The sequence below is a fragment of the Psychrobacillus sp. NPDC093180 genome (genome assembly GCF_044754065.1).
GTDB lineage: Bacteria > Bacillota > Bacilli > Bacillales_A > Planococcaceae > Psychrobacillus.
The window spans coordinates 288,357-403,699 of record NZ_JBIVOJ010000002.1 but is presented as its reverse complement, the minus strand read 5'-3'; the positions used below and the strand labels follow the sequence as shown (position 1 = coordinate 403,699).

The following is a 115,343-nucleotide window of genomic DNA, read 5'->3' as shown; positions in this document are numbered from 1 at the left end:
AAACGACACGATTGTATCGAATTTTTCGTGCAATAACTGGAAAGATGTCGCATTATTTTTGGATGTAGAGAGACCTTCTGCAAAGACGATCTCCATTTCATGTCCCTGTTGTGAAATAGATGTAGAAATGCTGTTAATCGTATTTGCAGTAACAGACACTTCATCCGCCAATTTTTTTACCTCTTCCGCAACTACGGCAAATCCTTTTCCATGAATACCAGATCTTGCGGCTTCGATTCCTGCATTTAAGGCAAGAAGGTTTGTTTGTTTGGAAATAGATTGGACGATAGAGGTCATTCTGGCTATTTCTTCTGTGCGCTCTTGTAACAATTTTCTCTCTTTATCTGCTGCTTTGAATAAAGAGCGCAAATGTGCCGCTTCAGCTGCTGCTTTTTTCATCGTACCTGCACTTGCATCTGCGACTTCCACCGCGAAAGAGGCATGATTATTTAAAGCAACTGCTTTTTCTGATACATTCTCAAAAGTCCGTGAAAACTCCTCTAAAAATGCTCGAATTCCAATCGATGCTTCTTTTTGCTCTAGCATACTTACGCTAGCTTCATTTATAGCCATTTGTACTGTATTAGAACTTGCCACGGTTTCCGCAGAGTATGCCTTTAATGTCGTACTATCTATACTTAGCTTCTCTGCTGTTAGTTTTATCATTTGAACCATTTCAGTTAAATTGTTTTTCATTTCATTCATCGCGATTGATACTTCGCCAATTTCGTCTTTTGTCGAAATATGTATTGGCTTTGCAAGTAGATTTCCTTTAGAAATCTCTTTTGCCGATGAGGCCACATTCGTCAGTTGATTTCTTATTTGACGATTCGTCAGTAACAATAAAATAATCGAGAATAAACCAGCTATTAAGAAAGAAGCAACGACTATGACGATGGTATTTTGCTGGCTTGCATTCATTTCGTCTATGATCAATTGTCGATTATTCGATTCTTGCTCTCTTGTAGCATCAAGCATTTCTATCAACACATTATACTTTTCATTTATCGATTGCAGCTGACGGCGTTTTGCGACATTTTCTTTGTTGACAACGGAGCTTTTTAAATTATTTTCATAAGTTGTTTGAATCTCGTTTAATGTTTGCTCGAAACTATTCCAATCTATATGCGCCATCCGCGAACTCACAGTCGGTACTAGCTGTGCCAGATTTGTTTTCTTCGCTTCATAATCTTTGTCGAATTCCTCTAACGGATCACCGGCAAAAAGCGAAATTGCTATGTATAAACTAGCTACCTCTGCACGCATAATATCTGCATTCTCGACATTTTCTGAGGATATCTCTAATTTATCGGACAGGTTTTGATTGTGAATCACTTGAATAATTAATAATACCGTCATCACACCAAATAAGATAAAAGAACTAAAAATTGCAATTAAATACTTCGTTCGAAGTGGTATACTAGACCATTTTTTCATAGGTATTGAGACCTCCCAAAAGGAAATATAGCATATTTCATCGTAAAATAGAGAGCGTTTCTATAAACTTAACACAAGCTTTACAATGGTGAGATTTAGCCAATCACTGAGAAAATAAAAATAGTAAAATATAGGACCGATTTTCGACACAGGAATCGCTAAAATCGACCGGTATCACTATTCTTGTCCAGATTACAGGCATTCTACTTTCTAGTAGGTTTGGACAAGGATTGCAAAAGTGTATTAAAGAAAATTTATTGTGCTATATCCCCTCAGTTCGTTCAGCACTTTTTACATAAAAAAACAAAGTTTCGAACGAATCGCCAATATTTCCTTTCCTTCAACAAAACGGTCTTGTTTTGTCGAATTCAAACAGCTTGCCAGACAAAAATCGACTAAGTAGCTGTCCAAAAGAAAAATTTGTCGATAGACAAAAATAGAGTAAAAGGGGTGGATACTGAAAGCAGAATGAATTTGAGAAAAGTGAAGTCAATATGTATAGGCTTGGTCAAATATTTAGGTGTGATAGAGGGAGAAGATTGAAGCGCTTGGGTGGGAGTGTTTATCTTGTTATTACTCAAATGAAAAAGAGTGTCTCAAGATTTCGAGACACTCTTTTTTACCATTTATTTAACGATTAATTTGATTTTATTTTGTGATGGGTCTTTTGCGATATATATTCCGTTTTCCTCTGTTACAGGTGCATCAATTGATTTCAAGTTTTCGATTGCAGTATTTAATACTTCATTGCTTGGATAAACTAGAGTAAAAGCTTCAAGTCCAACAATATTTTCCGCTGCAGCCGGTGCTCCTACCCCAGCCCATGTGTTCATACCGATATGGTGATGATATTTCCCTGTTGCCATGAATAATGCACCTGGATATGGAGTAACAACTTCAAGTCCTAATGCATTATAAAATTTTTCAGCAGTTTGTAAATCTGCAACATGTAAATGGATATGCCCCATTACAGTGCCTGCTGGTAGACCTTCCCATTTGGTACTTGCACCTTCTGCTAAAATACTTTGTGCATCGATTTGAAGGGTATCCATTGCAACATGTTCCCCATTCCATTTCCAATCAGTATCTGGACGGTCGCTATAAATTTCGATGCCGTTACCATCTGGGTCATTTAAATAAAGCGCCTCACTTACTAAGTGATCTCCCGCTCCAACACGGATATTGATCTCGATAAAATGTTTTAAAACCGCACCTAAGTCTGCACGAGTAGGAAGTAATAAAGCGAAATGATATAGACCAGTCGTTTTTTGAGTTTTTGGTTCGAAGTCTGTTCGTTGTTCAAGGGAAAGTAACGCTGTTTTCCCATCTGCTGTTAAAAGTGCTTTGTTGTCTTGTTTTTCTAGTACTTTGAATCCTACTACTTCTTGATAAAACGTAAGTGATTCTTCTAAGTTCATTACTTTTAATTCAACTAATTCTACGAATGTGTATGGTTTATTATGATATTTCATTTAATATTCCCCTCTTTTTAAGTTACTTTTCGTAAGTAATTATATTTTAGTTACTAATGAAAGTCAAGTTAGTATGCTTTTATTTTGAAATGAAATTAGTTAATGGAGGTAGAGGTTGTGGAAATCGCAAGGTTAGCTCTGTAAATCACAAGATGGAATGGTTGAATCGCAAGATACACTCTTCGAAACGCAAGATAGGATGGCCGAATCGCAAGATACCCCCTCCTAATCGCAAGATAGGGTCGCTAAATCGCAAGATACCCCCTCCTAATCGCAAGATGACTATTCATTGCATGCTCAACTCACACAAAAACCACTAGCCCCTTAAAGACTAGTGGTTTTGTTGTAGTTTATTTTGCTAATGGTACTTGGAACGACATTTGCTGACATTCAGCGAGTTTACTAATGTCGAAGTTTCCTCCGCTTACGATGATTCCTACGTTTCGTGATGCGGATGGCATGTGGTGGTTCAACACTGCCGATACTGCTGCGGCGGCTGCACCTTCAATAAGTAATTTTTCTCGTTCGAGCATGAAAAGGATTGCGGATGCAATTTCTCCTTCGGATACAGTGATCATGTCATCTACGAGGGAATGAATAATTTGGGTTGTCAGCTTTCCTGGTACTTTCACGTTAATCCCTTCTGCAATCGTTTTGCCTTGGAACGGGATGAGTCCTCCATTTTTGCCTTTATATGCAGTGACCATGGCAGAGGAATTGGCCGATTGGATGCCGATAACTCGTATATCAGGACGAGTCGATTTCACTGCAAGTAATGTACCAGCAAGAAGTCCTCCTCCACCGGCTGGAACAACAATCGTATCAATTTCTGGACGTTGTTGCAGCATTTCCATCGCTACTGTTGCTTGGCCTTCAATAACGGCTAAATCGTCGAATGGATGGATGAATGTCGCCCCGGTTCGAAGCTGTTCTTCTCTTGCAGCAACATAGGCTTCGTCGAAATTTTGTCCGACTAGCTTTACTGTTGCGCCGTAGCCTTTTGTTGCATTCACTTTCGTTTCGGGCGTTCCGATTGGCATGAAGATCGTGACTGGCACATTGCGTGCTTTTCCAGCATACGCAACTCCTTGAGCGTGATTCCCTGCGGAAGCGGCGATTAATCCTTTCTCGCATTCTGCTTCCGTCAGCTGAGATACTTTATTCATTGCACCTCTTATTTTAAATGAACCCGTTTTTTGCAAGTTCTCTAATTTCAAGAAAACATTTTTTCCTATGCATTCATTAAATGTAGTCGACATTTTACACGGCGTCCGATGAACGAACTCCGATACTTTTACAGATGCTTCCAATAAACCTACAGTGTCGTATGAATTCCCAACAAAACCATCTCCTAATTTGCTAATTTTTTCATTGTCTAGACTTCAGCCGACGTCAGCTCGAGGTCAAATGTCAATTTTCTTCGGTGGCTGAGGAACTGCCTCAGTGAAAATCGTCACTTGCTTGCTCCTGCGCGAAGCTCGTCGCAGAAGAACTCTATCGCTGACAAGCGGTCGCCTTACGCTTTTCTTAATTCAAAAGCTTTAATATGATCTTCATATTGGAAGGTCAATGAAATTTCATCCCATCCATTTATAAGCATTTTCTTTTGATATGGATCGATGTCAAATGAATAAACGACACCGTCCTCTCCTGTAACCGTTTGTGCTTCTAGATTCACTTCTACGTTATATTCTTCCTTACTTAAAATCGCTTCTACTTCGTCGACAGACAATTTAATAGGAAGAATTCCATTTTTCATGCAGTTATTATAAAAAATATCTGCGAAACTTGGTGCAATCACTACGCGGAATCCATAGTCCAGAATTGCCCACGGAGCGTGCTCTCGGGAAGATCCACATCCGAAGTTCTCATGCGCTACTAATATAGTAGAATCCTTATAACGCTCATCATTTAATACAAAGTTGCTATTTGGATTTCCTTCTGCATCAAAGCGCCAGTGGTAAAATAAGTACTTGCCAAAACCGGTGCGCTCAATTCTTTTTAGAAATTCCTTGGAAATAATTTGATCGGTATCGACGTTTTTTTGATATAAAGGGGTAATGACACTTTTTACTTCATTAATAGGCTCCATCGTTTTTCCTCCTTACGCGTTTACTAGTTGAAATTTGCGAATGTCTACAATATGTCCTTCGATGGCTGCTGCCGCTGCCATTGCTGGGCTCATCAAATGTGTTTTAGATCCAGCACCTTGGCGACCTTCGAAGTTACGGTTGGATGTAGAAGCACAATGTTCGCCAGCTGGTACAACGTCGTCATTCATCGCTAGACACATACTGCAACCAGATTCGCGCCATTCAAATCCTGCATCAAGGAAGATTTTATCGATGCCTTCTTGTTCTGCTTGTTTTTTCACCGTTTGTGATCCTGGAACCACAATTGCTTTTACTGTTGGATGTACTTTGCGCCCTTCGATTACGCTTGCTGCTGTACGCAAATCGCTTAGACGAGCATTCGTGCATGAACCGATAAATACATTTGAAATTGCAATATCGGTTAATGGCATTCCTTCTTGAAGCCCCATATAAGCAAGTGCTTTTTCATGTGCTGATCGGTCGCTTGCTTCTGTGAAATCAGTTGTAAGTGGGATATTGTTTGAAACGCCTGAACCCATGGATGGATTTGTACCCCAAGTAACAAAAGGTTCGATTTCGTCTGCAGAAATTTCGATTGTTTTATCGTAAACTGCTCCCTCGTCAGATGCTAATGCTAACCAGCGAGCTGCTTCTTTTTCAAAAGCTTCCCCAGTCGGCACATGTTCGCGTCCTCTTAGGAATTCAACTGTAGTTGCATCCGGGCTGATCAAACCAGCACGCGCTCCCGCTTCAATGGACATATTACAAATTGTCATACGTTCCTCCATCGATAGCTTACGAATAGCTTCACCAGTGTATTCGACGATATAACCAGTTCCCATATCGATACCAAACTTTGCAATAATCGCTAGAATGATATCTTTTGCTGCTACTCCAAAACCAAGTTCTCCAGTTACTTTGATTTCCATCGTTTTCGGTCTTGCTTGCCAAAGTGTTTGCGTTGAAAGTACATGCTCTACCTCACTTGTACCGATACCAAAAGCGATTGCACCGAATGCACCATGTGTAGATGTGTGGCTATCTCCACAAACGATTGTTTTACCTGGCTGTGTTAAACCTAATTCTGGTCCGATAATATGGACAATTCCTTGATCTGGATGGTCCATATTTGCTAGTGGAATCCCAAATTCTTCACAGTTTTCCTGCAGTGTATTTATTTGCTTGCGTGCAATTTCATCTTTAATCTGTTCTCTATTACGGGTCGGTACGTTATGATCCATCGTAGCATAGCAAAGATCCGGACGACGAACTTTGCGATTGTTTAGTCGTAACCCTTCAAAAGCTTGCGGAGATGTCACTTCATGGAGTAAGTGTAAATCGATATAGAGAAGGTCTGGTTTACCTTCTTCCTCATATACTACATGTTCATCCCATATTTTCTCAATTATCGTTTTTGCCATTTGGTCCCTCTCCTTTTGGTTAGACATACGTAAACATAATGCTATCGGATACAAATTCTGAGTCTAATTCTTCTAATACTTTTGCTGTCCATTCTGTTGTTGACAGAACGCGTTTGCCTTCTACTTGTAAATCGCTTGTGAAATTGCCGTCATTCAGTACATTAAATACTGCTTCTTCAATTGCTGCTGCTTCTGTTTCCATTTGGAATGCTTCGCGAAGCATCATTGCTGCAGAAAGAATAGTTGCTGCTGGGTTTGCTTTGTTTTGCCCTGCAATATCAGGAGCAGAACCATGAGCTGGCTCGTATAATCCAAAGCCATCTCCTCTTGTACTTGCAGATGCTAGCATCCCTAAAGAGCCCGTAATAACAGATGCCTCGTCACTTAAAATATCTCCAAACATATTTTCCGTTACAATTACATCAAATGCATCCGGTTTTGTGATCAATTTCATTGCAGTCGAGTCAACAAGCATATGTTCCACTTCTACATCTGGATATCCTTGTTTTTTCTCTTCTACAATTTCACGCCATAGCTTACTAGAATCCAGTACATTTGCTTTGTCAACTGAAGCAAGTTTACCTCTACGACTACGAGCAAGTTGGAATGCTGTATCGACAATACGCTCGATTTCTTCGCGTGTATAAACGAGAGAATCTATTGCGTAATCTTTTGTTTTCTTACGTGGTTCTGCGAAATATAAGCCGCCAGTTAATTCACGAACGATGACTAAATCTACTGATTCTGCAATTTCCTTTTTAAGGGGTGAAGCTTCGAGTAATGCAGGAATCGCTTTTACTGGACGAATATTTGCGTACAATCCGAAATGTTTGCGAATTGCTAGTAATCCTTTTTCCGGGCGTAAATGAGATGGATTTTGATCCCATTTCGGCCCACCAACTGCACCTAAGAGAATGGCATCACTTTCGCTACATAAGTTAATTGTTTCTTCAGGAAGTGGATTTTCACAAGCATCAATTGCAGCTCCACCAATCAGAGCGTATTGAAAGTTAAACGTATGATTATATCGTTTTTCAATTGCTTGAAGCACTTGAACAGTTGCTCCTGTTACTTCTGGACCAATTCCATCACCTGGTAATACTGTTATCGTTTTCTCCATCTCATTCACTCCCGTTTATTATTGAACTACTGGCACTCTTTCCTGATAATGTGCTTTTATTAATTGTCTATTGATGGCATTCAAATACGCTTTTGCGGAAGCTTCTAATACGTCTTGTGAAGCATTGCGTCCAACTGAAACGACGTCGTTAAAAGTTAAGTTAATGACTGCTTCGCCAAGTGCATCTCGCCCTTTAGATACAGAGGACACTCGATAATCGATAATATGAACTTTTCCATTCACAAGCTTTTCTAGCGTATTGAAAATTGCTTCTACTGAACCAGCGCCTGTAGACGATACAACCTCCACTTGACCAGACGGTGTTTTCGCTTGAACTGTAGCTGTAGGAATATTAGATGTTCCGTACTGTACTTGCACGCTTTCTAGCTCATACACTTCGACCTCCGAAGTTTTCACTTGTTGATCGGTCAATAAAACAAATAAATCATCTTCCGTAATTTCTTTCTTACGGTCTGCTAATTTCTTGAATGCGGCAAATGCTGCATTTAGTTTTTCATCACTTAAATGGAAGCCCATTTCTACTGCGCGACTAGAAAATGCATGACGACCTGAATGTTTTCCAAGTACAAGCTCGGTAGTTGCATCTCCGATTAATTCTGGTGTAATAATTTCATACGTTTCTGGGTTTTTCAGCATGCCGTCTTGGTGAATACCAGATTCATGTGCGAAAGCATTTTTCCCTACTATCGCTTTGTTTGGTTGAATCGCTACACCTGTTAGCTTACTTACAAGCTGACTTGTACGCTTTGTTTCTTTTAATACGATGCCGGATTCTGTTTGGTAGTAGTCTTTGCGAATATGTAGTGCAACTGCAATTTCTTCTAGCGCTACGTTTCCAGCTCGTTCACCAATTCCGTTGATCGTACCTTCTACTTGTGTTGCACCATTTTCAATCGCTGCAAGTGTATTTGCTGTTGCTAAACCTAAATCATCGTGGCAGTGAGCGGAAAGCTTCACTTTTTCAATGCCAGTAACATTTTCAGATAAGTATTTAAATAAAGCGCCATATTCAATAGGTGTTGCATACCCTACTGTATCTGGAATATTAATCGTTGTAGCTCCTGCTTTAATCACTTCGTTAATAATGCGGACAAGAAACTCTTTATCCGAGCGAGTCGCATCTTCTGCAGACCATTGTACAAGTGGAAAATATTTTCTTGCCAGTTTCACGGATTCCACTGCAAGTTCAATTACTTGTTCCGGTGTTTTATTCAACTTTGTTTGCATATGAATTGGGGATGTTGCGATAAATGTGTGAAGATGTGGTTGCACTCCACCTTTCAATGCTCCCCAAGCTGCTTCAATATCACCTTTAATCGTTCGAGCAAGACCCGTCACAACTGAGTTTTTCACCGTATCGGCAATTAGTTTAACCGCTTCAAAGTCCCCAGGGGATGAAGCAGGAAAACCTGCTTCAATAATGGAAACTCCGTACTTTTCAAGCTGACGAGCGATTTCTAATTTTTCTTGCGTGTTAAGATTGATCCCTGCGGATTGTTCCCCATCACGAAGCGTTGTATCAAAAATGTCAATTTTGCGCACTCGTCACCACTTCTTTCTTCACTTGTTTTTTCCCTTCATTGATGAATGGCATCATTTCACGAAGTTTTGCACCTACAACTTCAATTTGGTGTTCGGATTCAGCTTTTTTGATCGCGTTATATTTTGGACGATCTGTTTCGTTTTCTTCGATCCATTCTTTTGCAAACTTACCGCTTTGGATATCTGTTAATACATCTTTCATACGATCTTTTACAGAAGCATCAATGATACGTGGTCCTGATACGAAATCTCCCCACTCAGCTGTATCCGAGATAGAAGAACGCATTGTAGCCATTCCACCTTCGTACATTAAGTCAACGATCAGTTTTAGTTCGTGTAATGTTTCAAAGTATGCAAGCTCTGGTTGGTATCCTGCTTCTACAAGTGTTTCAAAACCAGCTTTTACAATTGCCGTTGTACTACCGCAAAGTACCGCTTGTTCTCCGAATAGATCTGTTTCTGTTTCTTCTTTAAATGTTGTTTCAAGAACTCCAGCACGAGCTGCTCCAATTCCTTTTGCATAAGCTAAAGCTGTTTCTTTTGCGTTACCAGTAGCATCTTGATATACAGCGAATAATCCTGGTACCCCTGCTCCTGCTTCAAACGTTCTACGTACTAAGTGACCTGGTCCTTTTGGTGCAACTAGGAATACGTCCACATCAGCTGGAGGTACGATTTGATCGAAGTGTACGTTAAATCCGTGAGCGAATACTAATGATTTACCTGCAGTTAATGCTGGTGCGATTTCTGCTTCGTATACCGCTTTTTGTCTTTCATCTGGTAATAAAATCATGATAACGTCTGCTTTTTCAGCCGCTTCTTTAACAGAATATACTTCTAATCCATCTTCTTTTGCTTGATCGAAAGATTTCCCTGCACGAATACCAACTACTACGTTAAAGCCTGAATCCTTTAAGTTCTGTGCGTGTGCGTGACCTTGTGATCCGTACCCGATGATTGCGATTGTTTTGTCCTGTAAAAGTCCTTCGTTGATATCTCCGTTATAATACATTTTAGCCATTGTTATTTCCTCCTCAGGATTGTTTTTTTATTTATATTAGAGTGTTTAACTTTGTTACTGGATTTTAGTGTTGCTTACAAAATAGATAATTGCGGCGTATGGACTTTTTGAGTTTCCCTTACAAATGCCGTAACACCTGTTCTTGTTAAATCTTTAATGCCGTATGGTTTGAGCAAATCGATAAATGCATCAATTTTTTCCGGATTACCTGTCACTTGGTATGTCACTACGTTTTTGCCAGTGTCGATTGTTGCAGCTCGGAAAGGTTCTACAATACTATTAATCTCTGCTCTTACGGTTGGTGGTGCGACTACTTTCACAAGTGCGAGTTCCCTTACGACAATCGATTTTTCTGTAATATCGTTTACTTTCAGTACATCTACTTGTTTTTGTAGTTGTTTTAAAAGTTGCTCCAGTTTTTGTTCGTCTTCTACATTTACGACAAACGTCATTTTGGAGATTTGCGGCTGTTCTGTATGGCCTACTGTGATGCTTTCGATATTGAACTGACGTTTCATGAGAAGGCCAGTTACGCGGTTTAAAACGCCGCTTTGGTTAATCACGGTTACTGTAATGATGCGTTTCATTCTGGCTTCACTCCAATCATTTCGTGTAGTGCCGTACCTGGTACAACCATTGGGTATACTTTTTCTTTTTGAACTACTCGGCAATCGATTAATACTGGTTCATCTGATTCTAGCGCTTCTTTTAATTGAACCTTGGCATCTTCATACGATTCGATTTTGTATCCTTTTAAATCGTAAGCTGCTGCTAGTTTCACAAAGTCTGGTTGAACAGGGATTAAGGAATGCGAGTAACGCTCACCATGGAATGTTTCTTGCCACTGGCGAACCATTCCAAGTGCTTGGTTGTTCAAAATAACTATTTTTACGGGAATACGCATCTCTTGAAGTAGCGACAATTCCTGCAGCGTCATTTGGAATCCTGCATCTCCAACGATGGAAACCACTTTTGCTTCTGGCTTTGCAAGCTGTGCCCCAATTGCTGCTGGGAAACCAAAGCCCATAGTGCCTAGCCCACCAGACGTTACCCAATTATGCGGCTGATTAAATTTATAGTATTGTGCTGCCCACATTTGGTGCTGTCCTACGTCAGTTGTAACAACTGCATCTCCGTTTGTATATTCGTGAATGAGCTCTACGACTTGCTGTGGAAGCAGACCTTTTTCTTCGTTTGCTTCATAAAATAATGGATATTCTTCTTGATTGATTTGTAAGCTTTCTAACCATGCTGCCGTATTGCCATTGGGAGCATTTTGTTCTAGAAGCGCTAGTAATGCTTCTTTTGCATCTGCGACAATCGGAATTTCGGTTGGTACATTTTTTCCGATTTCTGCAGGATCTATATCGATATGAATCACTTTTGCATTAGGTGCAAAGTGAGCTAAGTTTCCGGTTAAACGATCATCAAATCTTGCTCCAACGTTAATAAGTAAATCACAGGTTTGAATCGCCATATTTGCTGTGTATGTGCCGTGCATTCCCGCCATCCCGATAAATAGTGGATGATTTCCTTCAATCGTTCCTAAACCGAGTAAAGTGTTCGTTACAGGAATTTGATATTTCTCAGCTAGCTTTACCAATTGATCGGATGCTTTGGCGAATAATACCCCCGCACCAGCTAAGATTAGCGGTTGTTTTGCCGTTGAAATAGCATTTGCCGCTTTTTGAATTTGTAAAAAGTTCGGTGTTGTCGTCGGTTGATATCCTGGAAGATTTACTTCCCCTGTTGTTTCATCAGTTGGGCTAAAAATCCCTGTTGCCATGTTTTTCGGAATATCTACGACGACTGGTCCTGGACGACCTGTGGAAGCAATATGAAAAGCTTCGTTTACTATTCTTGGTAAATCCGCTACATCTTTTACTTGGTAATTATGTTTTGTAATTGGTTGTGTAATACTGATGATGTCTGCCTCTTGGAAAGCATCTGTTCCAATAACCGTTGTTGCAACTTGCCCTGTAAAAACAACGAGTGGAATCGAATCCATCATTGCATCCGCAATCCCTGTGACAACATTTGTTGCTCCCGGGCCACTTGTTGCAATGACTACTCCTACTTTTCCAGAAACTCGTGCATATCCTTCCGCTGCATGGATTGCTCCTTGCTCATGACGCGCTAAAATATGTCTGATCGGGTTTTTGTGTAGCGCATCATAAATCGGTAATACGGCTCCACCTGGATAACCAAAAACTACTTCAACTTGGTGCTTTTTTAACGTTTCAATTAAAACATCTGCACCATCCAATTGCTTCGGAGCTGCCGAGGCTTCGGGCTCTTCATACATTTGTTCTGTTTCTTCAACAGTCATCTTCATCATAATTTCCTCCTTTTGATCAAATCGTCCAGTGTCACATTTATAAAAAAGAAAAGAATTTCACCCCACACAAAAAAACTATCGTTCTTTTGTATAGGGATGAAATTCTTTTCATGGTACCACCCTAGTTCGCAGCGCAACCGCTACCTCGCAGACAACCGACCAAAACAGCCGACCGTCCATTTTTAACGAGAGTAGTCAGTTCTACTACACCCGGAAGTATCTAATAGGTTTCCCATTCAACACTTCACTCCGAGGGGATGTCGCTAAAGGTTGTATTGCCGGCTCCCAGCGCTACCGGCTCTCTGTAAATACAAGGTTCCCTTAACTTTTGCCTCATCATAGATTTCTATTATTATCTTCTTAGATTTTCATAACTCCGCCTGTACTAGCAGATGTTACGAGCTTCGAATATCTTGCTAAATAACCTTTTTTAATCTTCGGTTCGAATGGTTGAAGTTTAGCTCTTCTGCTTGCTAATTCTTCTTCACTAACCTGCAACTCTATTGTTCTATTAGTCAAATCAATTACGATAATATCGTCATCTTCGACTAACGCGATTGGTCCACCATCAGCTGCTTCTGGAGAAATATGTCCAATGGAGATTCCTCTTGATGCACCTGAAAATCTACCGTCTGTAATGAGTGCCACTTTCGTTCCTAATCCGCGACCTTGAATCGCTGAAGTTGGAGCGAGCATTTCTGGCATTCCTGGTCCGCCTCTTGGGCCTTCGTAGCGAATAACTACTACATGGCCTTCTTTAACCGTACCGTTATCAATTGCTTCTTGAGAAGCTTCCTGTGAATCAAAGACAATTGCTTTTCCAGTAAACTCTTTTATAGAAGGATCCACTGCGCCGACTTTAATAACTCCGCCTTCTGGTGCAATATTTCCGAATAAGACGGATAAGCCACCTACAGGACTATATGGATTTTCTTTTCGACGTATGACTTGATCATTAGTAATCTCAGAATCTTTTACATTTTCATAGAGTGATTTACCTGTAATCGTCATACGATCCGGATGAACCGCTCCTGGAATTTCGCAAAGTTCTTTTATAATGGCACTAACTCCTCCTGCAAGATGAACATCGTGCATCGAGTAATCAGAAGCTGGCATAATTTTCGATAAATAAGGAACACGCTTCGCTACTTCATTGATCTCTTTCACGTCGTATTCGATTTCTGCTTCATGAGCGATAGCTAATGTATGTAGTACTGTATTTGTAGAACCACCCATCGCCATGTCTAGTGCGAATGCATCGTCTATTGTTTCTTTCGTAACTAAATCACGCGGTTTAATATCTTCTTTTACCATTCTTACAAGATGTTGTGCTGCTTCTTTAATAAGGCGATGACGTTCGTCGGATGTAGCAACAATCGTTCCATTACCCGGTGGTGTCAACCCTAGCATTTCCATTAAAGAGTTCATCGAGTTCGCTGTGAACATCCCTGAACATGAACCACATGTTGGACATGCATTTTGTTCGATGTCTAGTAGTTGTTCTGCTGTCATTCCACCTGATTTATAAGAACCAACACCTTCAAAAACGGAAGTAAGTGAAAGTTGTTTTCCGTCAGCTGAAGTACCAGCTTCCATCGGACCACCTGATACAAAAACAGATGGGACATTGGTTCTTACTGCTGCCATTAACATTCCTGGAGTGATCTTGTCACAGTTTGGAATGTAAAACACTCCGTCGAACCAGTGGGCATTAATAACAGTTTCCGCTGAATCTGCAATCAGTTCACGACTCGGAAGTGAATATCTCATCCCGATGTGTCCCATTGCAATCCCATCATCTACACCAATCGTGTTAAACTCAAATGGAATTCCACCAGCTTCACGTATTGCTTCTTTAACGACCTCTGCAAATTTATTCAAATGCATATGGCCTGGAATAATATCAATATAGGAGTTACAAACGCCAATAAAAGGCTTATCTAAATCTTTTGTTTTGACCCCAGTTGCATAAAGTAAACTTCTGTGTGGGGCACGGTCTACACCTTTTTTAATCATGTCACTTCTCAATTAAATCGCTCCTATACTTACCGCTTATATAGCGTTTAGCTTTGCAGCTTTGGACTATTTATAGTCTTCTTTAGTTTGTGAATTTTCTCACAATATTTAATATATTGTAGTTATCATATCGCCTTTAAAATGCCCCGTCAACACCCTTTTTTAAAATAATCTGTTAGTTTGGAATATTCATATTCTATGTAATCGTTTACATTTGCGATATATCGCACTTTACAAGCTTGAAAAATAATTGTGAATTTTTTGTTCAAAATAAAAAACCTCTATACAAATGCGGTGAGAATGGTTCTCAAAGGTAGAATCTGACTGGGTTTTAATGAAATATTGGAGTACAATTTGGAGTCATGCGGGGGTGGAATTATTTTCTATTAAATAACAAAATTAAGCTAAGGGAAACCAATTTATAGATGAAAGCAACTAAACAAATTTCGAAAGCAACTAGTTCTGCATTAAAAGCAACCATTTTTGAACGGAGGGCAACCAACTGTATTAATACGCAAAGAAAAAACCTTCCCGTAGACCCGGGAAGGCAAATATTTACCATAGATTCGGCTTGGCTACCATGAACCAAAGCATTATAAGTAACAATAAAATATAGAGCCACACAGAGCGACGTAATTTTAAAACAAGCGTATTCAAATCAATCTTCTCATCCCGAAACAATCGAATATTTGGCTTAAACGCTCGCGCTAGAAAAACAATCGAACTTACCATTACAACTATCGTCATAATGACCCATGACGTCGACCACGGCCAATTTCCTTGCCACATAAGCAAAATCCCAGATACAACAAGCACATGCCCAGCATGCTTTACAATCCGTATAGCAGCTTGGAACACCTCTAAATGTGAATCTAGCACATCTCTATTTTGGAGTTTCATCCTATTTAATAACGGAAAAAGTACAAAGAACGGACCAATAGATAAAATTGCGCTTAACACATGTGTAAATACTATAAATTTATACATAGAATAATCACCTAAGTATATTATACGGTATTGTGTCGGAGAAGGTTGTGTCTAGTTGAGGAAGATTTTGTGTGGGGGTGGATTGAGAGATACGGTTTGATTACTTGCAAGTGAAAGTCTGTTTCTGGCAACATAGGGCACTTGCTAGCTTATATTATCACGAATCGCAAGATAGACTCGCCGAATCGCAAGAACATGGCTTAGAATCGCAAAATATCTGCCCCAAATCGCAAGGTAGTACCTCAGAATCACAAGATACCCCCTCCAAATCGCAAGATCCTCTTCTCCCATATAAAAAGCGACCCCAAGTCCCTGGAGTCGCTACTAAACTATCTAATCAAATTTTAAAATGGCTTACTTCAGCTTGAAGTGTTTCTGCTAGATCAGCTAATGTTTGGGCATTAGCTGTAATTTCTTCATTAGCTGCAAGCTGTTCTTCGGTAGCCGCACTTGTGTCGTTTGCACCGTCTGCAGCTATGGATGCTAATTGTTGAACCTGTTGCACACTTTCTGTAACGGACTCAGTCATCGCGTGAATTTGCTCAATTGCTGCGGAAACAGATTCTACTTTAAACACTACAGCTCCCACCCCGCTTTCAATTTCTTTGAATACTTGGATGGACTCTGTTGTTTTTGATAGACCTTCTTCTACTTTTGAGCCGCCTGTCGTAATAGCTTTTACGGCTTCACCGGATGCTGATTGGATTAATTGAACCATCGATCCAATTTCGGATGCAGAGTTTTTTGATTGCTCCGCAAGTTTACGTACTTCTTCTGCTACTACTGCAAACCCTTTTCCATATTCTCCAGCACGCGCTGCTTCAATTGCCGCATTTAAGGCAAGCAAATTCGTTTGCTCCGAAATATCTGTAATAAGGGATGTGATAGATTGGATTTCATCGGAATGTTTCGCCATACTTTTCATAATTTCTGTCGTTTCATTAAACGTCGTATGTATTCTTTCCATTTGACCTGCTACGTCCGTTACAACGGAAGAGCCTTTTGTTATAAGGTTTTGTACACCATCGGTTGATTGCAGCATTTCTTCGTTGTTTTTCGCAATTTGACCAATACCCTCTTGTAATTCTACAATCGATTTCACTGAAGAGTCCATATGACTCATTTGCTCTTCACTGGCAAGCATTTGTCCTTCTGCTGATTTTGCGACCATTTGGGTGGAAGCTAAACTTTCTTCTGAACTTGCAGATAGTTCCTCTGCGTTAGCGGCAAGTTGCATGGAAGAGTCGCGTACATTCGAAACAATTGCTCGAAGATCCGAGGTCATCTTATTAAAAGCAGTGGCCATTTCGCCCACTTCATCTTTGTTTTTAATTTTGATCGTTTTTACTGCTAAGTTACCAGCCGCAATTTCCGTAAGTCCAGCAGTCATTTTTTGAATTGGTTTAGAAATGCTTTTACTAATGAAATAAGAAACAAGTGCACCAATAATGACACTCAGTATAGCAAGGGCAATAGTTATCGTATTTGCTAGTTGTACATAATTGTCTAAATCTGCTTTTGCGTTGTCTACATTTTGTTGCTCTACATTCTTTAATTCTGCTAGAATAGCTAAAATTTCTGCGTTAAGTTCATAAGAAGCCGCAGAGTATTGAGCAAAGTTCCCATTCCTACGCTTTAATTCTATTATCTTATTGTTCGCTTCAAATAGTTTGGCATTTTCCGTTTGAAGATCTTCTGTTAACTTTAAAGAGGCAGGATCAGATAATTGTTCGATGAGCGCTTTTGCAGCAACCGATCCATGTTCCATTTGGGCTTCTAAATTTTCAATTGAACTTTCTTTTCCAAACATAACATATTCTAATACTGCCGTTGATATATCTTTTTGAATAAACTCGATCTCCGTAATAAGATTCACTTTTTCGATATCATCTTCAATGATAGATTTGTATTTATTTGTAATATCAACTGTAGCAAAGATCGATAAACCACTAGAAAGTATCAATAAAATCAATACAGATAAAAATCCAATCCACATTTTCCTTGTAATTGTATATTTCATAACATAGCCCCTTTTTCCTACCTTTTTTTAATTATTATAATTCTATAGTAACCACTTTATTATACAGAGGAAAAGGCACTTTGTCATATTCAAACTCCATAAAAATAGCTTTAAATCGCATGAAACGATTTAAAGCCATTAATAGGTTCTTAAGAAAGTTTAAAATGTCTGACGTTGTTTTGCAGCTTTTCAGCAAGATCCGCCAGCACTTGTGCATTAGATGAAATTTCTTCGTTTGTAGCAAGCTGTTCTTCTGTAGCTGCACTCGTATCGTTAGCCCCGTCTGCAACTTGAGTAGCTAAACGCTGCACTTCCAGAGCACCTTCTGAAACCGATTCGGCCATCGCTTGAATTTGTTCGATTGAGGCAGAAACAGATTCAATTTTGGACCCAACAACACCTACTGCTGATTCTATTTCTGTAAAGACTTGAAGCGATTCAGTCGTTTTGGAAAGACCGTCTTCTACTTTATCCCCACCGACAGTAATAGCTTTCACAGCGTCCCCAGAAGCTGTTTGAATCATTTCTATCATTTTTTCAATTTCAGAAGCTGAGTTTTTCGATTGCTCTGCAAGCTTCCGCACTTCTTCCGCTACAACAGCGAAGCCTTTCCCATACTCACCAGCTCGTGCAGCTTCGATAGCTGCATTTAACGCAAGCAAATTTGTTTGCTCCGAAATATCTGTGATAAGCGAAGTAACAGCTTGAATTTCGTTCGAATGCTTTGCCATGTTTTGCATAATAACTGTCGTATCTTTAAACGTTGTATGAATCATGTTCATTTGACCTGCAACATCCGACACTACTTCTGAACCTTTTTTTACAAGTTTCGTTACATCGTCCGCAGCATGTAACATTTCTTCGTTATCAACAGAAATTTGCACGATACCTTGTGAAAGTTCATCCATCGAATTCACAGAAGAATCCATATGACGAACCTGTTGTTCACTAGTAGCCATTTGCTCTTCCGCCGATTTAGCCACCAGTTGAGATGAAGCAAGGCTTTCCTCTGAACTTGCCGAAAGTTCTTCCGCATTAGCTGCAAGTTGCATAGAAGAATCTCGCACACTAGAAACAACTTGTCTGAGATCTGCTGACATTGTATTAAACGCCTTCGCCATTTCTCCAACCTCATCTTTATTTTTAATTAGGATTGGCTCAACCGCTAAGTTTCCAATGGCAATTTCCGATAATCCAGCCGTAACCTTTTTAACTGGCTTCGAAATACTTTTACTAATAAAATACGATACTGCTAGTCCTAGAATAATACTTACTACCCCGATTAATAAAATAAGTAGTTTTGCATTAGCATCGGTACGATTCACGTCTTCTCTTGTTTGTTCCATATCAGTTTTTAAAAATTGCTCTATTTCTTGTAAAATTTTCAGCATATCTAAATTCATTGTTTTTACTTCAGAAGTTAGTTTATTAACTGTTGTCTCTTTATTTTGCTTAGCAGCAATGACTTCTTCCACTTTATCTTGATAAACTACATTTTTTCTATTTAGTTTTTCCATTAACTCCAACGTTTCCGGAGTAGATAATTTACTATGCAGCTCTTCATTTAAACTACTTGCCAATTCCAGATTAGTACCTACACTTTGACGGGAAGTATCTGTATTGAGCAATAAGTAATCTAATAAACTACGTCCAGCGTCTTTTTGGGTAATCTCAATTTGCTTTAATAAGTCAAGCTTTACCACTTGATTGTCCAATAAGAATTGATACTTTGCACTATTATTCGAAAGTGCCACAAATGCAACAACGGAAGAAACGATTAATAATAGTAGAATTGCAGAAAATCCTAGCCACATTTTTTTCGCAATCGTCATTTTCATAAGATTCCCTCTCACTCTATTATTTTTCCACACTTACAGCATGAAATCGCTTAAACGATACGAAATGTTCTTTCCAATAGGTAGAATGTAAACTTGTGATCTCCACACCCTTTGAGCCCGCGTGTATAAATTGATCATCACCGATGTAAATGCCCATATGAGAGATTCCTGGTTTATATGTATTCTCAAAAAACACTAAATCTCCAATAACCGGAGTAGAAACCGTCGCACTTTGTGTGAAATAGCTCTCGCTGCTCTGACGTGTCATATTCAATCCAGCTTGTATATGTACAAAATGAATAAATCCACTGCAATCAAACCCAGCAATCGTATTACCTGCATACAAATACGGAGTGCCTTCCAATAATTTAGCAAAATCTACAAGCGTACTGTAAACAGCTTGTCCACTCGTTGAAAGAGCTTTTGCTTCCCCTTCTACAGGTGTAGGAGAAGTAATCAGTGTTTCTGCCTTCACTTGCACTGGTTGTACAATTTTTTCGGTTTTTACTTGCGTAACAGGTTTCGTTGCTACAACCGGTTGCGTCACTTTTGGCGTTGTCTTTGCTGCTACCGGCTTTTTAACTACTAATTTTTGCTTCACATAAATATTCTCTTTTATGAGCTTATTCCATGTTTGCAAGTCTTTCACGGAAACTTTATTTGCTTTTGCAATTTTCGTTAAAGTATCCCCTTTTTTCACTTCATACAAAACAGTAGTGCTTGCAGAGGCTATAGATGTAAATGAAAATAAAAGAACTGTTACTAAAAGCACCTTTTTAAACATATAAACTCTCCTTCTATTAGACTAGTAATTTTATCATAGCATTAATTTACTATTTTCTCACTACTAATTTTAAAAAGATATTTCCTGGGAAATAGCCTTTTTAAAAGCTCCAAGAAAAGTTATCTTCTTGGAGCTTTAATTATTAATTAATGTAGATAAATTATTTTTTCTTATCGTAAAAAGTGCCATCGCGATATACTTGATTATAAGGATCCATATACGCATTTACAGACACTTTTTTCTTCTGCTGCTCAGATATATCTAAACGGATATCTTTCAGATAAACTTTAAGCTTCGCTTGAAGTATTTTTTCTAAAGGAAGCAACTTCTCACCAAACGCTTGTTCCTCATCAGTGAACGGAGCTTGAATAGCAGGCTGCAATTCTTCGCGTTTCATTATAAGTTTATCAACTTGTTCAATTACCGACTCTCGCTTCTCTTCTTCTCGAACGTCTAATATCCTAGTTAAAAGCTCTGTAACCTTTTTCCATTCTGTTAAACTTTCTCGAATCATACCTCACCTGTTTGACCGTATTGCTTTTGGCGATTGATTTGGATGACTTGTTTCCACGTATCACGGAACTCAGTCGTATACCCAATCACTTCATCTACCTTAGCAGTATCATTTTGAATATTAGCCTCTACTAATCGATTAATCATATATTCATATAAAGAAGCCATCGATGCAGAAACAGCAACCGACATATCTAACGTGATCATCAATTCACGTAAAATATTTTGTGCTTTTTGGATATTCGTATTTTTTAGTTCAATGTCTTTTGTTTCGATTCCTTTTTTCGCTTGGTTCAAAAACTTCAAGCAACCATTATACAACATTAGCGTCAATTCACCCGGTGTCGATTGGGTTACACTATTTTGTTGGTAAGCTTTATATGGATTATTTACAGCCATGTTTACACTCCTCATTTTTTAACACTTTTTAACTTAATTATTATTGCCCACCGAATGCGTTCATTAAGTAGGATGATTGGTTATTTGCTCGTAAGATTGCTGATTCCATTGCGGAGAATTGTTTGTAATAGCGCGTTTCGACCGTTTTTAAACGAGTCTCAAAACGCGTAATTTGATCGTCATAGCCCTTTAAAAGACGTCCAATTGAAAATGTTGAATTAGCTGCTCCAGTTATCCCAGCTTTTTCCGTTAATTTAGTCCGACTCTCATTAATTGTTGTACGCATCTTTGAAACCAAACCTGTATCCTTATCTGTAGTTCCTGATTTAGCAAACACTTCATATACTTTATTTGGATCGGCATTAATAGCTTCCCTTAGTTTAGTTTCGTCAATTTCTAACTTTCCATTAGCAGTATAGTCCTTAGAAGTATTAATTCCAATGTCACTTAAACGTATAGTCCCTGATGTACCTTCTACTGCACTATTTAGAGCGGAGCGCATACTTTGTAGCATACTAGTTAGGATAGGCTCGTTTTTAAGAGTACCACTTTTCGCCTTTTCCTCCCAAAGTTCAATTTCTTTTTCTTTCATATCTGCTTTTTGTTCAGTAGAAAGAGGCTGGAAATCACGATATTTTGTTTCGCGAACTTTTTTGTTTAACTCTTCGATCAACTTGTTATAGTCATCGACAAACTTTTTAACTGCATCGACGACTTTATCCGTATCAGGAGCAGAACTAAAAGATACAGGATTAGTTTTTGCTGGATCGTTTGGATCGGTAGTAACTTGTTTAAGATTAATTTCAAAACCATTAATTTGGAATGAATTACTCGTTCGTTCAGTTTCCAAACCATTAAAAATAAACTTAGCATTCACTCCAGATTTACCATTCCCTTTTTGTTCAGCGGTAACATTGTTTACTTCAAGTTTAAAAAATGTTGCTAAATCACCGTTTACTTGTATCTCCACGTCACCTACAACGTTTCCAGAGTTTTTAGCAGTCATTGCAATATTCCCCGAAAATGAATCATAAAAAGCAGAAACCCCAGACTCACTATTAATCTTTTTTAATACAGAATCTAAAGTATCTGTTGATGGATCAAAAGTAATCGTTTTCGCATTTTCTGCTTTTAAATTACCATCCTTATCAATTGCATTAATAGTTATGGAGTTAGTTGTTCCTGCATAACCTAATTCACTTAGAGTCAATTTTGTATCTAGATTTTTCCCGATACTAGCATTACTTTGCATAGATGCTTGTGATGCTAAACGAGATACAGAAATTGTTCCCGAAAATTCAGAAGTCGCACTTACACTTTTAATACTAACTGCCTCAGGAGATGACACGTTAACAGTTTTAGCTAAAAATGTGGATTGCTTCATCACTGTATCAAAAAGGTTATTGCTATAGTCATTTAGTTTTCTATTAATAGAGCGATAGTCTTCTAATTGCCACTCGGTATATTGCTTTTTCTGCGTTATTTTATCTAAAGGAATCCGTTGTGCATTCATTAATTCCTTAATCATCGTATCTGTATCCATACCGCTCGCTAATCCGGTAATACGCATGAAATCACCAACCCTTTATATTTTCTTATCTACAAAAAGACCCATAAAATCCTGCATAGCTGCGTACATATCCAGCATTTTCTTAGATGGTATTTCTCGAACTACCTCATCTGTTTTAGAATCTATTAATGTCACATAATATGTGTTTAACTGTTCGTGATATTTGAAACGCAATTCTGTATTAGTCGTTTCTAAAAACTTGTTCATGCTATCCGTCATTTTCTTTGCTTTTTCAGCGGGTAAATGTTCTTGTATGTCATTTGCAGTTGTTGACTTTCCACTTTCCGCAGGACTAGTAACAGGAAGAATGGCTTCAACAGAGTTTTCAACACTCGTTGTTTTTGAAATTGTATTGTAGTTTACAGCAGATTCAGCAATTCGATTCACCATACGGATCTTGCCCCCTTTGTTAACATCTCTTATTGTTAATATCGGTTGCCATTAAAGTATTTTAATAACTTACCTTTAAATAGGGCAAAATGAAATTTGTCTACTTTAAAGGGATTTAAATAAGACACATTTTTGTGATTCTTCGGTAACAAACTTGATTGACGTTCTGTAAACTTATCGAAAATTTTTTCAACGAAAAAATGTAACCCAGTAATCGGATTACGTTTTGTTAACTAAATTAATGTAATAATTGTGTGGAAAACAGCACTTTATTTCCATTCGTTTTCTAGATGTAGGATATGCTCGTACAGATTCTTTCCAATTCTACGAGATTCGAATGATGCCTTTCCACGGTTTTTTTTCAGACAATCGTTAACTTATTGGCATTCGCTTTGATTTTTGTACCATAGATAAAAATCACCTCTTGATCGATCAGCTTCTCTTCGACTAACTCGCAACGGAACTGAACGAAGCACTGAAGAAAGAGTTCTTTCATATTGGGGTGGACACGGAAACGATTGATGGTACGGCAGCTTGGTTAATGTCCTTGGACGAGCCACATCATACGGATAATATCTTTCACAAGGTTTTTTATTTTACGACCAGAGAATGTGGATTGTGCGTAACCGTATAAGATGATTTTAAGCATGATACGTGGATGATAGGATGGACAGCCAGTATGTCGGGCGAAGGCATTAAACGCTTCGTGCGGAATACTTTCGACCAAATGGTAGATAGAAAACGCAATATCATTTGGTAAAGTTTATTGATTCGATACATGTTATAATCTTTTAACATAAGGACAATTCTTTCTATATAAGTTTTTGTAGTGGTACTTAAATTTTATCAGAACATGTCCTTATTTTTAATGCCTAAAAAACAAAGCCCTAGAAATTTTACTATTTGTAAAATTTCTAGGGCTTTTCATTTTTCAAGACGGGTTTTGTCCCAACCTCATTTTGACTTTTTATTTTCTATGTTTTTCGCTATAACAATATTTGCATCCATCATATATAGTAGGATAAAGTACAGTATAGTCTGTGTCAGTATCCAGCCTATTTCCACTTGCGATTTCATTAATTCTACATGCATCTAATGTATAAATTGTTCTGTGCACTTCTTTATTAGGACCAGTATTAACAATAAATTTAGCCATATTGACTCACCTCCCTATTATCTATAATTTCGACAATAATAAACAAATACCTTTTTTATTCGCAAATAAATTTATAGTGTTTAATTTGTTTCTAACATAGGTACGCGTTTTTAAGGATGAATTAAACACTCGGAGAATGAATTAGATGAAGATTAGAAAAGGAGGGATGGATTGATCATCAATATCTTTAAATAATTCATTAGAGGGTTGTCCGAAAAGATTCACCCCAGAATCTTAATCAAAGTTTTGTGATTTCAAGAGGAGAGATAAATTGCTTGTTATTACAAAAGGAATTGTAGTCAACTGTCAGAATAGTGTAGAATTATTTCTGACACAAGGTGCAAGTTTTAATTTTCATTCAATAGTATATAAACCAATAGAAAGGGATGGAATTGTTGACGGCTTTAAGTAATGCTATATCTAGCAAATTACCGTTACTTATTCTTTTGACGGCAATGGCTACCTACTTTTCTCCCGTATATATAAAGACGGCAACTTGGATTCCTGGCCTTCTATTAGGCATTGTTATTTTTTTTACGGGAATTTCTATGAATGTATCAGCCATCAAAGATATACGAACAAAAAAAAGAGAATTACTTTTAACTGCATTATTAAAGTGGACAATTACGGTCATCATATCAATTGGGTTAGCATATTTGTTTTTCTCCTCTAACCCAGAAATCATGGCAGGTATCATACTATCAGGAACAGTACCGAGTGCTACAGCCGCTACACTTTATACATTTTTAGCGGGAGGAAATACATCTCTTGTTATTGCTTCTTCCTTGATAGATATCGCTTTCAGTCCGATTGTTACCCCTTTATCTATGCTAGGGATATCTGAAACCCAAGTGTCTATTTCTTTTTTTAGTTTGCTACGCTCATTTATGATGATTGTGGTTATTCCACTAGGCGCAGGTATAATCATTCAACGTTTATATCCGAAATCCGTGAACTATTCTAAAAACATAACAAAGCTAGGATCTTCCCTTTCACTTTTGCTTATTATTCACACCTTAGTTGGAAATGGGAAAGAAGCAATTTCTTTAGAGCTAGGAATCATTCCTCTAATAGCACTGGCTTCTTTTATACAAATTGTTTTTCCAATGATTGCTGCATATTTTATTGCAAAAAAACTATCTGTTAATGAAGCAGATGCTAGAGCCATTCTATTTCAGGTCGGTCTATGTAATACAGCACTTGCTTCTATTCTCGCCTTTGAATTTATTGGAGAGCTTGCAGCCATCGCACCCATTATTAATATGATTATCAATCTTTCTGTCGGAGCACAGATTGCTAATTATTTTGCTAAGAAAGTCATAGGGGAAACAGAAAAATTAGAGACTATTACTCAACTAGAACAATTAAGTGAAAATGGCTAGTCACTTAAAGTGAGAGAGGAGTAAGGAATTGAAATGGACAAAAGTTTAGGTCGCTAACTATAGGAAATATCTAATTTTGAATCATTTAATTAATTAAAAGAAAATCTAATACATAATTTAGTAGAATTGGGGTGCAATTATGGTAAATCGTTAAAAGGATAAAGTTGCTCTTGTATTGGAGGAGGATCAGCTGGAGAAGGTTGGGGAAATGGGAAAGCAGCAGCTGTAGCTTATGCGCGTGAAGGGGCAAAAGTGATGGTAGTAGACTTAAATGCAGAAGCAGCCGAACAAACTAGTCAAATTATTCTGAGTGAAAATGAAATCAGTTCTTATACAACTGCAAATGTGACAAACTCAGTTGATGTTCAAAAAGTCGTTTCGGACACAATAAAGGAATTTGGTCAAATTGATATTCTTCATAACAATGTAGGATTACCACAAATGGGAAGCGTCACAGATATTTCCGAAGAAAATTGGCAAAAAGCGATGGATGTCAATCTAAAGAGTGTATACCTTGCTATGAAGTATGTTATACCACATATGAAAGAGAGAAAAAAAGGGGCAATTGTAAATATTTCTTCCCTTGCTGGAATTCGTGTAAATGCGATCATGCCAGGACTTATCAATACACCGTTAATCTATAATAGCATCTCTGGACAATACGATAACGTAGAAGAAATGGTAGCGGCTAGAGATGCTAGTTGTTCCTACTGGTCGCATGGGAACAGCATGGGATATAGCTAATGCAGCTGTCTTTCTAGCATCGGACGAGGCAAGTTTTATCATAGGTGTTTGTCTTCCGGTTGATGGTGGGCAGTCTATTCGTTGTTAGGATTGAAATAGTAGGTTTTAGGATGGAGATTTAAGATAGAAGAGGTTCTATTTTAATGAATTAAGCCTGAAATATTATTTTTTTCAGGCTTTTTAATGTTGTTACGCACTTCTTAGATTATGAATCCTTGCTGTCCCTCAATCGTCAATCATCGTAATAACATGCCTCTGATAACTTCTGATCATTGTAATTTTATTTACCAATTTCACAAAAAATTCCCACATTAAATTACAACCGAAGCCTCTTGTAATCCAAACTATCTTCTTAGATAACTTTCACAATTACTATTATTTAAAAATGCTTTGTAGAGAATTGCCAAAATTTTATCTAACACAACGACGACACTTAAAATAATATGACTATTTTTCGGAATAGTGTGTTATTTACGCTGACATTGTAGGGACACTTCACTTCCTAAGAGCGAAGATTATTTATTAAGGAATTATCTGGGTTGGAACTATAGTATCCATTTTCCCCACCACGTTCATACCCACTAACGAATGTTCCATCTTCACGCATATAGCTCTCAACTGCGTGTGAGTCAACATGATGTATATCAGTATTGATACCCTCAATCATTGATAAATCAGACGCCTCAAGGGCATCTAAGGCATCTATAGCTTCTCCAATGATTCCAACTCCTAAAAAAGTAAGACCAATCATTGAAGCACTTCTAATAAATTTACTTTCATCTCCGCTAATCACAGAGTCCACAAGATTAAAAGTATGTTTTATGGGGGCTGTTACCACATTAAAAGCAATTTCCAATAAAGTAGGCTTTTTCAACTTTTTAAGTTTTGTAATTACATCCTCTAAATCAGCTAATTTCAATTCTAGGTAATCAATAACATTTTCACATTGTTTAATAACGTTTTCCAGGTAATTAACTCTCTTATAAACTAAAGATCTATAAGGTCTTTGAAATATGTGAGATCCTCTTTTGTTTTTAGAAATTAAATCGATAGTCTTTGTTGCCATATCAATGTGATTTTCAAAATATTTAATTGCGGATTTAAAAACATATACTTTTTTAAAACATTCTTTAATCTTTACAACAGCTTCTTCTTTAATATTCAGATCTTCTAAATTTTTACATTCATTTTCATACTCATTCAACAGATTAGATGATATCATTTCTTTAACTAAGTACTTACATTTAAATATTTGTTTATGGTCTTTAGATATGTAATTAAACTTAGAAGTATAGAACTTATCAAATAACTTCAATGCTTTCTTGTAATCTTTATATTTTTGTTTTCTTTCAGAAATAGGAAATTCCTTTTCATTATAACACTCCGACAAATTCCTAACGAATGTAGATCTGGTAATTAGTACATTGCTTTTCAATATAAAAAATATGATTGCTAATACTAATAAAATTACAAATATACTGACAGTATTCAAATTTAAAACACTCCTATTCCATTAACTCTAAAGAAATAGTACCACTTTTTATAATAAAACTAAAGAACTATAATTTATTAATTTTTTTCAACACAGAAATATGTCACTAAGCTCTGTCGTAAATAAAGTTCACATAAAACAAACCATAATAAAAACGCAGTTCATAATTGAATTGCGTTTTTATTATGGAATAATTGAAGAATTTTATAGTTTTTTGTCGGTCTACTTGTTTTGTGTTAATTTTACTTTAACAATTCCAATACTTGCCCTGAAGATTGCTGAAGTTGTGAAGCTAGTGCCTGTTGTGCCTGAGATAATAATTGATCTTTTACGAGATTCATGGTTTGTTTTGCCATATCAGCATCTTGTATGCGACTCATGGAGGCTGTTGTATTTTCCTCCAGCACAGAAAGATTTGCAGCAATATGATCTAGACGATTTTGGGTTGCACCAAGTGAGTCAAGTTCGCCTAAAATAAAACTTAGTGCATCATCAATTATCTCCAGCCCTTTTGTAGCATCTTCGTAATTACGAACACAAATGACATTCGTGTCACGGAGCATATTATCAAAGGAAGAAATTTCCACTTTTAAGTTTTGTCCAGAATTAGCACCTACTTGGAATGTAAAATCATTTGGTTCATAGCCGGTACCTTGTCTTGCCCGATAATCTACAGCCAATGTATGGGAACCAGGTGAAAGAGTTAAAGAATCATGTGTTAAAATGATCTTATTGCTTTGAAAATAGTATTGATCATCCTCTAGAAGATTTCCATCGAGCGAGACAGCGAAGAAATTAGGGTCGATTTCAGATTCCATCAATTCTTCCCCGGTCTCATGGGCGCAATAATGATGAAAATATCCGTTTGGCATATTGGCATTTAATGAAATATCCAAGGACTCAAAGTACTGAACGTTCAATCTTATGTCTGATTTGGTATTTGTAATATTCGGCCGATAATCCCCTATTATTTCCACGTGCTGTCCATCATATAAATAACCTCCCTCTGCAAGGTTATTGGCTTTTGGTACTATCTGTCCATTCATTTCAACTTTATAAATATAAGAGCCTTGAGGAACTGACTTTCGAAGATCCTCCGATGCGATCGAATAGATTTGGTAATCTCCTGTATCATTATCTTGATTGGGACGATAGGTTCCATGTAGTGAAAGTATATGTGTATCGCTATCATATGTAAAACCATTTTCAGCGTCGTATGATACCTCCATTCCTTTCTGATAGACTCTGATAGCTCTACTTTCGGATTGATCGATTACACCATAATCGAGCGTCGTGTTTGATAAACGGAAATCATAAGAATCATTTCCGACACCTGTTGCCGGGCTTTCGAATACATAATATACTTTCACTTCCGGATTTGAACTTTGGTCCACGTCCGGTCGGATATCACCGTATAACTCGATTTTTTGTGTGCCACTATTATAAAAATAGCCATTTGTTTTTGTATTATCATAATGGACTTCGTTTCCATCAACTATTACCTTAAAGGTCATAGGATCAGGATTTCCATATGTTTCGGGAGCGTGTGTTAATGGAATTTCTACCTTGGTATCCTGTTTTACCGCATCACCAGTTGGCACAATCAGTCTTACTGAATACCTGTCCCCTGTATTTGGGCGTCCTGTTCCATATAGTTCAATCGTATTTGTTGTAGAATTGTATTGGAAACCATCTGTATCTGAATAGGCAATCTCTTCTCCACTATTACGATATACTCGGATGGAATTGGGCGATACTTCATTTCCTAGATTGTAAACTTCCGGGTGGTAGCCGCCTAAATTAATTCCATATACTTCTTTGGATGTACTTGTATTATCATATACATAATCTATTTTAAAGCTTGGATTTGATGAAACATCAGGACGAGCATCTCCATATAAGTTGATACGTCCATTTTCATAGGTGTAGCCATTTGTTTTTGTCTCATCGAAAGTAATTTCCCTGCCATCGATATATACACGTAATGACCGATTTTTAGATAGATCGGTATCCTTCAAATTATACGTATCGATATTAGCATTTAAGGAGTATGATTGAACTCCATTTCGACCATCCGCATCTGTAAAATACTCAATTTGCACACTCTGACTAGCCTTAGGACGAAGATTTCCATAAAACTCAATTTTTCCATTTGCCGCATCTACAAAAACACCGTTTGTTCCTTCTACATCCGATTGTTTTATTGAAAGGAGTTGTGATTTAGTAATTTCTGTTCCACCAACAGTGATTTTTAAAGAACGTGGTCCATCCTCTCCGTGCATATTATAAACCTCTGCACCTGCAGGAATAGCGGCAGTATAAATATTATCCTGAAATGTATCTGCTACATAAGAAAAACGATAGTAATCCTGTGCGTCATCCATAGATTCTTTTCCTATTATCGCATCTTCATAAAAAGTGATTACTTTACCTGAAACGGTGTAGTACCCGCCAGTCGGTGCTTCATCTTTTCCGTCCCAATAGGTTAGTTCCCTCGTTCCACTATCATTTACTTTTTGAATACGCAGAGAAGCTTCCGGTGTATTCATCTGATACAAATCGGGTGAGGAAGGTAATGTTAAAGTTTTATCGGCAAGGGACAGATTGAGTACATCTGATGTCGGAATTATATTAATTGGCCCACTTGTAATTGCTAGATTATTTTGATTCACATCTACTTTTTTTATATTCCCTTGAGAGTCAGAATAAACGAATGCTGTATTTCCATTTGCATCAACCTTAGGTGAAAAACTAAATCCACCACTACCATCATTTAAATTGTAATCAGTAAAACTTTGTACTGAGGTCCAGCTGCCATTCGAGAACTTTTCTAAATTTAAAATAGAACCTAAGTTAGATAGCTTTAATAAACCATTACCGCTATTTAGTTTTTGGTCTAAAACAGCGACTGTATTTTCGATTGGATCACTTCCCCCATCTGCTGGGACTAGATACTGTCCATTATCTCTGCTGGATGAAAAGACAATTGAGCCGCCATCCGTTGACCATCTTGGATTATGATCGACAACTGTTGAAGCAATATAGCTTTCAGGCATTTTAGTTACTATATTCGTTGTCGGCCGCAACATAATATTATTTGAATTCGATACAGCAACAGGATCGATTTGATTGTATCCAACCTTGTTTTGATCCCTATCAACCAAATGATTCTGGGAGGAACTTAACAATTGAATTGTTTTGGAAGCAGTCCGATTTTCGTATATAAATTCTCCCGGAGTCTTATTTGTCAGCAACTTTATACTATTGAACTCTGTATTTTGAACAATGTCATTCAAATTTCTCTTTAACTGATCAATTTCATTTTGAATTAAGAGCGTATCAGCCGATGTCGACGCATTTTCATTGGATTCCATTTGTGTATTGGTGCCATTCATCGCCTGTACTGTTAGCTCACGTATCCGATGTACAACCGCTGTCATTTCTTGCATCGCACTATCCGCTGTATTTACTAGCGAGCTTGCATCTTGCACATTGCGAATCGCTTGGTTGCTACCGCGTTTAATGGCTAATAGCTTCTGACTAATAGCAAGACCAGATGCATTATCTGCCGCTCCATTAATCTGCTGCCCCGAAGCAAGCTTCCCAAGCGTTTTCTGCAAACTAGTTTCTGTTTTTCTTCTTTGATTGTTCAATAACTTTGATAAACCATTACTGTTTACAAGCATAATTCGTCGAGTTCTCCTTCGGGATTTATTATTAATCATTCCGATAATATTACAACTATCTACTATATCGGAAGAAAATGGAGGAAATTAAGTATTTATTTTATCGGATGCTGATTTATATCTATGAATTTTTTTAAAATATGGGATGTATGGGGTGAAAGAAATACGAGATTTCAGTTAATGATTCAGAAAGAGAATAAGTTTGATTGAGTAGGGATGATTATTTTAATAAACAAAAAAAAGCATCCAATAGTAATAGATGCTTGCTTTTGTATACATTTTTTAACCAATAAGCAAAACTTAATATTCAATTAATTTATTTCATAGATTCCCCTTAAAAATCTTATATAATTTCAATATCACCATTTTTTCTGGGGATACAGAATTAGCCTTATTTCTTTGCTGTCTTTCTACTCTGCAATTCTCAAATTACCGTTGCTATATTTCACAACTTTTAAATAGTCCTCATTACTGCTTTTCAACTTATCCGCTTCCCCTTTTGCTGTCATAATTTGTCCACCAGATTCAAATATAATGTCATCATCAATTATAGTTACGCTATCTTTGTGTACTCTGTAAATCTGGTTAGCCTGTTCATTTCCACACCCACTTAAAATCATGACTACTATAAGAAGTATTGAATAAATGAATTTCATAAATAATCCGCCTTGTTTTATTTTGAATTGATATCTAAAATCTAAAAAAAAAACAAAACACGGTCGGAAACTCCGACAGTGTTTTGTTAACCAGATTAACGTAATAATTGAAGTACGCCTTGTGGTTGTTGGTTGGCTTGCTTTGCCGCTATGTCTTTCGATCATAGAATAGACTATATCTTCACCCTCAAGTGATCCTTGTAGGGGCTGGGCACTTCGAATGACTATTGCCACCCTACGGATTTCATCGTCTTAGTCAAGACCTTAGACGGTATATCCTAGTCGTTGGACCTTCTCCAGAGTTTCCTCACAGGAGCTTGGCTGCTGATTATCCAATTTCACTTTTTTTCGACCGTTCACGTTTGCCGTTTCCAGCTACGTTGTAGGAAAGTGAACTTAAGGAAGTTCCAGCAATTCACCCAGTGATGTTCTTACTCGTTACCAAGTAAGACGCCCTTGAATCGATTATCGAAGAAGTTGTAGAACTCCTTGAGGCATCTGATTCGATTGAGCCAACATTGCTTGTGCTGCTTGAGAAAGAATTGAATTCTTTGTTTGTTCCATCATTTCTTTCGCCATCGTGCGAACATTTACTTTCATAAATGACTAGACTATATCTTCACCCTCTAGCATTCTAGTAGGGGTCGGGCACTTCGGATTCGCAATGCTGATGGACATTGTTTCACCTATGGATTTCATCACCATAGCTTTCGCCTTAGATGGTCTATCCTAGTCGTTGAACCTTCTCCACTGTTTCGAGACAGGAGCTTGGCTGCTGATTGCCCAATCTCTCTTCTTTTCGACCATTCACGCTTGCTGTTTCCAACTACGTTGTAGGGAAGCGAGTTTTAGGGGTTTCCAGCAATTCACCCGATCATTATCTCTAGCCGTTACCAGCTAGGACGACTGTGCTTGTTACTACCTAGGCAGCTAAAGCATAATCAACGTCACGAACACGTGATTCTGCAGCAGTTAAATTTTCAGAAGATGTATTCAAGTTGTTTATTGTGTGCTCCAAGCGATTTTGAGTCGCACCCAATTTAGAACGTTCAGCCGAAACTGTTTCAATTGCATTATTAATGGTTTTAATTGAATCAGATGCAGATGATTGATTTGATATGTTTATACCTTTTGTATCATCAAGAGTAGTAGTCGTGCTAGTTTTAGTATCAGCACCTACTGTTGCTGCAGCAGTTAAATCCCCACCTGATTTAGCTGTAGCTATTACAGCTCCTTTACTAGATGCATTAATTGCATCTAATACATCTTGTTGTTTAGCAGTTGCAGCTCCCGCAGTTGTTCCATTACCAGCAGCTTGTGCCAATGTTACCGTTAGTGTTTTACCATCTTCACTAAGGGTAGCAGTAGTTTTATCTACAGCAGCTGCATCTTTATCTCCTAACGCAGTAAACTTGACAGTTACTTCTTCACCATTATCATTTCTAATTTGAATAGCTGTATTACCAGTTAGGTCTGTTTTATCTCCAACCTTCCCAGCAACCTTAAGAGATTCAGCATCCATGTTATTGATAGTTAACTTTACATTTTGACCTTCGTTAGCTCCAATATGGAAAGTTACATCTTTAGCGTCTCCATTTATTAATTTCTTCGTATTAAACTCTGTATTTTCAGAAATACGCGTAATCTCTTGAGATAATTGATCTACTTCTTTTTGCAGTTCAGCTCGGTCAGTATCCGTGTTTGTATCATTTGAAGATTGGACAGCCAATTCACGCATACGTTGTAGAATGTCATGGGTTTCATTAAGAGCACCTTCAGCAGTAGCCACTAATGAAATTCCATCTTGAGCATTTTTTGAAGCCATATCTAAACCGCGAATCTGCCCACGCATTTTCTCGGAAATCGCTAAACCAGCTGCATCGTCCCCAGCTTTATTAATACGCATACCTGAAGCTAATTTCTCCATAGATTTTGATTGGTTAGTTGAAGCAGTGTTCAACTGACGGTGTGTGTTAAGTGCTGCGATATTGTGATTAATTCTCATTATTAGTTCCTCCTTGGAATATGTTGCTCACATCCTTGTGAGCAGTCTTTTAATATGTCGACAAGAGACGCAGGCCGGCCGAACCCCGTTTTTCTTGCTTACATAGATAGTATCGGAATAGATTGGAAATGTTTAATAGGTTTTCTATTAATTTTTTTGTATTAATTTTGAATCTATTCTTTTGTATTTTTGAAGATGTCTATGTTTGTTATTACAGCTTCTGTGTTGGATTCGGAGATGTCTTGCCTTAGTTCACCTCGGATAACTTCGATATTTCTTGGGGCGCGGATTCCCACTTTTACTTGTTCTCCTTTTACTTCGGTGATGACGATTTCTACGTCTTCGCCGATCCAGATTGTTTCGCTGGCTTTACGTGATAATACTAGCATTTGCTCACCCCTTTTGACTTTCTGATGAGATGAGGTGACGAATTGGGTATGATTCGTCGTTTAGAATGACTTGTTTTGCTTTTTGGTTTGTTGAATTGAATATAATTGGTGCTTTTAAGTTGATGGTTGATTGCGCGATTGTTTCTTTTAATGATACGATTGCTAGAACTGCGACTTCCTTTTCGTCTTGTATTTGAAGTGCGTGGACTGTTGCTTCGTCCAGCTCGAAGCTATAGTCAGTTGTGATTTCGTATGGGTTTGTGACGATAAATGCCAACTCTACTGTTTGAACGGATTGCAATACGTGAAAAGCATCGTTATTTTCAATTGGAAGTAGGATGAAATTTCTTTCTTTTTCGAAACCGGGAATTCCACGGTCAAATGTTATGAAGCTTGAAGTATCTGTTTCTACTTCGCCCATATAAGCTGTTTTAAGTTTCATATTTTTTTACTCCTTCGTTACTTTTATACAAGCCAATCTATTTGAAGTGATGCGTGTTGTTGCAATTCTACTGTTACTTTTCCAGGCGTGTATGTATGAATTGGTTTGTTTGTTTTTGTGTTATTAATCACTTGTTGTGGTTCTACTTCAATGTCTACACTGCCTGGTTGAAAGTTCACTTTGACGCTTCCGTTAGATGGGATGAATTTGATGCTTAGTGATGAATATGGTTGTCTGCCCGTTTGTTTGGCTTGACTACTAATCGTACTTCCTCCGTTTTCAATACGCATTAATTCATTGCCCTCTTGTGCTCGCCTTGCTGTGCCTTCTTGTGCTGTTTGTGTAGCATAATTAGCAACTTCAGCAGTCCTTCTGCTTGAGCTCATTAAATCTAGATCAGCTCTTGCTTGTTCTGTGTCTATATTGAGCTGTGGTTTAGTTATTTGCATTGTTTGGACTGCTTTTGGTTGTTGAAGGTCTAAAGTAGCACTTGGTTGTTCGATTTGCTGTACTGGTTTTTGTATGTTTAAACTGATTTGTGCTTTTATTGAATGGACTTGGAGTTTAGGTATGTTCACAATTGCTCCCTCCTTTAAAGAAAGCGTTTGGAACATATTGTCCAAACGCTTTTTATTATCTTAAAAAGTCTACTAATGAAGGTTGAATAATTCTTGCTCCTACTGAAAGCGCTGCACGATGGACAGATTCTTGTGTAATCATTTCGGTAATTACTTTTTCATAATCGATGTCTTCGTTTTCGGACATTTGTTTCGTTGCAATTACCGATTGAGATTGAAGACGTTCGTCCATAAGTTCTACACGGTTTTGACGAGCACCTATATCTGCACGAGTTGTTAGAATCTCGTTCATTTGGTCATCGATTTTACCGATAGCTGCGTTGAAATCTACCGTTCCATCTTTAATATCTTGAAACATTTGATCGATATTTTTGAATACATCGATTGCATTTGTGTTTGCTTTGAGAGTTATCCCATCGAATACTTCTATTTCTACATCTTTGTTAAATGAATCTAAGCCTGTTGTTGGATAACCACCAGTTTTTTCATCAAATAATGGTGTGGTTGTTTTTGTTCCACTAAAGATATATTTATCCCCAACTTTTGTGTTCGCGATGTTTTGAATATGTTCCCTTAGTTGATCTAACTCACTGTGTATTTTCGCACGGTCGTCTGGTGTTGTCGTATCACTTGCTGCTTTTACGGCTAATTCATTTGCACGTTGTAATGCTGAACCAACTTTATCTAAAGCATCATCGGAGCTATCTAGCCAGTTGTTTACTTCCCCGATATTTCGTTGGAATTGTTCTACTTTATCTAATGCGGTACGGTAGCCGATACCTTTCATCGCAACTACTGGGTCATCGGATGGACGGTTTACTTTTTTGCCTGTTGTTATTTGATCTTGCAGTTTCCCCATTTTGTTATAGCTAGTTGAAAGGTTACGTAGCATATTGTTTGATAGCATTGATTGGGTTACGCGCATAGTTTGTTCCCCCTATTTGGTCTAGCTTCAGCGCCTTGCCCCTCGGGGTCAAAGATAGGCGCTTACGCTTTTCTATTTTAAAGTCCTACACGGCCCATGCCGTTGATAATTTTGTCTAATATTTCGTCTACTACTGTAATCATACGTGCATTTGCGTTGTATGCTTGTTGAAATGTGATCATGTTTGTCATTTCTTCGTCTAGTGATACTGAGCTCACTGATGCACGGCGTTCTGTTACTGCTTGTTGAAGTGTTGCAGAGTTAAATGCTAGACGTGCTGCTTGTTGACCGTCTACCCCTAATTGACCGATAATTCCTTCGAAAAAGGTTTGAGCACTAACATTATTTAAGTCAGTAAGGCTAGCGAATTTCATGTTTGCTAGGATGAGTGCTTGCTTCCCGTTACCAGCTTCCGCTTCACCTGCTGCAGAATTAGAGGCTGCCAATTTATTAGGATCATCTATTATATCTTTGGAAACATAAATATTAGCCGCAGTAATGCCCTGTCCATTTGCAGGGTCTTTTGGTACGAAAAATTCGCCACCCTGTTCACCCTTTAAGTCAGTTCCTCCTGCATGTAGCGCATTAAACTCTTTGGCAAATGCTGCTGCCATTTTATCTAATTTTGCTATCATTTCAGAGAATAGTCCCTTTTCATCACCAGTTGCAGTTCCATCTGATGAATAGCCATATGAATTTGCAGAGGATTTAAGTTTTCCTAAATCACTGAAGTTATTAATATTATGAACTTCTAAAGTCCCTTGAGTCGACCAGTCTTTGTTTAGATTAGTTTCAGAACCATCCTTATTCACTTTTACCAGATGAAGTCCCGTCATCTTATCAGTTGGTGTAACGCCATCTGGTCCGCTTGCACCAGAATTATGAAGTTGTGCAAAGTCTTTACCATCAACTAGTTTTAGAGTAGTACCGTCTTTTAATTTTAACGACACTGTCACAGAGCCTTCTGCAATTGCTAAAGCATTTCCACCCGATTTAACATTATCTGTTTCGATAGGAAAGTAAGTAGATAACTCATCTAATAGCGTGTCGCGAGCATCATACAAATCATTTGGCATATAACCATTAGGCTCAATAGCTTGGATTTGTTCGTTAATGCTTGCGATTTGTTCTAATATGGAATTTGCATCCTTTATAGAGATACCTATTTCTTTTCCGGCGTTTTCTTTAACTTGGTTAATGGATTTCGACAAGTAGTTAAAAGAATCCGCAACTGCAACTCCGCGTTGGACAACTACTGAACGTGCTCCGCCGTTTTCTGGGTTTACGCTTAAGTCTTGTAGGGATTTCCAAAATTCATCTAGTGATTTGGCTAAGCCGTATTCAGATGGTTCGTTTAGTACGTCTTCCATTTGTGTGATGGCTTGTGATCTGGATTCCCAGTAACCAAGTTTGTTGGATTCTTGACGATATTGGCTGTCGATGAACGAATCACGAATACGTTGAACGGACTGTGCTTGGACTCCTGTTCCTAGATGACCAGGGATTTTAGGTGCGTTCAGGCCTGTTCCTGGGTAGCCTAGAGTTGCTTCCATGTTCACGCGCTGGCGGGAGTAGCCGAGTGTGTTGGCGTTGGAGATGTTATGTCCGGTTGTATATAGGGCGGATTGTTGTGTATATAGTCCACGTTTACTTGTTTCTAATCCCATGAATGTTGAGCCCATGTGGTCGCCTCCTTATGCTTGCGAATCGAAGTAGGCTTTACCTTTGGAAGGGGCTTGTACTTCGGATTTTGAATAGTTTATTTGGTCTGGCTTTGGTCGTAATGTATCTAATGTTAAGTTGACGAATTGTAAGGATTGTAGCGTCAGCTTTTGGTTTAGGTCGTTTTGGTTTTTGAGCGATTCTAGTGTTAGGAGTAGTTTGTTGCGTTCTGCTCCTAGTTGCTCTTTTTCTTCGTTTGTGTTGGTATTTTCTAAGACTAGTGCAACAGTTGGGTTGTCAGTAGGAGCAATTCCTTTTGCTCGAAGGTAATCCGTTACCTCTTTTTGACGCTGTTGTTCTAGCTGAGAAATGCCTGCTACGTGTGCCTGCTCATCCTTGAGCAGTTGGTTTAGACTGTCCATGTCGCCAGTTTTAATTGCTTCTGTTTTTTTGTATGCAACTTCTAGCAAACTTTTGTGTAGCATGTCAAGTTTCGTAAGAGATTGCAATATCTTTTCGATGGACATGTTTTAAGCTCCTTTTAGAGACGGTAATAATTAAGGATATTTGATGCTAGTTTCTTAGCGTCTACTTGATATGTGCCCGCATCAATTTGCGCTTTGATTGTGGCAACTCGTTCTGCTTGGTTTACCTCCACTGGAGATTTTGTTTGCATGCTTTTTGCAGCAGATGAGATTTCTAGTTGATCGGTAGTAGGTTTTGCCACCTGCTGTGTTTTTTCCACTTGTTGTTGGTTGCGTTTGTATGGGTTTACTTGGTTTAATCCAATGTTGGTGATTTTCATATGGTAATGTCCTCCCTTCTTCGATAAAAGTGTCTACCGTTTATTTCGGTTTGATCTGTAAAGTGTTTAGAGTTTTTTTATAATCACGAAAAAACTCCCACATATAGTGAGAGTTATCTATAGTCCTTATGGTATGTATTTTCTTGCGTGTTTACTTTTTCACGGAATTCTTTCGCTGCTTCGAATTGGCGTAGGCTTGTTTTTAGCTCTTCTGTACAGCCAGTGCATAGTTTTCCTTGTGTAGTTAGTTTGCCGCAGTTATCGCATGGATAGCCAAGGTTTGGAAACAGCGCTGGTTGCAAGCGACCTTTACGAACCCATTTGTGTAGCAGTGATTCTTCTACACCCGTTGCTTCGACGATTCGTTCAACGGTTGCCGCGCGGTTTTCTCTCTTTCGCAAGAAACGATAGACCGTTTCATATAGTTTTTCTTCATTGGTGGCGCAGTTATTGCACACATCTCTTATCCCTGTATAGTTAAAAAAGTCGCCGCAGGATGGGCAATTTTTTAGTTCTCCCATGAGGATCCCTCCAAGTTCAGTTGTCTCCTCTTTTATATCGGCAGTTTATCCTTTTATTAAAGTAATTGCTTCAACCCTTGTTGCTCCTGCGTCTTTTAGTAGTTTGGCAGCATGGTGGATGGTTGCGCCGGTTGTGTATATATCATCGAATAAAATATAGTTTTTTGCTTCTACCCTAGTCCTAACTTCAAAGAGTGAACTTGCTTCTAATCGTTCTTTTCGCGTCTTTTTTCCTTGTTCACTAGTTGCCGTTTTAGTGAGCAGATGTTGAAAAGGAATGCTTGCACTGTTTAATAGCTCATCGACTTGCGCAAATGTTCTCTGAACTAGTTTTTCCGAATGCATCGGGATAGGCACTACAATGCCTTCTTTTCCTTCGAAAGCTTCGTGCAATGTTTTAGCAAATACTTGTGCGAGTGCTACGTCTTGTAAAAACTTATATTGATGCAGATAACTTTTCATCGCTTCGTTGTACGAATAAAGTGCTGTAACAGCATCCACTGTTCCCTCGTAGTGAGTACCCTGGAAATCACTGAAATCGATTGTGGTATCTGATTTTGTAAATTTGCTGAAACACCTGCTACATGTAGAGGATTCTTTCTCATATAGAAATAACTTCCCCCATGTAGGGGATGGTTGGAATGCAGCTCCACAAATTAGACAGTTCATGATCGGTTCCACCCTTCGATTGCAGCTAGCGCTTTGTCCATTTCACGGGAGATACCGTGATGGAAAAAGACAATATCCCCATCTGGATATCGGAAGGAACGACCGACTCGTCCGCTTATTTGGATGAGTGCGCTTGATGTGAAGATTTTTTGTTCTGCTCCCACTACAGCAACATATACGTTTTCAATTGTTATGCCTCGTTCTAGGATGGTTGTTGTGAGTAAGCCAGGTATTCTCTTTTCTCGCAGCTGCATGACGAGTTCTTTTCTATCTGGATGCTCTGCATGTACTCTTGGTAAATCGCCTGGGAAATTTTCGAGCATTTCGATGGTTGGCAGGAACACGAGAAATGGAGTGTTTGTTTTTGTTTTCTCCTCGATCCATTGCTGCAGTTTGAATGGGACTTTTCCTTTGTTTAGTTGCCTAGCGTAACCCCATAGACTGTCGAATCTAGGGACGGGTAGGTCATGTCCGTGATATCTTCTAGATAATACGGACTGGTTCGTTGTTTGGAGTGATTTTGTTGGTGTTGCTGTGACGTAATGAATGGCAGCGTCTTGTTTAGCTGCTTTTTTCACTGCTCGTTGTAGGGTCTCATCTGCGTAATATGGAAAGGCGTCTGCTTCATCGACGAATATGACATCGAATGCTTGTTCAAATCGATAGAGCTGATGTGTGGTAGCTAGTATTAGTTCGGCGAAACCTTCTTGGTCGGGTGCTCCGCCGTATAAAGCATGAATCGTTGTTTTTGGAAATACTTTTTGAAAGCGTGGGAATAGCTCTAGGATGACATCGGTTCTTGGGGCTGCTACGCATAATCGTTTTCCCTGCTCAAGACATCGGAAGATGGATGGGAAGAGTAGCTCGGTTTTTCCAGCTCCACAAACTGCATGCAAAAGATGGGATTTGTTTTGTTCGACGCTTGTTAGTAGTTCTTCGCTTGCTTTTTGCTGGAGAGGGGTCAGTTGTCCACTCCATGCAAATTCATGAGCGTTCGCGCCGCGAGCATGTTCTTTGTCCCAAAGGAGTAACTCAGAGCAACTACTCACCCGCCCCATCCGAATACAATGGCGGCAATAGGTGCAATTTTGGTTACAGCGTGCGCAGTGAAATGTGTGAAATAAGTGCTGGGTTGTGTTGTGGCATCGGTTGCAGACGTACTTCTTTAATTGACCAAAAAGGGCTTGGTTTTGGTCTTTTTCTATGCCGGGTTTGAGGTGGATGTGGCCGCTTTCGATGTGGGCGTCGATGGCTTCGCGCGGGAATGGGGTGTGTTCGCGAAGCCAGATGCGGCCAGTGAGAAATTGTTGTAGCTGTTTGTCCATGGGCATTCTCCTTAGTTGGTTTTTACCCATCCTAGACCCATCGAGCCTTCGCCAAGATGCGTGCCGATTACAGGGCCGAAATAGCTGATCGTGAACTCAACGTTTGGTAGATTTGCTTCTAACTCGGTTTTCCATGCGATCGCTTCTTGTTCATTGTTTGCGTGGATGATGGTTGCTTGCAGTTTTGTGTATTTGTTTGCGTCTTCTTGAAGTAGGTCTGCAATGCGTTTCATCGCTTTTTTACGCGTGCGTACTTTTTCGAATGGGACGATGATTTTGTTTTCGAAGTGAAGGATTGGTTTCACTTGCAGGACGTTACCAATGACACGTTCGATGCCGTTTAGACGACCGCCGCGGTGCAGATGGTCGAGGTTGTCCACCATGAAGTAGGCACGAATTGTTTGTTTCATTGTGTTTAGTTCTTGTAGGATTTCTTCTGGATGTGCTCCTTCATTAGCCATTTGTGCGGCTTTTAGCACGTAGAAGCCTTGTACCATGCAGGAAATTTCTGAGTCGAATGTATATACGTTAAGGTTGTCCACTATTTCACCGGCTTGTTTGGCACCTGCGAGTGTTCCGCTAATACCGCTCGATAGGTGGATGGAAATGACTGCGTCGTAATTTTTGGATAGTTTTTCGAAGGTACTGACAAAATCTCCAAGGGCAGGCTGCGATGTTTTCGGTAGCGTGCGCTCGTTTCGAACTTTGTCGTAAAATTCGGTTGCGTTAATGTCGATTTCTTCTTTGTAAGTGTCATTTCCGATGACAACGCTTAGTGGCACCATGCGAATGTCGAGTTTTTCGCGAATTTCTTTTGGGATATAGGCGGTGCTGTCTGTTACGATTGCTGTCTTCATTTTGTGAATCACACTCCTATTGATAAGTTTACTGAATTGCGGTAGGAAATGGAAGCAAAAAAATGCCCCAGACATGATATTTGTCATATATGCCCGGGGTGTGGTTTATTCAGCTGCTGTGTCTCCGATGAAGTATACGCTTGTGACAAGCCATTTGCCGTCTTCTTTGACGAAAACTGTTACTTGGCGACCGTCACGATCGAGTTTTGCACCGGTATCTGGTTGTTCTAGTGCGATGTGGATGTTCGCGAATACTTGTGCATGTGTTTTGTCGTATTTGATGATCGTTGTGTTGTCAGCCGTTCGGATGGTGTCGTAGTCGTTGAATGTTTGCTCAACTACTACTTTTTCATCTTCGTAGTTGAAGCCTTCTGGATTTTTGGAAATAGTGTTCATGTAGCGGTTGATATCTTCTTCGTTGAACGCTTCCATGTACTCATCGAAGGATTTCAGTATGGCTTCTTTTTCTTTTGCTGGTACGTTGGTTGCTTCTTCGATGTTGCCGCCAGCCATTTCGAAGCCGACTTCGGCAGACTTGTCGTTTGCACCGTGGTCGGTTGTTTTTTGGGTGTTGGTTGGTGCGATGTCGTTTACGGACCCTGTGTTTGTGTTTGTATCTTCATTACTACTGCATGCTGCTAGAAGTAGTGCAATAGTTGCGATGGCTAGTGTATGGATGATTTTCATATGTGCAATTCCCTCCTGCTAGTGGATATTTTGTCATACTTAAGACGAAAACTCAATTAATTGGTTTCATGTTAGATTAGGTGGAATGTTCTGTTAGTTTGTTGTATGATTTTGGGGATGGAGGTGAACTAGACAATTGGTTATAAAACAATATGCTTTATTGAAAAGATTGCGTATCCCACATGTAAAAGAGGAGGATATTCGGAAAGATATTCACCAAATAGAGTCTGGTATTCGCGGAGAAAATCGACTATTACAGAAATTAAACGAATTACGCTTGCCTGGACCATATCGAATTTTCTCAGATTTGAGTTTACAATCTGGTGAGTGGAAAGTTCAGATTGATTGTTTAATAGTTACTGACCGCTGTTGCATCGTGTTAGAGTCTAAAAATATTAGTGATGACTTGTATTTTAATGAGAACTCTGATGAATTTTATAAAGTAGATAGAGCCGGTCAGGAAGTAGTTTATCGCAATCCCTATTACCAGCTTTTAAAACATATTCGATTTATGAAAGAGTTCTTCCAATTATTAAATTTTCCCCAAATGAAAGTAACAGGTGCCGTGGTATTAACCGCCAAGTCCTTTAGAATCCGCCAGAAACCAACCCATTATCCCATTTTCAAATTAGAAAGTATTATCGAGAAAATCCTACACATGTATGAATCTCCCTCTTCTTTTAGCCTGAGCAATGAACAGATAGACTCTGTTGAGCAAACGTTATGGAAAAAGCAATCAACTTTTATCCATCGCCCCCTTTGTGAAAGCTATCAAATTTCTCCAAATGAGTTGATCCGAGGAGTTGAGTGTCCAAAATGCGGCATGTTAGGTATGAAGCGAACAGGTAAAGTATGGACATGCCCTAGTTGCAAGCAAAAGTCTCGCGATGCTCATAAACATGCTGTTGAAGAGTACTTTTGGTTGGTGAGTAAAGAAATGAGAAATAGAGATTTCCGTGTTTTTTGCAAGGTAGATTCTGTTTATGCAGCTTCTCGTATGTTGAATAATATGGATTTACAGGTTCATAGGGCTGGGCCTAAGACGTTTTATACTCAGAAAAAGGATCGATGAAAATCGATCTTTTTTTGTTGGTTGGGTGGTGGATGTAAGGTAGTGTGTTGAAAATATATTGCAAGATCCACTGAGATTTTTTGTGGATCGCAAGGTAACACTTTCGAATCGCAAGATACTATGCCAGATTCGCAAAATAGAGCCTGAGAATCGCAAGATAGGCTCTTCAAATCGCAAGATCCCCTGTCAATTTTTGTGAATCGTAAGGTAGCACCTCCGAATCGCAAGATACTATGCCAGTATCGCAAAATAGAGGTTGCTTATCGCAAGATTGAATCTTCAAATCACAAGATTCACTTACAATTTTTGTGAATCGCAAGGTAACACATCCGAATCGCAAGATACTATGCTGGAATCGCAAAATAGAGGTTGCTTATCGCAAGATTGACTCTCCAAATCGCAAGTTCCCCTATCATTTTTTGTGAATCGCAAGGTAACACATCCGAATCGCAAGATACTATGCTGGAATCGCAAAATAGGGCCTGAGAATCGCAAGATTGACTTTTCAAATCGCAAGATACCCTGTCATTTTTTGTGAATCGCAAGGTACCACCTTCGAATCGCAAGATACTATGCCAGAATCGCAAAATAGAGGCTGCTTATCGCAAGATTGACTCTCCAAATCGCAAGATCCATCTTTTCCACTCAAACAAAAATCCCCTCGCCCGCGGGCAAGAGGATTTCTTATCTGTTTATCGTACTTCCACCCAACCGTTTTTGATGCCGGTTACTACTGCTTGGGTGCGGTCGTTTACGTTCATTTTTTGGAGAATGCTTGAAACGTGGTTTTTTACTGTTTTTTCAGAGATGAAAAGGGTTTCTCCGATGGTGCGGTTACTTTGACCATCTGTCAGTAGTTGGAGTACTTCGCATTCGCGCTTTGTTAGTAAGTGGAATGGGCGGCGAATTTCTGTTTGATGGAAGTTTCCTTTGTTTTCACGTTCGCTTAGGCGACGGAATTCTGATACTAGGTTGCGTGTTACTTTTGGATGTAGGTATGAGCCGCCTTTTGCTACTACTTTAATAGCAGAGACGATTGCGTTTGCATCCATTTCTTTTAGCATGTATCCAAGTGCGCCAGTTTTTAGGGCATGAGATACGTATGTTTCGTCATCGTGAATGGATAGGATGATTACTTTTGCATCAGGAAATTTTTCTAATAGCTCTGCTGTTGCTTCTACACCATTTTTGGTCGGCATATTAATATCCATAAGTACTACATCTGGAATGTGTTGCTCGTAAAGGCGAAGCACGTCATTGCCGTCGTCACCTTCTGCTACTACTTCGAATGTGTCTTCGAAATCTAGAATGCGTTTTACTCCTTCACGGAATAGTTGGTGATCATCTATAATTATAATTTTTGTCATGTATATTTCCTCCTAATAAAAACCCAATAGTTATTCTTCTTTTATGGGAATGCCGAACAAAATAGTGGCGCCTTTGCCTGGGGAAGAAATGATTTTCATCGTTCCTTCTAGCAAGTCCACTCGCTCTTGCATTCCGATTAAACCAAATGATTTTTCTTTTACAACTTGTGGATCAAAGCCGACCCCATTATCTTTGACGATAATATTCATCTTTTGTTGCAACCATTCTACTTTTACCCATGCTTCCGTGAACTTTCCGTGCTTAATACTGTTCGTTAAACATTCTTGAACTAGTCGGAAAATGGCTACTTCGAAATTGGTTTGCATACGTTTTTCTTCTCCGAAAGCTTGGAAATTAATCTTTTTCGTTGGATTGTATTCCTCAATTGTAGATATGTATTTTCGAAGTGTCGGAATTAGTCCTAAATCATCGAGTGCCATTGGGCGAAGATCGTAAATGATTCGCCGAACTTCTGAAAGTGCATTTCGAACCATTGTCTTTAGTTCGATAATTTCTTTCATCGCTTCTTCTCCACCACGCTGCTCGTATGTAAGATTGATTAAATCTGTTCTAAGTAATACGTTGGCAAGCATTTGTGCAGGACCATCATGTATTTCGCGAGAAAGTCGTTTACGCTCTTCCTCTTGAGCTTCGATAATTTTTAAAGTAAAATCTTGTTTAATCTTTGCGTTTTCTAAAGCCTCTCCTACGTCCTTTAAGTCAGATGTTAAATAGTTCATCACTATATTTACTTGGTTGACTAGTTGATCGGCACGCTCAATCATTTCTAAAAGTCCTTGTAATCTGCGTTCTAATTCATCTCTTCGTAGCCTTAACTGCTTTTCTTCATTGCGCTTTATGAGGAGCTTTATTTGAATATCGTTGGCAGTTTCGTAAGCACTACGTACCTGTGGCTCATCGTATGAGTCAAAGTTTTTTGAGACTTCCGCTAATCGGTTACGCGCTAATCTAGAATTCGCTTCCAGCGTATCTCCTTCTAAAATAACGACTTCGATGTTGCTTCGAATTATTTCTAGCTCCACTTTCATTTCTTCGAAGCTTTGTCGACTTTGTTCGCTTATAATGAATATATCCCTTTTCGAATGATCCATCACTTCGACCATTCGATCGAAAATAACATCTAACGATTGAGTATTCAAATTCTTTTTCGTCATCTGTTTTTTTCTCCTTTAAGCATGTAAATGAGTCTCCATTCATAAATGCTGACAAACTTTATTATAGCACTTAATAACTAAAAATAAATTAAAATTACTTTACAAGTATATTTCAAATGATACAGGGAGGAAATTTTTATGAGAAATGATTACCATACAGTCAAAGGTTACGGGGAGAGCGAGACCATCATTCAAAAGTCACGCTTTCTCACATATGTTGAACGAGCCGAAACCGAGCAAGATGCACAGGATTTCATTAATAATATCAAACAACTGCATAGAGATGCCACTCATAACTGTTCAGCATACATAATTGGGGAACATGATAATGTCCAAAAAGCGAACGATGATGGTGAGCCAAGTGGGACTGCTGGTGTACCTATGCTAGAAGTGCTAAAAAAACAAGGGTTGAAAGATACAGTAGTAGTTGTCACACGCTATTTTGGAGGCATCAAACTTGGTGGTGGCGGTCTTATTCGGGCATATGGAAAAGCGACAACAGAAGGGATTGCCGCAGCAAAAGTAGTAGAGCGAAAGTTGCATCATTTGATGAAAGTACAGGTAGATTATACATGGCTAGGTAAGGTAGAAAATGAAGTAAGAAATTCTTCCTACCCGCTAAAAGAAATAAATTATGCAGATTCCGTCGAATTTTTTGTTTACACGGAAGCAAATGAGGAAATCACATTTACTAACTGGATCATTGAAATGACGAACGGCCAAGCAAAAATTGAAGTTATTGAAAAAGAATTTTTGGAATTTGATGTGAATTGAATTATACTTTTACATAAGAGGTGATGAAATGAAAAAGTTATCCATATTAATCCTATTGCTTTTTAGTTTAAGTGTTGCTCCTATGATTTCATCCGCAGCCTGTACCACTCCTGTGTATTGGGACGGTGTTGAGCTCAAGTCAGGTCAAATAGGGCGAGTGCTCATTCAAAAACCAACGACTATTTACAAAAATGTAAACGGAAATTTCGAGTTTTCAAGAACGGTACATCCTGGTGAAAATTATCGAGTCTATGCAAATAAGTCTACCTATTACCATCTAGGTGGTGGCTTAGTTATCAAGGATGATGCATCGATTTTGTATCAAACTCCTTCCAAGCAAAAATTGAGTTGTGTGAAGAATACCTCTACATCGTTAACGATTGGAGATTCGACAACAGCTGTTTCAACAAAGCTTGGAACAGCACAAAAAAAGGTGACCAATGAATTTGGAGCTTCCACTTCTATTTATCACCAAAACTATCAAAACTTTTATGCTATCAGTTTATTAAACAATAAAATTGCATCTCTTTATACAAAAGATAAACAGTACAAGGTGAATGGTGTAGCAATCTCCAATACAGTTAGCGAACTAGAAAATAAATTAGGTACGAATTATCAAACGACCGGCAACACATATCCCGTCGAAATCATAACGTACCAGTTACCAAAATACGAAGCTAACTTTTTTATCGATGTACATAATGACAGTAAGATTTCTGCCATTCTCTTAGTAGATTATCAATTAATGAATAAAAATCCGAATTTATATCCGAAAAAGTCCTCTTCCTTGGAAGCTAGTTATGAATCGTTATTATTTGAATTAATTAATGCAGAAAGAAAGGTTCAAGGAGTTCCTGTTTTGCAGAATGCTTCGAAAGTGGCTACGGTTGCTAGAAAGCATAGTGTAGATATGGGGACCAATGAGTATTTCAGTCATGAGAATTTGCAGGGGCAATCGCCGTTTGATCGACTTGCAAATGGTGGTGTGACTTTTAGGAATGCTGGGGAAAATATAGCAACCGGATATACGAATGCTTATTTTGCTCACGAGGCGTTGATGAATTCCCTTGGACATCGTAAGAATATTGTAAGTACTGCGTATACGCATGTTGGTGTTGGTGTTTTCTTTGCTAAGTGGACGTATGGTTCTATTCCATATTATACGGAGAATTTTATTAAGCCTTAACTAGATTAGTAAATAGTAAGCAAATCTTAAGTGCAATTTGTCTTCTGCATTCCTAGCATGCTTTGGACTGAACATCGGCAATATTATTACCAGATAAATTTTTGAGGGACGGGAAGTGGCAAGCCACTTCCCGTCCCTCTTTTTTGGTAATCCTATTGCTGTTATTTGTCTGTCGCCTGCTTGAAACAAGTGGAGTCAGATTGTTTCTAGTTTAGTTTAAAGGAAGAAGAAATACATTCATATTTAGAGAATAGTGCCCGAAGATACAATTTCGGGCACTCTTTGCTTCTCCATTTAGAGATACTACTCCTAATTTTTCTATGACCACTGTCTGGAATACTCTTACCGCTTCCTCAACTAAAATGTAAATCAGTAGGATTACTTATTATAGAACCCACTCTAGTTATCGGGAACTCCGGGTTCATAGCACATAAACATATTAAAAAAAGTAGAGTTAGAGAATCATCAAGATTCTCACTCTACTTTTTTGTTAGTAGCAATATATGTTTAGTACTTCTCGATTGTTGTTCCCTGGTAATAATGTTTCAAAATGCGGTCGTATGTCCAGCCTGCGTCAGCGCGGGCTTTTGCTCCCCATTGGCTCATGCCGATGCGGTGACCGAAGCCTTTACCTTTTACGGTAACGGTATCGATACCGCCGGTTGTTCCAGTTGTTGATACGATGCCTTCATTTGTTTGAATGTTAACATTACCATTTGGAATGGTTTCCACACCAGTTGCAGTTTGTACAGAAGCACCTGTTAAGGAAGAGATATCCGTTGTTCCATTTGTTTGTTGCACAGAAACTTCCGTTATGCCGGAAGGTTTTGTGAAACTAATATCATACCAGCTAGATTTTAAGGATGCATTGTTTGCATCTAAAAATACGTTTCTCATAACTGTTTCGTTGCCTGTGATCGTTTTTTCTGCTGAATTAGTGATAGCTGTTACAGCTGTTACTTCTCCGTTAGAGCCACCTTTAGTTAGCTTTACATCTAACAAAACATCGGTGCTGCTAAATCCGAACTTCTTCAGGATATTTGCTTTCGGTATAGAAACTGTCCAGTTATCGTATGGTGACTTTTCAATGGAATCGTCTACAGATACGAATTGTGGTACTTGGGCAGTGTCCCAAACCTCGCCGATATTCGCAGTTTTACCACCACTCGCAGCGTAGTAATATGCTTGCACGAGCTTGCCGTTTGATTTCACTACTAAATCTTTTGTTGCATCAACAGCTGAATTGGTGCTTTTTTGTTCGGATGTATAGCCTTTGTACATTTGGTCTTTTGTTGTACTACTTAAAATGCCTGCTTTACTTAATGTATAGCTTCTTGCTGCAACTGTTTGTGCTTTTAATGCTTCTTGGTGCCAAGATGCATACGATTCGTTTGGAATAACTCCTTTTAAATAGTTTTCCAAATCTAGTCGATTCACTATTTGTACAGTTGAACCAGATTTTACAACGTTAAAGCTACCGCGAAACTGAGTGCCAGTCGGTGTTTTTCCAAGTGGAAGTGATGAAACTTCCGCTATCTTTGCATAAGTAGCCGGTACCCAAGAAGAAGCACCCTGTTCATCTGTAATCGAATACCATACTTCACCATTTGCATTTGTAAATTCATTTACGAAGTTTGCGCCTTGGAAAGCTTTATAGGATTTTACTGTTTCATAGTCAGCAGTTGCACCTTTTTTCCCATCGACATCTGATGTGAAGACAACCATTTTTTCATTGCCAGTTAACGCATGTAAAGCAAATCCGTTCGCTGAGAACATAGAAGCTCCAGATTGATAAATCGATACTTCGCCGTTCACTTGTGAAAAAGTAACCGGTGTGTTCGGTAATGCGAAAAACATTTCTTTCGTCGTTAGGTTTTCTAGCTTATAAATACCTGTTAGATTAAGCGAAGTGGAGGAAGCGTTGTGCACTTCTACTCGAACCTGCTTTGAATAGCTTTCTTGCTTGTAGGCAAATGCAGTATTGGAAACTGCTAAACTAAGTGCCACTACTGATAGACCGGATATTATTTGTTTAAACAATTATTTCACCTCAGTTAGCGTACTTAGCACCCAACCTTTAGTTCCTTTAGCCGTTTGCACATTGTACCATATTTCACCATTAGCATTTTTGAAGGAATCTAAATATTTTAAAGAAGTTCCTTTCGCCACTAATTCAAGTGATTTGTAGTTCGTTGTAGCACCTTTTCTAACGTTCACTGCTTGTTTAGCTACTACTTCAGAAGGCACGACATTGCTCGGTTTTGTTGTTGTAACATCACCAGAGAATACCCAGCCTTTTACGGTAGCAGATACTTCTACACGGTACCAAACACCAGTAGCCGCTTTATGTTGATCGATTACTTTTAGTCCTTTATTTGCTCCGAAAGTTGCTAATACTTTGTAGTCGCGAGTTGCGCCACTATGCACCTTTACACTATTGCCAGTCGTATATACCGTTGCTGGTAGACCAGTAGAAGGATCTGGAGTCGTCGTTGGTGGTGGCGTTACAACCGTTCCACCTTCTGCAACTGCTTTTTGCAATTGTTTAATAATCGCATCTTGTTCAGCTACTTTTTTCTCTAGTGCAGTTACTTTTGTATTAATAGGATTTAGTTGGGCTTGTACCCATTCAACAGAAGCAAGTAAAAGGTTGGAATTTGCTTTTGTAGCACTAGGCACTGTAATTGTAAGCAGTAAGCTTAAACCTAGCACTGCACCAACCGTTGCTAAAAGTTTCTTTTTCATCGTATACATTTCTCCCTCTTATTGTTTGAAATAGTTTTCTAATCCTTTTCGAATTCCTGTTGCTGCTTTTTTCTGGAATGCAGCGGAAGCTAGTTGCGCTTCTTCTGTTGGGTTTGATATAAAAGCAAGCTCCACAAGAACAGAAGGAAGTTCGTTCATACGATTTACATAAAATACTTGTTCTTTTACTCCACGATTGTACGTACCTATTGCTTTTACTAAATCCGATTGAATGCTCTTAGCTAGCGTTAAGCTGCGCGGTCCGTTAAAGTTAACCGTCGCATTATAATACGTCGTCGTTCCTTTAGCAGTGGCATTTAATGCATCTGCGTGGATACTGATAAAAGCATCGTAATCTGATTTGTTTGCAATATCAGTACGTTGTTTTAACTCTAAGAAAACATCCGTGCTTCTTGTTAATACTACTTCTGCTCCAGCAGCTTCTAGCTCTGCTTGTAAAGCTTTAGCAGTTGCAAGCACAACGTCTTTTTCTCTCTTTCCATTTGGTCCAATAGCTCCAGGATCTTTTGCACCGTGACCAGCATCCAAGATAATTTTCTTACCTGCTAATCCTTTAGGTACAACTTTAATCGTCAATTCTTTATCATAATCTCGAATTGTATACGTGTAATTAGGATCGAATGTGATCAATAAAACTGAAGTACCGCCAGACACTTTTTCTACTTTCATACTTTTCACGCCAGTAACGGAGGATTTAATCTCGTTTATATTTGATAGATTACCAAATATACGTAAAACATTCGCAGAAGGCGTTGAATAAGTAATATCGAATTTAGATGGTTTGGTCCATACCATATAGTTTTGACCATTTCTTACTTCTGTTCGACCATTCGATAATTGGATCGGTGAAGCATCTGAAAGCATAGAAGCTTGAATCCATCCGCGTTTTTCACTTTGTGTTTCAATATTGACCCAACCATTCAATGTACGAAGCACTCTTACTGGTGTGCTTACATAAATTGTGTCTACTTTTTTCGCAGTAGCACTTGCACCGTTGAATACAGTAGCTGTTTTCGTCCCGTATTTAGTTGGAATATTTTCATTTACTTCAAAGTCTGGAATCCAGCCTTCTTTACCACCAGCATTAATTTGAATCCAAGTAGTACCGTCTGTAGCCTTCAATTTGTTTAATACGGTAAAGCTTGTGTTTTTAGCAAGACCTTGTAGAACTGCAGAATTATAGTTGCTGTTTGCGTATAATAAAGCATTTGCTCTCTTAATCGTCCCTTTTTCACCTGCACCCGGTGTAACGATCGGTGTATCTTCAACAGAATCTCCAATGGACACAACGGATTGATGCAACCAAGCTTCCCCACTTGTCGTGTTCACTTTATACCATTTTTCCGATTTAGCGTCCGTTGCATATTGACTTGAATCAAATACATCATTTTGTCTCGCTTGTGTCACCACATCAAATGTAATTGCTGGGCCAGAACGCATATTTGCTACAGGAACCGAAACTCTTAAGCTATTTTTCTCTTCTACAATATTTGCATCAGTAGAAGGTGTTTCAGGTGTTGGATTCTCGGGTACATTAGAAACAGTTTCAAATGCATCTGCAGGTATCCAACCTTTTTTCCCTACTGCATAGGTCACTTGGTACCATTTTTCTTTGGAAGCGTTTGTAAACTCTTGATGGATAGATAGTTTCGTTCCAACTTGAATTGTTGCTACCGTTTTATAGCTTTTCGTTGCACCAGAATGAACAGTAGATGTTTTACTCACTACTTTGTTTGCTATCGATGAATCTTCGAATGCAGAAGCAAGTACCCAGCCCTTTTTGCCAGTTGCATAAGTAACCTGCAACCATTTTTCTTTGGATGCGTTTGTAAACTCTTGATGGATTACAAGAGTTGTCCCAGCTTTTACTGTGGAAACAACTGCGTAACTTTTAGTTGCCCCTTTATGAACAGTTGTTTGTTGTACAACTTTCATAGAAGTTGCTGTTTCGCCAGCTGTAGCGTTTAATGCAAATAAATCCGATGTTACCCAACCTTTTTTACCGTTATATTCAACGTTAAACCATACTTCGTTTTGGGCATTTGTAAATGCACTTAGTACTTTCAATGAAGTGCCTGCTGGAATTGTAGCAACAACTTTATAAGAAGTTGTTGCACCACTTCTCATATTTGATGCATTTTTTCCTATTTTTTGTGTAGTTCCCACATAAGAAATACCATTAGATGTGGATGCTGCTTTTACAGCAGTTTGAGCGATTGGTTTAACTGGCCCATTAATAACTACACCACTTTCACCAGCTGTAACATTTATTTCGAATAACTCGGATGTTACCCAGCCTTTTTTACCGTTATATTCTACATTAAACCAGACTTCTTTTTCCGCATTTGTAAATGCATCTAGTATTTCCAAAGAAGTGCCTGCTGGGATTGTAACAACTTTGCTATAGGAAGTTGTTGCACCACTTCGCATATTCGCAGCGTATTTCCCTATTTTTTGTGTTGTACCTGCTATTTGTTGAATTTCGTCTAAAACTAGAGATGAATTCGAAGCGGCATATGCAGTTGGTGATTCACTCGCAAGAAGATTAAGTGGCAAAAGAACAGAAGTTGCTAAGACAGATGATGCGATTACTTTTTTCATTTGTTCCTCCTTGAAACCTGTGTTTTCTCCATTTTAATGCACCAATCCCCATAAAACAATCCAACTAATGTAATTAAATCCAATGTCATAGAAATGTAATATATTTAATAGAATTCTGTCATAATCTCTGCTGACTGGATTTCTAACGTAACAAGGGTCGAAAACGCTGAAATAAATTTCCAATCGCACTTGTAAAAATTAACACAATTAAGGGTTAATCAGAGTTGAATTCCTCCTACCTCATACCAAACTTCTATTTATATTACCAACTAATAGTTTTTAGGGGATATATGAGTGAATCTCTAGATAGGAGTCTGTGAATCGCAAGTTCCACTTTGTATAGCAAGATAAGGGCCTCTAATCGCAAGATCTCCTTTGAGAATCGCAAGATAGGGACTCTAAATCGCAAGTTCCACTTTGAATCGCAAGATAATGGCCTCTAATCACAAGATTCCCTTTGAGAATCGCAAGATAGGGACTCTAAATCGCAAGATCCACTGCTAGAATCGCAAGATAAGAACTCTAAATCACAAGATCCCCTTTGAATCGCAAAATAAGGCCCTCTAATCGCCAGATTCACTACTGGAATCGCAAGATCCCCTTTAAGAATCGCAAGATAGGATCCTCTAATCGCAAGATCTACTGCTAGAATCGCAAGATATAGTCTTTAAATAGCAAGATCTCTCAGCTCTATCGACTATTAAATTTTTCCACAAAAAAACAGCCCATTACAGGCTGTTCGTTTTACTCTCCTATCGTTAAATCAGAGACAGTTTTTGTTTTAATTTCACTTTGTGCGTTTTGACCGAAATCATCTAGGTTAAGCTGCAGTTGTTTTTTCACTTCTTCCAGCGACTCTTCGTCTATCAGGAAATAAGAGGTTCCTCTTATCATGGTATCCACACCTTCTAGTTGTAGCTGCTCGATTGGTGATGATTTGATGTTTTGATAAGTCTTGATCAAGCCAAAATAATCCGAAGATGGAATATTTGTTTTGACGTTATTGCCGACGTCTTTGATCATATCATCGATGTTAGCAATATTGCTTATGCTTGTTGCTTTGTTAATAATCTCTTGGATTACTTGTTTTTGTCGGATATTGCGCCCAGCATCCCCTTGAGGATCTTTTTTACGCATACGGACGTAAGCAAGTGCTTCGTTCCCGTTTAAGAACATAGGACCTTCTGTATACTTCTTCCATTTTAAACTACCTGTAAGCTGAGCGCTGAAGGTAAATGGAACATCTACATCGACACCGCCTACTGTATCTACGATGTCTTCAAAACCTTGAAAGTCTGTAGAAACGTAATAATCAATTGGAATATCTAATATTTCTTCCAATGTATTGATCGTATAGTTAATCCCTCCGAAAGCGTAAGAGTGATTAATTTTAGTCTGGTATCCTAAGTCAGGCACATAAACTCTAGAATCTCGTGGAATACTGACCAAGGAGATTTTTTCTGACTTCGGATTAATTGTTGCTAAGATTAAAACATCTGCTCGACCATATTTTGCTTTTTCTTCATTTTCGATACCTGCTAATAATATGGTAAATGCAGAGTCTTCTGCTTTGGCACTTTCGATCTTGTTTTCTGCTTCTTCCGTTGGATTTGTATCCTTTTCCAATGGCTCGTATATTTTATTTATTGCATTTTTTGTCTGAAGCGATAGATTTGTGGCAAACACAATAACTCCAGAGAAAAGCACCATCGAAATAATAAGTATTGTATATAAAAGTTTTCTTCTCGTCTTTGTTTTTCGCTTTTTTTGACGTGAAGTAGTCATAATACTTCCCTACTTTACTGTTAAAATATAATCTCACCAATTATACATAAATTTTTACTCGATGTATATGGAAAAGACCATTACTTCTTCGTAAGGTTTTGCAAAAGATCTTTGACAATAGAAGCCCAGCTATACTCATTTAGCGCAAGTTGTCTTCCGCATTGTTTCATTTTTTCCCGATTTTCTTCATCCATTTCGACAAAATGGAACATAGTTTCTGCGATAGAATCGACATTTTCAGGTTTTGCGACTAATCCAATGTTGTTATCGGTCACGATTCGCGCACTTTCTCCTTTTCCGCAGTAGAGCACTGGTACACCAGAAGATGCTGCAGGGAAAATTTTGGATGGGCGTGCCCCTTCAAACAATGCGATATCGCGCAATGGCACGATACTTACATCTGTTACCGAAAATAGCTTCGGCATTTCTTTTAAAGGTAAATGGCCTAAAAAAGTAAGATTTTGCAGTCCTAATTCTTTCGATAGCTGATGAAGTTTTTCTTCTTCTGGACCCGCTCCTGCGATTAAAAAATGGGCATGTGGAACAGTTTCTTGCATTTTTTTAGCTGCATATAATATAAACTCTAATCCTTGTGCATAACCAAGATTACCACCATAGGCAAAGACAAATTTATCTTGTAAGTCGAATTTCTCTACATACTCCGAATTTTTTTCTGCCGGTTGGAAAAAGTTTGTGTTTACGCCATTTGGTAAAACAAATACTTTCTCCTCTGGTTGCGAGTGATTAATAATATACGATCTAATACCATCTGTAGCAGTAGCAATTTTCCAAGAATGCTTGTATAAAAACGACTCTAAAATTTCCGCAAGCTTAATAAAAAACTTATTTTTTACAAGTCCTAGCTTCACAGCAGACTCCGGCCAAACATCCGCCACATTGAAAACAAATTTCGCTCCTTTTAGTTTGGCACTAAGTAGGCCAGTTAACCCTAAAAAGATTGGCGGAGAATTTACAATGATAACATCTACTTTTCCTGCTTTCATTAGCCCGTAAAATGAACTGAAAGTAAAGGAAAAATAAGACACTAATCGTTTATAGAAAGTTCCCTTTTTCGAAGGGTAAATCCAAGTTCGGTGGACAGGAATCCCGTCCCATTTTTCAAATTCATATTTTTTCCCTTTATACTCATCCGGAATAATTCCATGTGGATGATGAGGAAAAGCAGTCACTACTTGAATATCATGCCCTTGAGCGAGCAGTTCTTTACTAACCTCATATACACGTATTTGTGGAGCACCTGTTTCAGGTGGGAAATGTTGACATAAATATACGATACGCATAGCTTTCACCGTTTTAATCTTTCAATTTATTCTTCAAGTACGCAAGTAACGGCTCTCTTAAATTGTCCCGTTTTAATGCGAAGTCAAAAGTTGCTTGTAAAAATCCAAATTTATCTCCAACGTCATATCGTTTTCCTTCGAATATGTAAGAGTAAATAGATTCTTTTGCTAACAATGAATCAATTGCATCCGTTAACTGGATCTCACCTTTTGCATCTGGTTGTACTTTTTCTAGTTCATCGAAAATGGCAGGTGATAAAATATAACGTCCTACAATCGCTTGGTTGGATGGTGCATTTTCAATTGAAGGCTTCTCCACTAAGCGCTTCACTGTAAACAAATTATTATCTGATTCACTATATTCAACGATTCCGTATTTATGAACGTCTTCGTCCGGAACTTCATTGACACCTAAAATACTGCTTTCTACTTCTTCGTACTTTTCAATCATTTGCTTTAAAGCAGGTACTTCAGCATCGATAATATCATCTGGTAGCAAAACGGCAAATGGTTCGTTGCCGATGAATTTTTTCGTGCATAAAATAGCATGTCCTAGTCCTAGTGGTTCTTTTTGACGCATATAATGAATGTCCACTAAGTTAGAAATATTCTCAACTGTCTCTAGTAATTCATGTTTTCCTGTATTTTTCAACAGAAGCTCTAATTCGATTGATTTGTCAAAATGGTCTTCCATCGATTTTTTGTTGCGTCCAGTCACGATAATAATATCTTCAATTCCCGAAGCAATCGCTTCTTCAATAATGTATTGTAAATTTGGTTTGTCTACGATTGGTAGCATTTCTTTTGGTAAAGCTTTCGTTGCAGGTAAGAAACGAGTTCCAAACCCTGCTGCAGGAATGACTGCCTTTTTAATCATATTCCATCACCTTTCGAATTATCAGACTGTCTTGAAAACGCTTCTCAGTCGAGGCACGCAGGACAAGGCGGAAGCGAATTGAACTAAAGTTCATGAGCTTACAACGATGTGCAAGTAACGAAGAATGAAAGCGTTTGTCAACGGTCTGATCAGTATTTTTCATACAATGAAAGCATATAATGCGCATTATCTATCCAGCTATAATGCTCTTTCACATGAGCTACTCCGGCTTTTCCCATAACAGCTCGTAAATCACTGTTTCTTGCCAGCTTTTTGAATGCAGTTGCTAACTGGTCTGGACTGTTTTTATCGACCACGATGCCAGTGACATCTTGGACGACTACTTCTGGTAAGCCGCCGACGTTCGATACGACAACCGGTACACCACAAGCCATTCCTTCCACCGCTGCAACGCCGAAGCTTTCACTGTCCTCTGTAGATGGTACAGCAAAAATGGACATTTTACGAATTATAGCAGGTACTTCTGTATTTGGAACTTTTCCAGTAAATGTCGTAACATCTGCTATCCCTAAATCTTTTGCTAGTTGTTCATACTCGGCTCTTTGTGGACCATCACCTGTTATGAGAAGTTCAGAGTTTGGAAACTCTTTATGGAATAAAGCAAAGCCTTTTACTAAATCCGCAATTCCATATTTATCTTCTAACGCTTTGACAGTTCCGATAATAATTTTATCTTCTGTCTCTTGCCCTTCTGGCGCAGGATAAAATTGCTCAATATCTACCCCAAATGGTGTTACTTCTACTTTTTTGTTTGTATATAGATTTGTTTCTTTCGCCATTACATGGCTTGTTGAAAAAATAGCTGTTGCTTTATCTAATGTAAACTCAATCAGCTTTTGATTGAGCTTGCTCTTTCTAGGAACGACGAAAATGTCTTTGCCCCAGACGGATACGAAAAACTTTTTATAGTTAACCATCGCACCTAATAACCCGTAGCTGGATACATAATGTGCATGCAAAACATCTGGATTCCATTCTTTTAGCATTTTTTTCAAACCGGGTGCCGCTGCTAAATAGGAAGCTTTGCTTGGAAGTAATTTAGGTAAGATCTCGGTCGGAACTAGTTTAGCATTGTCCTCTGAATAATGATCTTTGAATGTATATACTTTCACTTCAATGCCTTGTGATTGATAAAACAATGCCCATTTTTGCGTATGGATCGACCTGCTTGGGGCTAATAATGCAATTTTCATTGTTGACCTCCTAAAAGCGCTTGTGCAGCTTGTTCGGCACGTTCGTTCCATGCATGCTGCTGTAAAAATGATTGCTCGATATTTCTCTTATACGATTCAAATTGTGGCTGAATATCCAGCATTCCTTGGACAAGACTTGCTGCATCGTCCTCAGTGATTACTCCGTAAGGACCTGACAGGATAAAATCTTCTTGTGCAGAACAATTTGTCGCAATAATTGGTAGTCCTGCTGTTAAGTATTCTACTAATTTGATAGGAACCGCAAAATCGTTATAAATCGATCTTTTTCGCGGTATAAACGCAAAATCTACTTCTGTATAAACTTGTTGAAGCTCTGCACCACTTACATGCTTTAAATCGATATACGGTTTTGCTAGTTTTTCTTTATCTGAATCACTAAGCTCTGTATATTCATCTTCTCGACAAACGATGACTAACTCACCTTTTATACCGTCTTTATTTAACAAAGCAAACGATTCTACTAAAGTAGGTAGCCCGTAATCATCATTATTAATACCACCAACGTATATGCCTTTAAACGGCTTTCCGATAGCATTACTATTCGTTTTTATCTCAGTGAATCGTCCTCCAGGAGGTAAGGCCATTTTTGCTGTGTTTATATTCACATATTTGCCCATTGCGTCACTCGGTAAAAAGATAGTATGCATATATTTGCCGTAAAATTTTTCTTCCTTTTTATAAATAGTTTGCATGATGAATTTTTTCAAGCCCTTTAACGAATACAACTCATCGAACTTCCAATAGACATCACGATAAAAGACGCCAATCGGGACATGATGTTTCTTTAGAGTTTGAAAAACATCTTTATCGATTTTCCAGTCTTTCGGTATATGTCCGGGATCCGTTAGCCATAATGGAATTGTTTGGTTTTCTGAGTAACAGAATAATGTCTGCTCGTATTTTTTCTCTGCTACTAATTTGTTCCACTGCTGGCGACGTTCCGTACTCGTTCCAGATATAAGGAGGAGCTCAAGGTCATTTTTTTTCGCGTATGCTTCAAATGCTTTGATCATCTCCACTGGACGAATCGCGGAACCACTTTTCGGATTCGCTGCAACCGTAAAAGGATAGTAAATAATGATATTTTTCATGCCTTCACTCTTTTCTTCCTGATATTCATGACGAAGCGCCAAATGATGTGAAAATATCCTTCTAGGACGAACAATCCACCTAAAACAACAGTTAACATGATCCAAATCGGATTAAAGAAGAAGTCAGAAACTCCTCCAACAAGCGTTCTTGGAATGTTAATCGTGAAATAAATAAACAATGCAAGGACAACTGGTGTTTTCGGTAAACGTAAAAATACAATATAAAGTAATTGGATGACGATGGCAATGTAAATTATTGCTATAATGACGCCTAAGTAACCAAAAGAGGCAAACGCTTCACCTAAGAATATCGTGTTTAGCACTCCGCCAGTACCTTTGTCTATATTTTCCGGGAAGACATTTTCCATTACCATACGCGCGGATCGAACCTGTTCTACATCAAAGATTTTTGCGATAAATGAAGGCAGACCTTTCACTTCCAGTAAAGCGATAGAATGAGAAAAAGTATCCAAATGTAAAAAGAATGGAGAAATTTGCGCAAGAATAATTCGACCGATTGGACCAGAATTATAGGACAAGAAGCTTTTTACTTCTGTCACGCCTTGAATAGCAACATACATAACCACTAATAGGCTACTACCTGCTAATATATATCCGCTGATTCTTCTCCAGTTCAGCTTTAAACGTCCCGTATATACAGCTGCGAGTAACAGCATGATGATATAAAAGAAAATAGGCGATTTAGCTAAATCGTAAACAGAAATTAACACAGAAGAAACAAACAGCATGAAAAATACAACTTTCCAATATAAAGCTTTTGACTGCGTAGCATATACAAAAGCAATAATGGATAGTACAGGAGTTAGAGCAATTCCGAATATATTACGAATATAGACGGAAATTCCGCTAAATCCTCTGGCTGCATCGATTCTCATCTGTGCAAGATCTTTCACATTTCCTTTTAACAGTTCGAAAATCGGAACCGTATTCGTTTTTAATAATGTAAAGGCAACTGCCAAAACAGAAATGGCAGCAAGTGCCGAAAATGCAAGTCTAAATATACGTTGGTTCTTATCTACACTTGTACGAACGGGTTCATGTAGGTAACGATCAAATTCTAATGATGCATTAAAACCTAAAATTCTTCCTACAACTAATTGCGTAAGTGGGAACAAAATCATTAATATCGTCAATAAAACAAATCCAATGATTCGATATTCCTCATGGTCCATTCTTTTGATCATATAGTAATCATCTATTCCTAAAGCTATTAATAATCCGCCAATATAACTGGAGATAAGGAAAGAATAATAATATATAATGGTAATCATATTTGGCTTTACAAGAGAAAGGCTTCCAGAAACCTTCTTAAAAAGGTATGTGGAAGCCACCACAGTAAAGAGCCATATGCTAAAAATTAACAATGCTCACACCTACTTTATTTTCATCAATTGCGCCTAGATTTTTATCGAGCGAGCTCGATAAACTCCTTCAAAAAATCTATGACATGCGCCAGAGGCTTCCATTTAATTCGGTTGGAGTAAGCCCCATACCGAATTAAATGGATTTTTCCTTCAGTAAAGCTAATACTTTCTCTGCTGTTTTTCCGTCTCCGAATACAGGTGTATAAGAAGGAGAAACTTGTTTTTGTACAGCTTCTACGATTTTGTTTGTATCTGTACCTGTTAAAATATTTGCATCCTCGATTAAGGTTTCAACCCATTCCGTTTGGTCACGAACAGTGACACAAGGAACTTCTGCAAAATATGCTTCTTTTTGCACTCCGCCAGAATCTGTTACGATTTTCTTTGCACTTGTTTCCAGTGAAAGCATATCTAAATATCCTACTGGTTCGATTACTTTTAAATTAGGAATTTGATCTAGCTTAAAGCCGTAGTCCTCTAATTTTTTCTTCGTACGTGGATGAATTGGCCATACTTTTGTTTCTGCAATTTGACTAAATGCATCTAAAATAGATTTCATACGATCTACATCATCTGTGTTTTCAGCACGATGAATCGTGATTAATAAATAATCTTTTGCTTTTAAGTTTTCACGTTCTAATATAGTGGAAGTAGATTCCGCAAGTGTTTTGTTGTATAAAACTGCATCATACATAACGTCTCCCACATTATAAACGCCATCCGTGATATTCTCGTTTGTTAAGTTTTGGATAGCTGTTTCTGTTGGACAAAGAAGTAAAGTTGACACATGGTCTGTTAAAATACGGTTTACTTCTTCAGGCATTTTCTTGTTAAAGCTTCTAAGCCCTGCTTCGATATGAACGATTGGGACATGTAGTTTAGCCGCGGCAAGTGCACCTGCAAGTGTAGAATTAGTATCACCATAAACTAGCACATAATCCGGTGTTTCTGTTAAAATAATGTCTTCAATTTTAGCTAACATCTCACCGGTTTGTTTTCCGTGATTTCCAGAGCCGATTCCTAGGTGGTAATCTGGTTTTGGAATATTCAACTCTTCAAAAAAGATATCCGACATATTGGCATCATAGTGTTGCCCCGTGTGTACGATAAGCTCTGTCACTTCTTCGCGGATTACACGGGAAACTGCCGCAGCTTTTATAAATTGAGGTCTTGCTCCTAATATTGTTAAGACTTTCATTTCGCCAGCTCCTTCATCATTTGAATCATATCTTTGGCTATAAATGCATTTATATTATACGGGTGCGTATACTTTGTACCATTTCTTTTAAAAGAAAGAGATTGTTTATATTGTTTATAGGTTGGATAAATTCCATACCATTCCATTGGTTCTTCGAAATATTGTCTATACAATTTTCGCTTACGATACACTTTCCGTAAAAGAGGGTATAATACACCATATTTATTTTTCAATGAATTTTCAGCACCTGGTTTTGGTGGTAACGGATAAAAATTGGGATACATTTTATGTAATGCATAATCATATAAATACTTCTTATATTTCATATCAGCCGGTATTTTACTAAAGAAGTAAATTAACCGATCATCCCATAAAGGTAACGTCCAATCTTGATCAAAATATTCATACACTCGAACGGAGTTAATGATGAATTTAGCTTGTCTCTCTTTCCAGTTCCATTCATCTATTATAGAAGTTACTCGTTCATTCGTTAGTGTTTTGTAGGACGAGACATCTTTTGTTACCGATTTACCGATATCGCTAGTTGTATGGCTTAGCCCGTTTTCTAATTGCCATAATCGAAAATGCTTTGGAATAATGAAGTCCACTACTTCCTGTGAAGTAAATTCTTTATCTAGAATTGCTTCATAAGGCAAATGACTGCCCCCTAAGAAATCGAGAGAATGACCTGGTATAAATACTGCGTTTTCCAAGCCTTCTTCTTCCACCAATAATTTTGTACTTGGGAAGTCCTGCAAGTGGGCTACGGATGCTCCATTACAAGCATACACTACATAGTCTTTCCAAAGCTTTGATCGATATAACTCTTCCCACATTGCTTTATCATAAGAAAAGTACTTCCACTGTAAGCCTAAACGGTCTGCAATTTGTTTACTAACTGTTGCTTCTCCATTGCCTGGTCTACCGTATGTAAAGGTTATAATAGAATCGGAAAGTCCTTTATCTTTTAAGAGTAAAGCGATAATTCTAGAATCATATCCTCCGCTTAATGGTAGAATAATTTTGCGTCCGGCTAGTCTTGCTACTAAGTCGTCAAAAATATTGTGTAGAATATGAGCTAGCTCTTCAGCAAAATTATCTAAGGAATCCTGATCCTTTTCTGTAACGTACGAGTAATAGCAATACTTAGAGGCATTTTCTTTTAAATGAACAATAGTAGCAATCTCAAGTTGATACCATCCATCGAATAATGTTTTTTCACCGCTCACAAAGCCAGCTAATAAAAGTTCTTCCTCTGAGTCTTTGCGAATGGACATAGATGCTTTTGGTTCTATAAAATCTTGCACTATCCAACCGTTTGTTTCACTTTTTGAATAAAATAAAGGAATGGTTCTTTTCTTATCTGTAACCAAAGTAGTCTCGTCTTCAGTTTGTAGGATTAGCGCAAATTCACCATTCCACTGTGTAATTTCTTCAGGTAACGCTTCATTAAATACATCAACAAAATTTTCATGGGTGACATATTGATTTTCATAGTAGAAATAACCTCTAAAAAAACCTTCATACCCAGCGCCTTGTATAGGATAAAATTCTTTATGCCTAAGGTTAAGTTTACATTTGTTCGCCATGTCTTTATCCCCCATTATTTTCTTTTCACAAAATATTTGTCCATTCGAACGATCAGCACTAGGATGATGAATGCAATCCATACTCCTAAGATTAGCCAGCTAGTTAAATCATGTAATTGAATATATACGATTGACAAGGTTGCTGCTAATAGCCACACGATTGTCCAAGCCATTTTAAACCCAGAAAAGGGTACAAAATATAGCTTTTGACTTTTACGGAATACCATAAATAAGGCTAATAAATATGCTGCAATATAAGAAATGACAGTTCCCCAAATAGTAAGATGTGGAACAAACACAAAATTCAATACGATCGATACAACTGCTGCAATTCCAAATGCTATAGAAATATGTTTTGTCTGTTTAGAGTAGAATATCCCTGTCGAAACAATCATATAGTAAAAACCTAAAAAAGTAGCAATAGATATTGGTGCTACATATTGAAAGGCAATTCTAAAATTCGCTGGCATCACTAAAATAATCCACGGCATGCACGTTGCTAAAGCTAAAACTCCAAAACTACCAATTAATAAAAATGCCGCATATAAGGTTGCAAATAATTGAGGACTATCTTTTTTATCCTTCAATGACATAGAGAATGGTCTCCAGGCTAGCTGTATCCCACTAGTCAATAATGTGATAAAGGTTGCAAACTTAATAGCTGTACCATAAATACCTACATCGTCTAATGTGCCATATGCTCGTATAAAGAAGTTATTAGCATTAGCAATAATCCAAAAGGCTAAAGATGCTGGCACTAACGGAGCTGCATATACTAAGATTTTCTTTAAGATAACCTTATCAACCAATGGCTTCAAATATACTCTAACAGGTTTTATAAGGACGAAGACAATAATAGCTACACTGACTAAACGAGCTACAAGTATACCTTCTAAGGAAGTCCAAACAAACATCAAGAAAAGGACAGAAACAACTGCTATTAATAGCATTTTACCGATAGTTGTAAAGACCACTCTTTTTGTATGAAACTCATATCTTAGAATAGTTAAAACTAGTGTAACAATTGTATCTAAGGCAAGTGTACCTAAAGCAATATAAAATAGCTGAGAATAGCCCGCTGATTCTAAAATTAAAGCAGACAGCCAATCCCCACCGATTAAAAACACAACAAACAGTAAGATAACTATGGATAAACGGAATGTCATAACCGAGCGCACATACTTTTCACGTGTTTCTTTATCTTTATACTCAAAATAATAAAAAGCTAGTGCAGAATCAGTTCCGAATATTACTAGGAAGGTCAGCATGGATACAGTTGTATCGACCATTTGAAGCAAACCAACTAGCGATGTATCAACTAAATAATGAGCATACAATGGAAAGAGGATGAAAGCTATTAGTTTCGTACCTACATTCATAAATGCGTAAAGGAGCGAATCCGCTCCTAAACGTTTTAGCTGAGAAAACACTTAGAGAAGTTCCTCCTCAGGTACATTTTTCATAAATTTTGCAGGGAACCCTTTAATCAATGTTTTTTCTTCTGTATCTTTAGTTACTAACGCACCAGCTGCTACAAAGGTTTCTTCTGCTATAGTAATACCTGGAAGGATGATAGATGCCCCACCAACACGAGCTCCTCTTTTCACAGTTGCGCCTTTGATCTTATCAAAACGAGCTTCAGTTCTACCCATGAAATTATCATTTGTTGTCGTCACACAAGGTGCGATGAACACATGATCTTCTAAAGTAGAGTGTGCTGTAATATAAGAATTCGATTGAATTTTCGTACGGTCACCAATAGTTACAAAGTTTTCTACTGTAACATTGCGACCGATAATAACGAAAGATCCAACTTTTACATCTTCACGTACAGTCGCTAAGTCAGCAATTAATGTACTTTCGCCGACAACTGCTCCGCGGTACACAATTGTATTTGCGCCAATGGTACATTCTTTACCAAGCTGAAGTGGTGGAATTTCTTTTGTAATTTGCATCGTACTAGTTTTTGCTGGTTTAGGTTGTTTCCCAACTACCGCTCCATCATCAATTGTCGTGCCATCTCCAATAATAGAGTTAGCATGGATCGTTACTCGATTACCAATGCGAACATTGGCACCAATTTTTGCTCCTTCTTCTATTACAGAGAAATGACCAACTGTTGTATTTTCGCCTAGTTCAGCAGTTTCATGTATAAAGTTCATATTTACAGCCCCTTACAGTTTGATATAACGATTTGGCATTTCAATACCTTTGAATGCATTACGCGTATCAAAAATTACTTTTGATTTTTGAGCGATATTCGCATAGTCAAATGCAGTATGGTCTGTCGCTAAAATAACGATATCTGCCTGTTCCAATAGTTCATCTGTTAATTCAGTAGTTTCTAATGTTTCACCATTCACTCTGAATTTATCTACATGCGGATCAACTGATTTGAAATCTGCACCTTGTTGCATTAAAAGTTCGATTAATTTCAATGATGGAGATTCACGCATATCATCGATATCTTTTTTATAAGCTACGCCTAGTAAAAGAACTTTAGCGTTACGAAGTGCTTTCCCGTCATCATTTAAAATTTGCATTGCACGGTTAATAACATAGTCAGGCATTGCGTTATTAATTTCACCAGCTAATTCGATTAATTTTGTATGGTAGTTATATTCTCTAGCTTTCCATGTTAAGTAGAATGGATCGATTGGAATACAGTGACCGCCAAGACCAGGACCTGGATAGAATGCCATAAAGCCGTATGGTTTTGTTTTCGCTGCATCAATTACTTCCCAAACGTCGATGCCCATTTTTTCACAAAGAACAGCCATTTCATTTGCAAGTGCGATATTGATATGACGGAATGTGTTTTCAAAGATTTTTTCCATTTCTGCAATTGCAGGACTTGAAACTTTATGCACATCGCCATCTAGCACGCTACTATATAGTGCCGCTGCCACATTTGTACATTTTTCTGTAATACCACCAACTACTTTTGGTGTGTTTTTTGTGTTGAAGCTTTTATTACCTGGATCGATACGTTCTGGAGAGTAAGCGATGAAAATATCTTCTCCAACCGTAAATCCTTTATCTTCTAATGCTTTACGGATAATTTCTTCTGTTGTACCTGGATAAGTTGTCGATTCAAGTACGACTAAAGTTCCCGGTTTTGCGTAGTTTGCAATTTCATTTACAGAGCTTTCTACATAAGAAGTATCTGGTTGTTGATAAATATCAAGTGGTGTAGGAACGCAAATTGCAACTGCGTCCACTGAACTGATGGAACCGTAGTCAGAAGATGCTCGTAAATGACCAGAGTCTACCATATCTTTTAAGTCATTATCTACTACGTCGCCGATATAGTTAATACCTTTGTTTACTTGCTCTACTTTTGATTCTTGTACATCGAAACCAATAACATTGTATCCAGCTTTCGCTTTTTCAACTGCAAGTGGTAAACCAACATATCCTAATCCAACCACTCCGATTACGGCTGTGTGGTTTTCAATTTTTGCTAATAATTCTTCATAGTGTGTAGACATTTTTGTCTCTCCTTTATAATTACGAGAATATAATTCGTTTTCCTGTTTCGGATGATTCGATAATTGCTTCGATTAAACGTACTGGGTTATAGCCATCTGATCCGCTAACAGCTGGTTCACGGTTTTCGTTAATCGCTGCTACCATATCTTCAATAATACAGTCATGTCCTTTTTTACCCCAAGGCTCATTTTGTATTTTCGCTTTTAATGCTTCTACTTCATCTTCCGCATAGCCTTCTACATCCCATGTTTCGATGAATAATGCATTTTTACCGCTAACTTTCACACTAGCTGTTTCGCCAAAAATAGACAAAGACTCTTCTAGGTTTTGTGGATAAACGGTAGTCGCAGCTTCTACAACTCCAAGTGCTCCACTTTCAAATTCAATTAGTGCAGTTGCAACGTCTTCTGTTTCGATATTACGGAATCTTGTAGCTACCATTCCTTGTACTGATTTTACTGGTCCCATAAACCAAAGCAGTAAGTCTAAATTATGTATTGCTTGGTTCATCAATACGCCACCATCAAACTTTTTCGTGCCTCTCCATGGTGCTTGGTCGTAGTATTCTTGCCCTCTATTCCAACGAACAGTTGCATTCGCATGACTTAGCTTACCGAACTTTCCTGCATCCATCAGTTCACGTACTTCCATAATAGCTGGACGATAGCGGTTTGGATGAACGATTGCAAGCTTAATACCTTGTTCTTCAGCTACTTCCATCATTTCTTTCGCATCAGCAGAGTTCAGTGCCATTGGTTTTTCTGTAATAATATGTCTCTTATGCTTTGCTACAATTTTTGTTAAGTTTGCATGCAAGCCAGATGGTACACAAATATTTACTACATCAATTTGTGGATTATCTGTTAGCATTTGTTCTAAATCTGTATACTTTAACACGTTTTCATCATCTATTACTAGTCGTTCTGGGTTTGTATCACAAATGGCAAATAGATTAGCGCCTTCTGTATTGCGAATGGCAGCTATATGCTTATCTGCGATGAAACCCATACCTACAATTGCAAATTGAATCATGCTCTTTTACTCCCTCTTGCTTCTAAGATGTATTTCCATAAAGATAAAATAAGGATTGTAAATAAAATTCCTAAGATAAGTCCAGCTACTGCCGCTTCCAGTCCATAGGATTTCGTTTTCACTACATATGCTGCTTTAGCAACTGAAGGTTTTTCATACGAGATAATATCATTACGTACACGCTGTTCAGTTGCCATTGCATTTGTTAGATCCATCTCTGCTTGGCTAAGCAAAGTAGTATAGTTGTTTATTACTGTTAAGTTATCCGTATCTGCTAAAGCTTGTTTATACGATTCGATACCTTGTTGTAATGTTTTAATCCGCGCCGATTGCGCTAAAGCATATCTTTGTGTTCCATCAATTACTTTATCGTTTTGCGCCATTAAACTTTCCATCAGTTGCTCATCGAATAGTGCAAGCTCTTTTGATACTTGCTCTTTATTATCCCCATAAACCTCTGCTTTAATATACTTTCTAGTAGGGACAAACACTTCTGCTTTCCCAGTAAAATGTTGACCATAATTCGTCATAATATGGTCGGGATTTGTTAAAGCATCCAGCGCTACCGATCCAGTAAATACAGTACTTCTCCCAACATATTCTCCGTCCTTAGGGATGAACATGGATCCTACATATCCAAGTAAGGCAACAATTACAGGGATAATGATAAACCAAATCTTTTTCCTCCAGAAAAACTCCAATGAATCATATAATCGATATGTTTTATTTTCCGTCATTACACTTCTCCTATCAAATTCGCCTTGCCGAATTTGCTCCTGCGCAAGCTCGTCGCAGGAAACATTGCGCCCAGATTTTTATCGACTTGTTCGATAAATTCCGCTAAAAAATCTGTGGCATCCGCCGGAGGCTTTATCTTTATTCAGCAGGGGGCTTTGTCCCTTACTGAATCGAATGGTTACTTTCCGTTTGTTTTCCTTACAATTACGTTGTAAACAGGTACTGAATGAAGTTAATTAGCTCCTAACAGGCAGTAAGAGGGAAACGTAACAATTACGTCTCCCTCTACTATTGAGCATCACATTATTTTCCAGCAAAAAATTCCGCAATTTTCTCTACAACGTATTGTTGTTGTTCTTCTTTTAGCTCTGGGAACATTGGTAAAGAAAGTGCTTGTTTTGCAGCTTTTTCCGCTTTAGGGAAATCGCCTTCTTTATACCCTAAGCTTTCAAAAACAGGTTGTAGATGCAATGGTAGTGGGTAGTAAATCATTGTAGATACACCGTTCTCTTTTAGGTACGCTTGTAATTCATCACGACGTTCTATCAAGATCGTATATTGATGGAATACATGGTGGAAACCTTCAACAACAACAGGTGTTTTTACATGGTCAGCCACTTTTTCGTTTAATAAAGCCGTATAGTAATCTGCATGTGTTTTACGTTGTTCGCTCCATGTATCTAAATGAGGGAATTTCACATTTAGTACAGCAGCTTGTAACTCATCTAAACGGCTGTTATATCCAAGTACGCTATGGTAATACTTTGGCTTACTTCCGTGTACACGAATAACACGACTTTTTTCTGCAATATCGTCATTGTTCGTTACGACCATTCCACCGTCACCATACGCACCAAGGTTTTTCGTTGGGAAGAAGCTATATGTCGCAGCGTCTCCTAGTTCACCAACTGTATATTCCCCTTGTTTTGCACCAATTGCTTGCGCAGCATCTTCTATAACGACTAAATTATGCTTATCCGCGATTTCACGAATGCGAACCATATCAGCCATTTGTCCATATAGATGTACAGGAATAATTGCTTTTGTTCTTTCTGTGATATGTTTTTCGATTTCTTCTGGATCTAGGTTGAATGAAATTGGATCTATGTCTGCATATACAGGCTTAGCTCCAGCTCTTACGATTGCTCCACCTGTAGCAAAAAACGTAAATGGTGTTGTGATAACTTCATCTCCAGCACCGATTCCTGCTGCTTGTAGTGCTATGTGAATTGCGTCACTCCCATTTCCACAGCCAATACCGTGGGCAACATGACTATACTTGGCAAGATCTGCCTCTATTTTTTTAACATTATCCCCTAGGATAAATTGCGAGCTACTCATAACGCCATCTAAGGCTTCTAATACTTCACTTTTTAAAGATGCGTACTGCTCAGATAAATCTAACATTGGTACTTTCATTTCGTTTACACCAACCTATCAATGAATTTTAATATGTAAAGCGCTAATTGCGCTTATACCCAACAACTTTACGAAATACGGATAATATTGGTCGATAGTCATCATTTACGAGACCTATTTTTTCTGCAACAATTTCAAATGCGATTAATATGAAAACTAGGATGAAAATAGCCCATCTTAACGTAAGTGTTTCAAATGTAATTGCTGCAATACTAAATATTAAACCAAATCCATATATAACTAACACAGTATCTCGATGCGATAATCCTAATGCTAACAAGCGGTGATGTAAATGAGATTTATCGGCAACGGATATTGGTTTCCTATTGACAACTCTGCGTATAATCGCAAACGATGTATCGAATATCGGTACACCTAATATCATAACCGGTACGACAAAGCTAAATAGCGTAACACTTTTAAACAAACCTAATAATGATAAAATAGCGATCGAATAACCTAAAAACATGGATCCTGTATCACCCATAAAAATTTTCGCAGGGTAAAAATTATGAAATAGAAATCCAAGCGTACTACCAAGTAATATTAACGATAGAGTCAGTATTAACATTTTGTCAGCAGAAAATGCTAAAAATGCAATACTTGCAAATACGATAGATGATATACCAGCGGATAATCCGTCCAGTCCATCAATTAAGTTAATCGCATTTGTAATTGCTAAAATCCAAAACAATGTCACAACGTATGAGAATATCCCAAGATCAAATACTCCGATGAAAGGAATATTTAATACTTCCACTGTTAAGCCGCTTCCCATTACTGCACATGCAGCTAAAATCTGACCTAAAAGCTTAATTTTCGCGGATATTTCATATTTGTCATCTATGATTCCCAAAACAATGATGATCAATGCACCAACCATTATTCCGGTAATTTTAGCTTCATATAATCCAGCAACAAAGTAACCAACTGTCACAGCAATAAAAATTGCAAGACCACCAAGCCGTGGCATCACATTCAGATGCACTTTTCGTTTATTCGGTTTATCTACAGCTCCGATCTTATGAGCAAGTTTTATAACAAGTGGCGTAACAGCTATTGCCGTTACCATAGAAATGATAAAAGCAAGAAGTAATTTTATGTCCAAAAATATCATCCTTGTTTTTTTTATATTTTCATTGACTATTAAGTTTCTCTTCACAGTAGACGAATTAGCAGCATGAAAGTTTCTTCGATTACTCATTATACTATAAAAATAGATTTGTAACCAAGTATATTATAAAGAAAAAAAAGACTGACTTTTCGCCTTATTATAGGCAAAAATCAGTCTTTTGATGCGTAGCTTAATAACTACTTATGAAAACTCTGGCCAATTAGTTTGATACTCATCGCCCTCGATTTTTTCAAGCGTACGATATTTAAAAGGAACCAAGTCGTTCATTTGTAATTCTTCTAACGCTCTTTCTAATGGTAATAGCTGAAAACTATCGTCTTCTTCTATAATCAAGTATGCTCCTGCAACTTTTCCGTTCTCTTTCGTATTGATGCGAATAAAAGCCGGGAAAAACAAATCATTACTTGATTGGATAACAGAAGAAGCTAGTACTACATGTTCACCATCTTCGACGATATGATCTTGATCAATTTTATCGAATACTTTTACAGCCCATGCTTGGCGTTTATAAAAACCTATTACTTTTGGCGCATTTTCTTCCATTGATGAATTAGGTGAAGCATTTTCATTATTTTTTTCTTCCGAATACATGTACTTCCCTCCACAGTTAGCAAAAATCCATACTGATTACGTTATCACACATCAAAAAGGTTCGCAACTTCTAATACTTTTTAACCTCATACAGTAGGTTTTTTGTCGCACTAGTGAGTTAGGTCAATTTTTATAAATCGCTTGGATATCGTCTATGATTATTTCACCATTCGATTTATTTGCATCCTCTGTTTGCATATAGCGTACAGGTAAATCCATTTTAAGTGGATAAGTTAGACCTGCCGGGACTTCCGCAGTAACGAATCTCCAATCTGTCCAGTTCACATTTTTATCTAAATCGAGTTGAACTGATTTACCAGATGCATCGATGAGTTGTGTTCTCAGCCAGTTTCCTTTGCCATCACCTTTTACCCACATACCGATTTTCTTAGCAGGAGTACTAATCGTTAACTTCGTTTTAGCACTTACATATGCCCCTGAAGTACCTGTTGTGCCTGTGAAATCATAAACTAGTTTAATAGCTTTTGAACCATCACGGTCATTCGTAACAGATTGAACGGCTACAGATTTTGCTCGATCACTAGTAGCCTCATAGTTTAAGATACCTTTATTAAATGATTCTAATATAGTAGGAGAACCATTTGATACTTTTAGCTGGATATTCGCTGTTTTCCCATCATAAGTTACGACACCAGCATACGTACCTGGTTTCGCATTGACTACTTGCTTGCCATTTGTATTTGTTAAAATAGAAGAAGTCACTTTACCATTTCCAGATATAGCTACGGGATTCATATACTGATCGATTCCTTTTATTGGAACAGACAAATCCGTATAAGTTTCCCCTTCAAATACTTCTAATACAGTTGACTTTGGTATGATCGTTGCAAGTGCACCTGTTTTATATTGACTAATGAATAATAAAGAATTGGATACTGAACGCTCATTTCCATCGGAAGGCTTATTTTGAACAGTTACTTTGCTATCGCCTAGTTCTCTCGTAACTACTGTAGAAGAACCTCCACCATCAAATGTCATTGCGTACACTGCCCCTAAATCTTTCATTAGTTTAGCCGTATTTTGCAATGTTAGTCCTTTACTATCCGTTGATCTTCCATCAATTACTGTTGTAAAGATACTACCATCTTTTTTAATACCTACTGCTGTTCGAGGTGCAACACCAGCTACTTTAATCGTTTGTAATGTACCATTTTTCACTAAATGATAACGTCCGCTTACTGATTCTCTTACATCATTCCATTCAGCAGGGGTAAATTTTGTAGAGATTGCAATTTGATCTCCTACTTGAACTTTTTTTAGAAACTCACTTGCAAAGTTATGTCCAGATAAAACAATTTCTCCCTTGTTTAACTTCGCGTTTCCAACACCCGTCACATTTTCTAAAACAGTTCCGACTAGTGTTTCGGAGCCGTTAAGTTTTCCTGAATCTATTTTCACTCGAACCTCTGTACCGAGTTCATTCGTTCCTGTTGTTGCATTGAAATCTCTTGTATAGATTACCAAATGGTTTGCTGATCGTTTACGATTGACAGAATCAATTGCATAAGACTCTTGCCCATTTACGGTAACATTCATCGCTACTTGAGGTGCCCCAATAATAGCTTTACCATCGGCTTTTACACCTAACACTGCCAATTCATTAAGCGGCGTTTGTGATGTAGAAACAATAGATCCGTCCATCATCATTAAATCGATAGGTTGTCCTTGTTTATCGAAGTAATCTGCATTTACCCCAGCAACTACATGATATGAATCATTTTGTTCCACGCTATTTGCTTGAGAAGATGTTGTTTCTAATCCAACTAATTGATCTTTTGCAAGCTCTGTTTTTAATCCGACATTAGAAGTTTTACCATCATATTCGATTACAAATACATTTTGAGCCCCAATTGCTCCATCGATATCAAAGTATTTTTTACGAATACCAGGAGCAAGCTGTGTAACTTTCTGACTCAATACTTTACCACCAGTTAAAGCAGGTGTAGCTTCAGTAGGAAATAACTGAGAAGAATTATTTCCACTAGGTGCAGTTGTTCCTTCTGCATTTGCTAATTCTTTTAGTTTTGCTTTGGAAGGCGTCTTATACTCGACGTACCCTGCCATTTTCGTAATGTACATGCCTCCACCAAGACCATATTGACCGCCGTATAAATTATCATAGCGATATACACGGTATTGTTCACCTGGTTTCAATACTCGTTCGTATACTAAACCTGCATCTGTACGCTTCCATAAGTTGATTGGTTTGATTACTTTAATTTTCCCAACTTGACCAGGAACCATTAATATGCCATCCCAATAAACTTTCGTTGCTGCTTGTGCTTGATTTGGTTGGAATAGAGCGCCCGTGACAATTGCAAAAACGATAAAAAAGTATAGCAATTTTTGTTTCATTTAGATAAATTCTCCTTCATTTCCTTGAGCAATTACTTTTGCTCTTTTTGTTGTTGCTCTCTATTTTGTTCAATTGTATATTTCCATAAATTACTTCCATCGTAATAATAAAGGTTTCCATTGACATCTTTTACGAGTCCATAAACCCCTTTATCCTTCAACCACTCTACTTTTAGCGTATCTTTTGTTACTCTAAATAGTTTTCCTTCCACACTTCCGTAAATATAGCCATCTGGCCCTTCTACGATTTGTGCATTACGGAATCTTCCGGAGATTAACTCTAGTAATTCAACTGAACGAACGTCTGTCCACTCATCTTTATAGACAAATAGCGTTCCATCGGCCATTCCCCAAACATTATTATCTTTATCTACTATTAAACTAGTAATCATACTGGAATCAAATGGTAGATGAATATATTTTTTGTCTTCCGGGTTACTTCTATTAAAGTAGAATAATCTAGCTCCCCTTGGGTTTACTTGTTGGTTCGCATGGATCGATGTTCCACCAAAAACTTGTGTTCCTCTACTAACTAGTGACACGATACTTTGGTTGTAAATATAGTTTTCGTATATTTCCATCTTTTCGTTTTCTGTATTGTAGAAGGCAAGAGCTCCGCCGCCTACACTAGCATCTGGTAATGTCCCTAATACAATTTCTTTTCCGTTATTGTAAGGAGTAACTGCAGTCGATCTTTCTTGTCCATATTCGTTCATACGAATAACTTCTTTCGGATTTCCATTATCCCATGGAAGTGCGCGATCATACACAAGTAATCTAGCAAGTGGATACGCACCGATATAGAGTTTATTGTTTATATGATACATAGACTCTATTTGACTAATATTTCGATACAATTCTTTGTTACCAGTTGCAACGTCATACACACCAAGACCACCGGACATATATCCATTAGCAAATATTTTCTTCCCATCTTCGCTTGAAGCTAGTGTATAAAGCTCTACTGGTTGTTCCGGTAATTCAAATTGATGGTATTGAATTTCTCCCGTTTGTGGATTGTATTCGAATAATTGGCCTAAATTATCAACCATTCCGGATAGTAGAAATTCTGTTGGTTCTTCTACGATCGGTTCTTCAATAACTGTATCCTCAGTTGTTGGTGTTTCCACTGCAGAAGTTCCTTGTGATTCTTTCAAAGCTTTTTCACGGAACGCTTGTTCAAATAGTGCCTCAAAGTCTACCTGCTTATCTTCTGCTTTTTTCTCACCTTTTACGATAAAGTCCAGATTAATTGCTTCTGTCCCTTTTGGTAAATATAATCCAAGCTCCGTATGCGCTTTTGTATCGAAGTCATAACGGATCAGTTGTTGTGCTTTTGTATAGTATAACGATTTGCCATCTGGTGATAGTGTAGAGACAGTTTTAGAATTTAGTTCAAACTCGTCTACGATTTTCAATGTTTTTCTATCGAAAACTACTGCCACATTAGATGGGTATAATCTTGCAACGACATAATCGTCCGTTAATACTAAATCTTGTGCATATTTTTCAGACATATATTTTGCTGGTAAAAAGGATGTGAAATTTTTTGTACCAGGTTTTTTCACCAATAAATCCATATTAGAACCAATCGATACGTAAATTTCATCTCGTTCCTCATCGGCAACGATTGCTTTCACAAAATCTTTTCTTTTACGAATTTGACCGTACTCTTCAATTTGTTTCGTTTCTGTGTCAAATGCTACAAGAGAGCCACCGTATGCTGAACCAGCATATACTTTATTGCCAGAGACGATTAAATCTTGGATAGATGTATCACTCTTATTCGAAAAAATTGCTCCGTGGTTTTCAAACACTTCCGTATTTGGATCATAGCTATAAAGCACACTTGAAACAGATCCACCAACCCAAAGCTTTCCATTTTCATCTACGTCAAGTCCCCAAGCGCTTTTTGAATCTTCTAACGTAAATGTATGTATCGTTTCCTTAGTTTGATAATCTACCACAACTAACGCAGCTGGAGCTCCATGCATGATGTAATAAATGAAATATTCGCCTTTGTCATTTGCAGCAATTTTAGATGAAATAGCAGATGATTTGAAAATCATCGGCCCTAAGTTTTCATAACCTTCCTGAATAACTTCTTCCTCTGGCTCTTGTTCAATTGCATCCTCTAACCATTCTTCTGCACTACCTTCGACTTCAATTACTTCTTCCCCAGTCCCTACAGGCTCTACTTTTACCTCTTCTACAGTTGTTTCTGTTTTGGGTAATTCTTCTGCATTTGCCACACTATTTAAGGGTGTAGCTAACATAGCAGCCATCACTGGAATATAAATTTTCTTCATATTAAAACCCCTTTCATGTATAGTTTAACATTAACATCATTTGGTAACATTTAAAACTTATAGTTGTAATATAATTGAAATATTATATCTCAATTTCCTTGTCGAATTAGTATCCAAATTAAGTGAAAAAGTGTTCATAAGAGTGTGATATTCATTCGACAACAATAAACTGAGCAACTTATGAAAGACTGAGTTTCCTCCAAATCTAGGTATGATTTGTCCCCTGTCGAATTAAGTACAGTTTGAAAATGCTTGCAACTTTGTTTCATGATATAATAGGCAATGGAATTTAAAAGTAGGGAGAATGAACATGTTACATTCTATTAAGAAAATGATTTCTGGTGAAGTCATAGAGTTAAAGCAACTCAAAAAAATAGTATCTAAGATTAATGCTTTGGAAGATTCATTTACAAATAAAACAGATTTAGAGCTTCAATCATATACAACTAGTTTTCGTGACCAATTAAATAATGGAGCAACTCCAGAAGAAATTATGTTGGAAGCTTTTGCGGTCGTTCGCGAAGCTTCAAAACGTGTGTTAGGAAAACGACATTATGATACACAGTTAATGGGCGGTGCAGTATTAACGCAATCTCAAATTGCTCAAATGCAAACCGGGGAAGGTAAAACTTTAGTTGCAACACTACCTGCGTATGTAATGGCACTACACGGTAAAGGAACGCATATTATTACAGCAAATGAATATTTGGCAAGTCGAGATTTTGAAGAGATGAAGCCATTATTTGAGTTTTTAGGCTTAACAGTTGGATTAAATATTTCTGGAATAGAAAGTGACGAAAAACAAGCTGCCTATAACTGTGACATTACTTATGGTACGGGCACGGAATTTGGTTTCGATTATTTAAGAGACCATATGGTACAAAGCGAAGATCAGCTTGTCCAACGACCACTGTTTTATGCGTTAATCGATGAAGTAGATAGTATATTGATCGATGAAGCGAGAACTCCTTTAATCATTGCAGGAAAGTCCAATGCAAGCTTGAATCTATTCCCAATAATGCAGCTAGTTATTAGCTCATTCAAAGATGAAGAAGATTACAATTATTACCCAGAGACAAAACAAATCGTCTTATTGGATAATGGTGCAGATCGACTAGAAGAAGCATTTGGCATTGAGAATGTATACGACCGAGAACATCGTGAGTTTATGCATATTGCAATGCAAACACTTCGCGCAAAAGTAGTTATGCGTAAAGATGTGGACTATATCGTAAAAGACGACAAGGTTATGATTGTGGATCCATATACTGGACGTATTATGGAAGGTCGTACATTTAGCGACGGGCTTCATCAAGCGATCGAAGCGAAAGAAAAAGTATCCATTAAAGAAGAAAATAACACACAGGCTTCCATTATGATTCAACATTATTTCAGACTGTACAAGCATGTATCTGGAATGACAGGTAGTGCCGTCCCTTCTCGTGATGAGTTTTGGGAAACATACAACTTACGTGTAACGGAAATACCGACAAATAAACCAAACAAACGTATTGATATGGAGACGCTTGTCTATTTAACGTATGAAGATAAGATGAAAAAAATTGTGGAAGAAACGCAAAAGTACCATGAGACGGGGCGTCCCGTTTTAATCGGAACGACTTCTATCGAACAATCCGAAAAACTTTCTTCCTATTTAAAAGAGCGTTCAATCGAGCATTCTATACTGAATGCAAAAACAGTAGAAGATGAAGCAGAGCTAATCTCACAAGCGGGGCAAATGAATAAAATCATGCTCGCTACGAATATGGCTGGGCGAGGAACCGACATCAATCTAGGCGAAGGCGTTGCAGAACTTGGCGGTCTTCATATCATCGGTACGGAGCTTCATAGTAGTGCTCGAATCGACATGCAGCTTCGAGGTCGTGGTGGCCGTCAAGGAGATCCAGGAAGCTCTCAATTTATCATTTCGTTAGAGGACGAGCTCTTCAACTATTACGATGAAGAAGAATTCGCTAAATACAAAAACAAGTTGAAAACAGATGGGTCTGGCTTAGTTATTTCATCTAATCCAATAAAATTCGTCTACAACGTCCAAAATGTAATCGAAGGTATGCATTTCTCGAGTCGCTCTCATTTATTGAAATTAGATGATATCAATAACGATCAACAACGCGTTATGTATAATTACCGTGAAAAAGCGTTAAAAGTAGAAAATATGCAAATGCTTATCATTGATGCCATGCATGAACGATTAAATAACTTAATCGATGAGCTTGCAGAAAACGATGTACATGAATCTAGTATTTTAAATGAAATAATGGATGAAATTAAAATCATTTCGATGCTAACATCGTATGAGAATGATTCATTTACTTCTTTAGATCCTGAAAATAAAGGACAATTGAAGAATGCGCTAGAGGCTGTTTATGAGAAAGCTTTCGAGATTGTCAATATGACAAGTAGTGATAGCGAAGATTGGAGAAATATTCAATCATACTACACAGAGACTCTAGATCGCCTGTGGATTGGACATTTAGACAATCTGCATCATTTAAGAGAAGGTATCAGCATCCGCGGATACGGACAAGAAGATCCGTATCGTCTCTACTCATTCGATGCACTTCACCTATTCCAAGGAATGCTTCATACATTCTTTAGAGACGTGATTAGATATAATTTGCAAGTTAATGGGGTTAAAGAGGAACAATAGTTTGGGCTTTTATAGAGTGTTGGAAGTGGCTTTGTCACTTCCAACACTCTTTTGTTTGAGGGAATAACTAGTAGTGGAGATTTCCTAATATTGGATTTTACAACTAAATTGCGTTTTTTTACAACTAAATCATGAAAAATTCCAACTAAACCATCCAAAATTCCAACTAACAAGCTCATTTTTCCAACTAAATCTAAAATCTATGAAAAATGACTGTTTTTTCTTCTCGATCTACAAATTTTCCACATAAAAAAGTCAGTGCAACGAGGAATTCCTCCGTTGCACTGACTTTTTAATTTGATCAATCAAAAATCTCAGATAATCTTTCTTCCAATTCATCCTTCAATGTCTCATACCCTGGCTTGTTCAGTAGCGCAAAAATATTATTTTTATACGACTCTACACCTGGTTGGTCGAATGGATTTACTCCCGACAAATAAGCACTCATGGCACATGCTTTTTCAAAGAAATATAGTAAATAACCTAAATGATATTCGTCCAGTTTATCAATCTCCACTTGGATAACAGGCACTCCACCATCATAATGCGCCAAAATCGAACTATTTTTCGCGATGGTGTTAATATCATGGAATGTTTTATCCTCCAGGAAATTTAACTGATCGAAGTTATTTTCTACAGACTGAATCGTACAATCCTCTTGTTGATTGCGCACATGTAAAATCGTTTCAAATATTTGGCGTTTTCCTGCTTGAATATACTGACCTATAGAATGTAAATCCGTTGTATATGTAACAGAAACAGGGAAAATTCCTTTTTCGTCTTTGCCTTCACTTTCTCCAAATAATTGCTTCCACCATTCAAATACATTACGTAAAGAAGGCTCAAAGGAAGCCATTATTTCGATAATATATCCTTTTTTCTCGAGCAAATATCTAGATAAGGCATATTCATAGGCTTCGTTTTCTTTGTAATTGGAAAACATTAAATCATTTGTTGCTTGCTTGGCACCATCTAATAACGCTTGAATATCAATGCCACCTACAGCTAGCGGAAATAATCCGACTGGAGTTAAAACGGAAAAGCGTCCACCTACATCTGCTGGAACTTCAAAATTTCTATATCCCGCATCCAATGCAAGCTTTCTTAATAAGCCGTTCTCGGGATCAGTTGTTAAGATAATTCTATTTTTCATTTCCTCGCCATAGCGTTTTTCCATATAGGACTTAATCACACGGAATGAAATTGCAGGTTCAAGCGTCGTTCCTGATTTGGAAATAACATTTACATACACTTCTCTGTCATCTACATATTGAAGCAATTGATTAATATAAGCCCCACTCATATTCTGCCCTGCGTAAATTACTTCTGTTTCCCCTGATTTCTTCGAAAAATAAGGAGTTAACGCATCTTGAACAGCTTTGGCACCCAAATAGGAACCACCAATTCCAATAACGATGAGGACAGCAGATTTGCTTCTTATCTCATTTGCAACAGCAAGTATTTGCTCTATCTCTTCTTTATTTTGTTTTGTAGCTAGTTCTATCCACCCTAATGCATTACGGTCTTTACTTGTGGATGCATGCATTTCTTCATGTATTAGACTAATTATATTTGTATATTTATTCTTTTCCTCTTCATTAATAAACTTCGATAATAAAGAAAAGTTTAATGAGAAGGCTTGTTTTGTAACAGTCAATTGGATTTCCTCCTGCGAGCTTTGTATTCATTTATCCTCCTATATTAGCATATTTCAGTAGGCTTTTCCTCTTCAAGGAATAGTTAGGTACTTTTGTTAGGTTAATATGAGTAAGAGTAATCATTCAGACCTCAAATCCTACTCCACCAAACAGTCATTAAACTAAGCTAGTGTCTGTATAAATTTCTCTAACCGATTCAATCCTTCGACCAGTACATCCATGGAATACGCATAGGAAATTCGAATATACCCCTCTCCATAAGATGTAAATGCGCTTCCCGGAACGACGGCAAGCCCTCCTTCTTGCAATAGTTTTGTAGCAAATTCAAATGAGTTCATACCATACGCTTCGATTGAAGGGAAAATATAAAAAGCACCATTAGGTTTTTCAACAGGTAATCCTATTTCGATTAGTCGACCGTATACAAAGTCCCTTCTCTTTATATATTCCACATTCATTTCTTCCGGTGTATGACTAGCATTCGTTAAGGCTTCAATAGCAGCATACTGTGCTGGAAGCGAAGCACATATTGTATTAAACGCATGAACCTTTACGACATGTTGCATTACTTCAGCTGGCCCCATTAAAAATCCTATACGCCATCCTGTCATAGAATGAGACTTGGACAAACCATGAATATAAAACAATTTTTCTCTTATTTCTTTATAAGAAGCAAATGATAAATGCTTACCAGAAAAGGAGTTTTCACTATAAATTTCATCTGTTAATACGTATATTTCTTTATTTGCTATTACTGCGACCAACTCATCCATCGTTTCTTTCGTTAGAACGACACCTGTTGGGTTAGATGGATTATTAAAAAATACAGCTTTCGTTTTTTCTGTAATGAGTGCTTCTAGCTTTTCTGCGGAAGGCTGAAAATTGGTTTCTGTGGTATCTAAGTAGACAACCTTAGCACCGCATAATTCAATAACGGGCACATAACCGGAATAATTGGGTGCTGGTAAAATGACTTCGTCTCCTTCTTCTAAAATGGTTCGAAAAACTGCGTCGATTGCTTCACTGGCACCGTTTGTAATGACAATTTCATTTTGTGGATCATAAGAAAATCCATATTTATTGGAGAAAAAACTATTTACTGCTTCTCGGAGTTCGATTAATCCTGCATTATGGGAGTAGCCAGTAAGATTTTGCTCGATTGCACGCACTCCCGCTTCCTTTACTGAATTGGGTGTGGGGAAATCAGGCTGACCAATTGTTAAATTAATCGCATTTGGATAATGAATAAGTTGATTTGAAAATTGTCTAGTTCCTGGCGTTTTCAAACTTTCTGCGCGTGGATTTAATCGTAAACTCATTGTTTTATCTTCCTTTCAAATAAAAAAGCTTTGTTTTTATCTAAGTATACTGTATAGTTGAATCATTTATAATTGCAATATTTCAAATTATAATTAAGTTAGGAGAATAGTAGTGGAAAATAATCAATTGGAAATGTTTTTGGAACAACTAGGAGAAGAAAAAATAAGTAGAAGTGAATCAGAACTATACCGTCATAGCCGTGACGAATCTTCTCACCCTTTTGTAGAGCCAGATTTCGTTGTCTTTCCTGAAAATGTAGAAGATGTAGTGAAAGTGATTCAACTCGCAAATGAACATGTTATACCTGTAACCCCTTTCGGAGCAGGATCTGGTCTAGAAGGTCAAGCCATCCCTATCAATAAAGGAATTTCCTTAAACTTCGACCGTATGAATAAAATAATTGAATTTTCACCGGAAGATTTAATGATTACGGTAGAACCCGGAATAACCCGTCTACAATTAAATGAATATGTTAATAGACATGGCCTCTTCTTCCCGATTGATCCTGGTGCAGATGCATCTATCGGTGGAATGGTGGCAACAAATGCGAGCGGGACAACCGCAGTACGCTATGGCTCGATGCGTGATCAAGTACTGGATTTAGAAGTTGTACTTGCAAATGGTACCGTTATACATACTGGAACTAAAGCGAAAAAATCTTCTTCTGGTTATCATTTAAACGGACTAATCACTGGATCAGAAGGAACACTTGGTGTTATCACCAAAGTTACAGTCAAATTGCATGGCATTCCTGAGAAAGTTATTGCAGCAAGATGTACATTTCAAACTCCTGGAGAGTGTGCAGAAGCAGCACAAGTTGTTCTAGCAAGCGGTATTCAAGTTTTGCGCATGGAACTAGTGGATGCGGAAAGCATTAAACAAGTAAATGAATACGGAAATTATTCATTCCCAGAAGAACACTCTCTGTTTTTTGAATTTGCCGGTGCACCGAACATTGTAGAGGAAGAAGCTACCGTTGTAGAAGAGCTTATGAAAGAATTAGGTTGCAGTAACTGGAAACGTGCAAACTCTTCAAATGAACGAGCAGATTTATGGAAAGCACGACACGAAATGGCTTATGCATTTAAACATATAAAAGGAAAAGCATCGACGGGTTCGGATTCATGTGTCCCTATTTCGAAACTAGCAGAAATGGTTGTCTTTGGTCGTGAGCTGTTAGAACAAAGCGGACTTATTGGTGGTGTATTCGGTCACGTAGGTGACGGTAATTTCCATACAATGGTCATGTACGATCCGAATGATCCAGCGGAAGTAGAAAAAGCAGAATATACAAATGAACAAATCGCAACCAAAGCGATTAGCCTCGGCGGCACTTGTACAGGTGAACATGGTGTGGGATTAGGTAAAAGGAAATACCAAGTTACCGAGCATGGAAATGCGGTTGAATTAATGAAATCCATGAAAACATTAATGGATCCAAAGGGAATATTAAATCCTGGGAAGATATTTTATTAATCTTGCATTTGCGTAGAGTTTTGGTTTTTCGCAACGTTCGGGCTCGGATGCGCAACGTTTTTGCTTCTCGCAATGTTCGGGGGCTTTCTCGCAACGTTTGATTCGTTTCTCGCAACGTTAGATGGCTTTTGCGCAACATTCGGGCTCGGACGCGCAACGTTTTAGATTCTCGCAATGTTCGCGGGCTTTCTCGCAACGTTTGATTCGTTTCTCGCAACATTAGATGGCTTTTGCGCAACGTTCGGGCTCGGACGCGCAACGTTTTTGCTTCTCGCAACGTTCAGAGGCTTTCTCGCAACGTTTAACCCGGTTCTCGCAACATTCGGGTGCGGTTGCGCAACGTTTCAACTCATATGCGCAACATTAAAGGCTGTCCAACATTTTTGTTGAACAGCCTTTTTAATTTCACTTTATTATTGTTTTAATTCTTCGCCTTCGTGGCTAAATTGCCATTCGATGCCGAACTTGTCCTTTAGCGCTCCGTAGCATTTACTCCAAAATGTTTCTTGTAACTCCATCGTTACGGTGCCATTAGCTTTAAGTGCGTCAAAAGCAGAGCGGATTTCCTCTTCATTTTTGCTAACAAATGCTAAGCTTATATTGTTTCCTAAGATAAAAGGAGAGCCTGGAAATGTATCAGAAAACATGACATTGCTGCCATTAATATTTAAACGAGTATGCATGACTAAATCTTTTGCTTCCTCTGGTAACTGGTAATCTGGATGTTGAGGTGCCTCACCGAAAGTCATAATTTGTGGTTTTTCTGTTTTAAAAACTTCTGCATAAAACTCCGCAGCCTCGCGACAATTCCCATTAAAATTAAGATAAACATCTATAGCCATTTGATACACTCCTCTTTTTTATCCTTGTATTCATCCCTCATGGACGACTATATTATTGTAACATTCAATCAATAAAAATACTTCCCCAAATAAAAAAGAGCGAGATAAATAATCCCGCTCCCCTACTTAATATACTTTATCTCCGTTAAAAATGGAGTTTTTTACTATAACATAATCTACATTACGAATTGCTTCTAATTTAGTTCCGCCAGCATAAGAAATAGAAGATTGAAGATCTTGTTCCATTTCAGTAAGCGTGTCTTGTAACGCTCCTTTATGCTCTACGTACATTTTTTTACCTTCTACGTTTTTCTTTTCCCCTTTTTGAAATTCAGAAGCGGAACCGAAATATTCTTTAAATTGTTTTCCGTCTTTTTCAATTGTATTTCCTGGAGATTCTTCGTGTCCAGCAAATAATGAACCGATCATTACCATCGATGCACCAAAGCGAACAGATTTAGCGATATCACCGTGTGTACGAATTCCACCATCAGCTATAATCGGTTTACTTGCAGCTTTTGCACACCAACGTAGAGCAGCTAATTGCCACCCGCCAGTTCCAAATCCTGTTTTAATCTTCGTGATACATACTTTACCTGGCCCGATCCCTACTTTTGTAGCGTCAGCTCCAGCGTTTTCTAATTCTCTTACCGCTTCAGGAGTTCCAACATTTCCAGCAATAACAAAGCTTTCTGGTAAATGCTTTTTAATATGTTGAATCATTGCGATTACTGCATTAGAATGACCATGTGCAATATCAATTGTAATGAACTCCGGTGTAAGTTTCTCGGCCGCTAATTGCTCAACAAACCCATACTCTTCCTCTTTAACACCAACACTAATCGATGCGATTAATCCACGTGATTGCATATCCTTTGTAAATGCGATACGCTTTTCTGGTTCAAAGCGATGCATAATATAGAAGTAACCATTTTCAGCTAAGTAATTGGCAATTTTCTCGTCGATAATTGTTTGCATATTGGCAGGTACTACAGGCAGTTTAAAAGCATGCCCACCTAATGTTACAGTTGTATCACATTCTGAACGGCTATTTACGATACATTTTGCCGGAATTAATTGAATATCTTCATAATCGAATACGTTTTCCATATTATCCACTCCAAAACACGAATATTGTTTTTGGGAAAAACAAAATTGTTCGTCCATTGGGTAATTTACAGCATTTTCGAGCATATGTCAATTAATTCAGGACTAATAACCAAAAAAATTCTAAAAGAGCTGTTTAAATAGCGATAGAAAAGCATTTCCTGAAGCTATTTATTCAATGTAGGATTTCCTAATAATAAAAAGGCAGATGTAGAAAATGACAAGCTTTTCTACATCTGCTTATATGAAAGTCCTATTTATTGATCGTTTTGACATGGGTTTCAATTAACTTAATTCTATCTGCCAATTCCAATACTGCTTGCATAAGTTGAAGTTGTTCTGTTTTTGTAATGGTGGTATGACGCTCCATTTGTTCTACTGATTTCTCAACTCTTTGGATACTGTGATTCATAACATTTACAAAATGTTCGGCTGACAGTTTTTTTCATCTCCTTTCATTTATTTTTATTGTAATATACTTTTAAGTTATTTCAATTGACAGAATTAAACATAAATTAACACAATACATTTAGGAGGTAAAACAGTAAGTCAAAAATGTATTTAAAGCGTTTTCATATGGCTGAAATTAATTTTTATTTATTTCTACTTAGTACATTGGATTTAGCTAACCGACTTAATTGCAACAAATTTGTGCATAATAGAATGCTTTTCATCATATATTATCTACCTTTATTAATATACTAGCTAGTAAAGTATGATAAGGAGGAGAGTATCATGTATTCAAATCCAGTTGATCCAGAGGAAATGGCTATGCGAAAAAATTGGGATGTCATTGCTTCTCTGAATATGATTGGGGAAGGCGGTCCCGTCTATAACTTCGAAGAAAAAGAAGAAACTACAGATACAACTAACGAATCCTAATAATCTATCATGCTAGTCCCCACTCGAGTGGGGATTTTTTAATTTTTAGAAATTAATATATTGCATTCAGCTGAATATTGTGATAAATTAAACAATATTAAAATGAAGTTAATACTTCAATTTTCTTCAATAATGATGAATTTCCTTCAAAAAGGAGTTTGAGCTTTGTTATTACGAGATTTGATACGTGAACATTTTATAAAAATGTCGAAAAGTCAGAAGAAAGTTGCGAATTACGTATTGGACCATCCCAATGATATCGCATTATATTCGGCAGCAGAGTTTGGTTCTAAAATCGGGATAAGTGAATCCACCGTTATTCGTTTTTCGAATTCCCTTGGTTTTTCCGGCTATACAGAACTGCAAAAATTAGTTCGAGAGCAATTTTTTAAGGAAAGTAGTTTAACGAGTTATCAGCAATCTAAAATGGATATCCCTAAAGATATGAGTTTCCATAAACAAGTAATGGAACAGGATCGGGAATCCATCTTAGCTACAATGAATCAAATAGATGAGCTCGCATATCAAACAGCCGTCCAACGCATATCTAAAGCGAAATCTGTCTATGTACTCGGACTTCGTTCTTCTTATTCGGCTGCTAACTGGCTTTCCTTTTCTTTAGGTTTAGTAAAAGAAAATGTCCATTTTATACGGCCTGATACGGAGGATGTAATCCGCACCATTATGAAAATGGACGAGCATTCTGTTGTCATCATCATTTCTTTCCATCGGTATTTAAAAGAAACGATTGAAATAGCCGGGCTTATACGCAATCAAAAGTCATATATTATAGGAATAAGTGACTCGATTTTAGCGCCGATTCATGCGTATAGCGATGTATTGTTCCCTATTTATGCAGCAAACAAGTCAACTTTAGATGCTGTCTCCCCTCTCTTTTCGTTTATGAATGCCATTGTTGCTGGTTTAATCGTGGAGCAAAAAGAGGATTTCATGAAGAGGCAAGCACTATATGAAACGATTCCGAGTCATTTTCTATTCGAGGAAGGAAAGGATCCAATATGAAACAAGCATTATTAGATATAAAACCTACTGTGAAAGCAGTGTTTCAACATCTTCATGCCCATCCTGAAATTAGCTGGAAAGAGTTTCTAACGACCGAGTATTTGAAAGATTTTCTTATCCGAGAAGGATTCCAAGTCACTACTTTCGAAGATTCAACTGGATTAGTTGTAACCATTGGAAGTGGGAAACCTTGTGTCGGACTTCGAACAGATATGGATGCCTTATGGCAAGAAGTGGACGGAGAGTTCAAAGCCAATCATTCATGTGGACATGATGCACATATGACGATGGCTGTCGGTACACTCCTTTTACTGAAAAAATTAGGTATTCCGAAACAAGGTACGCTAAAAGTATTATTTCAGCCAGCAGAGGAAAAAGGTACAGGTGCTCTTTCTTATATTGATAAAGGACTAGTCGACGAGATTGACTATTTGTACGGTGTACATCTTCGTCCAATTCAAGAAATTCGAAATGGCTATGCTGCTCCAGCTATTTTACATGGTGCTGCAAAACTAATTAGCGGAAAGATTCATGGCGTGGAAGCACATGGTGCAAGACCACATCTAGGAGTAAATGCAATTGAAGTCGGTGCGCAAATGGTGCAAGCCATACAAGCGATTTATCTGGACCCGATGATGTCCTATTCTGCTAAACTTACAAAATTCCAAGCTGGCGGTGAATCTGCTAATATTATTCCTGGTAATGCTGAGTTTAGTATCGATGTCCGGGCACAATCAAATACCGCGATGAATGAATTAATTGGCAAAGTAGAGCATGCGATTAGTTCTGTTGCCTCTCTAAATAATATAACGATCGATTTTCATATAGAGACAGAAATTGCGGCTGCAGAAGTGGACGATTCAGCAGTGGAACTGATGAAAACAGCAATCATCGACACGATCGGTAAAGCCTATTATGTGCCGCCAATCGTTACACCAGGCGGAGAAGATTTTCATTTTTATACATTAAAAAGGTCTTCCATTAAAGCGACGATGCTTGGTTTAGGCTGCGATCTAAGTCCTGGATTACATCATCCGGAAATGCGGTTTAACGAGGAGAGCATTATAACTGGCATCGAAATTTTAGCTCGTACGATCATCGGTACTTTTCGAACAAAGGAGTAAATAATATGAACCAAATAACGATGCGCGTTTTAAAAACTGTCGAGGAAATGCAACTAGTTCAGCAATTAGAAGAGACAGTTTGGGGCATGGAAGCAATTCCTGTCCACCAAACACTTACGGCTGTTAAAAATGGTGGATTGATCATCGGTGCATTTGATGAGGAGAAATTAGTCGGCTTTTCTTATGGTTTTGCTGGCTATCAAAACAAAGAAGCATACCTATGCTCCCACATGCTTGGTATACATCCAGATTACCAACTACAAGGCATCGGCAAAAAACTAAAAGAAGAACAGCTTGTCGTAGCAAAAGAGATGGGTTACAAGCTAATTACCTGGACATTCGATCCCCTAGAAAGCCGCAATGCCTATTTAAATGTTTCCAAGCTATACGGCATCGTTGATACCTACATTGAAAATTGCTACGGGGAAATGACAGGCGGGATTAACGCCGGCTTACCAACGGATCGTTTACAAATTGAATGGTGGATTACAAGTGATCGTGTCGAGAAGAAATGGATGCCAAGCAATATAATTTTCGATAATCCTTTTCAAACTGCATGGTCGGAACAAAATCTACCTATCCTAGAGGAACCTGAGTCGTTTGACCCGACTCACCAAGGATATGAAGTGCCTATTCCCCAGCAATTTCAAGAGATGAAAAAAATAAGTCCGGAGGCTGCCCTACAATGGCGTTTACAAATACGAAAAGTTATTCAAACCCTATTTTCAAAAGGCTATGCACTCGTTGCCGTCCGTAAAACAGATGAACCAGTGAACTATTATCAATTTGTACAAAGATCCACTATACCAATACAAACAGAGGAGAACTAATATGCAAATTAAAGAAATTAATATACGCAAAATGAAAATGAAGATGAAATCCCCTTTTTCAACAAGCTTTGGAACCTTCCAAGATAAAGAGTTCCTTCTATTAGAGGTTACAGATGAACTCGGAAATACAGGCTGGGGAGAATCTACTGCCTTTCACTCTCCTTGGTATAACGAAGAAACACTTGAAACCAATTTACATATGATCCGAGATTTTCTAATCCCACTTGTATTAGATAAAGAATTCGCTCACCCAGATGAAGTGAATGAACTCTTCGCTCCCCTTCGCAAAAACAATATGGCGAAAGCAACAGTGGAAGGTGCTATTTGGGACTTATATGCAAAACGCAATCAAATGACTTTGGCGCAAGCACTTGGTGGAACCACTGAAAAAATTGAAGTCGGTATTAGTATCGGTATTCAAAAAAGCACAGAAGATTTAATCGAGTTAGTTCGTGGATATGTAGCAGAAGGCTATAAACGGATGAAAGTAAAAATAAAGCCTGGCTTTGATGTAGATGTAATAAAAGCACTTCGAGAAGCCTTTCCGAATGTCCCATTAATGGCTGACGCGAACTCGGCCTATACATTAGATGATATCGATGTTTTAAAGCGATTAGATGAATACAATCTGACAATGATTGAACAACCTTTAGCTTCCGACGATATTATCGACCATGCTAAATTACAAAAAGAGTTAAAAACACCTATCTGTTTAGACGAAAGCATTCATTCCTTGGAAGATGCTCGCAAGGCAGTTGAGCTAGGCAGCACAAAGATTATTAATATTAAAATCGGCCGTGTTGGCGGGTTAACAGAATCGAAAAAAATCCATGACTACTGTATGGAACATAATATTCCAGTATGGTGTGGTGGCATGTTAGAGTCAGGAATTGGACGTGCTCATAATGTAGCACTAACAACCCTTCCGAACTTTATCTTACCTGGTGATACAGCTGGATCTTCTCGCTATTGGGAGGAAGATGTTATTACACCAGAAGTAATAGCAGAAGATGGCTATATTACGATTCCTACAAGCTACGGCATTGGATACGAGCCAAATTTTGCAGCAATGGATCGTTATACAGTAGCTACATTCAACTTTAAAGCTTAACAGAATAAGCGCCCTATTCCTTTTAAAGATTGGGCGCTTTCCGCATTTAATTCTCTGAATATTTTAATAACGAGGAGTAGAAAGATATGAAAAAAAGTTTTCAAATTGGTTCCGCTTTTATCGGAATCATTGTCGGTGCAGGATTTGCTTCGGGGCAAGAGATTTTACAGTTCTTCTCAAGCTTCGGTTACATAGGAATGGCGGGTTCTATACTCGCTGCAATGTTTTTTGCTTTTCTTGGGATGAACTTAACCCAACTAGGAAGTAGGCTTCAAACGACTTCTCATAAGGACGTAATTTATCATATTTGCGGTCGGTATTTAGGTGCTTTTGTAGATATTATCATCACGTTCTTCTTGTTCGGCGTAACGGTAGTTATGTTCTCAGGAGCTGGCGCGATTTTTGAAGAACAATTCGGATTACCTGCAGTTGCTGGAAGTCTTTTTATGACTGTAATCACCATTGCAACTGTTACATTAAATGTTCAAAAAGTGATTAGTTTAATAAGTGCGGTTACCCCATTCTTGTTAGTAATAGTTGTAGTAATTGCGGGATATTCTTTATTTCATTTCGATCCTGATTCAATCGATATGGATGCGGCTGTTGCGAAAACGTCCCCTGCTGCTTCTAACTGGCTAATGGGCGCGCTATTATATGTTTCCTATAATATTGCTGCTGGTGTGGCAATGATCACAGTAATTGGTGGTACTGTAAAAGATCAAAAAGTTGCAGGTCGTGGAGGTATTATTGGTGGACTAGGATTAGGTTTACTTATATTGCTAATTAATATTTCTATGCTAACACAAATGGATAAAATTGCGGATGTCGCGATGCCAATGATTACACTCTCCAATGAAATACATCCGATTGTCGGATTTATTATGGCAATTGTCTTAATAGGTATGATTTATAACACTGCAGTTGCGATGCTTTATGCATTTTCTGCACGAGTTGTAAAACCAGAAAAGCCTTCATTTAAAGCTTTTACCATTCTATTTGGTATGATTGCTTTTATCGCTAGTTTCCTAGGTTTTGTGAATCTTGTTGGTACGGTGTATCCTATTACAGGTTATTTAGGTTTCCTTTTAATTGCTGCAATTATTGTATCTTGGATTATGTATAAACGAAAATGCGCGAGAGTTTAGTAGATAGAGGGAAATAAAACAGGCTTTGCGAGGCTTTTCCCACAATTCTATTCATGGCCGATGTAACATCAGCGTATACTTTAAATGATATGAAAATAGATGCAAACCATTAGAAAACAAAAGGAGCCAATATATGAAAAAAAGCCTTCAAATCGGATCCGCTTTTATTGGGATTGTCGTTGGAGCAGGCTTTGTATCAGGACAAGAAATATTGTTATTTTTTACGAGCTATGGCTATCTAGGCATTGCAGGTTCGATTCTTGCAACTGTTTTACTCGCATTTTTTGGAATGAGTTTAACTCAACTTGGTAGTCGTTTGCAAACGACGTCGCATCAGAAGGTCATTTATCATATTTGTGGTCCATATTTAGGTTTCGTGATTGATATGGTCATTACTTGTTTACTGTTCGGCATAACGATGATTATGTTTGCTGGAGCAGGTGTTGTTTTTGAGGAGCAGTTTGGCATATCTGCTTTAATAGGCAGTTTAATAATGGCCATTATTACGATTATTTCTGTAATGTTAGGTGTTCAAAAAGTTATTGGATTAATTGGTGCAATCACTCCATTTCTATTAGTAATTGTATTGATCATAGCAGCCTATTCGGTAATCCATTATGACACAAGCGTAGATTTTAAAACCGTGAGTGCGGGAACACCTCCCCCTGTTTCCCATTGGGGTGTTGGTGCTTTTTTATATGTTTCCTATAATATTGCTGCTGGTGTATCGATGATTACTGTAATAGCTGGTACGGTCAAAAATCAAAAAGTGGCTGGTTGGGGAGGAATGTTTGGTGGCCTTGGACTAGGATTGCTTATTTTACTCATTAATATTTCAATGCTCACACAAATAGATTCTATTGGTAATACATCGATGCCAATGATAACCATCGCAAATAATATGCATCCTATTATCGGGTTTTTAATGGCAATCATCCTTATTGGCATGATTTATAACACAGCTGTGGCGATGCTGTATGCATTTTCCGCACGTATTATAAAACCAGGAAAAACTTCCTTTAAAGCATTTACTATCTTTTCTGGTGTTTTTGCCTTTTTTGCTAGCTCGTTAGGATTCGTCTATCTCATCGGAACAATCTACCCCGTGACGGGTTATCTAGGAATCTTGTTAATTGGAGCGATTCTCATATCTTGGTTTACATACCGAAGAAAGGTTTATTAATAAAAGTGGCGGAGACATATAATTGTCCCCGCCACTTTTCATCTATTTAATCATAAGCCTTGAAATTTGATTGCTATGCTGTTTGGTTCTGTAGTTTGTTTTCTAATCCCTTTACCTTTGCATCTAAATCTTGTAGTAGACTATTATTATCTACATTTTCCAGCTTATCCATTAACATTTTAACTTTTGCTAGCTTCTGTTCGACTTTGGCTTTATCGCCATTCTCGAATGATTTTTCTAAACTATTCACAGCCATATAAATACTTATCGGCAATGCTAACTCTGCACGTTTTGCTTCCGCTGGAACTTTGTACTTCTCAATAAGTTTGTTTCGATTCTCTTTTCCATCTACTTTATAAAATAGAGAGGTTCCTTTTTTCAGCTCTTTAGAAAGTTTATGGTAATTGCCTTCTAATGCCTCCCAGTCTTTATTTGCCTCTGCCGTTTCAATGGATGCTAGTAGTGGGAGTATTGTATTTTTCCCATATGCATCTGCAATTTCATATGTGTTAGACGAATTTTCGCTTTTGTTTTTATCTTTACTAACGTACTTTTCTTTCCACTGTTTATCATCTTTTTGAAAATTTTTATTCCAATGCTGTTTCTCCATCTTTTGATGGGATTGCTTCCAATCATTTGCTTGTCCTTTTTCTTCCCAATGGGCGCTCCCTATTAAAGGTCCACCAAATATAGCGGCCGATAGCAGAGCAGTTGTAGCAGTTACTTTTACGTAGTTTTTCTTCATACAAAAATTCCTCCTCTTTCTTTTAGAAAGTAAGCACTCACTTCTGTACTTTAGATTTACTTACTACTTTTTTACGCGTAAATAATGATACGCGCTTGTCTTCTACATACCCGATAATTTTTATGCTAAACCATTACAAAATGAAGAGACCCATTTACTGTAAAAGCAAATGGGTCTCTATATTTATTATTTTTTTACATCCACAATTCGTCCTTCAATTTCATTGTTTACTGTTTTCAATGATTGAAGTTGTTCTTGAAGGTTTTCCCAATCAGATAGACCAAGATCGGTTACGCGGCCTTCTTCGTAAGCTTTTGCGAATACATCGTAATTGTCTCCACCTTTAGCAGTGAAAGCGTTAGTCGCAACGACATATTTTTCATTTTCTTTAATATCTACGTATGATCCGTCTGCAGCTTTATACTTAATAGATACTACACGTTGTCCAGCTGGTTTAGAAGAATCAAATTCAACTTTTGCACCAGAAACGTGTAAAAAGCCACCGTTTTCTTTAGGATACGATTTAAAGCTAAGTTCAAATGCCTCTTTCAATTCCTTACCTGTTAGCTCCATTGTTGCTAATGTGTTACCAAAAGGAAGTACTGTAATAACGTCCCCGACAGTAATCGGTCCAGCTTTAATCTCTGCACGGATTCCTCCACCATTTTGAAGAGCCATCACTACTTTATCATTGTATTTTTTCGCTTTTGCTAGCATTCCGTCAGTAATAATATTACCTAGAGCAGTTTCGTTTTTACGTACACTTTTATCTACATCTGTAGTTGCACGAGGATTTGTAAGCTCTGTGTCTGCTACTACGCCAATTTCTTTTCCTTCTATTTCTTTAATTTTCTCTGCATATGTTTTCAATAATGCCGCTGCTTCAGGATCTTCTTTTTTATCTTTTGTTGGGATTAAAGCTCCTTCATGCCCCACTACTTTACCCTCTTTATCAAAGTCCACATCTAATGTTCCTAAGAAATCACTGTATTGATATGCTTGAACAATGACTGTTGGATCTTTTGCTAATCCATTTTTGTCTTTATCGACTACTACTGGCTTATCTAATTGAGTATGGCTGTGACCTCCTACAATTACATCAATTCCATTAACAGCTGCTGCTAATAGTAAATCATTATCGAAATCTGGGTTATCGTCGTATCCAATATGTGTTACTGCCACAACTTTATTGACCCCTTGTTTTTTAAACTCGTCTACCATTGTTTGAGCTGCTTTAATATAGTCCGTGAATGTAACATCTTTAGGACTAGAAATATCTGCTGTTTCAGCTGTCGTCAGTCCGAATAAACCGATTTTTTGTCCGTCTACTTCTTTAATGATACCGCTGTAAATTTGTCCATCCTTTGGATCCGAAGACACATTTACATTAAACAATCCTTTTAAGTTTACATCTTTAGAAAAATCAACATTTGAACTTACAAATGGGAAGTTAGATTTTTGGATAAATTCACTTAATGCTTTATGCCCTTCCGGAGTAGAACCTAAATCGAATTCATGGTTACCAAATGTCATCACGTCATAATTCATCAAATTCATCAACGCTAAATCTGCTTGTCCCTTGAATTCATTGAAGTAAAGAGTACCAGAAAATACGTCCCCTGCATCGATTAATAACGCAGATGGTTTTTCCGCTCTCACTTCTTTGATAGCCGTCAGACGTTGTGGCGCTTTTTGCGTATTGGCATGTGTATCATTAACATGCATTAAAGATAAAGAGAAGTCGACATCTGTGTAAGAAGCATATAATTTCTCTAAATAGATTTTAAGCTCTTTAATAGCAGGAACTGCAGACTCACTTGGAAGCTTATCTGCAAGAGGTAAAGTAGCATTGACGATTGCCATTGCTTCTTCTTTTTTGCCTTCTGCATAAAGTGCGGCTGCTTTATTAGCATTCATGTAAATAGTTACCGGTACTGCTAATGTATCTCTTTTTTGATTTGCCGGGTTTTTATATTGCTCTAGCAATAGATCACGAGATGCCTTTCCTGTAAAACGATATAAAATAGCAGTTCTTGTTTTTAGTTGAACAGATAGTTTATGATAGGCTTTTTCAATAGCTGCCCAGTCTTTATTTGCCTCTGCTTGAGCTAGTTCTTTCATGATTGGATCTAAATATTTATCAGCATAGTTATATGCATCGATATAAGGAACTAATCCTTTTGTAACTCTTTCATAATATAAATCATCTAAATTTTTCAATAATGTATCTTTGTTTTTAGCATCAGATTTAACAATTGCAATTCTTGCTTTTTGATAATTGGCTTTCGCAGTATTTAATACAGGATATAGTTCAGCACTAGTAGCTAGTTTCCCAGATTGTGCAGGAACTACATAAGAATATGAAGCTTTTTTAATGTCTTTTCTTGCATTGTCTACTACCTCTTGTAGTGAACTATTTGCAAATGAGACATTTGTAGCAGAAAATAATGATGTGGCAACAATTGCAGCAACAGCTGACTTCTTGATCTTACTGTTTTTCATAACTTACCTCCTGAATGTTGTTTGAATAATTGATTCTATTAAAAGATTCATAATTACTCACTAATTCTAAAGTACCTGAGTTATGAATATATCGCAAGACTAATTTCCGAATATTTGCAGTAAATGTTAGATGAATCTCTTCGACAAATAATCGACAGGATCACTAAATGTATGTGCTTACATTATTCTCTTTTGTGGTATAATAAAACATTATACAGAGATGGGAGCATCACTATGTTAAAAGATATTTTTATCGCATTGTCAGAAAATCAGACATTAAACGGGGCAGCAAAAAAATATGGCTTAAAAATGGGTGCACAGCATGTTGTTGCTGGAACAAATATTGAAGAAACAATGGAAAGCATAAAAAAATTAAACGCACTTGGAATCTCCTGTACAGTAGATAATTTAGGAGAATTTGTTTTTGAAAAAGAAGAGGCGTTAGAAGCTAAAGCACAAATCATTGCTGTTATTGAAGCAATCGAAGAACATCAAGTAGATGCGCATATTTCATTGAAACCATCCCAACTTGGGTTAGATATAGATTATGATTTTGCATTAGAGAATTTAAGAGAAATTACAGCTGTTGCAAATAAGTATGGTACTTTCATCAATATCGATATGGAATCACATAAACACTTACAACCATCATTCGATATTTTAGACGAACTATCTAAAGAATACGATAATCTTGGAACAGTGATTCAAGCGTACTTCTACCGCGCTGTAGAAGATATCCAAAAATATAAAAACTTCCGCCTTCGTATTGTAAAAGGTGCTTATAAAGAACCAGCAGAATATGCATACCAAACAAAAGAAGAAATCGACCAAAACTATGTAGAATTAATCGAATGGCACCTACTAAACGGTAAATTCACATCGATTGCAACACATGATCACAATGTGATCAACCATGTTAAACAATTTATCAAAGATAATAATATTTCAAATGACAAATTTGAATTCCAAATGCTATACGGTTTCCGCACAGACATGCAGAAACAACTAGCAAACGAAGGCTATAACTTCTGCACATACGTACCATTTGGCAGTGACTGGTACGGCTACTTTATGCGTCGACTAGCTGAACGCCCTCAAAATATGAACCTTGTTGTAAAACAAGTATTCAATAAGAAAACAAACACACTAATCGGAATCGGTGCAGCTGCATTCGCCCTTGGACGATTAACAAAGAGTAATAAAATCAAAAGATAAATGAAAAACTGTGTTGCCGCTATGTATCGGCAACACAGTTTTTTTGCTTACTTTCCAAATAAGCTGAAACACCCCCAGATACAATTTTGGAGACCAAGGAGCTTCAATATACTATTCGTTTTGCGACAAATGCTCAACATACTGCTTCCCCCTTGAATCAATACGGTCCACTTGAGCAATATTTATTTATAAAATGTCACAATCATTGACGTCTCACTTCAAGTAAACTTGTTATTTTAAGAATTCGTCGCCCTCACCATCGATTTGGTTGCTCTCGTAGATGATTTAGTTGCTCTTGCGCTAATTTGGTTGCTTTCCAAGCAGATTTGATTGCTTTCGATGCTATTTGGTTGCCCTTAACCAATAACTGGATAACAACAGCGAAACACTTCCTTCTTGGGAAACCTAACCGATAATTATCGGTGTCTCACTTCAAGTAAGCTTGTTATATTAAGATTGGTTGCTTTCACCATCGAATTGGTTGCTCTCGTACTTGAATTGGTTGCTCTCGCGCTCAATTGGTTGCTTTCCAAGTAGAATTGATTGCTTTCGATGCTGATTGGTTGCCCTTAACCAATAACTGGATAATAACAGCGGGATCACGATTATTATCGGCATCTCACTACAAGTAAACTTCTCTTTTTAAGATTTGGTTGCTCTCGCGCTCAATTGGTTGCTCTCGCGCTAATTTGGTTGCTTTCCAAGCAGCTTTGATTGCTTTCGATGCTATTTGGTTGCCCTTAACCAATAACTGGATAATAACAGCGGGATCCCGATTATTATCGGCATCTCATTACAAGTAAACTTCTTATTTTAAGATTTGGTTGCTTTCACCATCAATTTGGTTGCTCTCGCGCTAATTTAGTTGCTTTCCAAGCAAAATTGATCGCTTTCCTTGACTGCTTGGTTGCCCTTAACCATTTCCTGGATACACATCTGTAAAATAAAAAAACACCTCTTTCTACGGGGAATGGTAGAAGAGGTGTTTAGCTTCCTTGTTATCGCTCAAGGATTATATTTAAATCGCCGTAAACTTCGTGACTTCGTTTTTCGCTTCGTTTTATCGCTTTGTTGCTGACTAGAAATTTCCCCTATTATGCTTAGTTGGTTGAGCTTGCTTCCTTCAAACTCGCTCATCAACTTTAAATAATATTCATTTGTTACTTTCATATTAAACGAACTAAATGAGAATACTCATAGAGTTTTATTAGAAATTGATGAGAATTTTCACTCCCAAGTAATAGAAAGTATTTTTCCTGAAATTGCATGCACTTGAATCGTTGCTTTTGTTTTTCTTTCTTTAGTACTTTCTCTATCACTCTCAGGGAAAGTTGCTTTCATCACAATTAAATAGTAGCCACCTTCGTTAGTTTTTACAAACGAGCTACTTTCAACTGTTCCTTTTTGTTGCTGCTGTGCCTTTTTAATCGCCTGTTCTTCCGAGATTAGTACAGTGGTAGTTGTAACACTCTCTGTTTTTGCTTCTGCTTCTGGCTTTTTAGGCTCTGACTGTACAGTAGTTGTTGGAGGAGTTTGTGCTTGTCCTTGTGTTTGTGCTTGTGTTTCCTCCGATGTTGGTTCTTCTGCCTTAGCAGATTCCGTCTTTTTTGGCGGCACAGGTTTCATTGCATCTACAATTTCTTCCGTTTTAGCACTCTCTTCTTTTGGCGTTTCAGCTTTTGTCTCTTCTTGTTTGCTCGTTTCTACTTTTGGCGAATCCTTGCTAATTCCTTTATTAGGCTTATCTTCTACCTTTTCCTCTATTTTAGAAGTTGCAGATATGATAGATTTAGCCGTGTTATTTTCACTTGCTTTAGGCGTTTCTGCGATCTCAACTGTCTTATTAGTAGTTGTCTTTTTTTCACTAATAATAATTTTAATCGGTTCCTTCGCATGTCCTGTTTCTGTTATCTTGGCTACTTGCTCTTCCATCTTTTTTTCTTGGTTTGGTTGTCCTTCCCTTTGAGAAGACTTCTCTGGGATCGATTCACTTGATCCTTCCGCAACTTCACTTTCTGTTTCAATGATGTATTTATCCGATTGTTTAAGTGAATTAACTTCACCTGTGAGTGCATCCATTTCTACTGAATATACAATTCCATTTTTAGCAATGAGTGCGTGGTAAACAGCTTCATTTTTTTCCACAATAGCTACTTCTGCATCATATGTCTGCTCAAGTTGGGCGCGGACTTCATTTTCCGATATCGACTGTTGATTGGTCCGAGTAATGCTTAATATAAAAACAATCAAACAACCGGCTACAATCAATGTAATAATCGATAGAAATCTTTTTAGTTTGAAAAATTTCATTCACGCTTTCCCCTCCTCAAATCTATCATAAAATACAAACATTAAAAATCGATGAGAAATTAAGAATTCGGGATAAAAATATGGATGATCGTACCAACTCCAACTGTGCTTTCAATCTTCAACTCTGCCGAAAGACGCATTGCAATATCTTTAGCTATAGCCATTCCAAGGCCTGTGCCGCCTGTCTTTCGATTTCGTGCTTCATCTACTCGATAAAAACGGTCAAATATATGTGGTAGATCTTTTTCAGGGATACCATTTCCGTAATCTAAAATAGAAATAGTTATACCTTTTTCATTTTCCAAAATGGTCGCTATAATTTCTTTTTCACTATATTTCCTTGCATTATCTAAAATGATGAATAGCAATTGTCTTAATTGCTCTAAATCTGTATTAGCATAAATGGGGCCTTGCCCGTTTAATATAAATTGGCGATTATATGCTGTACGCATTGATTGTAACGTTGTTTCTACTAAGCGAAATACATCTATTTTTTCGAAATGACGCATGCTTTGTTCATTACTTTTTGCTAGCAGTAACATTTGCTCGATCATTTCTTTCATTCTTGCCGTTTCATTCACAATTGCCTGTACTGACTCTTCTGCTACTGCGGTATTACTAAAGCCGTGTCTTGCTAATAATTTGGCATAGCTTTCAATGACCGTAAGAGGTGTTTTTAATTCGTGAGAGGCGTCAGATACAAATTGTTCCTGCTTTTTATAGTTTTGCTCTAGTCTCTCCATCATTTCGTTAAACGCAATGCCCATTTGAGCCATTTCATCTTTACCATTTGGAGGAACGACAATCTTTTCATAGGTTCCTGATAATCTACTTTGTGACATAGTGTTTATAAGCTTTTTGATAGGCCTCGTGATTATTTTTCCCAATGTTACACTTGAAACAGTCATGAGTAGTATGCCGACTATCATAACACTTAGTAGAATGAGACGAAGAAAGTCTAAATTCTTTTCTACATCTCCTAAAATTTTCATCACTTGAACTTCTGTTACTTCCCCATCTACCCAAATGACCGGTTTACTTATAGTTAAAATAGGTGTTCCTTGAAAAGCACCGATGGAATACCTTTCTCCTACTTTGAACCTTGGATAATAGTCATCTACACCATCAATTGTTTGCACGAACAGCTTCAAATCGTCATCGTTATCAATAACCCGAATACCACCATTTGGAGGAATATATGTACGCAAAATAGTTGCGGCATCTGCTTCGTTACTTATTTTACTTAAAGCAGCGATCAGCTCGTCCACTTCATTATTAAGCTGCTTATATTCCGTATCAAAAGCCATTCTTTCAAATAATATGTAAATACCAATATTCATCATACTTAAAATAACTAATGTTAAAACGGTGGAAAAGAGATGTATCTTTGTTTTAAGATTCATCGTTTTTCTTCTCCTTCAGCACGTACCCGATACCTCGTACTGTTTGAATAAGAGAGGATTTTCCGTTCTCTTCTAACTTTTTACGTACATATCGTATATAAACATCCACCACATTTGTATCTCCATAATAATCAAAACCCCAAACAGCATCTAATAATTGTTCTCTCGTCAGCACCTGGTTCGGATGTTTCATCAAATAGAGTAAAAGATCATATTCTCTTGGTGTTAAATTAATGGACTCTCCCTCATTTGTTATCTCACGAGTCTGCTCGTTTAAAAGAAGCGAGTGGAATCTATGCACATTATCATTATGTTGCAACTGAACTGTCGAAGATCTAGATACACGTATAGCAGTGCGTACACGTGCAAGAAGCTCCTCAATTTCAAAAGGCTTCGTCACATAATCATTTGCACCTAAATCTAAACCCGTTACTTTATCCTCTAAATCACTTTTAGCAGTTAATAAGATGACTGGAGTATCCGTTTTGGTAGCTCGAATACGTCGAAGTACATCTAATCCATTCAAACCAGGCAACATTAGATCAAGCAATACAAGATCCCATACCTTCTCTCGATATTTGATCAATCCATCGGTTCCTGTATAGGCGATTTCGACAGCATACCCTTCGAATTCTAACTCTAGCTGAAGAACACGCGCGATGTTTTCTTCATCTTCAATAATCAATACATGCTCCTTCATCTAAAACACCCGCTTTCTTTCCCACTATTTTAGCACACAACAGGTCTGTTTTAGAACAGAAGCACATGAGTTGTTGCCTGCAATGAAAATCTAAGGAAATTGCTGGCTTATCAAGGGCTAATTTTGCAATATATGGTTGAATGAGACAAAGTCCACTGTGAATACGACAAACCAAGAAATCCTATCCATATGTCGCACTTTCCTGATTACAAAATTTAATTTTGATAAGTTTTTTCGAAGTTAAATTTGATTAAGAAGCACTATAGGGCTTAAAAATGAAATTATCAAGGAAAACATTGAATTATGAAAATTGTTGTTTTAATTATTATATTGTATGGTGGACTCAATAACATTGGGGGGTAGTACAATGGGTAGCATGAGAAGAGTTTGGCAGCCGGAGATTTTTTATCATGTGACGGTGCGCGGAAACAACCGTCAAAATATCTTTTTAAATGAAGCGGACTTCGCCTTGTTTTTTCAGGCACTGCAATATACACATCAAAAGCATCCTTTTACGATTATTGCTTATTGCATGATGAATAATCACTATCACTTACTCATCCGTTCACCGAAAGTTCCGCTTTATAATGTAATGACCATTATTAACAAACGTTATTCTAACTATTTCAAACGAAAGTATCATTTCTTCGACCAGCTTTATGAAACACATTTTTTCGCAAATATGGTAACCCACCCAATTAACTTATTAAACGTCAGTAGCTATATTCACCAAAATCCTTTAAGAACGACTAAAGTACATGTCGAGAGGATGGAACTCTATCCACATAGTTCTTACAAATATTATATTAAACAAACAAAGAGCCAGCCTAGTTTTATAAATACACAGTTATTACCCTCTATCATCGATCAATATCCAGAAATAGTAGCAGAGAATTATAGCACTTATTGCGAAAACTTTCGTATGGAAGAAGAAAAATCCCTTCTTACTTTGACATAAGAAAGGATTCAATAGATTGTTAGGCAATAGTCTCATCACTACTAACAAGAGTCAGATTGTGACTTGCAAGTTTGCATTTTTCTACAAAAGCGTTGAAAAGCGGACGAATTGTGGAAACTTTAGCTTCCATCATTTCTGGGTGCCACTGAACAGCTACTACAAAACGGTCACCATTTTGCAGTTCCATTCCTTCCACAATACCGTCTGGAGCCAACATAGTCGCTTTAAAACCTTGTCCCATATCTTTCACCGCTTGATGATGGAAGCTGTTCACACCAAGCTCAGTTGTTTCATAAATCTGATATAGAATTGAATCTTTTTCGATCTCTACTGGATGGAATGCATGATGTCGCAGTGCTTTTGGGACAGAGTGATTAATACCTGCTGGTTTTTGTGATTGAAGATCTTGGTATAACGTCCCTCCCGTTGCAACAGTAAGAAGCTGCATACCTCGACATATACCAAGCACCGGTACATTCATTTCAAATAAAACCTTCTGTGCAAGCTTTATTTCATGAGCATCGCGCTTTGGTTCGATAAATCCTAAACCAAATTTCGGATATTCACCGTAGTAATTGGGATCTATATCTGACCCACCAGAAAATAAAATACCATCTAATTTTTGCAAAAGAGGTGTCAACGTTTCAATATCCTCTGTAATTGGTAATATCACTGGTACACCGCCTGCTCGCTCAATCGCTACAATATAATCATCCGCAAGCATTTGCCATTCTTGATTTTTTGCCCCTATACCTGCTGCCATACCAGCAGCGTCATTAGATAAATAATTTGCACAAATCCCGATAAGTGGTTTCACTTTATATCCCCCGTTCATCTTTTCTTAGCAAAAAATCGCCGCTCCACCTATTGGAAGAGCGACAATTTTAATGTTTTATTTAATGAAGATTTACTTTACTTCGACAACCCAGCCAAATGGATCTTCAATTGCACCTTTTTGAATTCCTGTCAGTGCATCATATAACTTTTGCGAAAGTTCACCAGTTTCACCGTTGTTCACATAAAACAGCTCGCCTTTCCAGCGAAGTTCACCGATTGGAGAAATAACTGCTGCTGTTCCTGTTCCGAAGGCTTCGTCTAACTTACCATTTAAATACGCCTCGCGAATTTCTTCCATCGAAACTTTACGCTCAGTTACCGGCACGCCCCAATGTTTTAACAATGCAATAATGGATTTACGTGTAATACCATCTAAAATGCTACCATTTAAAGCTGGTGTTACGACCTCTCCATCAATTTTGAAAAATACGTTCATGCTGCCGACTTCTTCAATATATTTTCGTTCGATCCCATCTAACCAAAGCACTTGTGAATATCCTTCACGATCCGCAACTTCCTGTGCCTTTAAGCTAGATGCATAGTTTCCAGCTGTTTTAGCAGTACCTGTACCACCTGCAACTGCACGAACATATTCGTTCTCTACAAGAATTTTAACTGGATGAATACCTTCTTTATAATAAGAACCAACTGGTGACATGATAATGATAAAACTATATGTTTTAGAAGCAGAAACACCCAAATGAGCCTCTGTTGCAATCATAAACGGACGAATATAAAGGGATGTCCCTGGCTCTGCAGGAACCCATTCTTTGTCTAACTCAATTAGCTGTTTTAAAGCTTCTAACGCAAATTCTTCATCAATTTGTGGCATGCTAATACGGTCGCATGAATTATTCATGCGTCTCATATTTTCTTCAGGGCGGAACAGGCGAACAATTCCATCTTCTGATAAGTAAGCTTTCATCCCTTCAAAAACGGTTTGTCCATAATGCAAAATACTAGCAGATGGATCTAAAGAAATCGGTTGATAAGGAACGATTCGATGATCATGCCAACCTTGCCCTTCCGTGTAATCAGCTATAAACATATGATCGGTAAATTTCGTACCGAAAACTAGTTGATTGGATGGAGTTTTTTCATTTTTGTTTTCGTTTACTGTAATTTGAATTTTTAGACTATTCACTATGTATTTCCCCTATCAATATAATTATTAGTAGATTGCCGCTCTAATTTGCGTACAATATATTATATGCAATTATACTACTTTTAAGAAAATTATAAATACCTTTTCCAAAAATAATTTTATAGGCTACTATTTGACTAGTATACTTTCGGTTAATTCTCCCCTGCTCTTAATTTGACTAAGTTGTACCAGCTTACTCCTCCATGCTTTGATTCTGACAGGCCGTGGTTTACAAAACCTAATTTTTCATAAAAAGAAACTAATTCCTCTTTACAGGTTAATGTGATTCCTGCTCTTTTATTTTCTTCACCAAGCTCTTCCATTTTCTCCATTAAAACCTTTGCAATTCCTTGACCTCTAGCTCTTCCGGATACTGCAAGACCTAAAATACTCTGATATCCTCCTCTTTTTGGATTCTCCTTGATTTCCTTAAAAAGATCGTCCGTTATATAAGGCTGATTAATAATAGGACCATTAATATAACCAAGTATCTTGCCTTCTCTTTCTGCGATAATAAACGTATCAGCTATTAACTGGATCCTCTCTATAAATGCTTCTTTTGTAGCAGCTTTTTCTATTGAAAAGCCTTCATTTTCAATAAATAATAACTGCTCTAGATCTGTCGGCTGAACATTTCTTAAAGTAATCATCTTGTCTATACTCCCTTTCCGTAAAGCTGTTTGCACAGTCTTAATCTTTCTATTATAACATTCCTTGCAAATCTTTTAGCATTTCTACTTTATTCCTTCCTAGTCTTTTTTCCTCAATAAAATTACAACTGTGTAACAATTCATTACCTTTAACCGATAAATAATATATAGGACAAAATACTAAATAGATAGGAGGCGTTATACTTGTTTAAATTTACTACATACATACTTATGCTTTCGATTTTATTTGTTAGCTTCTTCCCCTCTACTCTTCAAGTACAAGCATCCACATTAGTAAGCGGAATGTTTGTTGATGTTACATATGAAGAAGTCATTGTGGATAAAAAAACAACCGAAAAACAACTATCCAAAATCACTTTGATAAATGACAAAGGGAAAACAATTACATTGAATATTGATGCGTATGCTTCTCTATTCATTAATTCCACACCAACATCTATTGGAGCATTTAAAGAAGGGATGTGGGTCGAAGCAACTGTTGAATTACGCAATGTAAAAGAACTAAACGGCTTTGTCGATATAGCACAAGGTAGTGACTCGCAAGCCATCGGGGAAAGTTTAACAGGTACAGTTAACACAATCGACAAAAGTGGCAAATTTATCGCTATCAATACAAAAGAAAGAAATTCGGTCAATTATTATTTAGATGCACAGACCAAAGTTTTTAAAGACAATAAATTAGTCGATTTGAGCGTTTTATACGTAGGTGACCGTGTAAAGTTAATCCTTTCTGAAAATAGTCCTACTACACTTTCTACTATTGAAATAATTGCGGAAGGCATTAAAGTAGAACAGTTATATAAAGGGACAGTACAACAAATAGACGCTAAAAAGAAAAAACTAGTAGTAAAAGATGAAAAAGTGTTTCGTAACTGGGATTGGAGAAACGTTTCTGGAAATAAAGGAAGCATTAGCTCTAAAGCATTTACAGCAAAAACTCCAATTTATGTTGGCAATAAAAAAGTAGATTCCAGTCAGCTTCGAAACTACATGAATAACGAAATTTACTATGTTACGATCGAGCAAATGGGCCAAGAAGTGGTACAAAAAATGATTATTAAACAGTCAAACGAGCGAGACCTACATGAAAGTTTAAATTCGGTAGACACTTCCGCCCAAAAAATTCGATTATCAAGTACTGGTAATATGGCCTATCATAACGGAACGATTATTATTCGCAACGGCCGATTAGTGGATGCGACTGCACTTTCACAAAGCGGAGATGCTTATGTCATTACGAACGGTACGACAACTCATCAATATGCCAACGTCATCTATGTGACAAACGACGGCTTCCAAAGTGCTAATTTATCGAACCATGAAGTTTATTTTGGCCAAATTAGTAGTGTAGGATCATACCGACTTACTTTGACGAATGCAAATCGACTTTCTAATAACTATTGGTACGGGGTAGGCTATAGTAATTTAAGTTTTAGTGATGATACGGTTGTTGTAGAAGACGCTAGTAGCTGGACGACAGATTTTACGAACAGTACTAGTAAATATGCATATTTCTATGTAAAAGATAATCATATAGTTGCTGCAAGAATTGTAGGATGGAGTAGCCCAGCATCGTTCATATCGGTCGGTCGATATAACGGAAATTGGAGTTGGAATTCGATTCAAGTAAAAGATGTCAGCCAGTGGCTGGCAGGAAACTGGATAGAGTCTAATCCAATCTATTACATGGATACAACTTGGACTACACTCATTAAAGAAGGAAAAGTAATTTCCAAAAGTGATTTAGAAGAAAATGATCGACTATATATTATTCATGACACATACTCGCAAGCTCGAATTATTTTAGTCGATTAATCTATTGAAATGAGGTAAGGAAAATTCAAATGTCTAGCAAAACTATCCAAAAATTATTCTTTTTAATGTTGACGGTTGTATTAGGATTCACATTAGTGATCCCAACGGCAAGTGCAAAGGTTCCTGATTTCAACGGTGGCGTACTCGATGAATATGAGTATGAAGAAGTTTTTTTCTTAACAGGCTACCCTATTAAATTTACTGGAAAAGCAACTGTTACCGAAAAAGAGAACAAAAATCTGTTAACAACGACGTATAAATTCACGTTAACAAGTGACTATGGAGATAAATTAACACGTAATGTGGTATATGTGTCGGACTTAAAAAACCATGAAACCAAAGGCCAAACAACGTCCAACACAACTGTAAAAAGCTACACAGAAAAAGTGACAATGGCTAACAAAACGACGTATACACTAGACGATTATCAATTTTCACAAGGGTCCGTCATTGATAACAGACCAGCTACTGACTATTACTCTGGAAATGTGATCGCTCGAAAAATTTATATTAGAAGTGTAAAATCCGGAAAAGCAACATTCAATGATAAAATTACTGTTTATATGGATGGACGCAATGTAGGATACAAAAATTTCTGGGGCTCTACTGACACACAGTTTATCGACTATGAAATCGAAGCTCCGGAAGGTACCTCCTTTGTAACTAGTAAAGTTTCGGATAGTAAATCTAGAGTATTAGAATATGAGCAACATACTCCTTCCCTTTCTAGCTTTGTAGGTGGACATGCAGTTATTAGCTCCTCTAATATAGTTTCTGAATATGAGTATAATATTCCTTATTACGCAGGAACAGGAACGATCTATTTAAACAAAGAAAAAACACCGAAAGTGGAACGATTGATCGTTCCGAAATTTCGTGACATTGCAAAGCATTGGTCTAAACCAAACATCGAAAAACTCTATTCTTTAGGCATACTGGATGAGTCTAGTAACTTCTTTTCACCGGATGCAGCTATGAAAAAAGATTTATTCACAGTCGGTGTGGCAAAAGCGGTAGATTTACGTGTGTTAGAAGTAAAACCAACGAATAAAAAATCGACCAAAAAAGCATTATTTGAAGACTTGGATGTAAAAGATCCGAACTATGTCTATATCGAAAGTGCGTTAAATAAAGGTATCGTCAGCCCAGTAAATAAAGACAAGTTTGGTGCAAAAGATTCTATCACACGCGCACAAGCTGTTACCATTATTGTTCGTTCCCTTGGTTTGGAAGGCCGTGCGCCTACTCCAGGTTATACAACAAAATTCGCTGACGATAACAAAATACCAAAAGAAGCAAAAGACAGTATTTATGTAGCAAGTGAATTAGGCTTAATCGATCCAGATAAAAAAAATCGTATCAATCCTAACGAAGTACTGACACGAGGTAAAGCTTCCCAGCTGTTAGTTCGCTATTTAAATTTCTTAGAATCCGATTTAAAACAAAACTATCGAGACGATATGCTATATTTCAACTAAGAAAATCCCCCACGAAAGCACCCATTGCTTTTGTGGGGGATTAATCTATTAAACGAGTATAAACCAGATAATCATTGTGACGATAATTGTCGTGACACCTTGTAGTAAAGTAGCCATTGTTTGAGCTTTATATGCATCCGTTACTTTCATACCGCTAAACTGTGTAACTACCCAGAAGAAACTATCATTCACATGACTTACGGTCATTGCCCCTGCACCTACTGCCATTACAACCAATGCTAGTGGTAGTGCTCCTTCAATACCTAGTGTCGGAAGCATTGGAGCAATTAGTGAAGATGTAATTACGAGAGCAGCTGTAGAAGAACCTTGTGCTGTTTTCAGTGCTGCTGCGATTAAGAATGGTACCAATAAGAACCAAGCTCCATTTGCAAGTGCTCCTAAGTCCATTTGCTGTAATTGATCAGCAACGCCTGAGTTTTTAATGACTGTACCAAATGCTCCTCCAGCCCCTGTTATCAACAATATAGGTGCTGCTTCTTTTAACGCCTCGCCGATCCACCCAGACAAAGTCGTTTCATTGATCTCAGGTAGTAACAAAAATGCTGCAAAAACACCGAATAATAATGCTACAGTTGGTGCTCCTAAAAATTGCAGGAATTGCGTAAGTCCAGAGTCACTTCCTGTTAATGCAGCTACAGAACCGATCCCTATTAACACTATCGGCAATACGATCGGTAGAAATGCTTTAAAGGTTGACGGCATTTTACCAAACGACTTGATGACTTCTTCATAATCAAGTGCTTCTTCATGATCCGCTTCTACGTCAATTTTCGTTCCTACTTTAACTGCCCAAATATATCCTACGATAACAGCTGGTATTGCAACGAACAAACCAACTAAAATGATCGTACCTAAGTAGTCCGTTGCTCCAATATTACCAGCTGCTGCAATAGGACCTGGTGTTGGCGGAACTAATGTATGAGTTGCATATAGCCCAGTAGATAACGCAACCGCCATAGAAGCGACTTTCACTTTTGCACGTTTTGCCAAGGACTTTTTCAAGCTCGATAAAATAATAAATCCAGAATCACAAAAAACTGGAATCGATACGATATAGCCGATAATCGACATCGCTAGCTGCGGTCGTTTTTCTCCTAAAATACGAAGCACTACTTCTGCCATACGATAAGCAGCACCTGATTTTTCTAAAATAACCCCTATAATTGTACCAGCAACAATAACAATCCCGATGCTCGTCATCAAACCACCGAAGCCGGCATTCACATTTTCCACAACTGTAAGTAAAGGCATACCAGATGCGATTCCTACAAAAAATGCACTTATTAAAAGAGCTAAAAATGGGTGCAATTTGAACACCGCTGTCAATAATACGACTAAAAGCACCCCTACTAAAATCACAAAAAACAACATTTACTACACCCCTATTTATAAAATGGATTGCATAACTTCTTTCGTTCTCATACGTAAATAGTAGCCTGCTTGTGCAATAGACTGTTCTTTAGAAACGGTATCGCCCACAACACTTGCAAGCTTATAAAAGTAAGAGGATAGTTGTAATTTACTTTCCTCTTCTATAAAACCTGACAGTAAAATGACCGGAACTCCCAATTCTTTACCTACATTTGCGATACCTATCGGTGCTTTACCGGAAAGAGTTTGAACATCCGATTTACCTTCCCCTGTAATAATGAAATCAGCATCCTCGGCTTGCGCTTTAAAATCGATTGCTTCCATTACTACTTCGATTCCCGGTTTTAAAGTTACTGGAAAAAACGCGAGAAAGGCACCACCTAATCCGCCAGCTGCACCCGCACTTGGCTTCTCGTGGAGTGCAATACCAGTCACATCCTCAATTTTATTTGCTAAATGGAATAGATTTTGATCGATTATTTCCACTAAATCGGCAGTAACCCCTTTTTGTGGACCAAAGATAGCAGTGGCACCTTTAGGACCTATAAATGGATTATCCACATCGCAAGCAATGATAAAATGCGCTTCTCTTATTCTTTTATCAAAATTTGTATTATCCACTTTATGTAACTTTGCTAACGCCTCGGCGCCTTCTGTTATTTCCTCCCCTGTTTTATCTAAAAATTTCATCCCTAGTGCCCGTAACATCCCTGTTCCACCATCATTCGTTGCACTACCTCCGATACCAACAACGAACTTTTTGTATCCTTGATCGAGTGCGTGCAATATTAACTCGCCAGTACCAAAAGTGGATGCAATGAGTGGATTTTTTTCATCATCCTTCAGTAAAGTTAATCCGGATGCTTTAGCCATCTCAATCACACACGTTTCCCCGTCTCCAAGGACACCGTATTCTACTAGAATTGGCCTGCCGATCGGATCGTGCACATGGACTTGAACCGTATGTCCATTTGTCGCCATGATTAGTGGTTCCAATGTACCTTCCCCGCCATCTGCTACAGGGAGTAATACAGTTTGAATTGCCGCATCTACCTCCCTTATACCAGCAGCTACTTCACGTGCCGCTTCCATTGCAGTTAATGAACCTTTAAAAGAATCAGGACTAACAACGATTTTCATTCAATCACCTCTTATAGTTAAGCGCTTACACATTAGTATATTGATAGTTTTCATTTTTTGCATTATACTTAATGTACAATTTCTCTGTATTATAACAGCATGATTTTTATACGCAATGGAGGTTCTAATGATAACAAAACAGCTTGCCAATCAAATCGTTGAGCAAACGATGCTAAGGCTACACCGAAATATTAACGTCATTCAAACAAATGGGATGATTTTAGCTTCCGGGGACCGCTTACGCGTTGATAGTATACATGAAGGGGCTGTTGTCGTTGCAGAAACGAGAGAGCCATTACTAATAACAGATGAAAATAATCATTTATTTCCTAAAACGAAGCCTGGTATTAATTTACCTATATTTTTTCAACAAGAATTAGTTGGCGTCATAGGAATTACAGGGGATCCATCAGAAATTGAAGAGGTAGCAACACTCGTTCAACTAACAACGGAAATGATGGTTTACCAAGCATTGATCGCTTCGGAACGTGAATGGGAAAGAAAAATGCAAGAGATCGTTTTTAAAGAATTAATGAGTGGACAGCCATTACAAAAAGTTATTTTCGAACGAATAAATAAAATAGGGTTTCAAAACAAACCTCCCTTTCATACGATAATGATTGAACTTGATCCAGAATCTAAATCCTATCAGACGATTCTCCAAGGGATAGAACATTTCTTCCACCATGATTCTATTTTAGTAGGACATTATCAATTAAAAGAACATTTCATCCTTACTTCTGGTTTGAACGAAAAAGCATTTCAACGAAAAATAGTTCAACTAGCTAATATACTTAAGAAATACAACGCCTTGCCAATCTCCATAGGTAAAATCGTCCATTCACTCGATCAAGTACACCATTCCTATCAAACTGCAAAAATCGCTCTAGAATATGGACAGGCAGATCGATCTATTATTTATTTTGAAGAAGTTGAACTATATTCCCTATTAAAAAAACGAGACTCACAAGAAGCGAAGAATTTTACTAATCGAATAGTAGGTGCATTAGATGAAAAGCTACTTTTCACTTTACATACATATTTTAAGTGCAATCAGCAGCTAGCAGTTTGTGCAAAAAACTTAGAAATTCATCGCCACACACTTACTTATCGTCTTAAAAAGATTCATGATTTAACTGGCTACAACCCAACTTTGTTTCAGGATGCTATTGTTTTACAAATTGCCTTATGGATGCTAGATGGATTTAAATTTTCCTGACAACATAAAAACCGTTTCAGCCTATTGCGCTGAAACGGTTTGTTCGTATGGTTATTTTTTAGCTAATGATACGTTAGCAACTTTTTTAGCGCCTACGTATTTTTTACCCCAGTAGTATGGGTCATTTACTTTATCGATTTTTACACCTTTAGATGTCGATGCATGAATAAATTTGCCACTACCTATGTACATTCCAACGTGAGAAACACCTTTACCTGATGTATTGAAGAAAACTAAGTCTCCCACAGCCAAGTTTGCTTTTTTCACTGATGTACCCGTGCTGTACATTCCTGCTGCCGTTCTCGGAAGGTTTACACCATTATTTTTGTAAATATATCCGATAAAACCTGAACAATCAAATCCTGCTTTCGTTGTTCCACCATAACGATATTTAATTCCTATTAAATTTTTCGCACTTGATACTATTTCATTGGATGCTACAGTGCTTGCTGCTTCTGTATTCCCTGCAAATGTTCCCGCGGCTAAAACTACAGTTAAACTAAAGATTGTGATGATTTTTTTAAACAAAGAAGTCAAAACTTATGTTCCTCCAAAAGATGTTTATTGAAAAATTCTACTAAACTAGTAATTGCAAATTTCTCTATACCCATACTAACACGATATAAACGTTAGTGAGTTTACAGTTATGTAACAAAACTATTACAGTAATCTTCTAATAGTTTTCAAATCTCTCCTTCATCTAGTCATTTATTCGTTATAAAACATTCAATTGATATATATCTTTTATACCTGTTTCTATGGTATAAATAGTATAAAGAAATGATTAGGTATGGCCTATGAACAGGGGAGAATTGTATTATGAAAAACACACTAACAGTACATCTGGGATCGATTATTGTTGGAATAATCGTTGCGATGCTGTTAATCACTTCAATCGCCACTTATAAAACTGCATACGACGAGTTATATAAAGCAGCAGGCATTGAAGCTTATGGATGCGCCAATATAACCACAGGTTTGATAGATCCATCTGATATGAAGAAACTATTAGCTGGGGATGCTACAGCAGTGGGTAATGTTAGTAAGCAATTAAACTGGACTACTGCACATAAGGATATTTTTGAAACTCAGTATATTATTGATTTAGACGGAAAATTATTAGCAATGGACGATCATTTGAAAGCAGATGGTTACAAGACCGGCGATCAGTTTTATATAGATAAAGAAGCAACGGACATGCTAGTTGAAATGGGACATCCCACTTATTCGGAGGTATACGAATTCGGTGGTATGAAGCGTCTCTCTGGATATGCCCCAATTTATGAAAACCACGATCCTGCTGGCAAAATCATTGCGATTAGCGTCATTGATTTCGACGCATCTATTGTAGGAGATCGCACATGGGATGTAGTGAGTAAAGGGATACTTACAAGTTTAATCCCTATGATTCTTGCTTCGATCTTTACATTATTTTTAATTAGAAGAAAAACAAAACCTCTTACAGTACTTATTGCCCATGCAGGTGAAATTGCAAAAGGTAATCTATCTGTGAAAGATACAAACTTTACGAGCAAAGATGAAGTTGGAGATTTAAGTAAAACACTTAATAGACTTGCTGGAAACTTCCGTGAGATTATTGGGACCGTTCAAACGACCTCTACCCAACTTACTAGAAATGCAGAGGAAACAGCGGCTTCTTTAAATGAAATGAAAGATGCTGTACATCAAGTTGCAACGAATATGAGCGAAACTGCTGCCTCCGTGTCAGACGGCACGTTGACAGCCGAAAAATCATCCACCATTTTACAAGCGCTTGCGGAAGATCTTCAAGACTCTAAAATGACGGCGGATACGAGCGTTCAAAATTCCAAAACGACGATGGCAACAGCACAAGAAGGTTTAACGCGCGCAAGTGAAATTAGTAGCGATATGGACAAAATAAGAAAAGCTTCTATTGAAACAGGCGAAACAATTCAGCGTTTAAATGAAGCAACAAAGAAAATTCAACATATTACTGGCTCTA

96 protein-coding genes and 1 pseudogene (2 of these 97 cut by a window edge) are annotated in these 115,343 nt (G+C 37.7%); 21 read left to right on the top strand and 76 right to left on the bottom strand.

Annotated elements, in window-relative coordinates:
• From ACIP9W_RS04920 to ACIP9W_RS04820, 21 genes and pseudogenes are all read right to left on the bottom strand, one after another.
• Window positions 1-1,437, bottom strand: the 5' portion of a protein-coding gene (locus tag ACIP9W_RS04920) for a methyl-accepting chemotaxis protein (protein ID WP_400786655.1). Its footprint begins 252 nt before the window's first position; 1,437 of the gene's 1,689 nt are visible here — the first part of the coding sequence; its start codon is at window positions 1,435-1,437; its stop codon lies beyond the left edge, outside the window.
• Between the two features lie 626 nt (window positions 1,438-2,063).
• A complete protein-coding gene (locus ACIP9W_RS04915; RefSeq protein ID WP_400786653.1) occupies window positions 2,064-2,909 on the bottom strand; it encodes a VOC family protein in 846 nt (281 codons plus the stop codon).
• Between the two features lie 350 nt (window positions 2,910-3,259).
• Entirely contained in the window at window positions 3,260-4,219 is a 960-nt protein-coding gene (locus ACIP9W_RS04910) for a threonine/serine dehydratase family protein (protein ID WP_400786651.1), read from the bottom strand.
• A 206-nt stretch (window positions 4,220-4,425) separates the two neighbouring features.
• Entirely contained in the window at window positions 4,426-5,001 is a 576-nt protein-coding gene (gene leuD / locus ACIP9W_RS04905; RefSeq protein WP_400786649.1) for a 3-isopropylmalate dehydratase small subunit, read from the bottom strand.
• 12 nt (window positions 5,002-5,013) lie between these two features.
• Window positions 5,014-6,423: a 3-isopropylmalate dehydratase large subunit gene (gene leuC / locus ACIP9W_RS04900; protein ID WP_400786647.1), complete on the bottom strand. Its 1,410-nt coding sequence runs from the start codon at window positions 6,421-6,423 to the stop codon at window positions 5,014-5,016.
• 19 nt (window positions 6,424-6,442) lie between these two features.
• The gene (gene leuB, locus ACIP9W_RS04895; RefSeq protein ID WP_400786644.1) at window positions 6,443-7,543 is read right to left on the bottom strand and encodes a 3-isopropylmalate dehydrogenase; all 1,101 of its coding nucleotides are present in this window, start codon (window positions 7,541-7,543) and stop codon (window positions 6,443-6,445) included.
• Window positions 7,544-7,561: 18 nt separating this feature from the next.
• Window positions 7,562-9,106: a 2-isopropylmalate synthase gene (locus ACIP9W_RS04890; protein ID WP_400786642.1), complete on the bottom strand. Its 1,545-nt coding sequence runs from the start codon at window positions 9,104-9,106 to the stop codon at window positions 7,562-7,564.
• Window positions 9,093-10,127, bottom strand: coding sequence for a ketol-acid reductoisomerase (gene ilvC / locus ACIP9W_RS04885; RefSeq protein WP_400786640.1), 1,035 nt, complete (start codon window positions 10,125-10,127; stop codon window positions 9,093-9,095). Before ilvC ends, ACIP9W_RS04890 begins: the two co-directional genes overlap by 14 nt.
• A gap of 74 nt (window positions 10,128-10,201) precedes the next feature.
• On the bottom strand, window positions 10,202-10,714 hold the full coding sequence (gene ilvN / locus ACIP9W_RS04880; RefSeq protein WP_142537461.1) for an acetolactate synthase small subunit: 513 nt from the start codon (window positions 10,712-10,714) through the stop codon (window positions 10,202-10,204).
• Entirely contained in the window at window positions 10,711-12,432 is a 1,722-nt protein-coding gene (gene ilvB / locus ACIP9W_RS04875; protein ID WP_400786882.1) for an acetolactate synthase large subunit, read from the bottom strand. The genes ilvN and ilvB overlap by 4 nt, the downstream gene beginning before the upstream one ends.
• Window positions 12,433-12,825: 393 nt before the next feature.
• Window positions 12,826-14,493 carry a dihydroxy-acid dehydratase gene (gene ilvD, locus ACIP9W_RS04870; protein WP_400786638.1) on the bottom strand — a complete coding sequence of 556 codons (1,668 nt, stop codon included), beginning with the start codon at window positions 14,491-14,493 and terminating at the stop codon, window positions 12,826-12,828.
• A gap of 543 nt (window positions 14,494-15,036) precedes the next feature.
• Window positions 15,037-15,468, bottom strand: a complete 432-nt coding sequence (locus ACIP9W_RS04865; protein ID WP_400786635.1) for a hypothetical protein — start codon at window positions 15,466-15,468, stop codon at window positions 15,037-15,039.
• 337 nt (window positions 15,469-15,805) lie between these two features.
• Window positions 15,806-17,488: a methyl-accepting chemotaxis protein gene (locus ACIP9W_RS04860; RefSeq protein ID WP_400786633.1), complete on the bottom strand. Its 1,683-nt coding sequence runs from the start codon at window positions 17,486-17,488 to the stop codon at window positions 15,806-15,808.
• A 149-nt stretch (window positions 17,489-17,637) separates the two neighbouring features.
• Window positions 17,638-19,326 carry a methyl-accepting chemotaxis protein gene (locus tag ACIP9W_RS04855; RefSeq protein ID WP_400786630.1) on the bottom strand — a complete coding sequence of 563 codons (1,689 nt, stop codon included), beginning with the start codon at window positions 19,324-19,326 and terminating at the stop codon, window positions 17,638-17,640.
• Between the two features lie 19 nt (window positions 19,327-19,345).
• Window positions 19,346-20,110: a C40 family peptidase gene (locus tag ACIP9W_RS04850; protein WP_400786628.1), complete on the bottom strand. Its 765-nt coding sequence runs from the start codon at window positions 20,108-20,110 to the stop codon at window positions 19,346-19,348.
• 160 nt (window positions 20,111-20,270) lie between these two features.
• Complete coding sequence (fliT, locus tag ACIP9W_RS04845; protein ID WP_400786626.1) at window positions 20,271-20,624, bottom strand: flagellar protein FliT; 354 nt, start codon at window positions 20,622-20,624, stop codon at window positions 20,271-20,273.
• On the bottom strand, window positions 20,621-21,022 hold the full coding sequence (gene fliS, locus ACIP9W_RS04840) for a flagellar export chaperone FliS (RefSeq protein WP_142537451.1): 402 nt from the start codon (window positions 21,020-21,022) through the stop codon (window positions 20,621-20,623). The genes fliT and fliS overlap by 4 nt, the downstream gene beginning before the upstream one ends.
• Window positions 21,023-21,062: 40 nt before the next feature.
• On the bottom strand, window positions 21,063-22,592 hold the full coding sequence (locus tag ACIP9W_RS04835) for a flagellar hook-associated protein 2 (protein ID WP_400786624.1): 1,530 nt from the start codon (window positions 22,590-22,592) through the stop codon (window positions 21,063-21,065).
• Between the two features lie 15 nt (window positions 22,593-22,607).
• Window positions 22,608-22,982, bottom strand: a complete 375-nt coding sequence (gene flaG / locus ACIP9W_RS04830; RefSeq protein WP_400786621.1) for a flagellar protein FlaG — start codon at window positions 22,980-22,982, stop codon at window positions 22,608-22,610.
• 364 nt (window positions 22,983-23,346) lie between these two features.
• A pseudogene (locus ACIP9W_RS04825) lies at window positions 23,347-23,736 on the bottom strand (transposase); the annotation flags it as partial.
• A gap of 213 nt (window positions 23,737-23,949) precedes the next feature.
• Window positions 23,950-24,138 carry a hypothetical protein gene (locus ACIP9W_RS04820; RefSeq protein WP_400786618.1) on the bottom strand — a complete coding sequence of 63 codons (189 nt, stop codon included), beginning with the start codon at window positions 24,136-24,138 and terminating at the stop codon, window positions 23,950-23,952.
• A gap of 395 nt (window positions 24,139-24,533) precedes the next feature.
• Here ACIP9W_RS04820 and ACIP9W_RS04815 point away from each other — a divergent pair, with 395 nt between their 5' ends.
• The 3 genes from ACIP9W_RS04815 to ACIP9W_RS04805 all read left to right on the top strand — a co-directional run bounded on the left by ACIP9W_RS04815 (window position 24,534) and on the right by ACIP9W_RS04805 (window position 26,352).
• The gene (locus tag ACIP9W_RS04815; protein WP_400786616.1) at window positions 24,534-25,520 is read left to right on the top strand and encodes a bile acid:sodium symporter family protein; all 987 of its coding nucleotides are present in this window, start codon (window positions 24,534-24,536) and stop codon (window positions 25,518-25,520) included.
• Window positions 25,521-25,694: 174 nt separating this feature from the next.
• A complete protein-coding gene (locus ACIP9W_RS04810) occupies window positions 25,695-26,264 on the top strand; it encodes an SDR family NAD(P)-dependent oxidoreductase (RefSeq protein WP_400786880.1) in 570 nt (189 codons plus the stop codon).
• Entirely contained in the window at window positions 26,215-26,352 is a 138-nt protein-coding gene (locus ACIP9W_RS04805) for an SDR family oxidoreductase (RefSeq protein ID WP_400786614.1), read from the top strand. Before ACIP9W_RS04810 ends, ACIP9W_RS04805 begins: the two co-directional genes overlap by 50 nt.
• Window positions 26,353-26,766: 414 nt before the next feature.
• Here the strand turns inward: ACIP9W_RS04805 and ACIP9W_RS04800 are convergent, their stop codons facing one another.
• From ACIP9W_RS04800 to ACIP9W_RS04720, 17 genes are all read right to left on the bottom strand, one after another.
• Entirely contained in the window at window positions 26,767-27,756 is a 990-nt protein-coding gene (locus ACIP9W_RS04800; protein ID WP_400786612.1) for a hypothetical protein, read from the bottom strand.
• A 242-nt stretch (window positions 27,757-27,998) separates the two neighbouring features.
• Window positions 27,999-31,442 carry a flagellin N-terminal helical domain-containing protein gene (locus ACIP9W_RS04795; protein ID WP_400786609.1) on the bottom strand — a complete coding sequence of 1,148 codons (3,444 nt, stop codon included), beginning with the start codon at window positions 31,440-31,442 and terminating at the stop codon, window positions 27,999-28,001.
• Window positions 31,443-31,852: 410 nt separating this feature from the next.
• Window positions 31,853-32,098, bottom strand: coding sequence for a hypothetical protein (locus ACIP9W_RS04790; protein ID WP_400786607.1), 246 nt, complete (start codon window positions 32,096-32,098; stop codon window positions 31,853-31,855).
• Window positions 32,099-32,563: 465 nt separating this feature from the next.
• Window positions 32,564-32,698, bottom strand: coding sequence for a flagellin (locus ACIP9W_RS04785; RefSeq protein ID WP_075982946.1), 135 nt, complete (start codon window positions 32,696-32,698; stop codon window positions 32,564-32,566).
• A 322-nt stretch (window positions 32,699-33,020) separates the two neighbouring features.
• A complete protein-coding gene (locus ACIP9W_RS04780; RefSeq protein ID WP_400786605.1) occupies window positions 33,021-34,103 on the bottom strand; it encodes a flagellin N-terminal helical domain-containing protein in 1,083 nt (360 codons plus the stop codon).
• A 173-nt stretch (window positions 34,104-34,276) separates the two neighbouring features.
• The gene (csrA, locus tag ACIP9W_RS04775; protein ID WP_400786602.1) at window positions 34,277-34,492 is read right to left on the bottom strand and encodes a carbon storage regulator CsrA; all 216 of its coding nucleotides are present in this window, start codon (window positions 34,490-34,492) and stop codon (window positions 34,277-34,279) included.
• Between the two features lie 4 nt (window positions 34,493-34,496).
• The gene (fliW, locus tag ACIP9W_RS04770; protein ID WP_400786599.1) at window positions 34,497-34,934 is read right to left on the bottom strand and encodes a flagellar assembly protein FliW; all 438 of its coding nucleotides are present in this window, start codon (window positions 34,932-34,934) and stop codon (window positions 34,497-34,499) included.
• A gap of 23 nt (window positions 34,935-34,957) precedes the next feature.
• Window positions 34,958-35,512 (bottom strand): DUF6470 family protein, encoded by a 555-nt coding sequence (locus ACIP9W_RS04765; protein ID WP_400786597.1) that lies wholly within the window; start codon window positions 35,510-35,512, stop codon window positions 34,958-34,960.
• A gap of 55 nt (window positions 35,513-35,567) precedes the next feature.
• On the bottom strand, window positions 35,568-36,437 hold the full coding sequence (gene flgL, locus ACIP9W_RS04760) for a flagellar hook-associated protein FlgL (protein ID WP_400786595.1): 870 nt from the start codon (window positions 36,435-36,437) through the stop codon (window positions 35,568-35,570).
• A 77-nt stretch (window positions 36,438-36,514) separates the two neighbouring features.
• A complete protein-coding gene (gene flgK / locus ACIP9W_RS04755) occupies window positions 36,515-38,119 on the bottom strand; it encodes a flagellar hook-associated protein FlgK (RefSeq protein ID WP_400786592.1) in 1,605 nt (534 codons plus the stop codon).
• A gap of 12 nt (window positions 38,120-38,131) precedes the next feature.
• Entirely contained in the window at window positions 38,132-38,626 is a 495-nt protein-coding gene (locus ACIP9W_RS04750; RefSeq protein WP_400786591.1) for a flagellar protein FlgN, read from the bottom strand.
• Window positions 38,627-38,640: 14 nt separating this feature from the next.
• Complete coding sequence (gene flgM / locus ACIP9W_RS04745; RefSeq protein ID WP_400786589.1) at window positions 38,641-38,904, bottom strand: flagellar biosynthesis anti-sigma factor FlgM; 264 nt, start codon at window positions 38,902-38,904, stop codon at window positions 38,641-38,643.
• Window positions 38,905-39,017: 113 nt separating this feature from the next.
• Window positions 39,018-39,425 carry a TIGR03826 family flagellar region protein gene (locus ACIP9W_RS04740; RefSeq protein ID WP_400786587.1) on the bottom strand — a complete coding sequence of 136 codons (408 nt, stop codon included), beginning with the start codon at window positions 39,423-39,425 and terminating at the stop codon, window positions 39,018-39,020.
• A 45-nt stretch (window positions 39,426-39,470) separates the two neighbouring features.
• Window positions 39,471-40,094: a ComF family protein gene (locus tag ACIP9W_RS04735; protein WP_400786584.1), complete on the bottom strand. Its 624-nt coding sequence runs from the start codon at window positions 40,092-40,094 to the stop codon at window positions 39,471-39,473.
• Window positions 40,091-41,143: an ATP-dependent helicase ComFA gene (locus ACIP9W_RS04730; RefSeq protein ID WP_400786582.1), complete on the bottom strand. Its 1,053-nt coding sequence runs from the start codon at window positions 41,141-41,143 to the stop codon at window positions 40,091-40,093. The genes ACIP9W_RS04735 and ACIP9W_RS04730 overlap by 4 nt, the downstream gene beginning before the upstream one ends.
• Window positions 41,144-41,430: 287 nt before the next feature.
• Entirely contained in the window at window positions 41,431-42,276 is an 846-nt protein-coding gene (locus ACIP9W_RS04725; RefSeq protein WP_400786580.1) for a DegV family protein, read from the bottom strand.
• A gap of 105 nt (window positions 42,277-42,381) precedes the next feature.
• Entirely contained in the window at window positions 42,382-42,963 is a 582-nt protein-coding gene (locus ACIP9W_RS04720; protein ID WP_400786578.1) for a Cif family virulence factor, read from the bottom strand.
• Between the two features lie 136 nt (window positions 42,964-43,099).
• Here ACIP9W_RS04720 and ACIP9W_RS04715 point away from each other — a divergent pair, with 136 nt between their 5' ends.
• Window positions 43,100-44,035 carry a nuclease-related domain-containing protein gene (locus tag ACIP9W_RS04715; RefSeq protein ID WP_400786576.1) on the top strand — a complete coding sequence of 312 codons (936 nt, stop codon included), beginning with the start codon at window positions 43,100-43,102 and terminating at the stop codon, window positions 44,033-44,035.
• 692 nt (window positions 44,036-44,727) lie between these two features.
• Here ACIP9W_RS04715 and ACIP9W_RS04710 read toward each other — a convergent pair.
• Window positions 44,728-45,402, bottom strand: a complete 675-nt coding sequence (locus tag ACIP9W_RS04710) for a response regulator (RefSeq protein WP_400786574.1) — start codon at window positions 45,400-45,402, stop codon at window positions 44,728-44,730.
• A gap of 30 nt (window positions 45,403-45,432) precedes the next feature.
• Window positions 45,433-46,578: a sensor histidine kinase gene (locus ACIP9W_RS04705; RefSeq protein ID WP_400786571.1), complete on the bottom strand. Its 1,146-nt coding sequence runs from the start codon at window positions 46,576-46,578 to the stop codon at window positions 45,433-45,435.
• Window positions 46,579-46,716: 138 nt separating this feature from the next.
• Here ACIP9W_RS04705 and ACIP9W_RS04700 point away from each other — a divergent pair, with 138 nt between their 5' ends.
• Both ACIP9W_RS04700 and ACIP9W_RS04695 read left to right on the top strand, forming a co-directional pair.
• Complete coding sequence (locus tag ACIP9W_RS04700; RefSeq protein WP_400786569.1) at window positions 46,717-47,352, top strand: YigZ family protein; 636 nt, start codon at window positions 46,717-46,719, stop codon at window positions 47,350-47,352.
• 28 nt (window positions 47,353-47,380) lie between these two features.
• Window positions 47,381-48,538, top strand: a complete 1,158-nt coding sequence (locus ACIP9W_RS04695; RefSeq protein WP_400786567.1) for a CAP domain-containing protein — start codon at window positions 47,381-47,383, stop codon at window positions 48,536-48,538.
• A gap of 507 nt (window positions 48,539-49,045) precedes the next feature.
• Here ACIP9W_RS04695 and ACIP9W_RS04690 read toward each other — a convergent pair.
• The 21 genes from ACIP9W_RS04690 to ACIP9W_RS04590 form a co-directional block, all read right to left on the bottom strand.
• Window positions 49,046-50,578: a SpoIID/LytB domain-containing protein gene (locus ACIP9W_RS04690; protein WP_400786565.1), complete on the bottom strand. Its 1,533-nt coding sequence runs from the start codon at window positions 50,576-50,578 to the stop codon at window positions 49,046-49,048.
• Window positions 50,579-51,283, bottom strand: a complete 705-nt coding sequence (locus ACIP9W_RS04685) for an SH3 domain-containing protein (RefSeq protein ID WP_400786562.1) — start codon at window positions 51,281-51,283, stop codon at window positions 50,579-50,581. It abuts the gene before it with no gap.
• An 18-nt stretch (window positions 51,284-51,301) separates the two neighbouring features.
• Window positions 51,302-53,905, bottom strand: coding sequence for an SH3 domain-containing protein (locus ACIP9W_RS04680; protein WP_400786560.1), 2,604 nt, complete (start codon window positions 53,903-53,905; stop codon window positions 51,302-51,304).
• 744 nt (window positions 53,906-54,649) lie between these two features.
• Entirely contained in the window at window positions 54,650-55,690 is a 1,041-nt protein-coding gene (locus ACIP9W_RS04675; protein ID WP_400786558.1) for an LCP family protein, read from the bottom strand.
• Window positions 55,691-55,770: 80 nt separating this feature from the next.
• Window positions 55,771-56,991 (bottom strand): glycosyltransferase family 4 protein, encoded by a 1,221-nt coding sequence (locus tag ACIP9W_RS04670; protein WP_400786555.1) that lies wholly within the window; start codon window positions 56,989-56,991, stop codon window positions 55,771-55,773.
• Window positions 56,992-57,004: 13 nt separating this feature from the next.
• Window positions 57,005-57,868: a UTP--glucose-1-phosphate uridylyltransferase GalU gene (galU, locus tag ACIP9W_RS04665; RefSeq protein ID WP_400786553.1), complete on the bottom strand. Its 864-nt coding sequence runs from the start codon at window positions 57,866-57,868 to the stop codon at window positions 57,005-57,007.
• A gap of 149 nt (window positions 57,869-58,017) precedes the next feature.
• Complete coding sequence (locus ACIP9W_RS04660; RefSeq protein WP_282246193.1) at window positions 58,018-59,082, bottom strand: glycosyltransferase; 1,065 nt, start codon at window positions 59,080-59,082, stop codon at window positions 58,018-58,020.
• A complete protein-coding gene (locus ACIP9W_RS04655; RefSeq protein WP_400786551.1) occupies window positions 59,079-60,194 on the bottom strand; it encodes a glycosyltransferase in 1,116 nt (371 codons plus the stop codon). The genes ACIP9W_RS04660 and ACIP9W_RS04655 overlap by 4 nt, the downstream gene beginning before the upstream one ends.
• Complete coding sequence (locus tag ACIP9W_RS04650) at window positions 60,191-61,486, bottom strand: oligosaccharide repeat unit polymerase (protein WP_400786549.1); 1,296 nt, start codon at window positions 61,484-61,486, stop codon at window positions 60,191-60,193. Before ACIP9W_RS04650 ends, ACIP9W_RS04655 begins: the two co-directional genes overlap by 4 nt.
• A 226-nt stretch (window positions 61,487-61,712) precedes the next feature.
• Entirely contained in the window at window positions 61,713-62,777 is a 1,065-nt protein-coding gene (gene wecB / locus ACIP9W_RS04645) for a non-hydrolyzing UDP-N-acetylglucosamine 2-epimerase (protein WP_400786547.1), read from the bottom strand.
• On the bottom strand, window positions 62,774-64,366 hold the full coding sequence (locus ACIP9W_RS04640) for a 7-cyano-7-deazaguanine synthase (protein WP_400786545.1): 1,593 nt from the start codon (window positions 64,364-64,366) through the stop codon (window positions 62,774-62,776). Before ACIP9W_RS04640 ends, wecB begins: the two co-directional genes overlap by 4 nt.
• Window positions 64,367-64,380: 14 nt before the next feature.
• Window positions 64,381-65,796 (bottom strand): lipopolysaccharide biosynthesis protein, encoded by a 1,416-nt coding sequence (locus ACIP9W_RS04635; protein ID WP_400786542.1) that lies wholly within the window; start codon window positions 65,794-65,796, stop codon window positions 64,381-64,383.
• The gene (locus ACIP9W_RS04630) at window positions 65,797-66,528 is read right to left on the bottom strand and encodes an acyltransferase (protein WP_400786540.1); all 732 of its coding nucleotides are present in this window, start codon (window positions 66,526-66,528) and stop codon (window positions 65,797-65,799) included.
• A gap of 12 nt (window positions 66,529-66,540) precedes the next feature.
• Window positions 66,541-67,857, bottom strand: coding sequence for a nucleotide sugar dehydrogenase (locus tag ACIP9W_RS04625; protein ID WP_400786538.1), 1,317 nt, complete (start codon window positions 67,855-67,857; stop codon window positions 66,541-66,543).
• A gap of 19 nt (window positions 67,858-67,876) precedes the next feature.
• The gene (locus tag ACIP9W_RS04620; RefSeq protein WP_400786535.1) at window positions 67,877-68,890 is read right to left on the bottom strand and encodes a Gfo/Idh/MocA family protein; all 1,014 of its coding nucleotides are present in this window, start codon (window positions 68,888-68,890) and stop codon (window positions 67,877-67,879) included.
• On the bottom strand, window positions 68,887-69,627 hold the full coding sequence (locus ACIP9W_RS04615; RefSeq protein ID WP_400786533.1) for a hypothetical protein: 741 nt from the start codon (window positions 69,625-69,627) through the stop codon (window positions 68,887-68,889). The genes ACIP9W_RS04620 and ACIP9W_RS04615 overlap by 4 nt, the downstream gene beginning before the upstream one ends.
• Window positions 69,628-69,931: 304 nt before the next feature.
• The gene (locus ACIP9W_RS04610) at window positions 69,932-71,047 is read right to left on the bottom strand and encodes a DegT/DnrJ/EryC1/StrS family aminotransferase (protein ID WP_282246210.1); all 1,116 of its coding nucleotides are present in this window, start codon (window positions 71,045-71,047) and stop codon (window positions 69,932-69,934) included.
• A 43-nt stretch (window positions 71,048-71,090) separates the two neighbouring features.
• On the bottom strand, window positions 71,091-72,155 hold the full coding sequence (locus ACIP9W_RS04605) for a glycosyltransferase family 4 protein (protein WP_400786530.1): 1,065 nt from the start codon (window positions 72,153-72,155) through the stop codon (window positions 71,091-71,093).
• Window positions 72,156-72,362: 207 nt separating this feature from the next.
• A complete protein-coding gene (locus ACIP9W_RS04600) occupies window positions 72,363-72,773 on the bottom strand; it encodes a hypothetical protein (protein WP_400786529.1) in 411 nt (136 codons plus the stop codon).
• A gap of 123 nt (window positions 72,774-72,896) precedes the next feature.
• Window positions 72,897-75,149 carry a phosphodiester glycosidase family protein gene (locus ACIP9W_RS04595; protein ID WP_400786526.1) on the bottom strand — a complete coding sequence of 751 codons (2,253 nt, stop codon included), beginning with the start codon at window positions 75,147-75,149 and terminating at the stop codon, window positions 72,897-72,899.
• 32 nt (window positions 75,150-75,181) lie between these two features.
• Window positions 75,182-77,458 (bottom strand): ligand-binding sensor domain-containing protein, encoded by a 2,277-nt coding sequence (locus tag ACIP9W_RS04590; RefSeq protein ID WP_400786523.1) that lies wholly within the window; start codon window positions 77,456-77,458, stop codon window positions 75,182-75,184.
• A 310-nt stretch (window positions 77,459-77,768) separates the two neighbouring features.
• On the opposite strand from ACIP9W_RS04590, the gene secA reads away from it, so the two are divergent.
• Window positions 77,769-80,129, top strand: a complete 2,361-nt coding sequence (gene secA / locus ACIP9W_RS04585; RefSeq protein ID WP_400786521.1) for a preprotein translocase subunit SecA — start codon at window positions 77,769-77,771, stop codon at window positions 80,127-80,129.
• Between the two features lie 301 nt (window positions 80,130-80,430).
• On the opposite strand, the gene ACIP9W_RS04580 is transcribed toward secA, so the two are convergent.
• Both ACIP9W_RS04580 and ACIP9W_RS04575 read right to left on the bottom strand, forming a co-directional pair.
• On the bottom strand, window positions 80,431-81,786 hold the full coding sequence (locus ACIP9W_RS04580) for a glucose-6-phosphate isomerase (RefSeq protein ID WP_400786519.1): 1,356 nt from the start codon (window positions 81,784-81,786) through the stop codon (window positions 80,431-80,433).
• 162 nt (window positions 81,787-81,948) lie between these two features.
• Window positions 81,949-83,106 (bottom strand): aminotransferase class I/II-fold pyridoxal phosphate-dependent enzyme, encoded by a 1,158-nt coding sequence (locus ACIP9W_RS04575; RefSeq protein WP_400786517.1) that lies wholly within the window; start codon window positions 83,104-83,106, stop codon window positions 81,949-81,951.
• Between the two features lie 112 nt (window positions 83,107-83,218).
• Here ACIP9W_RS04575 and ACIP9W_RS04570 point away from each other — a divergent pair, with 112 nt between their 5' ends.
• On the top strand, window positions 83,219-84,583 hold the full coding sequence (locus tag ACIP9W_RS04570) for an FAD-binding oxidoreductase (RefSeq protein WP_400786515.1): 1,365 nt from the start codon (window positions 83,219-83,221) through the stop codon (window positions 84,581-84,583).
• Between the two features lie 413 nt (window positions 84,584-84,996).
• Here the strand turns inward: ACIP9W_RS04570 and ACIP9W_RS04565 are convergent, their stop codons facing one another.
• Window positions 84,997-85,425, bottom strand: coding sequence for a VOC family protein (locus ACIP9W_RS04565; RefSeq protein ID WP_282246226.1), 429 nt, complete (start codon window positions 85,423-85,425; stop codon window positions 84,997-84,999).
• 126 nt (window positions 85,426-85,551) lie between these two features.
• Window positions 85,552-86,535 (bottom strand): GMP reductase, encoded by a 984-nt coding sequence (guaC, locus tag ACIP9W_RS04560; protein WP_400786513.1) that lies wholly within the window; start codon window positions 86,533-86,535, stop codon window positions 85,552-85,554.
• A 732-nt stretch (window positions 86,536-87,267) separates the two neighbouring features.
• Here guaC and ACIP9W_RS04555 point away from each other — a divergent pair.
• From ACIP9W_RS04555 to ACIP9W_RS04525, 7 genes are all read left to right on the top strand, one after another.
• The gene (locus tag ACIP9W_RS04555; protein ID WP_282246232.1) at window positions 87,268-87,414 is read left to right on the top strand and encodes a hypothetical protein; all 147 of its coding nucleotides are present in this window, start codon (window positions 87,268-87,270) and stop codon (window positions 87,412-87,414) included.
• Between the two features lie 165 nt (window positions 87,415-87,579).
• Window positions 87,580-88,437 (top strand): MurR/RpiR family transcriptional regulator, encoded by an 858-nt coding sequence (locus tag ACIP9W_RS04550; protein ID WP_400786511.1) that lies wholly within the window; start codon window positions 87,580-87,582, stop codon window positions 88,435-88,437.
• Window positions 88,434-89,561, top strand: a complete 1,128-nt coding sequence (locus ACIP9W_RS04545; protein WP_400786509.1) for a M20 peptidase aminoacylase family protein — start codon at window positions 88,434-88,436, stop codon at window positions 89,559-89,561. The genes ACIP9W_RS04550 and ACIP9W_RS04545 overlap by 4 nt, the downstream gene beginning before the upstream one ends.
• A 5-nt stretch (window positions 89,562-89,566) precedes the next feature.
• A complete protein-coding gene (locus ACIP9W_RS04540) occupies window positions 89,567-90,391 on the top strand; it encodes a GNAT family N-acetyltransferase (protein ID WP_400786507.1) in 825 nt (274 codons plus the stop codon).
• Window position 90,392: 1 nt separating this feature from the next.
• A complete protein-coding gene (gene menC / locus ACIP9W_RS04535; RefSeq protein WP_400786504.1) occupies window positions 90,393-91,502 on the top strand; it encodes an o-succinylbenzoate synthase in 1,110 nt (369 codons plus the stop codon).
• Between the two features lie 86 nt (window positions 91,503-91,588).
• Window positions 91,589-92,647 carry a YkvI family membrane protein gene (locus ACIP9W_RS04530; protein ID WP_400786501.1) on the top strand — a complete coding sequence of 353 codons (1,059 nt, stop codon included), beginning with the start codon at window positions 91,589-91,591 and terminating at the stop codon, window positions 92,645-92,647.
• 133 nt (window positions 92,648-92,780) lie between these two features.
• Window positions 92,781-93,830, top strand: a complete 1,050-nt coding sequence (locus ACIP9W_RS04525) for a YkvI family membrane protein (RefSeq protein ID WP_400786499.1) — start codon at window positions 92,781-92,783, stop codon at window positions 93,828-93,830.
• A 73-nt stretch (window positions 93,831-93,903) separates the two neighbouring features.
• On the opposite strand, the gene ACIP9W_RS04520 is transcribed toward ACIP9W_RS04525, so the two are convergent.
• Together ACIP9W_RS04520 and ACIP9W_RS04515 are read right to left on the bottom strand one after the other, a co-directional pair.
• Window positions 93,904-94,575 carry a hypothetical protein gene (locus ACIP9W_RS04520; protein WP_400786497.1) on the bottom strand — a complete coding sequence of 224 codons (672 nt, stop codon included), beginning with the start codon at window positions 94,573-94,575 and terminating at the stop codon, window positions 93,904-93,906.
• A 186-nt stretch (window positions 94,576-94,761) separates the two neighbouring features.
• Window positions 94,762-97,077 carry a 5'-nucleotidase C-terminal domain-containing protein gene (locus ACIP9W_RS04515; RefSeq protein ID WP_400786495.1) on the bottom strand — a complete coding sequence of 772 codons (2,316 nt, stop codon included), beginning with the start codon at window positions 97,075-97,077 and terminating at the stop codon, window positions 94,762-94,764.
• 234 nt (window positions 97,078-97,311) lie between these two features.
• Between ACIP9W_RS04515 and ACIP9W_RS04510 the strand changes: the two genes are divergently transcribed.
• Window positions 97,312-98,292: a proline dehydrogenase family protein gene (locus ACIP9W_RS04510; RefSeq protein ID WP_400786493.1), complete on the top strand. Its 981-nt coding sequence runs from the start codon at window positions 97,312-97,314 to the stop codon at window positions 98,290-98,292.
• A gap of 1,227 nt (window positions 98,293-99,519) precedes the next feature.
• On the opposite strand, the gene ACIP9W_RS04505 is transcribed toward ACIP9W_RS04510, so the two are convergent.
• Genes ACIP9W_RS04505 through ACIP9W_RS04495 form a run of 3 tightly spaced genes read right to left on the bottom strand, consistent with a single transcriptional unit; the run spans window position 99,520 to window position 102,705 of the window.
• A complete protein-coding gene (locus ACIP9W_RS04505) occupies window positions 99,520-100,602 on the bottom strand; it encodes a PepSY domain-containing protein (protein ID WP_400786491.1) in 1,083 nt (360 codons plus the stop codon).
• Window positions 100,603-100,661: 59 nt separating this feature from the next.
• Window positions 100,662-102,005, bottom strand: coding sequence for a sensor histidine kinase (locus ACIP9W_RS04500; protein ID WP_400786489.1), 1,344 nt, complete (start codon window positions 102,003-102,005; stop codon window positions 100,662-100,664).
• Entirely contained in the window at window positions 101,995-102,705 is a 711-nt protein-coding gene (locus ACIP9W_RS04495) for a response regulator transcription factor (RefSeq protein ID WP_400786486.1), read from the bottom strand. The genes ACIP9W_RS04500 and ACIP9W_RS04495 overlap by 11 nt, the downstream gene beginning before the upstream one ends.
• 367 nt (window positions 102,706-103,072) lie before the next feature.
• On the opposite strand from ACIP9W_RS04495, the gene ACIP9W_RS04490 reads away from it, so the two are divergent.
• Window positions 103,073-103,663 carry a transposase gene (locus ACIP9W_RS04490; protein WP_400786484.1) on the top strand — a complete coding sequence of 197 codons (591 nt, stop codon included), beginning with the start codon at window positions 103,073-103,075 and terminating at the stop codon, window positions 103,661-103,663.
• A 19-nt stretch (window positions 103,664-103,682) separates the two neighbouring features.
• On the opposite strand, the gene ACIP9W_RS04485 is transcribed toward ACIP9W_RS04490, so the two are convergent.
• The 3 genes from ACIP9W_RS04485 to ACIP9W_RS04475 form a co-directional block, all read right to left on the bottom strand.
• Window positions 103,683-104,480, bottom strand: a complete 798-nt coding sequence (locus tag ACIP9W_RS04485) for a gamma-glutamyl-gamma-aminobutyrate hydrolase family protein (RefSeq protein WP_400786483.1) — start codon at window positions 104,478-104,480, stop codon at window positions 103,683-103,685.
• A 90-nt stretch (window positions 104,481-104,570) separates the two neighbouring features.
• Complete coding sequence (locus tag ACIP9W_RS04480) at window positions 104,571-105,644, bottom strand: branched-chain amino acid aminotransferase (RefSeq protein ID WP_400786481.1); 1,074 nt, start codon at window positions 105,642-105,644, stop codon at window positions 104,571-104,573.
• Between the two features lie 152 nt (window positions 105,645-105,796).
• The gene (locus ACIP9W_RS04475) at window positions 105,797-106,294 is read right to left on the bottom strand and encodes a GNAT family N-acetyltransferase (RefSeq protein WP_400786479.1); all 498 of its coding nucleotides are present in this window, start codon (window positions 106,292-106,294) and stop codon (window positions 105,797-105,799) included.
• Between the two features lie 204 nt (window positions 106,295-106,498).
• Between ACIP9W_RS04475 and ACIP9W_RS04470 the strand changes: the two genes are divergently transcribed.
• Complete coding sequence (locus ACIP9W_RS04470) at window positions 106,499-108,130, top strand: hypothetical protein (RefSeq protein ID WP_400786476.1); 1,632 nt, start codon at window positions 106,499-106,501, stop codon at window positions 108,128-108,130.
• Window positions 108,131-108,159: 29 nt separating this feature from the next.
• The gene (locus ACIP9W_RS04465) at window positions 108,160-109,608 is read left to right on the top strand and encodes an S-layer homology domain-containing protein (RefSeq protein ID WP_400786473.1); all 1,449 of its coding nucleotides are present in this window, start codon (window positions 108,160-108,162) and stop codon (window positions 109,606-109,608) included.
• Between the two features lie 48 nt (window positions 109,609-109,656).
• On the opposite strand, the gene ACIP9W_RS04460 is transcribed toward ACIP9W_RS04465, so the two are convergent.
• Both ACIP9W_RS04460 and ACIP9W_RS04455 read right to left on the bottom strand, forming a co-directional pair.
• Window positions 109,657-111,000: a GntP family permease gene (locus ACIP9W_RS04460; RefSeq protein WP_282242712.1), complete on the bottom strand. Its 1,344-nt coding sequence runs from the start codon at window positions 110,998-111,000 to the stop codon at window positions 109,657-109,659.
• 15 nt (window positions 111,001-111,015) lie between these two features.
• Entirely contained in the window at window positions 111,016-112,140 is a 1,125-nt protein-coding gene (locus ACIP9W_RS04455; RefSeq protein ID WP_400786470.1) for a glycerate kinase, read from the bottom strand.
• A 127-nt stretch (window positions 112,141-112,267) separates the two neighbouring features.
• On the opposite strand from ACIP9W_RS04455, the gene ACIP9W_RS04450 reads away from it, so the two are divergent.
• Window positions 112,268-113,359 carry a CdaR family transcriptional regulator gene (locus tag ACIP9W_RS04450; RefSeq protein WP_400786468.1) on the top strand — a complete coding sequence of 364 codons (1,092 nt, stop codon included), beginning with the start codon at window positions 112,268-112,270 and terminating at the stop codon, window positions 113,357-113,359.
• Window positions 113,360-113,410: 51 nt separating this feature from the next.
• On the opposite strand, the gene ACIP9W_RS04445 is transcribed toward ACIP9W_RS04450, so the two are convergent.
• Entirely contained in the window at window positions 113,411-113,896 is a 486-nt protein-coding gene (locus tag ACIP9W_RS04445; RefSeq protein WP_400786466.1) for a C40 family peptidase, read from the bottom strand.
• A gap of 282 nt (window positions 113,897-114,178) precedes the next feature.
• Between ACIP9W_RS04445 and ACIP9W_RS04440 the strand changes: the two genes are divergently transcribed.
• Window positions 114,179-115,343, top strand: partial view of a methyl-accepting chemotaxis protein gene (locus ACIP9W_RS04440; protein WP_400786463.1) — the 5' portion only. The gene runs 536 nt beyond the window's last position; the window shows 1,165 of its 1,701 coding nt (coding positions 1-1,165); its start codon is at window positions 114,179-114,181; its stop codon lies off the right edge, out of view.

Bases quoted from the DNA above. Each gene is read 5' to 3' on its own strand.
- ACIP9W_RS04915 (WP_400786653.1), bottom strand. From the start codon at position 2,909: ATGAAATATCATAATAAACCATACACATTCGTAGAATTAGTTGAATTA.
- leuD (WP_400786649.1), bottom strand. From the start codon at position 5,001: ATGGAGCCTATTAATGAAGTAAAAAGTGTCATTACCCCTTTATATCAA.
- leuC (WP_400786647.1), bottom strand. From the start codon at position 6,423: ATGGCAAAAACGATAATTGAGAAAATATGGGATGAACATGTAGTATAT.
- leuB (WP_400786644.1), bottom strand. From the start codon at position 7,543: ATGGAGAAAACGATAACAGTATTACCAGGTGATGGAATTGGTCCAGAA.
- ilvC (WP_400786640.1), bottom strand. From the start codon at position 10,127: ATGGCTAAAATGTATTATAACGGAGATATCAACGAAGGACTTTTACAG.
- ilvN (WP_142537461.1), bottom strand. From the start codon at position 10,714: ATGAAACGCATCATTACAGTAACCGTGATTAACCAAAGCGGCGTTTTA.
- ilvB (WP_400786882.1), bottom strand. From the start codon at position 12,432: ATGTATGAAGAGCCCGAAGCCTCGGCAGCTCCGAAGCAATTGGATGGT.
- ACIP9W_RS04865 (WP_400786635.1), bottom strand. From the start codon at position 15,468: ATGTATAAATTTATAGTATTTACACATGTGTTAAGCGCAATTTTATCT.
- ACIP9W_RS04860 (WP_400786633.1), bottom strand. From the start codon at position 17,488: ATGAAATATACAATTACAAGGAAAATGTGGATTGGATTTTTATCTGTA.
- ACIP9W_RS04855 (WP_400786630.1), bottom strand. From the start codon at position 19,326: ATGAAAATGACGATTGCGAAAAAAATGTGGCTAGGATTTTCTGCAATT.
- ACIP9W_RS04850 (WP_400786628.1), bottom strand. From the start codon at position 20,110: ATGTTTAAAAAGGTGCTTTTAGTAACAGTTCTTTTATTTTCATTTACA.
- fliT (WP_400786626.1), bottom strand. From the start codon at position 20,624: ATGATTCGAGAAAGTTTAACAGAATGGAAAAAGGTTACAGAGCTTTTA.
- fliS (WP_142537451.1), bottom strand. From the start codon at position 21,022: ATGGCTGTAAATAATCCATATAAAGCTTACCAACAAAATAGTGTAACC.
- ACIP9W_RS04835 (WP_400786624.1), bottom strand. From the start codon at position 22,592: ATGCGTATTACCGGATTAGCGAGCGGTATGGATACAGATACGATGATT.
- flaG (WP_400786621.1), bottom strand. From the start codon at position 22,982: ATGGTGAATCGAATTGCTGAATCTGCTGTAAACTACAATACAATTTCA.
- ACIP9W_RS04820 (WP_400786618.1), bottom strand. From the start codon at position 24,138: ATGGCTAAATTTATTGTTAATACTGGTCCTAATAAAGAAGTGCACAGA.
- ACIP9W_RS04805 (WP_400786614.1), top strand. From the start codon at position 26,215: ATGCTAGTTGTTCCTACTGGTCGCATGGGAACAGCATGGGATATAGCT.
- ACIP9W_RS04795 (WP_400786609.1), bottom strand. From the start codon at position 31,442: ATGCTTGTAAACAGTAATGGTTTATCAAAGTTATTGAACAATCAAAGA.
- ACIP9W_RS04790 (WP_400786607.1), bottom strand. From the start codon at position 32,098: ATGAAATTCATTTATTCAATACTTCTTATAGTAGTCATGATTTTAAGT.
- ACIP9W_RS04785 (WP_075982946.1), bottom strand. From the start codon at position 32,698: ATGAAAGTAAATGTTCGCACGATGGCGAAAGAAATGATGGAACAAACA.
- ACIP9W_RS04780 (WP_400786605.1), bottom strand. From the start codon at position 34,103: ATGAGAATTAATCACAATATCGCAGCACTTAACACACACCGTCAGTTG.
- csrA (WP_400786602.1), bottom strand. From the start codon at position 34,492: ATGCTAGTATTATCACGTAAAGCCAGCGAAACAATCTGGATCGGCGAA.
- fliW (WP_400786599.1), bottom strand. From the start codon at position 34,934: ATGAAACTTAAAACAGCTTATATGGGCGAAGTAGAAACAGATACTTCA.
- flgL (WP_400786595.1), bottom strand. From the start codon at position 36,437: ATGCGCGTAACCCAATCAATGCTATCAAACAATATGCTACGTAACCTT.
- flgK (WP_400786592.1), bottom strand. From the start codon at position 38,119: ATGGGCTCAACATTCATGGGATTAGAAACAAGTAAACGTGGACTATAT.
- ACIP9W_RS04750 (WP_400786591.1), bottom strand. From the start codon at position 38,626: ATGTCCATCGAAAAGATATTGCAATCTCTTACGAAACTTGACATGCTA.
- flgM (WP_400786589.1), bottom strand. From the start codon at position 38,904: ATGAAAATCACCAACATTGGATTAAACCAAGTAAACCCATACAAACGC.
- ACIP9W_RS04740 (WP_400786587.1), bottom strand. From the start codon at position 39,425: ATGGGAGAACTAAAAAATTGCCCATCCTGCGGCGACTTTTTTAACTAT.
- ACIP9W_RS04735 (WP_400786584.1), bottom strand. From the start codon at position 40,094: ATGAACTGTCTAATTTGTGGAGCTGCATTCCAACCATCCCCTACATGG.
- ACIP9W_RS04725 (WP_400786580.1), bottom strand. From the start codon at position 42,276: ATGAAGACAGCAATCGTAACAGACAGCACCGCCTATATCCCAAAAGAA.
- ACIP9W_RS04720 (WP_400786578.1), bottom strand. From the start codon at position 42,963: ATGAAAATCATCCATACACTAGCCATCGCAACTATTGCACTACTTCTA.
- ACIP9W_RS04710 (WP_400786574.1), bottom strand. From the start codon at position 45,402: ATGACAAAAATTATAATTATAGATGATCACCAACTATTCCGTGAAGGA.
- ACIP9W_RS04705 (WP_400786571.1), bottom strand. From the start codon at position 46,578: ATGACGAAAAAGAATTTGAATACTCAATCGTTAGATGTTATTTTCGAT.
- ACIP9W_RS04700 (WP_400786569.1), top strand. From the start codon at position 46,717: ATGAGAAATGATTACCATACAGTCAAAGGTTACGGGGAGAGCGAGACC.
- ACIP9W_RS04695 (WP_400786567.1), top strand. From the start codon at position 47,381: ATGAAAAAGTTATCCATATTAATCCTATTGCTTTTTAGTTTAAGTGTT.
- ACIP9W_RS04685 (WP_400786562.1), bottom strand. From the start codon at position 51,283: ATGAAAAAGAAACTTTTAGCAACGGTTGGTGCAGTGCTAGGTTTAAGC.
- ACIP9W_RS04680 (WP_400786560.1), bottom strand. From the start codon at position 53,905: ATGAAAAAAGTAATCGCATCATCTGTCTTAGCAACTTCTGTTCTTTTG.
- ACIP9W_RS04675 (WP_400786558.1), bottom strand. From the start codon at position 55,690: ATGACTACTTCACGTCAAAAAAAGCGAAAAACAAAGACGAGAAGAAAA.
- ACIP9W_RS04670 (WP_400786555.1), bottom strand. From the start codon at position 56,991: ATGCGTATCGTATATTTATGTCAACATTTCCCACCTGAAACAGGTGCT.
- galU (WP_400786553.1), bottom strand. From the start codon at position 57,868: ATGATTAAAAAGGCAGTCATTCCTGCAGCAGGGTTTGGAACTCGTTTC.
- ACIP9W_RS04660 (WP_282246193.1), bottom strand. From the start codon at position 59,082: ATGAAAATTGCATTATTAGCCCCAAGCAGGTCGATCCATACGCAAAAA.
- ACIP9W_RS04655 (WP_400786551.1), bottom strand. From the start codon at position 60,194: ATGAAAAATATCATTATTTACTATCCTTTTACGGTTGCAGCGAATCCG.
- ACIP9W_RS04650 (WP_400786549.1), bottom strand. From the start codon at position 61,486: ATGATTACCATTATATATTATTATTCTTTCCTTATCTCCAGTTATATT.
- wecB (WP_400786547.1), bottom strand. From the start codon at position 62,777: ATGAAAGTCTTAACAATATTAGGAGCAAGACCTCAATTTATAAAAGCT.
- ACIP9W_RS04640 (WP_400786545.1), bottom strand. From the start codon at position 64,366: ATGGCGAACAAATGTAAACTTAACCTTAGGCATAAAGAATTTTATCCT.
- ACIP9W_RS04630 (WP_400786540.1), bottom strand. From the start codon at position 66,528: ATGAACTTTATACATGAAACTGCTGAACTAGGCGAAAATACAACAGTT.
- ACIP9W_RS04625 (WP_400786538.1), bottom strand. From the start codon at position 67,857: ATGTCTACACACTATGAAGAATTATTAGCAAAAATTGAAAACCACACA.
- ACIP9W_RS04620 (WP_400786535.1), bottom strand. From the start codon at position 68,890: ATGATTCAATTTGCAATTGTAGGTATGGGTTTCATCGCAGATAAGCAT.
- ACIP9W_RS04615 (WP_400786533.1), bottom strand. From the start codon at position 69,627: ATGACGGAAAATAAAACATATCGATTATATGATTCATTGGAGTTTTTC.
- ACIP9W_RS04610 (WP_282246210.1), bottom strand. From the start codon at position 71,047: ATGAAAGTACCAATGTTAGATTTATCTGAGCAGTACGCATCTTTAAAA.
- ACIP9W_RS04600 (WP_400786529.1), bottom strand. From the start codon at position 72,773: ATGTATTCGGAAGAAAAAAATAATGAAAATGCTTCACCTAATTCATCA.
- ACIP9W_RS04595 (WP_400786526.1), bottom strand. From the start codon at position 75,149: ATGAAACAAAAATTGCTATACTTTTTTATCGTTTTTGCAATTGTCACG.
- ACIP9W_RS04590 (WP_400786523.1), bottom strand. From the start codon at position 77,458: ATGAAGAAAATTTATATTCCAGTGATGGCTGCTATGTTAGCTACACCC.
- secA (WP_400786521.1), top strand. From the start codon at position 77,769: ATGTTACATTCTATTAAGAAAATGATTTCTGGTGAAGTCATAGAGTTA.
- ACIP9W_RS04575 (WP_400786517.1), bottom strand. From the start codon at position 83,106: ATGAGTTTACGATTAAATCCACGCGCAGAAAGTTTGAAAACGCCAGGA.
- ACIP9W_RS04565 (WP_282246226.1), bottom strand. From the start codon at position 85,425: ATGGCTATAGATGTTTATCTTAATTTTAATGGGAATTGTCGCGAGGCT.
- guaC (WP_400786513.1), bottom strand. From the start codon at position 86,535: ATGGAAAACGTATTCGATTATGAAGATATTCAATTAATTCCGGCAAAA.
- ACIP9W_RS04555 (WP_282246232.1), top strand. From the start codon at position 87,268: ATGTATTCAAATCCAGTTGATCCAGAGGAAATGGCTATGCGAAAAAAT.
- ACIP9W_RS04545 (WP_400786509.1), top strand. From the start codon at position 88,434: ATGAAACAAGCATTATTAGATATAAAACCTACTGTGAAAGCAGTGTTT.
- ACIP9W_RS04540 (WP_400786507.1), top strand. From the start codon at position 89,567: ATGAACCAAATAACGATGCGCGTTTTAAAAACTGTCGAGGAAATGCAA.
- menC (WP_400786504.1), top strand. From the start codon at position 90,393: ATGCAAATTAAAGAAATTAATATACGCAAAATGAAAATGAAGATGAAA.
- ACIP9W_RS04530 (WP_400786501.1), top strand. From the start codon at position 91,589: ATGAAAAAAAGTTTTCAAATTGGTTCCGCTTTTATCGGAATCATTGTC.
- ACIP9W_RS04525 (WP_400786499.1), top strand. From the start codon at position 92,781: ATGAAAAAAAGCCTTCAAATCGGATCCGCTTTTATTGGGATTGTCGTT.
- ACIP9W_RS04520 (WP_400786497.1), bottom strand. From the start codon at position 94,575: ATGAAGAAAAACTACGTAAAAGTAACTGCTACAACTGCTCTGCTATCG.
- ACIP9W_RS04515 (WP_400786495.1), bottom strand. From the start codon at position 97,077: ATGAAAAACAGTAAGATCAAGAAGTCAGCTGTTGCTGCAATTGTTGCC.
- ACIP9W_RS04510 (WP_400786493.1), top strand. From the start codon at position 97,312: ATGTTAAAAGATATTTTTATCGCATTGTCAGAAAATCAGACATTAAAC.
- ACIP9W_RS04505 (WP_400786491.1), bottom strand. From the start codon at position 100,602: ATGAAATTTTTCAAACTAAAAAGATTTCTATCGATTATTACATTGATT.
- ACIP9W_RS04500 (WP_400786489.1), bottom strand. From the start codon at position 102,005: ATGAATCTTAAAACAAAGATACATCTCTTTTCCACCGTTTTAACATTA.
- ACIP9W_RS04495 (WP_400786486.1), bottom strand. From the start codon at position 102,705: ATGAAGGAGCATGTATTGATTATTGAAGATGAAGAAAACATCGCGCGT.
- ACIP9W_RS04490 (WP_400786484.1), top strand. From the start codon at position 103,073: ATGGGTAGCATGAGAAGAGTTTGGCAGCCGGAGATTTTTTATCATGTG.
- ACIP9W_RS04475 (WP_400786479.1), bottom strand. From the start codon at position 106,294: ATGATTACTTTAAGAAATGTTCAGCCGACAGATCTAGAGCAGTTATTA.
- ACIP9W_RS04465 (WP_400786473.1), top strand. From the start codon at position 108,160: ATGTCTAGCAAAACTATCCAAAAATTATTCTTTTTAATGTTGACGGTT.
- ACIP9W_RS04460 (WP_282242712.1), bottom strand. From the start codon at position 111,000: ATGTTGTTTTTTGTGATTTTAGTAGGGGTGCTTTTAGTCGTATTATTG.
- ACIP9W_RS04455 (WP_400786470.1), bottom strand. From the start codon at position 112,140: ATGAAAATCGTTGTTAGTCCTGATTCTTTTAAAGGTTCATTAACTGCA.
- ACIP9W_RS04450 (WP_400786468.1), top strand. From the start codon at position 112,268: ATGATAACAAAACAGCTTGCCAATCAAATCGTTGAGCAAACGATGCTA.